Genomic DNA, 113,518 nt, shown 5'->3' on the forward strand with positions numbered 1-113,518 from the left:
GATCGACGTCCCACGCGCGAAACACCTTGGCCATGAGCCGAGTGAATCATCCTCCCGATCCGCCGTCGAGGGAATTACTCGGACAGGCTCCTAGAGTAATACCCGACCCTGTTGCGGCCGGACGCGCGCCCGCTTCCGGGCCGCGTGACGGTGTCGCGCATCCCGGTCAGGCTGCCGCACGTCGCGCGGGCGGCACCGCTCCCGCGGCGCGGGTCCCAACGAGGCGCCCGGTTCCGGCAGCGGCGAGGCCGCGGGTTCCAGGTCCCGGCCGTTCGTCCCGCCCCGACCCGCCTCGGCCCTCGACCGCGCGCCGGATTCCTGCACGATGGGCGATCGGGACGCGAGGACGCGGGCGGCGCCCGCCGCCCTGGCGCGGGACAGCACTCCGGAAGACCATCGCGGCTCGGCGGGAGGCGGTTTCGCGGCGCCCGAGGGGCACGCGGCGATCGCCGACGGCGGTTCGCACAGGCGTTCGGTCGGAAGAGCGTTGAAACGCGGCCGCCATTCGGAAAGGCTCGCTCCGCCCTATCCGCATCGCCCCCCGGAGGTGAAGACCCTGTGCCGCACGCGACCGAACTGATCGCCATCATCGCCCTCGGGCTGACCCTCGCCTTCATCTGCGGGATGGTCGCGCAGCGCCTCAGGCTGCCGCCGCTGGTCGGGTACCTGGTCGCGGGCGTCCTCGTCGGCCCCTACACGCCGGGCTTCGTGGGCGACAGCAACCTCACGGGCCAGCTCGCCGAGATCGGCGTCATCCTGCTGATGTTCGGGGTCGGGCTGCACTTCTCGTTCAAGGACCTGATGGCCGTGCGCGCCATCGCCCTGCCCGGAGCGGTGGTGCAGATCGCGGCGGCGACCGCCATGGGGATCGGCCTCGCCTTCGCCTGGGGCTGGACCCTCGGGCAGGGCCTGGTCTTCGGCCTCGCCCTCTCCGTCGCGAGCACGGTGGTCCTGCTCCGCGCGCTGGAGGAGCGCGGCCTCCTCGACACGGACAACGGCCGCATCGCGGTGGGCTGGCTCATCGTCGAGGATCTGGCGATGGTGCTGACCCTCGTGGTCCTGCCCGCCCTCGCGCCCTCGCTCGGGGGCGAGGCCCGGGGCCTCGGGCACGGCACGGCCCACGCCCTCACGGACCTCGTCGCCCAGCTCGTCGGACCGGAGTACGCGCAGAGCCTCGCGCTCACCGTCGTTCTGACGCTCGCCAAGGTCGCGGTCTTCGCGGGGCTGATGCTGGTGGGCGGACGCCGCTTCGTGCCCTGGCTGCTCGACCAGGCGGCGCGCACCGGCTCGCGGGAGCTGTTCACCCTAGCGGTCCTGGCCCTGGCCCTGGGCATAGCCTTCGGCTCGGCGGAGCTGTTCGGGGTCTCCTTCGCCCTCGGGGCCTTCTTCGCCGGGATGGTGCTCGCCGAGTCCGATCTCAGCCATCAGGCGGCCGCCGATTCGCTGCCGCTGCAGGACGCCTTCGCGGTCCTGTTCTTCGTGTCGGTCGGGATGCTGTTCGATCCGGGGATCCTCCTGCGCGCGCCGCTCTCGGTCCTGGCGGTGCTCGGCGTCATCATGGTCGGCAAGTCCCTCGCGGCCGTCGCCATCGTGCTGGCCTTCCGGCACCCGCTCGGCACGGCCCTGACGATCGCCGCGAGCCTCGCCCAGATCGGCGAGTTCTCCTTCATCCTGGTATCGCTCGGCCTGTCGCTGAAGCTGCTGCCCGAGGAAGGCCGCAACCTGATCCTGGGCGGAGCCCTGCTGTCGATCACGCTGAACCCGCTCTTCTTCGCCCTGGCAGCGCGGATCGAGCAGGTCTTCGCTGACCGGCCGGACCTTGCCGCCCGCTTCGCGCGCAAAGGCGCGGCCGACGTCGCCATCTCGGGCGGGGAGCCGCCGCGACGGGACCACGTCGTGATCATCGGCTTCGGGCGCGTCGGCAGCAGCATCGGCGCGACGCTGGAGACCTGGGACCTGCCCTACGTGGTGGTGGAGCGCGACCGGCGCCGCGTGCTGGCCCTGCGCGCGGCCGGCACGCAGGCCGTGTTCGGCGACGCGACCGCGCCCGGCATCCTCGAGGCGGCCGGTATCGGCACCGCGCGCCTGCTCGTCGTCGCCACGCCCGACGCGCATCAGGCCCGTCGCCTCGTTGAGGCCGCGCGCGCCGCCACCCCGGGGATCGACACCGTGGTCCGCACGCACAGCGAGGCGGAACGTCGGCATCTCGAGGAGGACGGCGTCGGCCTCGTGCTGATGGGCGAGCGGGAGCTGGCCCTCGGCATGTCCTTCTACGCGCTGCGCAGTCTCGGCGTGCGCGAAGGCGAGGCGCGCGTCTTCATCGATACGGCGCGCGCGGAGAGCCGGAGCGACGCGGAGGTCACCGTCGGGCCGGTGAAGGGGACCCCCGAGCTGCGCCATCAGCACGACCGCGACGGGGCGGACCTGTCGTGACGCGGGACCGCGGGGGCGGCCCGGTCGTGGCCGCTCCCACACGGGGCAGCGGCGGATGTCGGCGGCCGGGGGGCCGCCGTCAGAGGTAGCTCAGGACCGGCGATGTCGAGGCCCGCTTCAGGCGCACCATGGCGCGGCACGCCAGCCAGAGGGGAACGCTCACGGCGGCCGCGACGAGCCAGAGCGCGAGGGGCGAGCCGGCCTCCACCCGTCCCGACGCCCCGGCGAGGCCCAGCGCCACCGCGCCGTCGTAGAGGACGCGCAGCAGCGCGAGGTGGAGCAGGTAGAAGAACAGCGGCGCGCCGCCGAAGACGCGCAGGCCGCCGAGGAGCCGCTGCGGCATCACCTCGAACAGCGCCAGCAGGCCGAGACCGAGGCCGAGGGTCAGCAGCAGGAAGTCGGCCGAGGGCGGGTACTTGGTCAGGTTGACGAAGGACAGCACCGTGGCGAGCGGCGTGGCCCCCGCCTGCCACGGCACCGGCTCGCCGTAGCCGTTGAGCCCGCGCAGGACGAGGAAGCCGACCAGGGCGGCCGCCCCCAGCCCGAGGAGCCCCGCGCGTCGGCGCGCGGCGTCGACACCGCCGGCGAAGAGCGGCCCCAGGGCGTAGCCGGCCGCGATCACGCCGATCCAGGGCAGGAGCGGGTACGAGGTCCGCGCCAGCCCGCCCCAGGGCAGCGCGATCATCCCGCGCTGGTGCAGGATCGACCAGAGCACGTAGCCGGGCTCGTCCGCCCGGATCGCGACCCCGTCCAGCAGGTTGTGGCCGAGCATGAGCGCCAGGGCCCCGGCCATGAGGGCGGCCCGCGGCAGCCAGAGCAGGCCGGCCAGCGCCACCATGCAGAGACCGATCACCCAGATCACCTGCAGGTACAGGATCGGCGGCCGGACGCTGCCGGCCCAGGCGAAGTTGACGAGCGTCACTTCCAGCAGGATCAGCAGCAGACCGCGCTTGAGCAGGAAGGCGGCGGTCGCCCGCGCGCCGTGCCTCTGCCCGTAGAGGCACGCCGAGAGGCCGGTGAGCAGGACGAAGACCGGCGCGCAGAGGTGCGAGGCAGCCCGTGTCAGGACCAGGTCGGGCGGCGTCGCGGCGAGGTCCATCGGGTCGCGGACCTGCGCGTGAAGGTAGAAGAACTCCCGCACGTGGTCGACGAGCATCAGCAGCATCACCAGCCCGCGCAGGGCGTCGATGGAGCCGACGCGCCGCGATGCCGCCGGACCGCCGGGCGCGGCGGCGGGCGCCCAGGACGATGCGACCATCAGGAGCGCGCCACCGTGCCGAGGGTGCCCCGCGGGGGAGCGCCGATGTCGGCTCGGACACCGCCGGCGATCGCGCGGAATGCCGGCGACCATCGAGCGGCGCGGTCCTGGCGGCGGCTCGCACGGGCACCGGCCTGCGCGCGGAGGGCCTGCGGATCGGTGATCAGGACGTTCTCCTGCGCGAGGGGCCGTGGCGCGTCGGTCGCGCCGCGGCGGGTGACGGGGTCGAGCGCGATTTCGGTCTCGTACCCGAACCCGGCCTCGGGGCGAAGGGCCGGCTGTCCCCGTCGATGCCGGTGCCGGACCGGAAGGAAGCCGCCTCGCCGTGTCGGGGGCACGACGGCCAGCCGGCCCGGATCACGGCACCGGCCGCTCGCGGGCGTACCGGACCGGCGGCCGGCCGACGTGCCGGGCGAAGGCGACGCTGAACGTGCTCGCCGAGCTGTAGCCCACCCGCGCGGCCACCTCGGCCATCCCGACCGCCTCGCGGCTCAGCAGATCCTTCGCCAGCGCCATCCGCCACGCCAGCAGGTACTCCATCGGGGCGACCCCGACCGCGCGGCGGAACCGCTCGAAGAACGTGGACCGGGAGAGGCCCGCCTCGCGCGCGAGCGCGGCCACCGTCCAGCTCGCCGTCGGCCGGTCGTGCATCCGCCGCAGCGCGGCGGCGAGCCGGTCGTCGGCGAGGCCGCGCAGCAGTCCCGAGGGCGCCGCCGGCCCGGCGGTGGCGCGGAGCGCCTCGATCAGCACGACCTCCAGCAGGCGCGCCAGGACCACGTCGCGGCCCGGCCGGTCGGCGCGGGTCTCCTCGTTCACGAGGCCGAGCAGAGTGGTCAGCCGGGCGGCGCCGCGCACATGGACATACCGGGGCAGCAGCGAGACGAGCAGATCCGCGTCGCTCGACGCGAAGACGCAGTGGCCCACGAGCATCCGGACATTCGGCGGCCCCTCGGCGTCGCCGAGCCGGAACACGCCGGGGCTCACAGCGACGGGACGCTGCGCTGCGCGCCGCGGGGGCGGCGGCTCGAGGCTGGTGGTGGTGAACGCGTGGGCCGCGGGGATGAGGACGAAGTCGCCCTCTCCGAGCACGATCCCGGCCTCGCCGTCGATCGCGAGGCGGCACCCGCCCTCGAGCACGGCGGCGTAGAACGGAAGCCCGGAATCCGTGCGCCGCACCGCCCAGTGACCGCAGCCGGTGACGAGCTTGGACAGCGGGGCGCTCGGCCGGAGGAGGCCGACCACCTGGGTGAGCGGATCGGGCATTCTCGGACGCTCGCCAATGCGAAACGGACTTGCGCACGTATCAGGTCCGGCCCGCGCTCCCTATCACCCCGTTGCCGCTTCTGCACGGGAGTTCCCATGAACACGATCCTGATCACCGGCTGCTCGTCCGGCTTCGGCCTGGAGACGGCCCGCACCTTCCTCGAACGGGGCTGGCGCGTGGTCGCCACGATGCGCGGGCCGCGGAGCGACCTGCTCGCGCCCTCCGATCGTCTGAGCATCCTGCCGCTCGACGTGACCGACCACGACAGCATCGACCGCGCGGTCGCGGCGGCCGGACCGGTCGACGCGCTGGTCAACAACGCCGGCGTCGGGCTCCTGAACGCGCTGGAGGGCGTCTCGATGGACGCCGCGCGGGAGGTGTTCGAGACCAACACCCTCGGCACCATCGCGATGACCCGAGCGGTGCTGCCGCAGTTCCGGGCGCGCCGCGCGGGCGTCGTCGTCAACGTGACGTCGAGCGTGACGCAGCGCCCGCTGCACCTGCTGTCCGTCTACACGGCGAGCAAGGCGGCGGTGAACGCCTTCACCGAGTCCCTGGCGCTGGAACTCGAACCGTTCGGCATCCGCGCCCGGCTGGTCATTCCCGGACGGTCCCCGGAGACCGCGTTCGGCGCCAACGCGCGCGCCCGCATGGGCATGGACATCCCCGAAGCCTACGCGGCGGTGGCCGCGAAGGTCTTCGCCGGCATCCAGCAGGCGGACGGGGACCTGACCCGGTCCTCGGACGTGGCGGAGGCGGTGTGGCGCGCGGCGACCGACCCATCGTGCCCCATGCGTCTGCCCGCCGGTGCCGACGCGGTGGCGTGGGCCAAGGCGAGCTGAGGGCGGGCTGAGGGCGAGCTGAGAGCTGGCTGAGGGCGGCGGCGAACCGCGCAGGCCCCGGCCCGGAGGTCCGGGATCCCGACGCGGGAGCCCGGGCTCAGGACGGATCCGCGAGCGCGCCGGCCTTCCGGCGCGGATCCAGGGCCCGATGCAGGATGCGGCCGAGCTGCTCGGCCGAGTACGGCTTGTGGAGCAGCGTGAAGTCGTGGGCGTCCGACTGCGCGAGAACGTGGCTGTAACCCGATGTCAGCACCACGGGTACCTGCGGCGCGCGCCGCCGGAGCTCCTGCGCGAGCGCGACGCCGCCCATGCCCGGCATCACCACGTCCGAGAAGACCAGGTCGAAGCGGTTCTCCGCCCGGCCGAGCTCCTCCAGCGCCTCCTCGGCGTTGGCCGCCCAGGTCGGCCGGTAGCCCAGATCCTCCAGGATCTGCGTCGCGAACTGCCCGACGCCGACATTGTCCTCCACGACTAGGACACGCTGCCCGCTCCCGAGCGGCGCGAGGTCGGCATCTTGCAGGCGGTCATCGGCCGGCCGCTCCTCGGACGCCACCTCCGGCAGGTAGAGGGTGAACGCGGTGCCCGCAGCGAGGGTGCTGCGCACGTCGACGTCGCCGCCCGACTGCTTGGCGAAGCCGAACACCTGGGACAGGCCGAGGCCGGTCCCCTTGCCGACCTCCTTGGTGGTGAAGAACGGCTCGAAGATCCGGCCGATCCGCTCGGGCGGGATGCCCGTGCCGGTGTCGATCAGCGACACGGCCGCGAAGGGCTTCCGGGACCCGGCATGGCCGCGGATGGCCGGCAGGGCCGCGCCGCAGGTCACGCGCAGGGTCAGCGTGCCTTCCCCGTCCATGGCGTCGCGGGCGTTGACCGCCATGTTGACGAGCGCGGTCTCGAACTGGCTCACATCCGCCCGGATCAGACAGGTCGCCTCCGGCACCTCGGTCACGACGTGCACCCGCGCGCCTGTCAGGGTGTCGAGCATGTCGGCGATCGCCCGCACCCTCTGGCCGACCTCGAACACCTCGGGCTTGAGGGCCTGCCGGCGGGCGAAGGCCAGCAGCTGGCCGGTGAGCTTCGCGGCCCGCTCCACGGTCTCGGAGACCGCGTCGAGGTAGCGGCGCTTGCGGACCTCCGGCAAATCGGGCCGGCGCAGGAAGTCGACGGACGAGCGGATGATGGTCAGCAGGTTGTTGAAGTCGTGCGCGACGCCGCCGGTGAGCTGGCCCACCGCCTCCAGCTTCTGCGACTGGCGCAGCGCCTCCTGCGCCTGGGCCAGCTCGGCCTGGCCGCGCAGCCGCTCGGTGACGTCCATGACGAACTGGTAGCAGCCCGTGCGCTCGCCCCGCGCGTCGCGCAGGGTGCGGAAGCTGATCTCGTAGTAGGGGCGCGCCCGCTCCGCGTCGCCGAACTCCTCGACCAGGGTGATCTCCTCGCCGGCGAGCCCGCGCCCCCACCCCGCCCGCACCTGCGCCTGATGCTCGGGCTGGTCGGCCAGCAGGTCGAGCATGTTGTCGCCCACCTTCGGCCTCACGCCGTAGATGCGCGCGAACTCGTCCGCATTCGCCTTGTTGATCGCCAGGATGTTGTAGTCGAGATCGGCCGCCATCACCATGATGTCGGTTCTCTCGACGATCGTGGCGAAGAGATTGCGCTCCGCGGTGCGCTCGGAGACCTGCAGCTCCAGCGTCTCGTTCAGGTCCTGGAGGCGGCGCTCGCTCTCGGCAAGCCGCGTCTCGGCCTCCTTGCGCCGGCTGAGATCGGCCGTGACGATCAGCAGGCTCTTGAGTCTGCCGTCCGCGTCGTCGAGGCGCCGGATGCTGCTGCTGGCCCAGATCGCGCTGCCGTCGGGGCGGAGATAGCGCTTGTCGAGGGTGACGTCGCGGTCGGTCTCGAGGGCCCGCGCCAGCGCGGCCGCGCTCGGCGCCCGGTCCGCGGGATCGGTCACGTCGGCGACGCCGAGCCGCAGCAGCGCCTCGGCCGGGCGCCCGAGGATCCGGCACAGCTCGGTGTTGACCCGCAGGAAGCGCCCCGCGGCATCCACCTCGGACAGGCCGACCGAGGCGCCGGCGAAGATCGCCGCCAAGTGCTCCTCGCTCTTGCGCAGGGCCGCCTCCGCGCGGGCGCGCTCGATCGCCGCCTTGACGCGCTCGCCGACGTCGCGGATCAGGTTCCCCTCGGCGGTGGTCCAAGCGCGCGGCACCGCGCTCTGCACCGCGAGCAGGCTCACCCACTCCGCGCCGCGGAACAGCACGACGTCGACGAAGGCCGCGACCTCGCGGGATCCGAGGCCGGCGCGCGCCGCCTCGCTGAAGCGGGGATCGGCGGCCACGTCCTCGACCGCGACCACCGTCCCGTCGCGGTAGGCGGCCAGCAGGTCGGGGCCGAACGCCGCCAGGGAATGCTCCCCGACGATCGAGCCGACGCCCCGGACGTATTCCCGCTCGACCTTCATCAGGCTGCCGGCGATCTCGGCGTAGAAGACGCGGCTCGCGCCGACGCGCTCGCCGAGGCGCCGCGAGGCCACCGCGACGATCTCCGCCGACGCGGTCAGCGGACGGAGCGTGTCGCTGAGATCGAGCAGGAAGGATTGCCGCTCCTCGTTGTCCCGGCGCGACGCCTCCGTCTCGCGCGGACGGCTGGCGGCGGCCGCCTGACCGGCGATCGCCGTGCAGGTCCCGACGAGGCCGGTGACGCGCCCCGCCGTGTCCCGGACCGGCACCAGGGAGAGCGCGAAGCGCGCCGCGTCGGCACCGCCGTCGCCGTGGAGGAGGGGCTCGCCCTCCGCCGTGTGGACCGGCCGGCCAGCATAGGCCCTGTCCACGAGGGACGCGAGATCGGCACCGACCCCGCCCCAGACCGCGAGACAGTCCCGGCCGAGGGCCGCGGGATGCCGGTCGCCGAGGATCTCCGCGTAGAGATCGTTGTACAGGAGCCGCCGCTCGGGGCCCCAGAGGATGAACGTCGGCCGGTTCGCGCCGAACATGACCCCGACGAGGGTCGTCAGCGATTCGGGCCAGGCGAACAGCGCGCCGAGGGGCGTGCTGTCCCAGTCGTGCGCGCGCAGGAGCACGGCCATCGCGCCGCCGTCGGCGAGGAAGGCCGGGTCGCAGATCGGGGCGTCAGATCTCCCGTGCATGGCGTCCTGACGCGGCTTCGACGGGCATCGGGGTTCCTCGCGCGACGGGGTCTCGGCGAGACTCGACCCGGCCCGTTCGATCGTCGAGGCGGCATCGCGCATCTGGCCGCCCGTCATGCCAGACCGGTCCCACGTGACGCCGAGCTTGTCAAAGCCGGGATAGCACCCGCGTGGCCGGATCGCAGGATCCTGATGCCGCCGGTGCCCTCAGGAGACGGCGGCCGGGCGACGCGCCGGGTCGGCGGAGGCGAGATGGCGCCGCAGGGTCACCGCCAGGGCGTTCGAGCGCCACGGCCGCCGGACGATGTCGGCGACGGGAACCGCCGCGAGGCGCTCCGGCTGCACCGCGTCGGTCGCCGACAGCGAGAGCACGATCGGCCGCCCGGAGATCCGCGCGGCGCGGTGCGCGAAGGCGAGGCCAGAGAGATCGGCGAGACGGTTGTCGACGATCAGCAGATCGAACCGTCCCGGCTCCCGCCGCAGGACGGCCAGGGCCGCCTCGGGATCCGCGTAGCCGACCGGCTCGTAGCCCAGCGCCGCCAGCGTCTCCTCGTCGTCCTGGACCGACCGGCGCGTGCGCCCGACCAGCATCACGGTCCCGCCGGCCGCCGCGCCGTCCGCGGCCTGCGGGATCACGGGCAGCCACACCGCGAAGGTGCTGCCGCTGCCCGGCGCGCTGCGCACGTCGAAGGCGCCGTCGTGCTCCTGAACGAACTCGAAGGCGGTGGCGAGCCCGAGGCCGGTCCCGGCCGGTCGGGTGGTGAAGAACGGCTCGAAGATCCGCGCGAGCGTGGCCTCGTCCATGCCGCGGCCGGTGTCGGACACGCGGATCCGGACGTAGGCGCCGGGCCGCAGGGTGCCGTGGGTCAGGGCGCTCGACCGCGGCAGGGCGACGTGGTCGAGCTGCACGTCGACGGCCGCGCCCGGCGCGGAGGCTTGGACGGCGTTGCGGATCAGGTTGTGGACGACCTGCTGCAGCTGTGCCGGCTCGCCGCCGACGCGGGCGCCCGCCGCGGTGCCCGAGAGCGCGATCGTGGCGGGTCCGGCCGTGGAGGCCCGGATCTGCGCCACGGTCTCGTGGACCACCGCGTCCGCCGCGCTGGTGCACTGCGCGGAGCGCGCGGGGCGGCCGAAATCGAGGATCTGGCCGGCGATCTCGCGCGCGCGGCCGCCGGCCTGGACCAGCAGCCCGATATGCTCGGCCGCCCGCCCCGGATGGGCCGGCAGGGCGTCCCCGGCGATCTCGGCGTGGCCCAGCATGACGTTGAGGACGTTGTTGATGTTGTGGGCGACCCCGCTGGCGAAGGTCCCGATGGCCTCGAGCCGCTGGGCGCGGCGCAGCGCCGCCTCGATCTCCCGGCGCTCGGCCCAGACGTGCTGTCGCTCCAGGGCGGCCGCGAAGCTGTCGGCGACGACCTGCAGCAGGCCGCGCGAGTGCCGCAGCCAGGGCGGCAGGCCGGAGGTGGTGCGCTCGAAGCAGAGCAGGCCGACGATCCGATCGCCCCGGCGCAGCCGCGCGCAGGCCCACGAGACGACGCCGCGCTCGGCCAGGGAGCGGCGCAGGGCCGGCGGCCCGGTCTCGTCCGCCACCTCGACGAAGATGAGGTCGCTGGCGGCGGCCGCGACGTCGTGAACGAGGGTCTGCTGCGCCGCCGGCCAGCCGCTCGGCGGCGCGAGGCCGGGCCGGTTCCAGAGATGCACCGCGCCGGTGCCGTCGAGCATGAGAACGTAGCCGTGATCCGTGTCGAGCCCTTCGCCCACCATGGCGAGGACGTCCACGATGCGCGTGTCGGTCTCGTCGGGCTGGATCGCCAGGAAGCGGTTGGCCGCCTGCGCCACGACGGTCTGGAAATCCACGGTCCGGCGCAGGATCCGGGTCCCGGCACGCATCAGCACCCCCACGCGGACCACGAGGGCGAGCAGCGCGAGGGCGACGGCGTAGAGCGCGAGGCGGAATCCGTCCGCCCGGGCCTGGCGCCGGTCGCGGAGGCTTCGCCGGGATTCCAGGAGCGCTTCGCGGGCCGCCTCGCTCGACGAGGCCGGCAGCGAGCGCGTGACCGCGTCGACGTGCGGCAGCAATTCCAAGAGCTGGCGCCCGTGCAGGACGATGGCGTCGACGTCGCCGGCCCGGGCGGCCGCCCCGTCGGCTTCGTGCAACGTCTCGAGACGGGTGCGGATGTCGGCGAGGCGCGCGGGCGTCGAGTCGCGCACGAGTTCCGAGATGCGGATCTGGAGCGCGGCCACCGCGCGCGCGAGGCCGGGGGCGATGTCCGACTCGGACAGCCGGTCGCTGAGCGAGTCGAAATAGGCGATCGAGTTCTGCACCAGGGCGTTGCCGGTCTTGAACCGTTCGACCATCGCGGCCTCCCGATCCACCGCTTCGGCCAGCGCCCGGACGTCGGGATCCCCGGCATTGCTCGCCTGCAGGTCGGCCCCGGCCTTCTGCATCTCGCGCAGGTGCGCGACGATCGGGTCGTAGTTGCGCAGCAGGCCGGTCCGGGCCCGCAGCACGTCGTGCTGCATGCGCGACTCGGCCAGAGCCAGGGCATCGACCGTCCGCTGGGTCGCCAGGTAGGCGGCCTCCATCCCGCCGTTGCCGTTGATCAGCAGCCACGTCAGCAGCGCCGCGAGCAGCGCGCCGAGCGTGACGGCCTGCAGGGTCAGTCTCATAGCTGCGGCTTGCCGTCCTGAGAGGCTGCGCCGGGCGCTGGCGGCGCTGTCAGGGGCCGGCCCTCGTAGGTGCCGGTCAGGGTCCCGAGGAAGGCGACGATCCCGTCGATCTGCGCGGGGGTGAGTTCCCGGCCGAGCTGCGCCCGCGCCATGAGCCGCACCGCCTCGGGGAGCGTGGCGATCCCGCCGTCGTCGAAGTAGGGCGCCGTGACCGCGACGTTGCGCAGGCTGGGTACCCGCAGCACCTCGGCCACCTTGTTGGGGATCGTGACGAAGATGCCGACCTTCTCGAACAGGTTGCCGCCGACATTGACGCCCTGGTGGCAGGACGCGCAGCCGATCCGGCGGAACAGGTCGTAGCCCGCCTGCTCCGCGCCGGTGATGGCGTGGGCGTCGCCGCGCAGCCAGCGGTCGAAGCGGCTGTCGGGTGTGAGGAGCGTGCGCTCGAAGCTGTTGATCGCGTCGATCACCGTCTCCCGGTCGGCCGCGCGCCCGTAGGCGGCCTGGAACATCGGGGCGAGCACCGGGTCGCCGCGCACCGTGTCGAGGATCCGGGGCCAGGAACCGCCCAGGAACTCGGGCCGCGTCAGGGCGAGCTCGGCCTGCTCGCGCAGGCTCGGGATGTCGCCGGCCCAGCCCAGCCGGAAGCTGAGCGCCGCGTTGAAGGCCGTCGGCGTGTTGCGCGGAACCGGCGTTCCGTCGGCGGTCAGGTTCCGGGGTATCGCGCTCGCGCCGCTGGTGCGGATGTCGTGGCAGGTGATGCAGGCCCGGTCGCCCCCGCGTGACAGCCGCGTGTCGTTGAAGAGCAGGCGGCCGATCGTGGCCCGGGCCGGGTCCGCCTCCAGGGTGTCCGGCACCGGGGTGATCACCCCCAGCGCGTCCGCCGCCTCGGCGGAGAGCGCGGTGTCGACCGGCCTGTCGTGGCCGGCTGGCCTCTCGTGGGCGGCCGCGGCGAGGAGCGCCGCGGCGCTGCCGAGGAGCGCCGCGACCGCGACGCGCCATCGGCCGGCCCGGAACCGGGTCACGGCTACAGCTTCTCGACGGTCGCGGCGAGGACGTAGCCGACGCCGCGCTCGGTGACGATCAGGCGCGGCGCGCTCGGATCCACCTCCAGCTTGCGGCGCAGCCGCAGGATCTGGACGTCGATGCTGCGATCGAACACGTCCTCGTGGACGCGCGTGGCCTGCAGGAGCTGCTCGCGGCTGAGCGGGCGCTGGGGCGCGTCGAGGAAGGCCACCAGCAGGGCGTACTCGCCCTTGCTGAGCGCGACATCCGCGCCTTCGGGATTGGTGAGGCGCCGGCGACGCCGGTCGAGCACCCAGCCTTCGAAGCGGCTGCGGTGGGACTCCTGGACCCGCGCCGGGGCGGGCGCCACCTCGGCCCGGCGCAGGATGACCCTGACCCGCGCGAGCAGCTCGCGCAGCCCGTATGGCTTCACGAGGTAATCGTCGGCGCCGAGCTCGAGGCCGATCACCCGGTCGATCTCGTCCCGGCGATGGCCGGTGGTGATGATCACCGGCAGGTCGCTCCGGGCCCGCAGGTCGCGCAGCAGGTCGAGCCCGTTCTCCGAGCCCAGCCGCAGGTCCAGCACGACGAGGTCGAATTCGGCCTCCGCGAGCCGCTTCTCCGCCTCCACCCGGTCGGTCGCCGCCGTCACGGCGACGTCGTGGTCGGCGAAGTGGTCCGAGACGATGCGCTGCATACCCGCGTCGTCCTCGACGAGGAGGATGCGGGTCGTGCCGGCGCGCGCGCTCCGACCCTGACTCCGGTCCAGACTGGATTCGATCATGGCCACCTCCGGTTCGCGGCGGCCCGCCGCGACGGCACGATCTCGACGCGCCGGTTCGGGGAGCGGGAGGAGCGTCCGGTTGGGCTGATAGCGCCACCCGGATGTCCTTCGCGTCCGTCGCCGGCCCGCCCCGGCGGCCAATCTGGGCGCGTCCGGTCATCGGGCCTTACACGGCTGAGTTGATATCACGCCCCCTAAAAGATTGCGCGCTTCATATTGTGCGTGACAGCACAGCGCGAGCATTCGTCCCGGCACGTACCGTATCGAACAAACGAAAACGCCACCGTTACGGCTGTAACCGAGATCATCTTGTTGAGACACCGGGATGTAACCCGCGGAAACCAGGATCGTGCTCTCACAATAGAGAGGTGATCATGACTGACGCCGCGATCCCGGATATCGGTCCGCACCTTCACCGAATTCTCTGCAAGTCCGAGCCCGACTGTCGGAAGCCCGCCGCTGGTCTTCCCGGGCCGTCGGGACGCCCGGCGCGGGAGCGCGGCGGCCCGGCTTCGTCCCCGATCGCCGCGCCGCGACCGGCGCTCGCCCGCCACGGACGATGGCTGCTCGACGCGCTGGTGGTCAGCTTCGCATTCGGCGGGTGCATTCACAGTATCCACCCGGACTACGTCGATTTCCTGCGCGATATCAGCAGCAGAAATCGGCACCGAACCTGACGCTCCTGCCGTCGAGAGCTCCACGTCGTCTTTCAGATCGCTCCAGGGAGGTCAGCCGATTCGCGGCCTCCGCGCGCCTCCGCGCGCGATCATCTCGGGACATTCAGATCATGTCGCTCAACGTCCTCTGCATCTCGTGGGGCACCACCGGCAATCTCAGCCCCGTGCTCACGGCGGCCCGGCAGCTGCGCCGGGCGGGGCACCGCCCGCGCGTCATGGCCGACCCGGCGATGTGCGGGGAGGTCGAGGCGGCGGGCTTCCCGTTCGTCGGCTGGCGCCGCGCCCCGACCGGCCTCGACGCCGACCCGGCCGATTTCTCGGATCTCGCGGATTGGCTGCGGCAGACGATGTTCTCCCCGGCCGGCGCCTACGCGGCCGACACGCTCGACGAGATCCGCCGCCTCCCGACCGATGCCGTCCTGAGTCTCGACCTCCTGCCCGGCTGCGCCCTGGCGGCCGAGGCGGCCGACCTGCCGCACGCGGTCCTGTCGCCGCATATCAGCATCCGCCCGCTCCCCGGCATTCCGCCCGCCGCGAGCGGCCTGACGCCGCCGCGGACCGAGGCGGAGCGGGACGCGGTGGACGCGGCGACGGCCGCCATCGTGTCGGCGATGGAGCGGGGCCGGCCGGCGCTCAACGCCGCGCGGCGCGCCTTCGGGCTGCCGCCGGTCGCCAGCGCCTTCGCCCATTTCGATCAAGCCGACCGCGTCCTGCTGGCCGTCAGCCGGGCCTTCGACTTCGACACGCAGGCGCTGCCCGCCAATTACCGCTACATCGGCCCGCTGCTCGACGAGCCGAGCTGGTCCCGCGGGACGGGGCACGCGTGGTCCGGTACGGGACGGCGGCGGATCCTCGTCGCCGGCAGCACCGGCGCCCAGAACCAGACCGACCTGCAGCGGCGCGTCGCGCGCGCCGTCGGCGCGGTCGAGGCCGAGACCATCGTGACGACCGGCCCGAATGTCGGGCCCGCGGACCTGGCCGCCCCCGCCGCCGTCCGGGTCGTGGCGGCCGCCTCCCACGACGCCCTCATGGCGCAGGCCGACCTGGTGGTGTGCCAGGGCGGTCACGGCACGGTCAGCCGCGCCCTGCTGCACGGCGTGCCGCTGCTGGTGATCCCCCTGGCCCGCGACCAGGCCGACAACGCCGCCCGCGTCGCCCTGCGCGGCGCCGGCCTGCGCCTGCCCGCCGACGCGGGCGAGGCCGAGATCGCCGCGGCGGCGCGCCGGCTCCTGGCGGAGCCGGGCTTCCGCAGGGCCGCCGCAGTTCTCGGGGCGGCCGTGCGGGCGGATCTCGACGCGGGCGGCCTCGTCCGCGAGATCGACGCGATGGTGGCGGCGCGCCGGGCCTCCGCGGACCGGGGCGGCGCCCGGGGCGGAGACCGGCTTTGGGCCTGATCCGCGCGCCCGCGCTGGCGCGGCCCCGCATCCGCCCCGGCTCGGCCGCCTTCTCGGCGCTCCTCGGGCTGCTGGCGGCGCTCCCGACCTTCGGGATCGACATGATCCTGCCGAGCCTGTCGGACACGGCGACCGCGCTGCACGTCCCGGCCACCGCGATGGGCGCGGCCATGGGCATCTACCTGCTCGGTTTCGGCGGCGCGCTGCTGGTCTACGGCCCGGTCTCGGACCGGCTGGGCCGCAAGCCGGCCATCGTCTGCGGCTGCCTCCTCCTCGTCGTGGGCAGCCTCGGCTGCGGCGCGGCGCGGACGCTGCCGGACTTCCTGCTGTTCCGGATCCTCCAGGGGATCGGCGCGGCGGGCCCCGGCATGGCGGTCCTCGCGATGGTGCGCGACCTGTTCGAGGGCGAGGCCGCGCGCGCCCGGGTGTCCTTCGTCGTCCTCACCATCAACGTGGTGCCGATGATGGCCCCGACCATCGGTGCCGGGCTGATGGATCTCGGCGGCTGGCGCCTGATCCACGCCGCGCCGGTCGCCGCCGCCCTGGCGGCCCTGGTGGCGATCCGGCACATCGACGAGCCCCTGCAGCGGGCCGCGGGCCCCGGGCCGGCCTCGGGGATCCTGCGCGGCTACGGGCGGATCCTGGCGAGCCGGGTCTTCCTCGGCCACGCCCTGTGCAACGCCGCGGCGGCCGGGGCGGTCTTCGCCTACATCACCGGCTCGGCGCTGGTGTTCATCGACGCCCTCGGGCTCAGTCCGCTGGCCTACGGCCTGGTCTTCGGGGCGAGTTCCCTGTCGGTGATGGTCGGCGCCTTCCTGAACGGGCGGCTCGCGGCCCGGGGCGTCCCCCCGCCGCGGGTGATCGCCGCCGGCCTCGTTCTGGCGACCGGCGCGGCTTCCCTGCTCCTCGTCGCGGCGCTCGCCCGACCGCCCGCGGCCGCGCCGGTGGTCGCCGCGATGGTCGGCGTGGCCCTGGCCTTCGGCCTCGTCTCGCCCAACGCCGTGCACGGTGCGACGGAGCGCGACCCGACGGCCGCGGGCGCGGCCAGCGCCGTCGCGGTCTTCCTGCAGATGCTCGCGGCGGCCGTCGCCAGCGACCTCGTCGCCCGGTTCTTCGACGGCCGGTCCGCCCTGTCGATGGCCGCCGTGATGCTCGGCTGCAGCCTCGCGGCCGCCGCCGCCCACGCGGGTCTCGCCCGGCCGGCGCCCCGCGCCCCCTCCCGACCCTACGGAGAACCCGCATGCTCTTCGATCCGCCCCCCTGGCAGCCCCTCCACCTGACGCGCGACGGCGGCCGGCTCGCCCATATCGAGGCCGGGCCGCTCACCCCCGAGGGGCAGCCGCTGCTGCTCATCAACGGCTGGACCGGGGACCACGGCATCTTCACGCCGCAGATCCGGCACTTCTCGCGGACGCGCCGCGTCGTGGCGGTCGACCTGCGCGGTCACGGCGCCAGCGACGCGCCGGAGCGCGACTACACGGTCGCGGGCTTCGCCGAGGACGTCGCGTGGCAGAGCCGGACGCTGGGCCTCGTGAAGCCGATCGTGATCGGCCACAGCTTCGGCGGCGCGGTGGCGCTGGAGCTGTGCGGCCGCCATCCCGACCTCGCCGCCGGCCTCGTCATGATCGACTCGATCGTCCTGCCGTCTGCGGACGCGGCGGGCGGCGCCGCGATCGAGGGGCTGCTGGCGGGCGTCGGCGGCCCGGATTACCGGTCCGTCGTGCGGGAGATGGCCTGGGCGATCGGCGGCGCCTACGACCACCCGGCCCGGCGGAAGGCGATCTTCGAGACCTTCATCCTCGGCCCCTGCCAGCGGACACCGCAGCACGTGGCCCACGCGGCGCTGCGCGACATGGTGCTGGCCCACGATCCCGTCCCGGCCGCGCGCGCCTGCCGGGTCCCGATGGCCTACATCTCGGCGGACGTGCCGCTCGTGGCGGCGGCCCGCGACCTCGACCGGCTGCGGGAGCTCTGCCCGCAGCTCGTCACCGCCCAGACGCTGCTGGCGGGCCACTTCAACACGATCGAAGTGGCCGAGCAGGTCAACGCGATGATCGAGCGCTTCCTGGCGGTCGGCCTGCGGCCGCGCGCGCGGTAGCGGGACGCCGCGGGACCAACGCCCGTCAGGCGGGCCGGGCCCCTCCGCGGAGGCCGTCCCGCGACCCGTCGCGCGGGGCGCGTCAGGACGCCGGGCCGGCCTCCGTCCGGTCGCCCAGGAGGCGCCGCGCCGACGAGATGACCTGGAGCGTCTGGGAGCTCAGCTGCTCCTGGCGCGCCCGCTGCTCGTACTGTCTCAGGCGGACGATCAGGCCGTCCTCGTCCGGGATCCCGTGGTCCATACCGCCGATCACGAAGTCCGTGATCGTCCGTCGGAGCAGCGTCTCGAAGACGTCGTCCGTATTCGCCAGCCCTGCAACCATGAGGACTTCTCCTTCTGCGAAGCGGCGCCTTTTTCGAAGGGTCAAGTTACGGCATGATTTCGGAACATCTCACACACCATCCGCGCGGCGACCGGCGTGCTCTTCCGCACAAGGCGGCCGCGGCGGCGACCGGGCCGCCGGCGCGCCGCATGTTATGGCTGTAATGTTCGACCCAGCTCCCGCAATCATCCTGTAGTCCGGGCTTCCGAGAGTTCTCGCGCAACACAGCAGCGAGAATCCACAGATGAATGCGACCGAAGATCTGACGCGACAGGCAGGCCCGCCCGAAGCCCCGACCCGCGTCCCGACCGGCGTCCCGACGCTCACGGTGGCGGAGTTGGAGGCCGACCCGCACGGTGTCTACCGCGCCTGGCGGCCGCGGCTGCCCTTCGTCGGCCACGAGGTCGCGGGCGTCCTCGTCCTCCGCGCCCGCGACGTCGACCTGCTGATGCGCGACCCCCGCGCCCAAGCCACGGAGACGCTCTATCCGGAGTCGCGCGCGATCCCCGAGGGGGCGCTGTTCGACATCTTCGCGCACGGCATGCTCACGGCCAACGGCGCGGTCCACCGCCGGCGCCGCTCGCCCTTCACCCGCACCTTCGCGGCGCGCCTGATCGAGGGCCTTCGGCCCCGGATTCGCGTCGCCGCTGAGGGCCTCGTCCGCGACTGGCTGGGGGACGGGGAGGTCGACCTCGTCGCGCGCTACACCGCGCAGATCCCGGCCCAGGTCATCGCCGACATCCTCGGCCTGCCGCGCGACGACATCCCGCGGTTCACGCACCTCGCCTACGAGGTCTCCCGGGTGCTGAGCTTCACCTTCGGACCGGAGGACATCCCCGATCTGGAGGCGGCGGCGGTCGCGCTGCAGGACTACGTGGCCGGGATCCTCGCCGCGCGCCGGTCGGCGCCCCGCGCCGATTTCCTGTCGCGCTTCCTCGCGGAGACCGAGGCGGCCGGCGAGCTCACGCAGCAGGAGGTGGTGATCCAGCTCGTGCAGATGATCATCGGCGGCACCGACACGACCCGGGTCGCCGGCGCCATGCAGGTGGCGCTGCTGCTGCAGCATCCCGAGCAGTGGGCGGCGGTCAGCCGCGATCCCGACCTGATCCCGGCCGCGGTGGCGGAGTCGCTCCGCTACGAGCCGAGCGCCGGCTCCGCCGGCCGGGTCGCCCGGGAGGACATTCCCCTCGACGGGCACGTCGTGCCGGCCGGAAGCCTGATGCTGCTCTCGACGCTGTCGGCGATGCGGGACGAGACGGTCTACGCGCGTCCCGACACGTTCGACATCCGGCGCACCGACCTCCCGCGCCTCCACCCGGTCTTCGGCGGCGGCGCGCACCGGTGCATCGGCGAGGCCCTGGCGCGGGTCGAGCTGGAGGAGGGACTGGGCGCCGTGCTGCGCCTCGCCCCGCGCCTGCGCCTGACCGGCGCGATGCCGGTCCTCCGCGGCCACAGCGGCATCCGCCGCATCGACGCGCTGCGGGTCGCCGCCTAGCGCCGTTCCCGACCGGATGGGGACGGCGGCGCTCGCCGAGCCCTTCGCCGCGCGTAGCGAGGTCCCTCTCCCGCACGGGAGGGGGACCAGGGCGCGGCTGCCTCGACAGGATCGCCGCCCCTCCGGACCGCTGCGACCCTGTCGCGCCGTCTCCCGCGCGTCCGACGCGCGCCCGTTGCAGCCGTAGCCGCTTCGGCCCCGCGCCGCAGCGACGCCGTAACGGACCGCCCCCAGCCTCGCTCCCGGACGCCCCGGCGAACGCGCCGCGATCGCGGCGCCCTCACGCCCCCCACGGAAAGGACAAGCGATGAAGGTCCTCCTCTGCTCGACGCCCGCCACGGGCCATCTCAATCCCCTCCTCGCCATCGCCCACATGCTGATCGCGGACGGCCACGAGGTCATGGTCCTCTCGGGCTCGGCCTTCCGCGACCGCATCGTGGCGGCCGGCGCCCGCTTCATGGCGCTGCCGGGCGCGGCGGATTTCGACGGCCGCGACCTCCGCGCGGTCGTGCCCGAACTTGCCGAGATCGCGCCGGGACCGGACTGGCTGCGCGTCGCCATGGAGCGCGTGTTCGTCGACCGCATCCCCGACCAGGCGCGCGGCCTGCGCGCGGCGCTCCGGGCCTTCCCGGCCTCGCTGGTGATCGGCGACGACATGTTCTTCGGCGCCCTGCCGCTGCTGCTGGGGCCGCGCGCGGAGCGCCCCGCCATCGTCCTGTGCGGCACGTCGATCCTGCACTGCGCGCGGCCCGACCGGGCTCCGGCCTTCCTGGGCCTCCCGCCGGCCGAGACGCCCGAGCAGGAGGCCGCCTACGGCCGCATCGCAGAGGCCTACGAGGCGGCGGTCGACCGGCCGGTCGGGCTGAGCCTCGCCGCCAAGCTGGCGGAACTCGGCCGGGCCGCCCCGCCCTGGCCGCTGTTCGACGCGGTGGTCCGGCTCGCCGACACCTACCTGCAGCTGACCGTCCCTAGTTTCGAGTACCCGTTCCCGCTGCCGCCGACGGTGCGCTTCATCGGGGCGCTGCCGATCGTCCCGGGGCAGGCGGCGCTCCCGCCCTGGGCGGGCGACCTCGACGGCGCGCGCAAGGTCGTGCTGGTCACGCAGGGCACGGTCGCGAACCACGATTTCGGCCTGCTCGTCGGCCCCGCCCTCCGGGCGCTGGCCGATGAGACCGACATCCTGACCGTGGTGACGGGCGGCGGCCGGGGGCTCGACGCGATCCCCGGCCCGATCCCGGCCAACGCGCGGCTCTCGCCCTACCTGCCCTTCGAGTGGCTGCTGCCCCGGGTCGACGCCATGGTGACCAACGGCGGCTACGGGAGCGTGAACCAGGCCCTGAGCCACGGGATCCCCCTCGTCGCCGCCGGCCTCACCGAGGACAAGGCCGACGTGAACGCCCGCATCGCGTGGTCGGGGGCCGGGATCGACCTCGCCGCGAATGACCCGACGCCGGAGGCGATCCGGAAGGCGGTGCGGACCGTACTCGACGCGCCCGGCCATCGCCGGGAGGCGCGGCGCCTCGCCGCCGAGTTCGCCGCCTACGACGCCAAGGCCGAGATCCTGCGGCTCCTGTCCAGCCACGGCGACCGCGCGCGCAGCGCCGCCTGAGCGTCCGCCGCACCCGGCGTGGGACCGTCCCGGGACTGTCCCGGCGGGGACGGCCCCCGCATCCGCGCCCATCACGGCACCCGGTCTGGCGGACCGGGTGCCGTTCGCGTGTCGGGGCGACCATTGGGGCGACTGTCGGGGCGACGAGCCCGGACCCGGGTCACGACCGTCCCGGCAACGATCCCGCGCCCGCCCGTCGTTCGCGCCGCGTGTCTGCTGTCATTGTTTTCCGATCCGCCGAAATCGCGGTGAAAGATCGGATTTTTACTTCGGACGCTCCACCACGAGGAGCACGAGATCATGATCTCACACCGCACACGGGCCGCCGCAGCCACCGCGCTCGGGACGATGCTGACAGTCCTGGCGGCCCCGACCGCCGCGCCGGCGCAGCCGGTCCCGCGCTTCGCGCAGCCCGACGTCCCGAGCGTCGCGGCGATCGCCCGGGCACGCCCGTTCCGGACGGATCTAGACCTCCGCTCCCCCGCCGTGGAGCGGGAGCATTCCCGGGCGCAGCGCATCATCGCCCGCGTCTGCTCGCGCTGCTGATGCCCGCGATGGCGCTGCGGGAGCCCCGCGCGGACACGGCGGACGCCTGTTCCGGGCTCGCTGGCGGTGTCGGGCGACGGGCGCGGGCCGTTCCCCTCCGCCGACACCTCGCCGTCGCGGCGGCGGGGCGCGGCCGGCTCCTCGCCGCGGCGCCGCTGCCGCTGCTCCTGGCGCTCGCGGCCACGACGACGCCCGAGCCCGTCACGGTCGGGCTCGGCGGGCTCGCCCTGGCATGGCTCTCGCTGCGGGTGCACCGCCTGCGCGGCGCCGCGTGCGCCGCGACGCGGCAGCGGAACAACCTCGCGCGCCTGACCGCGCCGACGGTCGCCCGATGGGTCGCCGAGACGGATCGCGCCGCCCGGCGCCCCGGCTGGGAGCAGGAGGCGACGGTGCTCTTCGCCGACATCCGCGGCTTCACCCGCCTCTGCGAGGGCATGGCGCCCGGCGAGGTCGCGGCGTTCCTCGCCGCGTTCCGGTCCCGTGCCGCGCGGGCGATCGAGGCGGCGGGCGGCTTCGTCGACAAGTTCGTCGGCGACGAGGTGATGGCGGTGTTCGGCGTGCCGGACGCAGCGCCCGGGGATGCCGGTCGCGCCGTCGCGGCGGCCCGCGCGCTCGCGGCCGCGATGGCGACCTGGAGCCGGGAGCGCGGACAGGCCGGCCTGCCACCGGTGCGGGTCGGCATCGGGCTGCATCGCGGCCCGGTCTTCATCGGCGTCATCGGGGCGGAGCGGGTCGAGTTCACGGCAGTCGGCGACACCGTCAACGTGGCCCGTCGGCTGGAACAGATGACCCGCGCGCTGCCCTGCGACTGCCTCGCCTCCGAGGCGGTCGTCCGGGCGGCGCCGTCCGGCGGGGCGCGGATCGTGGCTGTCGGGCCCGTGCGCGGCGGCCGCACCGTCCTGCGCCTGTTCACCCTCCGGCTCGATCCGGCCGGGACGCGTGCGGACTGAACCGACGCCTCCTGAAGACCCGGCGGGGTAGGGGGCGGCGACTGCGTCCCGTCCCGCCGCCGTTCCGGATGCCACCCTCAGGCGCGGGGCCGGTCGGCGAGGTCGTCGAGGTCGACGCGCCGGGTGATCCCCAACGCGTCCAGGAAGGCCGCGTCGTGGCTGACGACGAGGAGCGCGCCGTCATAGGCCGCCAACCCGGCCTCGAGAGCCTCGACCGCGTCCAGGTCGAGGTGGTTGGTCGGCTCGTCGAGGATCAGGAGGGGCGGGGGCGCGCGGTTGCCGAGCACGCAGGCGAGGGCGGTCCGGACCCGCTCGCCGCCGCTCAGCGCCGCGACGTGGCGGTCCGCGGCCGCCGCCCGGAACTGGAACCGCGCCAGCGCCGCCCGGCACCCGTTCGCGTCCTCCTCCGGGTTGAGACGCGCGAAGTTCTCCGCCACGGTCCGGTCGCGATCGAGGAGGTCGAGGCGCTGGTCGAGCAGCGCGGCGCGCACCCCGACCGAGACGCGGCCCGACCACGGGCTGAGGCGGCCGGCGACCAGCGCGAGCAGGGTCGACTTGCCCGAGCCGTTCCGCCCGCGGAGGGCGACGCGCTCCGGACCCGTGACCGCGAGGGACACGTCCCGCAGGACCGGCTGACCCGGCCGGTAGCCGACCGTCACGTCGGTGAGCGCGAGGACGCGCCGGTCGGCGTGGAGCCCGCTCGGCGGGAGCGCGATCGCGGCCGGCTTCACCGCCGCGATCCGGTCCCGGGCCTCCGCCAGATCGGCCTCGGCGCCGGCGCGCTGGCGCTCGGTGAGGCGCGCGCTCCCGCCCGCCGTCCGCTCCGCGTTGTCCCGGCGAGCCCCGGCCAGGATCCGGGGCAGGTCGCCCTTCGCGGAGCGGCGGTGCCCGGCCGCGTCGCGGCGCTGCTGGCGCTCGACGCGCTCCTGCGCCCGGCGGGCGAGGTCCGTCGTCCGCTTCTCGGCGACCGCGAGGTCGTGCTCGGCCGCGGCGAGACGCGTCGCCTTGGCCTGCCGGAAGGCGTCGAAATTGCCCCGGTAGCGGGTCGCCTCCGCCGGCGCGAGGTCCACGATCGCGTCCATCGCGTCGAGCAGGGCCCGGTCGTGGCTGACCACGATCGCGCCGGCGCGCCATCCCTGCAGAAGTTCCAGGACCGCCCGCCGCCCGTCGCGATCGAGGTCGTTGGTCGGCTCGTCGAGGAGCAGGAAATCCGGCGCGGCGAAGATCGCCGCCGCCAGCGCCGCGCGGGCGCGCTGCCCGCCGGAGAGGCGCCGGAGCGGCGTGTCGGGGTCCACCGCCACGCCCATCCGCGCCAGCGCTCCCGTCAGGCGCTCCGCGAGCGTCCAGTCGGCGACGGCGAGCTCGTCGGCCTCCGCCGCACCGGCCTCCGCGCGGCGGAGCAGCGCCAAGCCCGCCGTCGCGCCGAACAGGTCGGCGACGGTCTCGTCGGCGGTCGGGGCCGCGAACTGGCGCAGCAGGGCGACCGTGCCGTCGCGGTGGATGCTGCCGCCCGTCGGCGCGAGGCGGCCGGCCAGGAGGTTCAGGAGCGTGCTCTTGCCGGCCCCGTTGCGGCCGACGATGCCGGTCCGCTCCTGCCCGAAGCTGGCGGTGATGCCGGAGAGGACGGCGCGCCCGTCAGGCGCGGTCCACGCGAGGTTCAGGAGGGCGAGCTGTGCTGGCATGCGGAGAGACGGTCCTGGCGACAAGGCGGGGCGGCGTTGCAGTCAGGGTCAGTCTCATCGGCGTCTCGGCTCCGGCGGGGGGGCCTCCGTAGCGCCGGTCGCGGCCTCTCGCAACGCCGCGGCCGTCGCTTTTTGCGGCGGGATGTCACAAACCGGGATGCTGCATCGTCCTGTCGCCGACCGGGACGCCGGAGCGGCAGGGTGCCCCTCGGCCCGGTCCGCGCGGGAGACAGACGTCATGAAGATCGTGGTGATCGGCGGCAGCGGCTTGATCGGCCGGCATCTGACGGCCGAGCTGAAGCGCGCGGGCCATGAGGCCGTCCCCGCCTCCCCGAGCACGGGCGTCGACGCCGTGACCGGCGCCGGCTTGGCCCAGGTTCTCGTCGGCGCCGACACCGTGGTCGATGTGGCGAACGCGCCCTCCTTCGAGGAGGCGGCGGTGCGCGACTTCTTCGAGCGCTCGAGCCGCAACCTCCTCGCCGCCGGCCGGCAGGCGGGCGTCAAGCACCACGTCGCCCTCTCGATCGTCGGCGCGGACCGCGCGGACGGCAACGGCTACTTCCGGGCGAAGGTCGCGCAGGAGCGGCTGATCGCGGCGTCGGGCCTTCCCTACACCATCGTCCGCGCCACCCAGTTCTTCGAGTTCGTCGCGACGATCGCCGAAGCCTTCGCGGTCGGGGAGCGGATCCTCGTGCCGGACGCGGATTTCCAGCCCATCGCGGCGGCGGACGTGGCCGCGGCGCTCGCCGCGGTGGCGGTCGGCGCGCCGGTCGACGGGACGATCGACGTCGCGGGGCCGGAGCGGCTGCCGTTCCGGGCGTTCGTCGCCCGGCGCGCGGCGGCCGCCGGCGACGGCCGCGCGGTGACGGTCGACGCCGCGGCCCGCTACTTCGGTGCCGCGCTGGCGCGAGGCTCCCTGGTCCCCGACGACGCGGCCGCGGCCCGCCTCGGGGATACGCGCTTCGAGACCTGGCTCACGACGGCATGACGGGACCCGACCTTCCCCGCGGGCGGGCTCCGCCCCGACGCGATCAGGCCTCCGGTCCGGTCATGCCGCCGGGGCGCGGGGACGGGACCGCCGCCTTCGAGGCCCACCGTCCCCGGCTCCTGCGCATCGCCTACCGCATGCTCGGCTCGCGCAGCGAGGCCGAGGACGTCGTGCAGGACGCGTGGCTGCGCTGGGTCGCGGCGGACCGGAGCGGGGTCGCGGCGCCCGACCGGTTCCTCGCGCGCGTCGTGACGCGCCTCTGCCTCGACCAGATCAAGTCGGCGCGCGCGCGCAGGGAGAGCTATGTCGGCCCCTGGCTGCCGGAACCGCTGATCGAGCCGCTGGTCGAGCCGGGGGCGGACGGCGTGGACGAGGACGACCTCACGCTGACGCTGATGCTCGCGCTCGAGCGGCTGTCTCCCTTGGAACGCGCGGCCTTCCTGCTCCACGACGTGTTCGGCCTGCCGCTCGGCGACGTCGCGGAGACGCTCGGGCGAACGGCGCCGGCCGTGCGCCAGCTCGCGGCGCGCGCGCGCCGGAACGTCCGGGCCGCGCGCCCGCGCTTTCCCGTGACCCGCGACGAGGGCGAGCGCGTCGCCCGGGCGTTCTTCGAGGCCTCCGCGAGCGGCGATGTCGCGGGGCTGCGGACGCTGCTCGCCGACCGCGTGACGCTCTCTTCGGACGGGGGCGGCAGGGTGCTCGCCTTCGTCAACCCGATCCGGGGGCTCGAGCGCCTGCTCCGGCTCTACGCGGGCGCGCGGCGCAAGTGGGGCGACGGCCGGGCGGCGCTGGTCGGGTTCGTGTGGATCGACGGGCTTCCGGGCTATGTCACCCGCGAGCGCGGCGGCCTCCTGCAGACGACGGCCCTCGCGATCGAGAACGGCCGGGTCGACGCCATCTACATCACGCGCAATCCCGACAAGCTCCACCACGTCGCGCGCGCCGTCGCGGCCGGCCCGGGACCCGGCGACGCGGCCGGGCCTGCGGCGCGCCGGTCTTGACGATCCGCCCCGCGGCGCGGCTTGCATGGCGCGCGGCGGGCCCTCGCGGCGCCGCTGGTGAAACGACCCACGCGGACTGATCAACCATGCCGGCGCGCCCGCTCGTCCTGTTTCCCGATCCCCGCCTGACGCGCCCGGCCGAACCGGTCGACGCGTTCGACGCGGCCCTGCGGGCCCTCGCCGACGACGTCCGGGACACGCTCATGGCCGAGAGCGCCATCGGCCTGACGGCCCCGCATATCGGCGTGGCCGCGCGCCTCGTGGTGGTGCGGATGTCGCCGGACGAGAGCGCCCGCGTCTACGTGAACCCCGTCGTGTCCTGGGCGTCCCCCGACACGGAGGCCCACGATGAGGGCAGCGTCAGCATGCCGGGGGTGCGCGAGCGGATCACCCGGGCCGCCCGCATCCGCCTGAGCTACCGCGACCTCGACGGGTCCGCCCACGAGGAGGAGACCGAGGGCTTCCCGGCCGCGGTCCTTCAGCACGAGATCGACCAGCTCGACGGCGTGTTCTGGATCGCCCGCCTGTCGCGCCTGAAGCGCGAGCGACTGCTGAAGCGGTTCGGGAAGGGCCGGCCCGCCTGATCCGGTCGGGGCTCGCGGCGGGCGTCGGCACCCCGCCGCGGCGCGCTGGCAGAGCCGGCGCCGGGCGGGCTACCATGGGCGCGACCTCGCCGACCCTCCGGACTCGTCCCCTCTGAACGGACCCTGCGCATGCATCCTGCCGTGGCCGCCGCCAACGCCTTCAGGGCGGTTCATGACGCCGGTCAGGTCCCGGACTACGAGCGCATCCTGCGGCAGGGCTACAGCCGCTTCCTCGCTCCGGGGGATGTCGTCGTCGACGTCGGCGCCCATACCGGGCTCCACCTCGTCGCGTTCGTCGACATCGTCGGCCCGACCGGCAAGGTCCACGCCTTCGAGCCGATCCCGTTCCTGATGAAGGATCTGGTGGGGCGTTTCGGCCGACGACCCGAGGTCGAGCTGCACGACGTCGCCCTCTCCGACGCGGCGGGGCGCACCGATTTCACGGTCGCGAGCGTGCCCGGCGAGAGCGGGCTCCTCGCCCGCTACTTCAGCAGTCCCGCCATCACGTCCAAGACCATCAAGGTCAGGACGGAGAGGCTCGATACCGCCCTCAGTCACGTCCCCGCGGTGGCCTACATCAAGATGGACATCGAGGGCGGGGAGTTGAACGCCCTGAGCGGCGCGGCCCAGCTCCTCCGGCGATGCCGCCCGATCGTCAGCGTGGAGTACGGCTGGGCCGGCTACTCCGCCTACGGGCACGCGCAGGATTCACTCTACCGGTTCGCCGAGAGCCACGGCTACATCTGCGCGGACATCACCGGAAACCTGATCGACGATGCGAGCACGTGGCTCGCGGTCAGCGACTACGTGACGTGGGATTTCTTCCTCGTCCCGCAGGAGCGTCGAGCCGACTGGGCCGCCCTGTTCGCGCGCCGCCCGGAGCCCGGACCCGCGTGATCCGGACCCGCGTGATATGGACCCGGGCGGAACGGCGCGGCCGGACCGTCCGCGCGGCGGAACAACGGCTCCGCATGGTGCGTTGCACGCTCCCACCTCTAGGCCGTCCGGCGCGGCCAGCCACCCACCGTGCCCAGTCCCGAAGGTCCACCAGGATCGCGCGCAGGGTATCTCAGATCAACCCGCGTGAAGGGTCGTGACCGTGCCGAACTCGCGGCAGCCGTTTCAATCCTCGTCCGCCGCCAGCGCGCCGCTGGCGAGCCTGCGGCGTGGGTCGGGCCAGCTCTTCGAGAGCGAGCGTCGCCTCAACGCGGTCCTCGACAACGCCTCGGTGTCCATCTTCCTGATGGATGACCGCCAGCACTGCATCTACATGAACCGCGCCGCCGAGCAGTTGACCGGCTGGACGCTGCGGGAAGTCCTCGCCCGCGATTGCCCGCTGCACGACATCGTCCACCACACCTACCCGGACGGAAGGCCCTTCCCGCTGGAGGAGTGCGCGATCGACCGCGCCTTCCCGGAGAACAATCAGGAGCGCGGCGAGGAGGTGTTCGTGCACAGGGACGGGCACTTCTTCCCCGTGGCGTTCACTGCCAGCCCGATCCGCGACGACGCGACCAACATCATCGGGACGATCATCGAGGTCCGCGACATCAGCGAGGAGAAGGCGGCCGCCGAGCGCCAACGCCTGCTGATCAACGAGCTCAATCACCGGGTGAAGAACACTCTCGCCACGGTGCAGTCGATCGCCGCGCAGACCTTCCGCGGGCAGACGGACCAGACGACGCGCGCCGTCTTCGACGCCCGGATGGCGGCCCTGTCCAACGCCCACAACGTGCTGGTCGAGGACAATTGGGAGAGCGCCAGCCTGCGCGGCGTGGTCGAGCGGGCGCTCGCCCCCCACCTTTTGGCAGAGGTCGATGCCGGCCGCTTCCGGTTACAAGGGCCGGACGCGCGACTGCACCCTAAGGTGGCAGTGACGCTGGCAATGGCCCTCCACGAGTTGATGACCAACGCGGCGAAGTACGGCGCCCTGTCGACGCCCGAGGGCGGGGTCGCGGTGACCTGGTCCCTTCACGATCGCGATGACGGCCGTCAGCAGCTCGACCTGCTCTGGGAGGAGCGGGGTGGCCCGCCAGTCACGCCCCCGACCCGGAAGGGGTTCGGCTCACGGCTCATCGAGCGGCAATTGCCGCTGGAGTTCGACGGCAGCGCGGCGATCACCTTCGCGCCGGCGGGCGCGACCTGCCAGATGCGGATCCCGCTGACCCAGCTCGGCTGGATCGGCCAGGAGGCGGTCGAAGGGCCGCGCGCGCCATGACGCCGCTCGCCGGACGCCGGGTCCTGCTGGTCGAGGACGAGAGCCTCGTCGCCATGCTCGCCGAGGACATGCTGCTCGACCTGGGCTGCGAGGTCGTGGTGGCGATGCGCCTCGAGCAGGCCCTGGCCCATGCCCGGACCGAGGCGTTCGATCTGGCGGTGCTCGACGTGAATCTCGGCGAGGCGCGCAGCTACCCGGTCGCCGACCTGCTGCTGGCGCGCGATACGCCGTTCCTGTTCGCCACCGGGTACGGGCAGCACGGCCTGGACGCCGCCTATCAGGCGGTTCCGGTGCTCCAGAAGCCCTACCAGGCGGCGCCGCTCGAGCATGTTCTGCTGCGCCTGTTGAGCCGTGAGGGGCCGAACCGCACGGGCCCGACCGGCCTGCCACCCGCCTGCCGCTGTCGGGCGTCCGAGCCCGCCCACGGGCAGTTCCGCGCCGATCCGATCCGCTGAGGCGCCCGGGCCGGCGCGGGACCGGAGCGACCGAGTACGGCGCCGACCGGCGCGGAAGGGCACCACCGTGATCGATCTCAACACGGCGACGGCCGAGGAACTGGACAGCGTTCCGGCACTCAAGGGCCACGGCTTCGAGATCGTGCGCTACCGGGAGGAGCGCGGCCGGTTCACCAGCCTGCGGCAGCTCGACGAGGTGCCGGGCCTCAGCGGCAAGACCGACGGTGTCGCCGATCAGGTCACGATCGCGGACAGTCCTTAGCGCCGGTCCCGACCGGTCCGGCGCGGATCTCGGTCAGGCCCGAGATCCGTCGGGAGAGGTCTGCTCTCGCGGAGCGCCCGGTCGGGGATCAGGTCCGTCCGGACGAGGCACATCCGGACCCAGCGGCTCCACGGCGCGCTCCACCTCGAAGCGTCCTGCCGCTCCCCAACGCCCTCCCGCACGGGGGAGGGGGCACGGCGCGGCTGACATGCTTTCGCCGCCTGTCCGTGTGATGGGCTGCGCGAGCGGCGTGAAAGCCGCGCGGGTCGACGACGCCCGCGCAAGCCCGAGCTTCGAGAAGCAACGATGGACATGCAGGTCGAGAAAGCCCAGGGCCGGCCTCTGAAAGGCATCGACCGGAACAAGGTGATCGCGCAGTCGCTGCGGCAGTTCGCGCGCCTCCCGGGCCTGCCCGACACCAAGAAGGGCGTGCGCTCGTACCAGAGCCACGTCAAAAGCGACCCCTGGCTGCCGCTCCTGTTCGTCGTCTGCTTCGTCCTGCCGACCCTGGCCGCCGGGATCTACTACGGGCTGATCGCCTCCGACCGCTACGTCACCGAGGCGCGGTTCGCGATCCGGCCGACCATCGGCACCGCCGACAAGGCGACGCCCGACACGGTCGGCACGAATGCCGGTGTGATCAAGGCGACCGTCGCCCAGGAAACGCTCATCGCGCAGGAGTACATCCACAGCCGGCCCATGGTCGAAGCGGTCGCGGCGGAACTCCCGATCCGCGCGTGGTTCGGTCGGGACGACATCGACATGTTCTCCCGCTTCAACCCGGAGAAGCCGGTCGAGAAGTTCCTGCGGTACTGGCGCCGCCGGGTCGACGTCGACGTCGAATCGGCGTCCGGCATCATGTCGCTGACCGTCGAGGCCTTCGATCCCGACGAGTCGCTCGCCATCACCAAGGCGGTCATGACGGATACGGAGCGGATGCTGAACGACCTCAGCCTGCCGTCCCGGAAGGACGCCCTCGACGTGAGCACGCGCGTCCTGAAGCTCGCGGAGGAGCGCGAGGCCAAGGCCAACGCCGCCCTGAACGAGCTGCGCAACCGCGAGGGCGTGCTCGACGTCATCAAGTCGAACACCGCCACCATCAAGTCGGTCTCGGAACTGCGGGAGACGCGCACCAAGCTCGCCGTCCAGCTGGCGGTGCTCCAGCGGGACCTCGGCCCGCAATCCCGCAGCATCGTCGACCTGAAGCAGCAGATCGGCGATCTCGACGCGAACATCGCGCGGGTCCAGCAGCAGCTGGCCGGCACCGCGCCGACCGAGAAGCGGCGCCTCTCGGACGCGCTCACGCGGTTCGAGGATCTCGAGCACGAGCGCGAGAATGCCGAGAAGTATCACCGCGACGTGCAGCTGGCCTATGACCGGGCCCGCATCGTGGCCCAGCAGCAGGTCGTGGCCCTGGTGCCGATCGTCGAGCCCATCAAGGCCGGATCCTCGACCGAGCCGCGCCGCATCCTGATGACGAGCATCATCACCGCCGGCGCCGCCGTGCTGTTCGCGGCCGCGATGTTCACCCGCCGCATGCTCATCACCTGATCCCGAGCCGGGTCGGCGCGCGGACGCGGTCGGGACGGTCCGCGGCCCGCCGGCAGCGCCGACGAAAAAGCCCGCCGCGGCGAACCGGGCGGGCTGAGGGAGTGCTTGGGAGGAAGCGCAACCGTACGGCGGGCCCTGCTGGCATGCCAGATGCCGAATCGCAGGGCAGGTCTGCGAAATCGGGCGGTCTCCCGATGGAATACTTTTCCTGAACGCCTTAATAGGCCGGGCCGACGGACTCCGGGGCCGCCCGCGAAGATCCTAGGCGGCCGCCGCCCGGGACCGCGTCCGCTCCTCGAGGCCGCGGATCGTCGCGGCGAGCAGGCTGTCCAGGGCGTCGCACGCGTCCGCCCGCTCGGCGCAGGCCGCGTTCCGCGCGTCCTCCTCGATGACGCGCAGCCGCGCCACGAGGCCGCGCGCGCCGACATTCGCGCTCATCGACTTGAGGCTGTGCGCGGCCCGGGCGATCGCCGGCTGGTCAGAGGCGGCGAGGGCGGCTCTCAGACCGGCGAGCGCCACCGGACCCTGCGCCCGATACAGGTCGAGGACGCGGTCGAGGAAGGCGCCATCTCCGAGGCCGAGCAGCCCGTCGATCACCTCGGCGTCGATGAGGTCGTCGGCGGCGTTCGCGACGGCCGGCGCGGCGAGCGGAGCGACCGGGGCCGGCGTCACGGTATGCGCCGCGGCGGCAGCCGGCGCGACGCGGAGCGCCGGGACCTGCGCCTGCAGCAGGTCGGCGAGCTGCCGCAGCGTGAAGGGCTTCAGGAGCGTCCCGTCCATGCCGGCCGCCGCCGCGGCGTCGGCGGCCTCGCCGAGGACGTGCGCCGTGAGGGCGACGATCGGGACGCGCCCGCCGGTGGCCGCCTCGCGCTGCCGGATCCGCCGCGCGGCCGCGAAGCCGTCCAGGACCGGCATGCTGCCATCCATCAGGATCAGGTCGAAGCGTTGCGTCTCGGCGGTCGCCACTGCCGCGGCCCCGTCCTCGACGGTCACCACATCGGTCACGCCGCAGCGGGCCAGCGCCTCGAGGGCCACCTCGCGGTTGACCGCGCTGTCGTCGGCGACGAGCACCCGCGCGGCCGGGAATCGCGGGAGTGCCTCGTCCGTGCCGGCGGGCGAGGGCGGGGAGGCGGCCGCGGCGAGGGTGTCGCCCGCGGCCAGCGCCGCCAGGACGGGCTGCCACTCCGCCTGGGTCACCGGCCAGCGCAGCACCGCGTCGGCGAGACCGGCGCGGAGCGCCGCGTCGGCCGCGCCGTCGCCCGGTCCCGCGACCGCGAGCACCCGCACGGCCCGGTCCGGCCGGCGGCCCGCCGCCACGAGGGCGGCCGCGTCGCCGATCCAGTGGTCGGCGGCGCTCCCCGGCGCGACCGGCGCGAAGCCGGCCGCGCGCAGGCCGGCCGCGAGGGCGGCGCGGGTGGCGGGACCGGCCGTGTCGAGCGCGATCGCGGCCGGCACCGCGTCGCGGCGCCGGACCGGGCGGGCCGGCTCGGCGACCGTGACGGGGATGCGCGCCGAGAAGGTCGAGCCGGCGCCGACGCGGCTCGTCACCGCCACGGTGCCGCCCATCGCGGCGACGATCTGCTGGGCGATCGAGAGCCCGAGGCCGGTGCCGCCGAACCGGCGGGTCGTCGACTGGTCGGCCTGCGAGAAGGCCGAGAAGATCGTCGCCAGCTTGTCCTGCGGGATGCCGATCCCGGTGTCGGAGACGGCGATCACGAGGCACCCGTCGGCGGCATCGACCGTCATCCGGACGGCGACGTGGCCAGCCTGGGTGAACTTCAGCGCGTTCGACACGAAGTTGCTCAGCACCTGTCCGAGGCGGACCGGGTCGCCGAGGATCGCCCGCGGCACCTCCGGCCCGACCTCGGCCGCGAGGTCGAGCCCGGCCGTCCGGGCCCGCTCGGCGAAGAGCGTCACCGCGGTGTCGGCGAGTTCGGCGGGGCTCACGGGCACGCGCTCGAGCTCGAGCTTGCCCGCCTCGACCTTCGCGAAGTCGAGGATGTCGTTGATGATCGCTAGGAGCGACCGGCCGGACCGGGCGATGACCTCGGCGTAGCGGCGCTGGCGCGCCGGCAGGTCGGACCCCGCCAGCAGCTCGGCCATGACCAGGACGCCGTTCATCGGGGTCCGGATCTCGTGGCTCATCGTGGCCAGGAAGGCCGACTTGGCGGCGTTGGCGGCGTCGGCGGCCTGCTTGGCCTCGCTCAGGTCGGCCGTCCGGGCGCTGACCTCCGCCTCGAGGTGGGCGCTGTGAGCGGCGAGGCGGTGATCGCGCTCGTTCACCGCTGAGAGCAGGTCGTTGAAGGTCCGCGCCAGCGCGCCGACCTCGTCGTCGCCGCCCACGGGCGCGCGCTGCGCGTAGTCGTGGCGCAGGCGGACCGCCTCCATGGTGCGGGCGAGGGCGGCGAGCGGGCGCGTGACGCTGCGCTGCAGGTAGAGCGACACGCCGACGCCGATCGCGACGGCGAGCAGCGCCGCCAGCGCGGCGTTCTGCGCGGCGGCCCAGAGATGGCCGAGGATGTCGTCGGTCTCGCCGATCAGCACGACCCGGCCGACCGGGACCCCGTTCTCCACGATCGGCGCGGTCGCCTGGAGGCTGCGGGTGGCGAGCAGGTGCAGGAGCGACAGGTCCGCGCCGTCCTGGGCGGCGTCCCGGGTCAGGCGCAGGCCGATCCCCTGCTCGGCGAGCACGGACCCGTCCGGACGCTCGATCGCCCCGTAGACGATGGACGGCACCTTGCCGATCGCCCGCAGCGACGCGTCCGCCCCGTCGGCGTCGCCCGCCGCGGTGGCCCGGGCGCCGCCATGCGCGAAGACCTGCGCGACGGCTTCCAGCGCCGCCTGCTTGTCGGCGGCGTAGCGGGCGACCTCGCGCCAGACCGACAGGGCCGCCGCCAGGACGAGCGCCGCCGTGACGGCGCCGGTCACCGCCAGAGCCAGCCGGCCCGCCAGGGAGCGCCTCGGCCTCAGCCACGCGAGATGCACGCTCGGCTCCTTCAGGTGGCCCGGTCGGGCCCGATCGCGGGGAGGGACGGGGAGGGGCGGTAGGGCGACGGTACCGGGGAGCGGATCAGGCGGCGGCGCGCAGGCAGGTCCGCGCCACCGCGTCCCAGCCCGCGAGGAACGCCTCGACGCAGCGCGGGTCGAAGTGGCGGCCGGCTTGGTCCGCCACGAAGGCCCGCGCCCGCTCGAGCGGCCAGGCCGCCTTGTAGGGCCGCTCGGTCACCAGGGCGTCGAACACGTCCGCCACAGCCACGATGCGGCCCGAGAGCGGGATCCCCTCGCCGCGCAGGCCCTTCGGGTAGCCGGTGCCGTCCCAGCGCTCGTGGTGGCTCTCGGCGATCTCGGCGGCGAGCCGCACGACGTCGGAGGTGCTGCCCTCCAGGATCCGCCGGCCGCGCTCGGCGTGCTTCTCCATCTCGGCGCGCTCCTCGGCGGAGAGCGGTCCGGGCTTGAGCAGGATCGCGTCGGGCACGCCGATCTTGCCGACGTCGTGCATCGTGGAGGCGAGCTTCAGGATCCGGATCTCCTCCGGGCCGAAGCCGAGGTTCCGGGCGATGACGCCCACGTAGCCCGCCACCCGGGCGATGTGGTCGCCGGTATCGGTGTCGCGGTGCTCGGCGGCCCGCATCAGCAGGGCGATGATCTCGCGCTCCCGCGCCTCGATGACGGCGACCGCCGCCGCGACCTCGCGGGCGAGCCACGCGGCCCGGTCCTGCTCCTGCCGGTGGGCCGCGCTGATCTTCATCAGGTTGGTGATGCGGGCCTGGATCTCCACGGGATCGCAGGGCTTGCCGAGGAAGTCGGTCGCGCCCGCGCGCAGGGCCTCGTGGCGCAGGCTGCGCTGGTCGAGGCTCGTCACCATCACGATCGGCACGTGCGCGAAGCCCGGGACCGCCCGCGCCGCCGCGATCACCTCGAGGCCCGTCAGGCCGGGCATGTCGTAGTCGGTGACGACGACCCCGATCCGGTCGACATGCGCCCGCAGGAAGTCGAGCGCCGTCACGGGACACGTGAAGGCGACCGGCTCGCAGTCGGCCACGGGCTTGAGCGCCTGCATGATCAGCAGGTTGTTCATCTCGGAATCGTCGAGGATCAGCGCGAGCACCGTGTCACTCCCAGGCGACGAGTAGTCGACGCAGGATCCGCATCGCGTCCTCTCTACTGGGACAGCAGCAGCTTGCCCGAGAGGGGTCCGACCCCCTTCGGCACCGGCACGCTGGTCCCGTCGTAATTCGCGTTCAGATAAAGGTTCGGGCCCTGGTACAGGTTGACCTGCTGGGCCACGATCACCGTGTAGGCCGACTGGTCGGCGACGGGCTTGTCGGCGTCGATCACCACGCGGCCGGCCGGCAGGTAGAGCGTCCCCAGCATGGTTCGCGCGTTGTCGCTGATGATGCGGTAGGTCCGCATGGGCTTGGTCGCGGCCAGCGGCGGCGGGGTCGGCGGCGGTGGCGGCGGCGCAGGCAGCAGCGGCGTGACGGTCTGGTCCACCAGGCCGGCGAGGATCGCCGCGGGGTCGACGGGATCGCTGACCGAGCGCTCTTCCATCATCAGCAGGCCGGCCATGGGGCCGGTGGTCGGCGCCGACAGGCTGACCGTGGTCTTCTTGTCGAAGAGCAGACCGCCCTTGTTGCCGGTGAAGTAGAAGGCGACGTCGGTTCCCGTCATGACGGCATTCTTGTCGACGATGAGCGGGCCGTCTTTCATCACGTAAATGCCGGCGCGCAGCGTCACGGAGGCGTTCTTGGTGATGTACAGGCCGCCGCAATAGGTGCCCGGATCGAGGGTGGCGCTCTGGTCGACGAGGTTGCCGGAGGTGTCGCGCTTGCTGTTCGCCGAGGACGGGATCGCCGTGCACGCGCCGACCGGCGGCGCCGCCCGGTCCCTCAGGGGGTCCTGGATCGGCGGGCAGCCCGTCTGCGGCGGCGGCGCGAAATTCGCGCGGGCGCCGTCGAAGCCGCCCGCCGTGCAGATTGTCTGCGCCCGGGCATAGGCGCTGTCCTTGCCGACCATGCCGCGCGGGCTCTGCGAGTTGCTGTAGAGCGAGCAATCCTGGGCGGTCACCTCGGCGCTCTTCTCCAGCTCGAACGCGCCGGCGGCGAGCGGGTCCAGCGTCAGCAGGCACAGGCGCATCTTGCCGACGACGCGGACCGTCGAGCGGACCGAGACCTTGACGGTGGGCACTCCGACGAAGCCGCCGAAGGCGAGCTTGACGGTCTCGTCGACCGTCGTGGCGACGCTGGTCTTGTCGTCCGCCACGTCGACGCGGAGAGCGTAGGGGCTCTCGGGCCGCGGCGCCGCCTGGGCGTGGACCGTGTCGACCACGATGCTCTTGGCCGCCGCCGAGGTCGAGACGGCGAGCTTGAGGTAGTTGCCGGCCGCGAGGACTCCGGCATCGGCCGCGTTCTGGAGCTGGCTGCGCCGCGAGGCGAGGCGGGCGTAATCGATGCCGCCCCCGGTCAGGCCGAGCAGCACCACGGCGCTCAGGCCGAAAGTCAGGGCGACCGAGCCGGACCGGTCGGTCAGGGCCCGCGGGCCGGCGCGGAGCACTCTCCAGAACAGGGAAATGGACGCGTCTCCCAGGGCGGGACCGGATCGGCGGCTGCGGCGGCACCGGCCACCGAACCGTTGGTCTAAGGCACAGCTCCTAAAAATCCGTGGCGTCCGAGCACCGCGAAGCTATCGCCACGCGATAGAGCCGCCTTTAGCTGTGAACAACTTCTATATGCGGCCGCACAATGCCCAGCACCGTCTCGACGACTGATCGCCTCACCGGCCGGCCGCCGAATGAACACAACAGCACACAACCTCAGGGTGAATTCGCGTCCTCATCACATGTCGCGGCCGCAAAATCTTGCTGAACCCGCAATTTCTACCCAGATTTGAACCGTTTTTAAACGGCCTCATCATAGGGTTATTTTCGTCCGCGCCTCTACGGCCGGACGGCCGCAGGCACGAACCTGCAGAGTTCGTTTGGCATGATGGGCATCTTTCGGCGCGTCGCGACCGTCCGCCGTCCGGGCGGGACCGAGGGCCGCGCCGGCACGGCCGGACGCGTCCGACGGTTCGCCGGCCACCGGACCGGCGCCTCCGCGGTGGAGTTCGCGCTCCTGGCCGCGCCGTTCCTGGCCCTCCTGGGCGTCGTGGCGGAATCCGGCGTCATCGCGATCGAGCAGCAGACGCTGGACATCGCGGTCGACCGGAGTGTCCGGCAGCTGCGAACCGGCACCTTCCAGGACGGCTCCGACGGCGGCGATCCGAGCGAGCGCCTCCGCAGGATCGTCTGCACCGGCCCCTCGGCGCTGTTCCCCTGCGCCGACCTGCGCCTCGACGTCTCCCGGACGCCCTCGTTCTCGACCTCGCAGCCGGCGGAGCCGTTCGACAAGACCACGAAGACCTGGACGCCGGGCTTCGGCCAGCGCTTCGAGTGCCCGCAGGGCGGCGACACCGTCACGGTCCGGGTCGCCGTGCCGGTGATGCGGCTGTTCCAGATGCTGGATTTCACCGGCCGGATCATGGCCGACAAGACTCAGCTGCTGGTCACGACCGAGATCTTCCGGGCCGAGGATTACGAGCCCAAGCCGTGCTGAGCGGTCGCCTGCGCGCCCACCTGATCCGCCTGATCGGCGACCGGGAGGGCGTGAGCGCGATCGAGTTCAGCGTGATCGCCCCGATCCTGCTGCTGATCCTGATGGGGTCGATCGAGCTGCCCCGCGCCTACATGATCGGGAAGCGGCTCGACAACGCGGCGGCCACGATGGCGGACCTGATCTCGCGCGGCAGCTACGCCGACCTCAAGCCGGTCTTCGCCGCGACGAGCGCGATCTCCAACCCCTACGACGTGAGCCGGGCGAGCATCGTGCTCACGGCGGCGGGCACCTACAGCGACGGCAGCTCGGCGGCGACCAAGGTCTGCTCGAGCGCCGAGTCCAACGGACAGGCCCGCACGGCGGGCTCCTCGCTCGGCGCACCGCCCGCCGGGATGACCCGGAACGGCGACCGCTTCGTCGTGTCGGAAGTCACGATGACCTACCACCCGATCTTCCCGGTCCTCTCGAACCTGACGCGGTGGACCTTCCGGTACAAGAAGATCTGGCCGGTGCGCGGCGGCGAGATCTACAACGGGCAGAGCGAGGTGGTTCTGCCGGGGGGAAAACCCTGCCCGGCCTGACGGCTAGGCTGACGCTTCGTACCGGCCCGGCTTTGCGGCCGGCGCCACCGGATGACCCGGTGACGCCGGATCGCGGACACGCCCCGCCTCAGCGGGCCGGGACCGCGGTGGCGACGACCCGGCGCGAGGCCGGGCTCGCCGGGACGAGACGCGGCGTCGTGGCCAGCTCGGAGGCCGGCCGCACGGCGGCCGTTGGACGCGCCTGCTCGCGATAGAGCGGCGGGGTCAGCGCGATGCTCTCGTCGGCGCGAGCGGCCCCGATCATCGGAACGGCAGCGAGGGCGGCGAGAACGATGGTGCGAACGGTCATGATCTGAAGTCCTCTCGTTGTCCGGGGCGTGCCCGGCTTCGAGGGGATATCTACGCTGCAGAGCAACATGATCCAAACAGATGCAATCGATTTCTATTATCGATATTGTCAATGATGGATCGCCGGTGAAACTGCCGGTCGGCGCCGCCGTCTTCCTGGCTCGCATTCTGCATCCCCGGCCCGCCGAGCGGCCGGCGCGGAGTGGAGACGTTGCTGGACTTGGACCGTGACCGGGTCGTCCTATGACGGACGGCCCCAGCGGGCGGGCCGAGTTAATGCAAAATTAAAACTCCCCCCCGAATGTCGGGCGCGCGGTCGAAAATCTTCGAAATACCAGAGGTTTAGCGCGTAAAACTTTATCTGTTCGCGCGGAAGGAGACGGCCCGTTGCTGGTTGCGGCCCTGCTTTTCGCGGTGGGCATATGGGAGGGCTGGCGGTATCGGGCATCGGTTCTGATGGCCAGCTCGATGCTGGTCACCCTCGGGTGGCTGGCCCTCTCGATCTTCGTCTGGGCTCAGTTCGACGCCGAGAAGGTGCTGCTGCTCTTCGCCTACCTCACCGCTCTCCAGGCCGGCTATCTCGTCGGGGCCTATATCAGCACCGATACCGGCCCGAGCCGCTGACCGGTCCGGCGACGCCGCCGGGATTGGGGTCCGGCCGGCAGACGCATACTCGGCGCGGGCTCAGTGGCCGAGCGCGACCGGGATGCTGAGATCGACGATCCCGTCCACACCCAGGAGTGCGGCGGGCGGCGCGGGCGCCGGACTGATCCCCTGCACGGCGCGGAGCGCCCGTTGATCGAGCTTCGCCGAGCCCGAGCTCTCCTCGATCTCCGCGCCCTGAACCGCACCGTCCGCGGCGATCTGCACGTGGACGACCACGGTTCCGCGGCCACGGCCCGGTCCCGGCCGCGTCCCGGCGCGGTCCGCGGCATCGATCCGCGTGACGAGGTCGGAGAGCCAGGCACGCGCTGCGGGTCCCGGTGCGGTCCGCGCCGCCACCGCCGCCGACGAAAGGGCGAGGCCGAACACGACGGCAGCGGCGATCAGGGCGCGCGGCAGCATGGGGAGCGGCGACATGGGGAACGGCGGCTCCTCGAGCCCGGGATCGGGGATCGACCCTACGCGCAGAGGCGGGTCCCTAGCGACCCCGTCCGCCGTCCGCCGTCACGAGACAGCGGTGGATTTCCGGCCCTTCGGTCCCGCGGCGGCCAGCATGATGTCGTCGCTGCCGACCTCGAGGCCGGTGTAGCCCAGCATCTCGGCGAGCTGCGTCCGGGCCCGCCAGACCCGGCTCTTCACCGTGCCGATGCGGCACTGCATGACGGCGGCGGTCTCCTCGTAAGTGAGGTTCTCGATCGCCACGAGCACCAGCGCCTGCCGCATCGGCGGCGCCAGGCGGTCGAGGGCGGCCTGGACGTCGCTCAGGTCGAGATGGCCGCCCTGCTCGGGCAGCGAGACCATCCGCTCCGCCTGCGCGCCGTCCTCGTCCTGCACCTCGCGCCCACGCTTGCGGTGCTCGTTGTAGAACTGGTTGCGCATGATGGTGAACAGCCACGCTTCAAGGTTCGTGCCCGGCGCGAAGCTCGCGCGCGAGCGCCAGGCCCGGAGGAGCGTGTTCTGCAGGAGGTCGTCGGCACCGACATGGCTGCGCAGGAGCGAGCGGGCGAAGCGCTGCAGGTTCGGCACCAGAGAGAGGAGCGAGGCCTGGAACGCCTTCTCGCGCCCGTCCTGCGCCCGGCCGAAGGCGCCGTCGAGCAGCCTCAGCAGTTCGGCGAAGCGATCCGCGATGGTCGGCTCGACGTTGTCCTGCGCGTAGGTCGCCGCGAGCAGATGGCCGAGGTGATACTGCACGCTGTCGGGGAGCCGGGGGCCCTGCGCGTCGATTGTATCAGCGTCGAGCGAGAGTTCGAGCATGATAGCCGATCACCTGAAGGGTACGAAAAATCGCGTGGCGCCATTAATCGCTGAATACGCCGCATCCGCCGCAACATAGATCAGCGGATGGGCACATCTTCGGATCAATATATGCTGGCATCCGCGACAATCGCGACAGAGATGTCGACGGAAAGAGGGAGTTCGATGACGTCATACGCACCGGAAAACTGTTCGCCGCACGGCCGTATCTGCGGCAGCGCACGCGAAGATCTCGCTGCTGCGAATGCCCGCCCCGAGCGGGGCGGCCGCAGGACGCTCTCGACCGCGGGATCGTGCCCATGACCCGGCTCTCGGATCTCGAGGACGATCCCGCCTTCCAAGAGGCCGTCCTCGCCGTTCGGGGCGCGGCCAGCACCCTGAGCGGCCGGGCCGTGACCGTCGAGGAGGCCCGGTTCCTCGTCGGCATCGCCCTGACGACCTTCGCGCATGCCGGCGGTCTCGAGGAGCCCAGCCGCAGCCGGCTGGCCCGTTTCTCGGCGCGCATCGGGCCGGGCACCGTCGTCGAGACGCTGACCAAGCACTGAGCGTGGGCGCCGGGGGGTGCGGGCCGGCGCCCCGGCCTATCCGGCCTCCGCCATGGCCGCCCGCAGAACCCGGAGGAGGTCCGCCATGACCGCCTCCCGGTCCGGATCGCGCGCCGCGAGGCGGAGCCCCGCGGCGACGTGCTGGTCGATGATCAGGAGGCCGACCTCGCGCAATGCCGCGGTGGCGGCCCGGATCTGCTGGATCTCGTCGAGGCAGTGCCTGTCGGCCTCGACCATCGCCCGCAATCCTCGAACCTGACCCTCGATCCGCGCCAGTCGCCGGACCAGCGGGGCGCGCTCCGCGTCGGTCCGGGCGAGGCAGACACGACCGTCGACGAGCGTGCCGCGTGTCACCGTCCTGCGAGCCACCTGTTCCCGTCCGCGCGCGGGTCGTGGCGCACCGGAGCGCCGCGACCTCGGGTGAGCCGTCCCGGCCGGCGGATCAGCCGATCTGCTGGCTCTCGGCACCGCTGTCGGGCCGAGCCGGGCCGAGCACCGGCTCCTCGCCCATCGGCTGGTTCTGGACGACGCTGAACTCGCCCTTGCCGTCGAGCGACGGGCCCTGGGTCCAGCGCCCGGCCGGCGGCGGCGAACCGTCCGCCGACGTCGAGAAGAAGTTGTAGTTGAACTTCTGGTTCTCCTTCTCCTGCGGGAAGGAGTTCGGGATCGGCAGCGTTCCGGCGTGGCCGCCGAGTTCCTCGATCACCGCCAGCCATTGCTGCTGGTGCATCGTGTCCCGGGCGATGAGGAAGCTCCACATGTCGCGCATGCCCGCATCGTTGGTGGCGTTGTAGAGCCGCACCGCCAGGACGCGCCCGGTGCTCTCGGCGGCGACGTTGCAGTACATGTCGGCCGCGATGTTGCCGCTGGCGTAGATGTGGCTCATGTCGAAGGACTGGCCGTCGGAATTACCCGGGAAGGCGGCCATGCCGGTCGACAGCAGCGTCTTGTGCAGCATGCCCTCGGCGATGTGGCGCGGGTTCTCGCCGCCCATCACGGCACCGACGATCGCGTCGGCCGCCCCGGCCTCCTGGACCTTGGTAGGGGCGTTCTCGAGGTTCAGCGCCACCGCAGTCGCGAGCATCTCGATATGGCCGATCTCCTCGGTGGCCGTATTGAGCAGCATGTCGCGGTACTTGGTCGTCGGGGCGCGGTTCCCCCAGGCCTGGAAGAAGTACTGGAAGGCGACCCGGATCTCGCCCTCGATGCCGCCAATCGCCTGCTGGAGCATGCGGGCGTAGATCGGGTCGGGGCTGTCGACCTTGACCGGGTACTGAAGCCGCTTGTCGTGATAGTACATGATGTCTGTCCCTCGCGAGAGGCACGGCGTGCTCAAGCCCACCGTACGATCGGCCGTCGGCCCGGTACTCCGTGGGAGCATCGCGCCTCGCACCCTGTCCAACCCCGCCTCGGGACCACGGTTCGATCTTTCGCGAATTTTATAACGATCAATATTTGACCGAACGAATTTTCCCGCGTCGCCCCAGGGTATTGTCGTGAAAATCCACGATCAGGGCCGCGCCTAACCGGCCAAAATTACACAATGTAAGTTAAGGGCGCCTCACCCATGTTAAGGGGGCGCCGCGAATGACCGGATCAGCGGCCCCTTTCTCTGCCCGCGATGCGCCGCGTGAGGGCGCTCGGTGGTCGGACAGGGGACAGCTCTCTCGGGATCGCCGGGCGCGCGCGGCGCGGCCGCGGAACGCGCCGCTCTACGGGCGCCTACAGGAGCCCGGTGCGCCGGGCGAGCATGATCCCGAAGGCGAGGCAGGCGGCGAGGCTGACGGCCAGCATGGCGACGTTGGTCCAGAACCGGACCGGCCGGCTGGACCCGTCGATCCCGCTCGCCCGCAGCCGCACCCACGGCACGTAGAGGTAGAGGGCGATCAGCGTCAGGATCAGGAACGCGAAGGTGGCGACCCGCCCGGTGATCAGGGCCGCGCCGGCCAGGACCGCCCATCCGATGACGAGGCCCAGCATGGTGAACAGGGCTGTCGAGTTCACGTCCGCGCGTCCCCTTCAGCGGATGGTGTCGGCCGGGCAGCCGACGCGATCCTCAGTCTGCGACGGGTTCCGCTAGGGAACCGTTAGCATCGTCCGAACTGATTGCGAGATCGGGAAGGTTTCTGGTGCTGCGAGAGAGGATTGAACTCTCGACCTCTTCATTACCAATGAAGTGCTCTACCACTGAGCTACCGCAGCAGGTGACCGGGGCGCTCCCGCGAGGGCGTCTCCGTCCGGCCGAGTGGGGCCATAACGGATCGCCGCCGGGTTGGCAACGCCGTGTTGCGCTTCCGCGCCGTTTTAGGTGCGCGATGCGGCCCGGATCAGGGCGGCGAGCCCGGGCTCGGACACGGCCTCGGCGGCGTCCGACGGGGTAAACCATCGGAGTTCCCGCTGGCGCGCCTCCGGGAAATGCTTGAGCTGCTTGCGCACCTCCAGCGGAAACACCTTCACCTGGCACAGGACGGTGTCGAGGTTCCTCAGACGCTTCTGGTAGAGGTACAGCCCGATCGGCCGCTTGCCGACCGCACCGCGCAGGCCGGCCTCCTCGTAGGCCTCCCGCGCGGCCGCCTCGAACGGCTTGCGACCCTTCATCGGCCATCCCTTGGGGATGACCCAGCGGCGGCTCTCCCGGGAGGTCACCAGCAGGATCTTGGTCTTGCCGTCCCGCCCGTGCCGGAACGGCAGGGCCCCGACCTGCCGCCGCGGCTCGCCGTCCTCCTCGAGGACGGTCACGGGCGCACCCGGCGACGTGGGACGCCCCTCCGATCCGACCGGATCGACGGCGCGCGCGGGCTGTGAGCGGGCTGGGGGATGATCGGATCCTCGGTCGGCAGCTCACGACAAGCTACACGGCGCGCCGGCTCATTCAACTTGCAATAGTCGAACGCCCCGGCATGTTCGTGACCCCGCGGCGCTCCTGTCATCTCGCGCTCGGACGGCCGGCGCGCCGTGAAACCGGTCACCCGATCCGACGAACCGGCCGCTCACCCGAGCCGGAAGGCGGCAGCGCCGCGGACGCCATCCCGGCCGAGACCGGGTCGGCACCGGCCGCCTTCGAGGCGCTCGCCTTCGCCGGAAGGACGGTCGGGATCGGGCCGGTGGAGGTCGACGCCGCGGACGCGACCGAGGCCGAGGACGCGGCCTGGGCCGACGCGGAGGTCGACGCGGGTGTCGGCGACGGGACCGGAGCAGTCGCGGCGGCGGGGGACACGGTCGGAGGCGACACGGGGACCGATGAGGCGAGCGGTCTGGCGCCCGGCGCCGCGGCGTTCGGGGCCGCCGGCACGAGGGCCGGGCCGGCGGCGTCCGCCTCCGGCTCCACCGCGGGCGCGGCACCGAGCGTGTTCGGGGGCTCGCGCCACGCGAAGGCGTCGAGGCGCCCGGTCACCGGCGAGACCGGCGCCCAGGTATCGGTGGCGATGCCGTCGGCGATCCACACGCGGTCGCGCGGGGCGCGGGCGGCCCGGGCCAGCCACTCGCGGGCCTGACCGGAAGCGGCCCCGTGCTCGGCCTCCTCGATGGCCGCCATCATCAGGCAGGCCCGGGCGGTCGGACGGTCGGAGAGCAGGGGCTTCACGGCCTCGCGGGCCCGCTTGTAGTCCCGCGCGTCGAGGGCGGCCTGGCCCAGGGCGAGGCGGGATTCGGGGTCCCAGACCGACAGCTTCGCCAGGACTTCGGCGCGGGCGAGGCGGTCGCGGACCGAATCGCCGGGACGCAGGCCCAGATAGACCTTCGCGAGGTCGGGATGGGGATTGGCCTTCCAGGCCGCCTCGACGATCCGGGCGGCCTTCTTGACGTCGCCGCGACGGGCGAGGAGGCGGCCGGCGATGCAGGCCGCCGGCACGAGGTCGGGGGCGAGCTTGACCGCCTGCAGGGCCCGCTCCGCGGCGATTTCCGGCTCGCCGGCCTCGCGCTCGCCGGCGATGGCGGTGAGGAGCACCGCCCGCTGGCGTCGGGCCGCGGCCTTGTCGATCAGTCCGAGGGACGAGCGGCGCTCGATCGTCTCCAGGGCGGCTGCCCAGTCGCCGTCGGCGCTCTGCGCCTCCAGAAGGGCCTCGTTGGCCCAGGTCACGCTCGGGGCGAGGCGGGCGGCCTCGGTGGCGTAGGCGCGGGCGGCCGTCTCGTCCTCGCGGCGCCGGGCCTCGACGAACAGGCCGCGCAGGCCCAGGACCCGGGTCTCGGGATCGTCGACCATGCGCTGGAAGGCGCTCTCGGCCGCGTCCCGGTCGCCAGAGATCTGCGCCGCCTGCGCCTTCAGCAGCAGGGTCAGCGGCTCGGTGCCGAGGAGCCGCTCGGCGTCGCCCGCGAAGCGGCGGGCCGCCAGGGGATCGCCCGAGCCCACCGCCACCATGCCGCGGGAGAGGGCCGAGAGGCCCTTGGCCCGGCGCCGCTCGGCCGAGCCGCGGACCAGGGCCTCGGGCAGGCCGATGACACCGCGCACGATCGCCCAGAGGACGCCCAGGACGATCGCCGCCGCGATCACGCCGACGAGGGCGACCGCGAGGCTGGTGCCGATCTGGTAGCCGTTCCAGACGACGGTGACGGTGCCGGGCCTGTCGGCGATCCAGACCGCCCCGAAGGCGGCGAGTGCGAGCAGGGCCAGGAAGGCGAGGGCGCGCCACATGGGGTCAGTATCTCCTGTCGGCGGCCGGCTGGCGGCCGTCGCGGGGTGCGGGAGGAGCGGGGCGCCTGCGCGCCCGCTCGGAGATGGTGCGGCCGCGCAGCGCGCGGATCGGGGCCCTCACCGGCCTAGCGCCCGGGGGCGGCCTGGGCCGGCTGGGCGGCGCCGACCGGCAGGGCCTTGAAGGCGCCGTCGAGCAGCGCGCGCACGGCCTGCTCGGCCTCGGCCCGGGCCTTGAGCTTGGCGCCGAAATCCCCGGCCTGATCCCGCGCCTCGGCCGGGAGCGCCGCGAAGGCCGCCGAGGCCGCCGACAGGTCGCCGCGGTCGAGGGCCGCCTGGACCTTGCTCTCCGGATCGTCCGCGGCCTCGGGGGCGGGCGCGTCGGCCTTGCGGATCTGCACGAGACCGTCGGCCATGCTGAGGAGCTTGGTGCGGAAATCGCCGGTCTCGGCCGCGCTCTTGGCCCGCTGCGCCTGCCGCTTGGCCGCGATCCGCTCGGCGATCGGCCGGAACGTGTCGGCGAGATCGGCCGCCGAGGGCGCGCCGCCGTCCGCGAAGGGCGCGAGGGCCTTGGCCTGCGCGTCGGTCCCCGGATCGAGCTTGCGCAGGGTCGCGAGCGGCTCGGCGTAGCTCGTCCCGGATTCCAGGGCGGCCGCCACGCGGTCGGCGACGACGACCCGGAGCGCCGCCTGGACGGTGCTGGCCTCGGCGCGCTGCGCGACGCTCTTGTCCAGAGCGGCGATCTGGTCGGCCTGCTCCTGCAGCCGCCGGTCGACCGCCTTCGCGGCCTCCGCGGCCTGGGCCTGTCCGGCCTCGGCGGCGGTGCGGCTCGCCTGGGTCGCCGCCTGGACCGCCTCGGTCGCGGCCTTCACCCGCGCGTCGACGGCCTGCTGCAGCGCGTCGAGGCGCTGCCCCAGGGCCGCGTCGGCCTCGGCGTTCGCCTTGGTCTTCTGCTCCACCTCGCTCTGCAGCGCCGCGACCTTCCGGGCGGCCTCCTCGGCCGCGCCCTTGTTGGCGCCGCCATCCTCCACCGCCTTCAGGCGGGTCTCGAGGTCGGCGATCTGCTTCGCGTTGTCCTGGACCACGCCGAGCTTCGAATCGGCCGGCTGGTCGCGACCGGGCTCCTGACCCGGCTCCTCCTGCAGGGCCGCGACGCGCTGGTCGAGGCTGTCGAGGCGGGCGACGAGATCCGGCGGCACCGCGGGGGCCTGACCGGAGGCCTGACCGGCCGCTTGCCCGTCGGCGGTGGACGCGGGCGCCGCACCGGACTTGTCCAGGGCCTGCTTGGCGCTCGCCTCGGCGGCGGCGACGCGCTTGTCGAGCGCCGTCACGGCGTCGCGCGGGGCCAGCCCGTCGAGACGCTTGTCGAGGGACGCGAGCTGGCCGGAGAGCCTCTGGTCCAGGGCGCTCAGGCGCGGGTCGGGACCGATCCCGGCCTTCTCGGCGCCGAACAGCAGGCCGGCGCCGATCACGCCGCCGAGCAGCCCCGCGGCCGCGAGCGAGCCGAACCCGGCCCGTGCCCGGCCGGCGGGCGCGGCGGCGCTCCTGCCGGGATCGACGGCGGCCACCGCGGGGATCGGGCCTTTCGGCGGCTCCTTGCCGTCCCTGGAGGCGTCCTTGGAAGTATCCCTGGAAGCGTCCTTGGAAGCGTCCTTGCCCGGCTCCTTGCCGGCGGCCGGCGGATCCGGGATGCGCTTGGCCTTCAGGTCGATGATCGGGCCGGCCGTCACCGCGCTGGCCGCTGCCGGGCCCGCGGCGCCGGGTGCGCCTCCCCCCGGACGGGGACCGCCCTGCGGGCCGGTTCCGGGCTGCGCGGCCTTCGGATCGATCTTCGCGCCGGACGTCCCGGACGCGGCGGTGGAGGCCGTCGACGACGACGCGGGGGACGCTCCGGTCCTGCCGTCGGAGGCCGACGACGCGGCGCCCGCCGTCACGGGATCGGGCTTCGCACCGGCCGACTGGGCGGCCGGGCCGGTCGACGGCTTCAGGCTGTCGGCCCCGGAGACCGGCTTGCCGGCGTCGGCCTTCGGATCGGTCGTGCCGGGCTTGGCGGTCACGACCGGGTCGGTCGCCGGCCTGGGCGGCATTCCGGACGCGGATCCCTGCGGCCCCCGCACGCCGCCGGCGGCGGTGGAAGAGGTGGAGGCCGACATCGAGGCCGACGTGGAAGCGGACGTCGAGGCCGACGTGGAGGCTGTGGACGCCGACGTCGCGGCCGGTCGGGACGCGCCACCGGGCGGGCTGGACTGCCCGGGCTTGCCGGGCGCGGCGTCCGGCTTCCAGCCGCCGGGGCCGGGCTTGTCGGCGTCGCTGGGTGGTGGCGTCACGGGCAAGTCCTCCAACTCTTCGGCGTCGCCGCGCCCCCCTAGCACCGCGGCGGCGCCGGGCGCGAGGGCGAGATACGGCGGCCCGGCCTCCCTGTCACCGCGCGGTTAGCCCGGTCGCCCTGTCAGGGCGCCGAGCAGGTCCGCTTCGCGCGGGCGTGCCGCGACGAAATGGACCGGAACACCGGCCGCTTCCAGGGGTGCCGCAACATCCGGCGATAGGCAGTAATGCCTCAGCCGGCGGAAAGCTCCGCCGTGCTCCGATCCATCCGCGAGGGCAAGGGCGACGGCAGCGCTGCGCCGGGAATAGTGAAGGGCCGCCTCGAGGCGGTTCTCGGCGAGTTCGCGGCCGACCGCCGGCGGCAGGCGGTCCAGCGGTTCGGCCCGGTACGCCACGAAGGCCGTGACCCGGAATCCGGCGGCCGTGAGCGTCGCCGCCGGTTCCGGCTTGCGCTCGGCTCCCGTCGCGTGGAGGAGTGGCTGGCCGGGCGGCAGCGTCGCCGCCACCAGGCCGGCGAGGCCCGCGGCGTCGCCGGGCCCCTCCCGGACGGGGCCGAGACCGGCCGCGCGAGCCAGGGCGGCCGTCCGAGCGCCGACGGCGAAGACCGGGAGTCTGCGCAGGGCCGGGGCGTCGCGGATCGCCGGAACCGCGTTGGCGCTGGTCAGCAGCAGCGCGGCGAAGGGTCTCATGGGCGGGGCCGCAGCGGTCGGCCGCACGGCCAGGACGGGCGCCACGAGCGGCACATGGCCGAGTTCGGCCAGGGCCGCCCCGGTCCGCGTCGCTCCCGGCTCGGGCCGCGCCACCCAGATCCGCAAGGGCTAGGTCTCCAGCGTCAGGCGGACGCCGTGGCGCGCCGCGGCGCCCGGGGCGAGCAGACGCTGCGAATCGCGCGCGGCGAGGTCGCCCGCGAAGTCCGACCAGTCGGCGTAGCCGGTCCAGCACTCCAGCGACAGGAAGGGTGCGGTCGGCTTGGTCCAGACCGCCAGGTGGGGGAAATCCGCCATCTCCATGCGGATCGATCGTCCGGGGCCGGTGAAGCGCATCCAGCGGCTGCGGGCGTTCCGGAACACGAAGGCCTCGGTGAAGAGCGCCGGATCGAGGGGCAGCGTGTCCCCGGCGAGGGGGATCGGCTGCTCGTCGCGCAGCAGCAGGCCGCCTGGGCCGACCTGCGGGGCGAAGGGCCGCTCCGCCTCCTCGAAGGCGACCGCGTAGCCGCCGTCGCGGGCGCGGGTGCCGCCCGCGAAGGGCCACGGGAAGGCCGGGTGGAAGCCGAGGGCGTAGGGCAGGGGGACGGCGCCGGGATTGGCGACGGTCACGTCGAGGTCGAGCCCCGCCGGGCGGACCCGCGCGGCGATGTCGAGCCGGAACGCGAACGGGTAGTGCGCCCGCGTCTCGGGCCCGTCGGTCAGGCGCAGGGTCACCGCGTCGGCGCTCCGGTCGACCACCGCGAAGGGCAGGTCCCGGGCGAAGCCGTGCTGGGCCATCGGGTAGCGCTCGGACCCGACCGTCACGTGCCCGCCCGCCGAGGCGCCGACCACCGGGAAGAGCCAGGGTGCGTGGCGGTTCCAGTGCTCGGGATCGCCGCTCCAGAGATACTCGGTCCCGCCGACCCGCCACGAGACCGGCTCGGCCCCGTCGGTCGCGAGCGTCGCGGTGGTGCCGTCCGGTGCGGTCAGCTCGATGCGCGTGGTCACGGTGCTCTCCCGGTCTGCCTCGGTGAGCCGAGGTAACGGAGGCGGGGCCGGACGCAAGGCCCCGGCGCGCGGTTGCTCAGGCCGCCGTTCCGAGCCCCGGCAGGACCGCCTCGGGCGGCCCGGAAGCGACGATCCGGCCGGCCTCCAGGACGTGGACCGCGTCGGCGCCCTCCAGGGTCGAGAGGCGGTGGGCGATCAGGATCAGCGTCCGCCGGCCCGAGAGGGCGCGCAGCGCCCGCATCACGGCCGCCTGCGTCTCGTCGTCGAGGGCCGAGGTCGCTTCGTCGAAGACGATGACGTCCGGGTCGTGGTAGAGTGCCCGGGCGATGCCGACGCGCTGGCGCTGGCCGCCGGACAGCCGCGCCCCGCGCTCGCCGACCCGCTCGGCGTAGCCGTGCGGCAGGGCGGCGACGAAGTCGTGGGCGCCGGCGAGCCGCGCCGCCCGCTCGACGGCGGCGAGGTCCGGCGCGTCGAGGCCCAGCGCGATGTTCTCCGCCACGGTCCCGTCCACCAGGAACACCTCCTGCGGGACGTAGCCGATCCGGTTCTGCCACGCGGGCAGGGTGCCGGCATCGAGGGGCCGGCCGTCCACGGTGATCCGCCCGGCGGTCGGGCCCAGCACGCCGAGGATCAGGCCCGCGAGCGTCGACTTGCCCGAGCCGGTGCGCCCGGCGAGGCCGACCGTGGCGTTGACCGGGATCGTCAGGTCGATCCCCGCGAGGGCCGGACGGCCGGTGCCGTAGTCGAAGCCGAGGCTCTCGAGCCGGATCGCCCGCGCGAAGGGCAGACGCTCCGCGGTGCGGGGCCGGGGCTCGCGCTCGTCGGCGAGCTCGTCGACGATCACCCGCACCGCCGGCAGGGTGAAGCGCATCAGCGCCACCGAGGTGAAGATGTTCTGGAAGGCCGGCAGCATGCGGTAGCCCGCGAAGGCGAACAGGCCGAGCAGCGGCAGGATGCCGGCGACGTCGAGCCCCTGGGCGAGCGCGAACAGCACCACCACGATCACCCCGCCGAAGGCCAGGGCCTCGATGACGAAGCGCGGCATCTGGCCGGTGAGCTGGCTCGCCGCGGTGGCGAGGGCGTAGGCCCGGGCCGGGGCGTCGAACCGCGACGCGAACGCCTCCGCGCGCCCGTAGAGCTTCAGCTCGGTGAGCGCCCCGAAGGTCTCCTGCACGATCCGGAAGCGGGCCTCGTTGTCGGCGACGGTGCGGCCGCCCAGCCGGGCCAGCCGGGCGCGCATCACCAGGTAGATCCCGACATAGAGGCCGCCGAAGCCGCCCCCCAGGATCAGCGCGAGCTGCGGCGCGTAGGCCAGCAGGAACGCGATCACCGCGAGCGCCGAGCTCGCCCGCGAGGCGAGCACCGTGGCGGGGGTCAGCGCGCCGATCACCAGCCGGTCGGTCTCGGACAGCACGTTCTTGGCGAGCTCGGCGCTGTTGGCTTTCGCGAAGAACAGCCGCTCCCGGTCGAGGTAGCGGAACAGCAGCCGCCGGCTGAGGCTGTAGCCGGCCAGGTGCGTGAACCGGAGCTGCGCGTAGGTCAGCCCGGCATTCACCAGCGCGGTGACGAGGATCGCCGCGAGCGCGGCCCCGCCGGTCACCAGCAGGAAGCCGCGCTCGTCGGTCAGTCCGAGGGCGCTCCGGGCCTGGGCCAGGTAGGGGATCCGGGTCGCCGCCGACGGGTCCCCGACCAGCGTCAGGAACGGGATCACCGAGGCGACGCCCACCACCTCGAGCAGCGCCGCCGCCGCGAGGCCGAGGGCGATCAGGGCGAGCCGGCGCCGGTCGGCCGACCGCATGGCGCGGACGAGGTCGATCAGCGCGCGCATGGCATCGCGGGGTCTGGCGGGACGGCTCGCATGGTTGGGCCGGGCTTAAGCGCGCCGTCCCGGCCTGTCCACGCCGGGCTCAGTCGAGCTTCTTCAGGGAGCCCAGGTCGACCTCGCCGTCCTGGCCGGTGAAGGTCAGGGTCTGGGCCGCCCCGTCCGCCTGCGCGACGCCGCCGATCCGGTGGTCGCCGCTGTCGTAGGTCGAGACCTGCCCGTCGCGGTCGACGAGGAGGCGGCGCTTGTCCGGGAAGAACGCGTACCTCATCCCGTTTTGCGCGCCGCTGGTCGCGGGCTCGCCGAGATCCTTCGGCCACCAGGGCTCCGCGCCCTTCATCGGTTTCATCGGCTCCATGGGCTCCATGGGTTCCATCGGCTTCATCGGCTCCACGGCGCGCACCTCCTGTCCGGCGAGAGACAGGAGGACGCGGCAGGCGCGGAAGGGTTGCACGCGGGCCCGCCCGGGCACGGCTCAGAGCGGCGGCAGCCCCGGCGCCGGGCGCTCCCGCACCTGGCCGTCGAAGCCGACATGGAGCTGGTGCTCGCGGCCGTCCCGGTCCTTCGCGGCCACCTCGAGATGGCGCGGCCCGCGGCCCGTGACCCGCACGTCGCCGTAGCCCGCCGCCTGGAGCGAGGCGGTCAGGGCGGCCATGTCGGGCTTCGGCCCGAGACCGAGCCGGTCCTTGGCCCAGTCCAGGCTGCCGGTCGGAGGGCCGCCGGCCGGCCCGAGCAGCAGCGTGCGCCCGTCCCCGTGGGTCAGGACCCGGGCGCGCAGGAAGCCGGTCTCGAAGCGACCCTGCACCGTCACGGTCTCGCCCTTGGCGACGAGGCCGCCGCCCTCGCCCTCGCGGCCCGTCTCCACGAGGGCCCGCCCGGTCCCGTCCTGCACCACGAACTTGTTGCCGAAGATCTCCGCGACCTCACCCTTGATGGCGGTCGCGCCGGAGGGGGCCAGGGCCTGGATCGCCACCGGCGCGACCGGCGTCGGCTGGAACGGCGTTCCCTGCGCCAGGGACAGGCCGACGGCGCCCAGGGCAAGCGGCAGCGCCACCGCGCCCACCACCCAGGTCCGCCGCGGCACCGCCCGCGACGCCGGCTTGGCGGCCTCGGTCTCGCGGACTTCCCGCGCGGTCCCGTCGATGGTCTTGTCGTCGCTCATGATCTCATCCTCTGGAGGGTCCGGATCCGCTCGATCCGATGCCCCTTCCTAGGGAGGCGCCGGCAATCCGGTCTGAACCGCGCGGTTCAGGCCCGGTTAAACGCGCCGCCCTAGAGCGCTCCGTGTGGAACCCGTGCGGGTTCAGAGGCTTGGCAGCGGGCGTTGATGCGGGCCGACAGGTCGGCGCCCGGGCGGCCGTCCCGGGAGCCGACGTGAGACCACGGCCCTAAGTGCCGGCGGCAGCGGGCGAAACCGGCCGGCCGCCGCGGTCCAGACGGGGAGGTGAGACCGGTGAAGATCCTGCTGGTGGAGGACGACGCCGCCCTCGCGGCGGAGGTCGCCAAGGTCCTGCGCGCCGAGAACTTCGTGCTCGACCACGCCGCCACCGGCGAGGACGCCCAGCATCTCGGCGAGACCGAGGGCTACGACGCCGTCGTGCTCGATCTCGGCCTGCCGAAGGGCGACGGCGTCTCGGTGCTGCGGGCCTGGCGCGGGGCCGGCCGGACCCTGCCGGTGCTGGTGCTCACCGCCCGGGACGGCTGGAGCGACAAGGTCGCGGCCTTCAAGGCGGGGGCGGACGACTACCTCGTGAAGCCGGTGCGCGTGGAGGAGCTGGTGATCCGCCTCCGCGCCCTCGTGCGCCGGTCCCAGGGCGGGGGCGCGAGCCGGATCACCTGCGGTCCCCTCAGCTTCGATCCGGGTCTCGGCGCCTTCGAGCACGAGGGCCTGCCGCTCAAGCTCACCGGCCTGGAATGGCGGGTCCTGTCCTGCCTGATGCTGAACCGCGAGACCGTGGTGCCGCGCCCGCACCTGATCGAGCGGGTCTACGAGGGCGACGCCGACGTCGATTCGAACTCCGTCGAGGTGATCATCACGCGCCTGCGCCGGAAGATCGCGCCTGCGCGGATCGAGAGCGTGCGCGGCCACGGCTACCGCCTGCACGCGGAGCCCGCCTGATGGCGGCGACGGCGCGGCGCCGCTCGCTCCGCACACGGCTGCTCGCGTCGGCCCTGGTGCTGGTGCTGGCGGCCCTGGTGGTGGCGGGCCTCGCCATCGGTGTGATCCTGCACCGCTTCGTGCGCGGGCAGCTCGACGGCCGGCTCGACGCGCAGATCGTCGCCCTGCGGGCCGGGCTCGAGGCCGGGATCCTCCCGCAGGGTCTCGACGCGCCGCCCTTCGACCGGCCCGGCCCCGGCTGGGCCTGGGAGGTGCGCCGCGGCGCCGAGACGATCCGATCCGGCTCCCTGCGGGGCGGGGACATCCGCCTGTCCGATCCCGGACCGGACGACGATCCGGGCCGGCCGCATCCGGCCTCGGGCACGGGGCCGCGCGGCGAGCCCCTCGTCGCCCGCGTGCTGACCGTGCCCGGGCCCGAGCCGGCGACGATCGTGGTGGCGGCGCCGGAGGGGGAGCTGCGCGGGCCGCTGCGCGAGGCGCTGACGAGCCTCGCCCTGGCGCTCGGCATCCTCGGCCTGTGCCTGCTCGCGGGCCTGGCCTTCCAAGTGCGCCTGGGCCTCGCGCCGCTGACGCGCCTGCGCGCGGACCTCGCGTCGGTCCGGGCAGGGCGGCACGAGCGCGTGCCGGCGGACCAGCCGGCCGAGATCGCGCCGATGGTGGCGGAGCTCAACGCGCTCCTCGACCAGAATGCGCAGAACCTGGAGCGCGCCCGCGGCCACGTCGCCAACCTCGCCCACGCCCTCAAGACGCCGCTCGCCACCCTGTCGATGGCCCTCGCCGAGCCCGCCCGCGACCCGGACGGCGCCCTGCGCCGGCAGGTGGACGACATGGACCGGCGGGTGCGCCATCACCTCCGGCGCGCCCGGGCCGCGGCCCTGGCGGGCTCGGCCCGGGGCCGCACGGCCCTGGCGCCCCGGCTGTCGGACCTGCGCGCGGCGCTGACGCGGATCCACGCCGAGAAGGGCGCGGCGATCGACCTCGACGTCCCGGAGACCCTGTCGGTCTCCTGCGAGGGCCAGGATCTCGACGAGATGCTCGGCAACCTCGTGGACAATGCCTGCCGCTGGTGCCGCGGCCGCGTGCGGGTCTCGGCGTCGGCGCGCGACGGCGCGGTGGCCGTAGTCGTGGAGGATGACGGGCCCGGCCTCGACCCGGCGGCGGCCTCCGCCGTCATGGCCCGGGGCCGGCGCCTCGACGAGGGCGTGCCGGGCCACGGCTTCGGGCTGCCGATCACCCTGGAGCTCGCCGAGCTGTACGGCGGCGGCCTGAGCCTCGGGCGGTCGGATCTCGGCGGCCTGCGGGCGGAGCTGCGGCTGCCGGCCTGACCGTGCCCCTCAGCCCAGCGCCTCCCGGAGGATCGGCCGGATCCGCGGATCGGCGCAGTGGGCCACGTTGAAGCGCATGTAGCCGTTCCACGCATCCGACAGGCTGAACGAGGTCCCGGGCGCCAGCACCATGCCGCGTGCCAGCGCCCGGCGGGCGACGTCGGCCCCGTCGCGCCCGTCGGGCAGCCGCATCCACAGGAAGAAGCCGCCCCGGGGCTGCGCCCAGGTCTCGAGGCCGCAGGCGCGCAGCTCCGCGGAGGCCTGCACCATCGCGCCGGCGAGCCGGCGGCGGGTCTCGGCGAGGTGCCGCCGGTAGGCGCCCTCGGTGATCAGCGCGTGCACCAGCGCGGCCGTGATGTGGCCGTTGCCGAGGCTGAGGGCGAGCTTGAGATCGACCAGCGGCTCGACCCAGTCGGCCCGGAGCGCGATCCAGCCGCAGCGCGCGGCCGCCGACAGGGTCTTGGAGAAGCTGCCGATCTGGATCACGCGCTCCAGTCCGTCGAAGCCGGCGAGCCGCGGGGCGGCCTCGGGCTCGAGGTCGCCGAAGATCTCGTCCTCGACGATGAGCGTGTCGTGCGCCTCGCACAGCTTGAGGAGCCGGTGCGCAACGGTCGGCGCGAGGCTCGCCCCGGTCGGGTTCTGGAGGGCGGCGTTGGTCAGGTAGAAGCGCGGCCGGTGCTGCTCCAGCAGGGTCGCGAGCGCCTGCAGGTCCGGCCCCTCCGGCGTGATCGGCACGCCGACCACCGCCACGCGCTGCGCGCGCAGCAGCGCCAGGAAGTTGAAGTAGCAGGGATCGTCGACCAGCACGGTGTCGCCGGGCTGGAGCAGGAACCGGCAGACGAGGTCCAGCGCCTGCGTAGCCGATTCGACCAGCACGATCTGGTCGGGCTCGGCGCCGACGCCCTTCTCGCCGACCTTGCGGGCGATCTGGTGGCGCAGGGGCTCGTAGCCCAGGGGCCGGTCATAGTTGGTCATCTCGGCGAGGTCGGCCCGGGCCACCCGGCGCAGGCCCCGGCGGATCGCCTCGTGGGGCATCCAGGAATCGGGCAGCCAGCCGGCCCCGGGCTTCAGCTGGTCGGAGCCGGCCTGCTGCGCCTGACGGGTGATCCAGAGCGGGTCGACGATCCGGTCGAGCCGCGGCCCCATCGCCTGGAGCGAGAGCGGCCGGGTCTTGCCGGCGACGTAGAAGCCCGAGCCCGGCCGCGGCACCACGGCGCCCTCGGCGGCGAGGCGCTCGTAGGCCTCCACGACGGTGGATTTCGAGACGCCCATCGTCTCCGCGAAGGCCCGGACCGAGGGGATCCGCACGCCCGGGACCAGCCGCCGCGCCGCGATCCGCTCGCGGATCTCGCCGACCACGGCCTCGACGCGCGTCCCTGGGCTTCTGACTTCGACCGTCATCCGTACTGCTCAGTCGTCCGGACAATTCTTCCGAACCGTACCGAAGTGTTCCTGTCGCCGCCAGCCCCCGCCCGCCAGGATCGCGACGCCCCGGAACGATGGAGGAGGGGATCCATGACTCAGTGCCTGACAGAGACCGCCGCCCTGGAAACCCGGATCGGATCCCGGATCAGATCGCGCGGCGGATGGCTCGCCCGGATGGCCGGGCCCGTGCTGACGGTCGCCGCCGAGGTGCGCGCGGGCCTGACGCGGGCGGCGATGAACCGCCGCGTGCTCCAGCGCCTGTCGACCCTGTCGGACCGGGAACTGAAGGATATCGGCCTGACGCGGCAGGACGTGGCCGATGCCTGCGTGCCCGGCACGGTCGACGCGATCCACCTGCTGGTCGGCCGGCGCGACGAGCGACGCCACGCTCGGGCGGCCGTGCGGCCTTGGTGATGCGGTGGTGACGCGGCGGCGTGCGGCGTAGGGTGCGCGCATGACGCTGCGCGACGGGCTCGCCGCAATCCTGGTGGTCACGATCCTCGGGCTGGCCTTCGTGGCCATCAAGGTCGGCCTGGAGACGGTGCCGCCGCTGATGCTGTGCGCCCTGCGCTTCGGCTTCGCGGCGCTGCCGGCGGCGCTGGTGATCCGGCCGCCCCGGGCCCCCGTCGCCCTGGTGGCGGGGTTCGGCCTCGCCCTCGGGGTCGGCCAGTTCGGGCTGCTCATGACGGCGATCCGCCTCGGCATGCCGGCCGGGCTGTCGTCGCTCCTGATCCAAGTCCAGGTCCCGTTCACCGTGGCGCTCGCCTGGGCGCTGCAGGGGGAGCGCCCGCGCCGACGGCAGATCCTGGGCGGCAGCATCGCGCTCCTCGGCGTCGCCGCGGTGGCGCTCGGGCGGGGCGGGGGCGCCCCGCTCGGCCCGCTGATCCTCGTCGTCGGCGCGGCCCTGTCCTGGGCCAGCGCGAACGTCGTCGCGAAGCGGATCGGCCGGGTCGACCGCCTGGCGCTGATGGTCTGGAGCAGCCTCGCCACCACGCCGCCCCTGCTCATCCTGTCGCTGATCGTCGAGGGGCCCGGGGCGCTCACGGCGCTGGCGCATCCGAGCTGGGGGGCGATCGGATCGGTCGCGTTCCAGGCCTACCCGACGACGCTCCTCGCCTTCGGCCTCTGGAACGGGCTCCTGACCCGCTACCCGGCGGCTGCCGTGACGCCCTTCGCCCTGCTGGTGCCGGTGGCCGGCATCCTGAGCACGCATCTCGTCCTGGGCGAACCGCTGAGCGCCGACATCCTGACCGGGGGAGGCCTGATCCTGACGGGAATCGCCCTCAGCCTGCGCGGGACGCGGCCGGGCGCGGTCGCTCCACCAGGTCCTTCCCCCGAATCGTCGAAGGTGGCCTGACCGCACGGTCGAGCCATCACCCGTCCCGCTCGGGCGCGCGCGACTGCGCGTCGGCACGGTGCACCGCGAGACGAATTCTGATGGTGATATCGAGGGGGACGTGGCGCGGGCGACGGGGCTCGAACCCGCGACCTCCGGCGTGACAGGCCGGCACTCTAACCAACTGAGCTACGCCCGCACGGCGTGGTCGCTTCGAAGGGGCGTTTCGCCCGGCGACGGGGCGGGGTTTATGGGGCGCCCGGTGCCCTGTCAAGCGCGTCCCGCACGGATTCGCATCCGCCTCGATCCGCGACCGCCGCCGCAGGCATACCAGCCCCCCCGACTCGGGCCTGCGCGCTTCCGTCGTGTTGCGCCGGCGCCGCGCAAGCCCATCTCGGACATGACCGACAGGACGACCGACAGGACGGCTGACAGCGCGCTTTGTGCGACGCGACAAGCCATTGTCACGGGCCGGCGGCTCGACTAAGCCTCCGGCCGCGCGCATCCTGGCATAAGAACAATTCCACGGGCGGATCCGGGTCGGCGTCGCACCGCGGTTTCACTCGTCTCGCGAGGCCCTGGCATGACCGGATTGTTGGCGGATTACCTGCCGCTCATCGTGTTCATCGGCGTGGCGCTGTTCATCGCCACGGCGCTGCTGGTCGTCCCCTTCCTGGTGGCCTTCAAGAGCCCCGATCCCGAGAAGCTCTCGGCCTACGAGTGCGGCTTCAACGCGTTCGACGACGCCCGCATGAAGTTCGACGTGCGCTTCTACCTCGTCGCCATCCTGTTCATCATCTTCGACCTCGAGGTCGCGTTCCTCTTCCCCTGGGCGATCACCTTCGGGGATCTGGGCTGGTTCGGCTTCTGGTCGATGATCGTCTTCCTGGGCGTGCTGACCGTCGGTTTCGTCTACGAGTGGCGCAAGGGCGCCCTCGAATGGGATTGATCTCCCGCCGCTCGCCGCCCGCACCGAATTCTTGAGTCGCCGATGGCCCTGATCACCGACACCAACCGCGCCCCCGCGATCGCGCCCCAGCCGAAGGGGATCATCGATCCCAACACAGGCCGCCCGATCGGCGCGGACGACCCGACCTTCCTGTCGATCAGCGACGAGCTGGCCGACCGGGGCTTCCTGCTCACCACCACGGACGAGCTGATCAACTGGGCCCGCACGGGCTCGCTGATGTGGATGACCTTCGGTCTCGCCTGCTGCGCGGTCGAGATGATGCAGATGTCGATGCCGCGCTACGATTGCGAGCGATTCGGCTTCGCCCCCCGCGGCTCGCCGCGCCAGTCCGACGTGATGATCGTCGCCGGCACGCTCACCAACAAGATGGCCCCGGCTCTGCGCAAGGTCTACGACCAGATGCCGGAGCCCCGCTACGTCATCTCCATGGGCTCCTGCGCCAACGGCGGCGGCTACTACCACTACTCCTACTCGGTGGTGCGCGGCTGCGACCGGGTGGTGCCGGTGGACATCTACGTGCCCGGCTGCCCGCCCACCGCCGAGGCGCTGCTCTACGGCGTGCTGCTGCTGCAGAAGAAGATCCGCCGGACCGGCACGATCGAGCGCTGAGGAGCGGCCATGACGAACGGCATCTCGATCCTGCCCCACACCCAGCCGGCCTACGGCGACGACGCCGTCTCGGCCCTGGCCGAGCGCGTCCTCGGCGCCCTCGGCCCGGCGGTGGTGTCCCACACCGTCGCGTTCGGCGAGTTGACGCTGGTGGTCCAGGCCTCCGACATCGTCTACGCGCTGACCTACCTGCGCGACGATCCGGCCTGCGCGTTCCGCAACTTCATCGACATATGCGGCGTGGACTACCCGCAGCGCGAGAAGCGCTTCGACGTGGTCTACCACCTGCTCTCCCTGCGCCATAACCTGCGCATCCGGGTGAAGGTGCAGACCGACGAGGTGACGCCGGTCCCCTCCGTGATCGAGGTCTTCCCGGCGGCCAACTGGTACGAGCGCGAGACCTACGACCTCTACGGGATCCTGTTCTCGGGCCATCCCGACCTGCGCCGCCTGCTCACCGATTACGGCTTCGAGGGGCACCCCCTGCGCAAGGACTTCCCGCTCACCGGCTTCGTCGAGGTCCGCTACGACCAGGACCAGGCGCGGGTCGTCTACGAGCCGGTGCAGCTGACGCAGGAATTCCGGAACTTCGACTTCTTGTCCCCGTGGGAAGGCACCGACTACGTGCTCCCCGGCGACGAGAAGACGTCGCCTTGAGCCGCGGAGAGCGTCCGTGACCGAACACAACATCCGCAACTTCGCGATCAACTTCGGCCCGCAGCACCCGGCGGCGCACGGCGTGCTGCGCCTCGTGCTGGAACTCGACGGCGAGGTGGTCGAGCGGGTCGACCCGCATATCGGGCTGCTCCACCGCGGCACCGAGAAGCTGATCGAGTACAAGACCTACCTGCAGGCGACGCCCTATTTCGACCGGCTCGACTACGTGTCGCCGATGAACCAGGAGCACGCCTTCTGCCTGGCGATCGAGAAGCTCGCCGGGATCGAGGTGCCGCGCCGCGCGCAGCTGATCCGCGTGCTGTTCTGCGAGATCGGCCGCCTGCTGTCGCACCTGCTCAACGTCACCACGCAGGCGATGGACGTCGGCGCCCTCACGCCCCCGCTCTGGGGCTTCGAGGAGCGCGAGAAGCTGATGATCTTCTACGAGCGGGCCTCCGGCGCCCGGCTCCACGCCAACTACTTCCGGCCCGGCGGCGTCCACCAGGATCTGCCGCCGAAGCTCATCGACGACATCGACGCGTTCTGCGACCCGTTCCTGCAGGTCGTCCAGGACCTCGACGACCTCGTCATGGCCAACCGCATCTTCAAGCAGCGCAACGTCGATATCGGCATCGTGTCGGTCGACGAGGCGATGGAGTGGGGCTTCTCGGGCGTGATGGTGCGCGGCTCGGGCATCCCGTGGGACCTGCGCAAGGCGCAGCCCTACGAGTGCTACGAGGAGATGGAGTTCGACATCCCCGTCGGGAAGAACGGCGACACCTACGATCGCCAGGTGATCCGCATGGAGGAGATGCGCGAATCCGTGCGCATCATGAAGCAGTGCGTCGCCAAGCTGCGCGAGCCCGCCGGCCAGGGTCCGATCGCCTCCGTCGACGGCAAGTTCGCGCCGCCGCCGCGCCGGGAGATGAAGCGCTCGATGGAGGCGCTCATCCACCACTTCAAGCTCTACACCGAGGGCTTCCACGTGCCCGAGGGCGAGGTCTACGCCGCGGTCGAGGCGCCGAAGGGCGAGTTCGGCGTGTACCTGGTGTCCGACGGGACCAACAAGCCGTATCGCTGCAAGATCCGCGCGCCGGGCTTCGCGCACCTGCAGGCGATGGACTGGATGTGCCGCGGGCACCTCTTAGCCGACGTGTCCTGCGTGCTCGGCACGCTCGACATCGTGTTCGGCGAAGTGGATCGGTAAGACAGAAGCGATGGCAAACCGCAGACTCGCCCCGGCCTCGGAGCAGCCCGAGAGCTTCGCGTTCTCCCCTGAGAATGCCGAGTGGGCCAAGACCCAGATCGCCAAGTACCCCGAAGGCCGCCAGGCCTCGGCGGTGATCTCGCTCCTGTGGCGGGCGCAGGAGCAGAACGGCGGCTGGCTGCCGCGGGCGGCCATCGAGGCGGTGGCGGCCGAGCTCGGCATGCCGAACATCCGCGTGCTGGAGGTCGCGACCTTCTACACGATGTTCGCCCTCGAGCCCGTGGGCCGCTTCTGGATCCAGGTCTGCGGCACGGTCCCGTGCGATTCCTGCGGCGCGCGGGGCCTCAAGGAGATGCTCCAGGCCCGTCTGGGCCCGGCCGGACACGTCTCGGCCGACGGCAATTTCTCGTGGCTCGAGGTCGAGTGCCTCGGCGCCTGCTGCAACGCGCCGATGGTGCAGATCAACCAGGATTACTACGAGGACCTGACGCCCGAGTCCCTCGGCCAGCTGATGGACGACCTCGCCGCCGGCCGGCCCGTGAAGGTCGGCTCGCAGACCGGGCGCGTCTCGTCCGAGCCCCGGGACGCCGTGAACACCCTCACCGACCCGACGCTGTTCGACGGCTCGCGGGTCGGCGCGTGGCGCAAGCGCTTCGAGGAGGCCGGCAAGGCGGAGGAACCGGCCGCCCAGACCGGTGAAGCCGCGTCCAGCACGCAGCAGGCCGCCGAGAACCCGAAGCCGGCCCGGCCCGACGCCGGCCGCCCGGTCGAGCGTCCCGTGAGCGACGCTCCGGCCCAGCGCGCCGCCAACGGCGAGAGCCCGGTGAAGCCCGAGGATCGCGCCGACGCGGCCGAGCGCGGCCGCTCCACCGCCAAGCACGGCGCCGCCCGGCCGGGCGACGCGGACGTGCTCGACACGCCGGCCAAGCGCGTCGCCGAGGGCGAGCCCGCCGCCGGCGAGCAGGGCCACCAGGCGGTGCCGAACCGCGACGCCGTCCCGCAGCAGCCGGAGGCCTCCGGCGCCAGCGAGGGCGAGGTGGCGGCCGAGACCGAGGAGGCGCGCATCGCCGGCGCGCTCGCGGCCCTGCCGAAGGACGCGAGCCCCGAGCAGAAGGCCGACGCCGTGGGCAAGCGGCCGCCGGGGCTGGAGGCCGCCCGCGCCGGCAAGCCGGACGAGCTGACGCGCATCAAGGGCATCGGCCCGGGTAACAGCCAGCGCCTGAACGGGCTCGGCATCTACCATTTCGACCAGATCGCCGCCTGGTCCCGCGACGAGATCGCCTGGGTCGGCACCTACCTCGCGTTCCCGGGTCGCATCGACCGGGAGAACTGGGTGGGGCAGGCCAAGGCCCTGTCGGCGCCGGCTCAGTGAGGACCTGACATGCTGTCGGATCAGGATCGCATCTTCACCAACCTCTACGGCCTGCACTCGCCGGGCCTGGAGGCCGCCAAGAAGCGCGGCGCGTGGGACGGGACCAAGTTCCTGCTGGAGCAGGGCCGCGACTGGATCATCGAGGAGATGAAGGCCTCGGGCCTGCGCGGCCGCGGCGGCGCGGGCTTCCCCACCGGCCTCAAATGGTCGTTCATGCCCAAGAAGTCAGACGGGCGCCCGCACTACCTCGTGGTCAACGCCGACGAGTCGGAGCCGGGCACCTGCAAGGACCGGGAGATCATGCGGCACGACCCGCATCTCCTGATCGAGGGCTGCATGCTGGCCTGCTTCGCGATGAACGCGCATGCCTGCTACATCTACATCCGCGGTGAGTACGTCGCCGAGAAGCACGCCCTCCAGAAGGCCGTGGACGAGGCCTACGCGGCCCGCCTCGTCGGCCAGTCGAACGTCCACGACTACCCGTTCGACATCTACGTCCACCACGGCGCCGGCGCCTATATCTGCGGCGAGGAGACGGCGCTCATCGAGAGCCTCGAGGGCAAGAAGGGCATGCCGCGGCTGAAGCCGCCGTTCCCGGCCAATATGGGCCTCTACGGCTGCCCCACGACCGTGAACAACGTCGAGTCGATCGCGGTCGCCGGCACGATCCTGCGCCGGGGCGGCGCGTGGTTCGCCGGCCTCGGCGGCAAGAACAACACCGGCACCAAGCTCTTCTGCGTCTCCGGGCACGTCAACAAGCCGTGCAACGTCGAGGAGGAGCTCGGCATCACCTTCCGCGAGCTCATCGACCGCCATTGCGGCGGCATGCGCGGCGGCTGGGACAACCTGCTGTGCTCGATCCCGGGCGGCTCGTCGGTGCCGCTGGTGCCGGCCGAGCAGATCGTCGACGCCAAGATGGACTTCGACACCCTGCGCAACCTGGGCTCCGGCCTCGGCACCGCGGCGGTGATCGTGCTCGACAAGTCCACCGACATCGTCGCGGCGATCACCCGGATCTCGTACTTCTACAAGCACGAATCCTGCGGCCAGTGCACGCCCTGCCGCGAGGGCACCGGCTGGATGTGGCGCGTCATGCAGCGCATGACCGAGGGCCGCGCGCAGAAGCGCGAGATCGACATGCTGTTCGAGGTCACCAAGCAGATCGAGGGGCACACGATCTGCGCGCTGGGCGACGCGGCGGCCTGGCCGATCCAGGGCCTGATCCGGCACTTCCGCCCCGAGATCGAGAAGCGCATCGACCGCTACACCGCCAACCCGCACAGCGAGCCTGTGCCGATGGCCGCCGAGTAAGGGCGCTATGCCGGTGTCCAACCCACAGCCTCATCCTGAGGTGCCTGCGTCAGCGGGCCTCGAAGGAGTCCTCCAGAGATCGCGAGGCGGGCTGGACATCTCCTTCGAGGCTCGGCTGCGCCTCGCACCTCAGGATGAGGGCGTGGGTGGGATCCGGCCTCGCGCGTTTGGGCCAGTTTACGAGACGATCCGATGACAAAAATCCTCGTCGACGGCACCGAGGTCGACGTCCCCGCCGATTACACGCTGCTCCAGGCCTGCGAGGCCGCGGGGGCCGAGATCCCGCGCTTCTGCTTCCACGAGCGCCTGTCGATCGCCGGCAATTGCCGCATGTGCCTCGTCGAGCTGAAGGGCGCGCCGAAGCCGGTGGCCTCCTGCGCCTACGCGGTGAAGGATTGCCGCCCCGGCCCGAACGGCGAGCCGCCTGAGGTGCTGACGCGCTCGCAGGGCACCAAGAAGGCCCGCGAGGGGGTGATGGAGTTCCTCCTCATCAACCACCCGCTCGACTGCCCGATCTGCGACCAGGGCGGCCACTGCGACCTGCAGGACCAGGCCATGGCCTACGGGGTCGATTCGACCCGCTACACGGAGAACAAGCGGGCGGTCGAGGAGAAGCATATCGGCCCGCTGGTGCGGACCGCGATGAACCGCTGCATCCACTGCACCCGCTGCGTGCGCTTCCTCGCCGAGGTGGCGGGCGTGCCCGACCTCGGCGCCATCGGCCGCGGCGAGGACATGGAGATCACGAGCTACCTCGAGCAGTCGATGGCCTCGGAGCTGCAGGGCAACGTCGCCGACCTCTGCCCGGTGGGCGCCCTCGTGCACCGGCCGCAGAGCTACAACGTCCGGCCGTGGGAGCTGAACAAGACCGAGTCGGTCGACGTGATGGACGCGGTCGGCTCGTCGATCCGCATCGACACACGCGGCCGCGAGGTCATGCAGATCGAGCCGCGGATCAGCGAGGAGATCAACGAGGAGTGGATCTCCGACAAGACCCGCTACCACATCGACGGGCTGCGGATGCAGCGCCTCGACCGGCCGTACCTGCGCGAGAACGGCCGGCTGCGGCCCGCCTCCTGGGGTGAGGCGTTCCAGGCCATCGCCGCGAAGGTGAAGGGCACGGATCCGAAGCGCGTCGGCGCGGTCGTCGGCGACCTCGCGGGCGTCGAGGAGATCTTCGCACTCCGCGAGCTGGTCAGGAGCCTCGGCTCGCCGAACCTCGACTGCCGCCAGACCGATGCCGGCCTCGACCCGGCGCTCGGCCGCGCCTCCTACATCTTCAACCCGACCATCCCGGGCATCGAGGCGGCGGACGCGATCCTGATCGTCGGCGCCAACCCGCGCACCGAGGCCTCGCTGCTGAACGTCCGTATCCGCAAGCGCTGGCGCATGGCCCCGCTGGCGGTGGGCGTGATCGGCGAGCCGGTCGACCTGACCTACCCGAGCCACTACATCGGCGCCGGCCCCGACTCACTCGCGGCGCTCGCCCGCGGCGAGCACAGCTTCCTCGAGATCCTCAAGGAGGCGAAGGCGCCGCTCGTCATCGTCGGCGCCAATGCGGCGCCGGGCATCCTGGCCGCTGCCGCCTCCCTCGCGAAGGAGATCGGCGCGGTCTCGGCCGAGGGGAACGGCTTCGGCGTGCTGCACACGGCCGCGGCCCGGGTCGGCGCGCTCGATCTCGGCTTCGTGCCGGGGGAGGGCGGCCTGACCTTCACGCAGATGCTGGAGCCGGGCGCGCTCGACGTCCTGTTCAACCTCGGCGCCGACGAGCGCGACGTCGCCCCGGGCGCCTTCGTGGTCTACCAGGGCAGCCACGGCGACCGCGGCGCCGCCCGCGCCGACGTGATCCTGCCGGGGGCCGCCTACAGCGAGAAGTCGGCGACCTGGGTGAACACCGAGGGCCGGGTCCAGATGGGCAACCGCGCCGCCTTCCCGCCGGGCGACGCCCGCGAGGACTGGGCGATCCTGCGCGCGCTCTCGGACGTGCTGGGCAAGCGCCTGCCGTTCGACTCGCTGACCGCGCTGCGCCGCGCGCTCTACGCCGCCCACCCGCATCTGGCGGCGGTCGGCGCCGTCGAGCCGGGCAACGTGACCGAGGCGGTCGACCGGCTCGCCGGCCTCGGCGGCACCGCGACCGGTCCGGCCTTCGCGTCGCCCGTGACCGACTTCTACCTCACCAACCCGATCGCCCGCGCCTCGCGGATCCTCGCGGAGTGCTCGCGCCTCGCCCGGGAGCGCGCCGCCGAGGCGCAGCCCCTCGCGGCGGCCGAGTAGGAGCTCAAGACCGATGACGCCGCTCGAAATCCTCGGGACCGTGCTCCTGATCGTGCTGAAGAGCTTCGTGCTGCTCTCGGCACTCCTCGTCTTCATCGCCTACGCGCTGCTCGCCGACCGCAAGATCTGGGCGGCGGTGCAGCTCCGCCGCGGCCCGAACGTGGTCGGGCCGTTCGGCCTGTTCCAGTCCTTTGCCGACCTGATCAAGTTCGTGATCAAGGAGCCGGTGATCCCGGCGGGCGCCAACAAGGCGATCTACCTGCTGGCGCCGCTGGTCTTCGCGATGCTCGCCCTGTCGAGCTGGGCGGTGATCCCGCTCGCGGACGGCTGGGCGATCGCCGACATCAATGTCGGCATCACCTACATCTTCGCGATCTCGTCGCTCGGCGTGTACGGCGTCATCATGGGCGGATGGGCGTCGAACTCGAAATACGCCTTCCTCGGCGCCCTCCGCTCCGCGGCCCAGATGATCTCCTACGAGGTCTCGCTCGGCTTCGTGATCATCTGCGTGCTGCTCTGCGCCGGCTCGCTCAACCTCTCGCGCATCGTGATGGCGCAGGACACCAGCCTCGGCCTGTTCGGCTGGTACTGGCTGTGGCTGTTCCCGATGTTCGTGGTGTTCTTCGTCTCGGCGCTCGCCGAGACCAACCGCCCGCCCTTCGACCTGCCGGAGGCGGAGTCGGAGCTCGTGGCCGGCTACATGGTCGAGTACTCCTCGACGCCGTACCTGCTGTTCATGCTCGGCGAGTACGTCGCCATCATGAGCATGTGCGCCCTCGGGACCATCCTGTTCCTGGGCGGCTGGCTGTCCCCGATCCCGTTCGCGCCCTTCACCTGGGTGCCGGGCGTGATCTGGTTCACCCTGAAGGCCAGCTTCCTGTTCTTCCTGTTCGCGATGGTGAAGTCCATCGTGCCCCGCTACCGCTACGACCAGCTCATGCGTCTCGGCTGGAAGGTCTTCCTGCCGATCTCCCTGATCTCGGTCGTCGTCGTCGCCTTCGTGCTCAAGCTGACCGGCCTCGCGCCGGGCGCCTGAGCCCCCCTTCGCATCGGAGATCCGGGCATGAAGCTCGATCAGGTCGCCAAGAGCCTCCTCCTGAAGGAGTTCGTGTCCGGGATGATCCTCGGCATGCGCTACTTCTTCAAGCCGAAGGCCACGATCAACTACCCCTTCGAGATGGGCCATCGCGGTCCGCGCTTCCGGGGCGAGCACGCGCTGCGCCGCTACCCGAACGGCGAGGAGCGCTGCATCGCGTGCAAGCTCTGCGAGGCGATCTGCCCGGCGCAGGCGATCACCATCGAGGCGGGCCCCCGGCGCAACGACGGCACCCGCCGCACGACGCGCTACGACATCGACATGGTGAAGTGCATCTACTGCGGCATGTGCCAGGAGGCCTGCCCGGTGGACGCCATCGTGGAAGGGCCGAACTTCGAGTTCTCGGTGGAGACCCGCGAGGAGCTCCTCTACGACAAGCAGAAGCTCCTGCTGAACGGTGACCGCTGGGAGCGCGAGATCGCCCGCAACATCGCGATGGACGCGCCGTATCGCTGAGCCGTCGTCCCGGGCACCGGTCGCCGGTGCCCGGCAGAAGATGACGCGAAAACAAGGCCCTAGAGCGTCGCACCGGTTCCCGGTTCCGGTGGGATGCTCTAGAGCCATGCCGGGGGCGCTGTTGTGCCCCCGTCGACCGGGTTCTATAGACGGGCCGCCCGCCGCGGACCGTCTCCACGCACGGCAGAAGGGGCCGCTCCGGCGGCCGATCCCGATCAGCGCATGACCGCAGCAGCCGCCTTCTTCTATCTGTTCGCGAGCATCACGGTCGCGTCGGGCTTCATGGTGATCGCCTCGCGCAATCCCGTCGCCTCGGTGCTGTTCCTGATCCTCGCCTTCGTGAACGCCGCCGGACTGTTCGTCCTGATGGGCGCCGAGTTCCTCGCGATGATCCTCGTGGTCGTCTACGTCGGCGCGGTCGCGGTGCTGTTCCTGTTCGTGGTGATGATGCTCGACGTCGATTTCGCCGAGCTGCGCCAGGGCTTCCAGCAGTATCTCCCGATCGGCGCCCTGATCGGCGCGATCTTCTTGGTCGAGATCCTGCTGGTCGTCGGCTCGTGGAGCATCGACCCGGGCCTCGTCCAGGCCCCGCTCGGCAACGTCGCCTCGGCCGAGAACCTCACCAATGCCCAGGCGCTGGGCCGCGTGATCTACACGGACTACGCCTACTTCTTCCAGCTCGCCGGCCTGATCCTGCTGGTCGCCATGATCGGCGCCATCGTGCTGACGCTGCGCGACCGGCCGGGCGTCAAGCGCCAGAACATCGCGGTCCAGAACGCCCGCACCCAGGCCATGGCGGTCGAGACCCGCAAGGTCCCCTCGCGCCAAGGTGTCGAGGTCTGATGCGCGCGCTGATGAGAGCCGGAGGAATCGAACGATGATCGGCCTGAGCCACTACCTCACCGTCGCGGCGATCCTGTTCACGCTCGGCGTGCTCGGCATCTTCATCAACCGCAAGAACATCATCGTCATCCTGATGTCGGTCGAGCTGATCCTGCTCTCGGTCAACATCAACCTCGTCGCCTTCTCGACGCAGCTGAACGACATCACCGGACAGGTCTTCGCCCTGTTCGTGCTGACCGTCGCGGCCGCCGAATCGGCGATCGGCCTCGCCATCCTGGTGGTGTTCTTCCGCAACCGCGGCTCGATCGCGGTGGAAGACGTCAGCATGATGAAGGGCTAGGGCCTTCCCCTTCGCGCGCCCCGAGTGACATCCGGACGCCGCCGCTTCGCGGCCGGCCCGGAGGACGGACTGCAAGAGAGCGATGTATCACGCGATCGTCTTCTTCCCGCTCATCGGCTTCCTGATCGCCGGCCTGTTCGGCCGGTACATCGGGGCGCGGGCCTGTGAGTACATCACCACGTCCTTCCTCGCCTTCACGGCGCTGATCGCCTGGGGCGTGTTCATCGACGGCGGGCCGGCCGAGCGCGTGCAGGTGGCGTCCTGGTTCGCGGCCGGCGACCTCCAGGTCGACTGGGCCTTCAAGGTCGACACCCTGACCCGGGTGATGCTGGTCGTCGTGACCACCGTCTCGACCCTCGTGCACCTCTACTCCGTGGGCTACATGGAGGAGGATCCGCACCGGCCGCGCTTCTTCGCCTACCTGTCGCTGTTCACCTTCGCCATGCTGATGCTGGTGACGGCCGACAACCTCGTCCAGATGTTCTTCGGCTGGGAGGGCGTGGGCCTCGCCTCGTACCTGCTGATCGGCTTCTGGTACGAGAAGCCCTCGGCCAACGCCGCCGCCATGAAGGCGTTCATCGTCAACCGCGTCGGCGATTTCGGCTTCTCGCTCGGCATCTTCCTGGTCTTCGTGCTGACCGGCTCGGTGGCGTTCGACGCCGTCTTCGGCAAGGTCGACGCGATCAAGACGCTGAGCTTCCACCTCCTCGGCTACGACTGGAACGCCCTGACACTGGCCTGCCTGCTGCTGTTCATGGGCGCCATGGGCAAGTCGGCGCAGTTCCTGCTGCACACGTGGCTGCCCGACGCCATGGAGGGCCCGACCCCGGTCTCGGCGCTGATCCATGCCGCCACGATGGTCACCGCCGGCGTGTTCATGGTCGCCCGCCTGTCGCCGCTCTTCGAGGAGGCGCCGAACGCGCTGATCGTCGTGACGGTGATCGGCGGCATCACGTCCCTGTTCGCGGCCACGATCGGCCTCGTGCAGAACGACATCAAGCGGGTGATCGCCTACTCGACCTGCTCGCAGCTCGGCTACATGTTCGTGGCGCTCGGCGTCGGCGCCTACGCGGCCGGCGTGTTCCACCTGTTCACCCACGCCTTCTTCAAGGCGCTGCTGTTCCTCGGCGCCGGCTCGGTCATCCACGCGATGCACCACGAGCAGGACATGCGGAACATGGGCGGCCTGCGCCGCTACATCCCCTACACCAGCGCCATGATGGCGATCGGTTCGCTCGCGCTGATCGGCTTCCCCTACACGGCCGGCTACTACTCGAAGGACGCGATCATCGAGGCGGCCTACGCCTCGACCCGCCCCGGGCACACGCTCGCCTTCCTGTGCACCGTGGTGGCGGCGTTCTTCACCTCGTTCTACTCCTGGCGCCTGTTCTTCATGACCTTCGAGGGCCCGGCCCGCTGGGGCGCCCACGCCGCCCACGATCAGCACCACGCGCCCGCGGTCGCCCACGCGACTACGGCCCACGCGACCATGGCCCACGAGGCCGACGGCGCGCCCGGGCACACCGAGGGCGTCGCCCACGACGACAAGGGCCACGACATCGAGCCGGCCCACAAGAGCGACCTCGTCGCCGACGACCACCACGGGCACGGCCACCACGGCGACCACACGCCCCACGAGAGCCCGCTGGTGATGACGATCCCGCTGGCGATCCTCGCCTTCGGCGCGCTGTTCGCCGGGATCATCTTCCACAACCGCTTCATCGGCGAGGGGATGGAGGCATTCTGGGGTCACGCACTGGCGCACGGCCCGAACAACCACATCATGCACGAGATCCACGACGTCCCGGCGCTGGTCTCGTACTCGCCACTGATCATGCTAATCCTCGGCTTCGTCGTGGCCTACTGGATGTACATCCGCCGGCCGGAACTGCCGGGCGCGCTCGCCGCGCAGCAGCCGTCGCTGTACCGGTTCCTGCTGAACAAGTGGTACTTCGACGAGATCTACGACCGGATCTTCGTCCGCCCGGCCAAGGATTTCGGCCTGTTCCTCTGGAAGCAGGGCGACGGCCGGATCATCGACGGCCTCGGGCCGAACGGGATCGCGGCGCGCGTCGTGGACGTGACCCGCGGGGTGGTCCGTCTCCAGACCGGCTACGTCTACCACTACGCCTTCGTCATGCTCATCGGCGTCGCCGGCCTGATCAGCTGGTACCTGATGTCCGGCCTGCCCAAGGGTGCACACTGACATGCTCGGCCTCGGCATCCTCTCCGGCCTGCTGATCGTGCCGCTCTGCGGCGCGGCCTTCATCCTCACGCTGAACGGCGACGAGGAGTCGGTCGCGCGCAACAGCCGCTGGGCCGCGCTCGCCACCACGATCGTCACCTTCCTGCTCTCCCTGGTGGCGTGGAGCCGCTACGACACCGCCTCGTCGAGCTTCCAGCTCGTGGAGAGCCACGCGTGGCTCACCGAGACGATCCGGTTCAAGCTCGGCGTCGACGGCTTCTCGATGCCGCTGATCCTGCTGACCACGTTCCTGATGCCGTTCTGCATCGGCGCCTCGTGGCACTCGATCCACTTCCGGGTGAAGGAGTACTTCGTCGCCTTCCTCGTCCTCGAGACGACGATGATCGGCGTCTTCGCCGCCCTCGATCTGGTGCTGTTCTACCTGTTCTTCGAGGCCGGCCTGATCCCGATGTTCCTGATCATCGGCATCTGGGGCGGCGCGCGCCGGGTCTACGCCAGCTTCAAGTTCTTCCTCTACACCCTGCTCGGCTCGGTGCTGATGCTGCTCGCCGTGATGGCGATGTACTGGCAGGCCGGCACCACCGACATCCCGACCCTGCTGCAGTACCGCTTCCCGGTGCAGATGCAGACCTGGCTGTGGCTCGCCTTCTTCGCCTCCTTCGCGGTGAAGATGCCGATGTGGCCGGTCCACACCTGGCTGCCCGACGCCCACGTGGAGGCGCCCACCGCCGGCTCGGTGATCCTGGCGGGCATCCTCCTGAAGATGGGCGGCTACGGCTTCATCCGGATCTCGCTGCCGATGCTGCCGGTGGCGAGCCACGACTTCGCGCCCTTCGTGTTCGCGCTGTCGGTGATCGCGATCATCTTCACGTCACTCACCGCGATGATGCAGACCGACATCAAGAAGCTGATCGCCTACTCGTCGGTGGCCCATATGGGCTTCGTGACGCTGGGGCTGTTCACCCTGAACGAGCAGGGCATCCAGGGCGCGCTGTTCCTGATGATCTCCCACGGCATCGTGTCGGGGGCGCTCTTCCTCTGCGTCGGCGTCGTCTACGACCGGATGCACACCCGCGAGATCTCGGCCTATGGCGGCCTCGTGAAGCGGATGCCGCTCTACGCCGTGGCCATGATGGTGTTCACGATGGCCAATGTCGGCCTGCCGGGCACCTCGGGCTTCGTCGGCGAGTTCCTGGCCATGCTCGGCGCCTTCAAGGCGAACCCGAACGTGGCGTTCTTCTCGACCTTCGGCATCATCCTGTCGGCGGCCTACGCCCTGTGGCTCTACGCCCGGGTGATCTACGGGAAGCTGGAGAAGCCGAATCTCCAGGGCATCCTGGATCTCGACACCCGCGAGAAGATCATCCTGGCGCCGCTGGTCGTCCTGACGATCTACTACGGCGTTCACCCGGCCCCCGTGCTCGACGTGTTCGCGCCCTCGACCGACGCGCTGATGGCGAGCATCAAGACCGCGCTCTCGAACACCCAGACGGCCGCCGCGGCGCTGCCGATCCCGCGCTGAGGCGGACACCATGACAACCGTCCACTCCGTCCTGCCCTCGCTGGCGCCGCTCATGCCCGAGCTGATCCTCGGCGTCGGCGTCATGGGCCTGATCCTCTACGGCGCGTGGCGCGGCGACCGCTCCGCCGAGACCGTGAGCATCGGCGCCCTCGCCCTGCTCCTCGTCGCCCTGTCGGTGGTGATCTCGCAGCCGGTGCACGGCCGGGTCACGACCCTGTCGGGCGCGTTCGTGTCCGATTCCTTCGCCAAGGTGATGAAGTCGCTGGTGCTGCTCGGATCCGCGGCGACGATCCTGCTGGCGCACGACTTCTTCAAGCGCGAGCGCATCGACCGGTTCGAGTTCCCGGTCCTGATCGTGCTCTGCACCATCGGCATGATGGTCATGGTCTCGGCCAACGACCTGATCGCGCTCTACCTGGGCCTGGAGCTGCAGTCGCTCGCCGCCTACGTGATCGCCGCCTTCCACCGCGACGACGTGAAGTCCACCGAGGCCGGCCTCAAGTACTTCGTGCTCGGCGCGCTCTCCTCCGGCATGCTGCTCTACGGCGCCTCGCTGGTCTACGGCTTCACCGGCACCGTCTCGTTCCCCGGCATCGTCTCGGCGCTCAACGAGAATGCCGGGTTCGGCATCGTGCTGGGCATCGTGTTCCTGGCGGCCGGCGTGTGCTTCAAGCTGGCGGCCGTGCCGTTCCACATGTGGACGCCCGACGTCTACGAGGGCTCGCCGACCCCGGTGACGGCCTTCTTCGCCTCGGCGCCCAAGATGGCCGCCGTGGCGATGACCGTGCGGGTGTTCATCGGCGCGATGCCGGACGTGACGGCGATCTGGCAGCAGATCTTCATCTTCGTCTCGATCGCGTCGATGGCGCTCGGCTCGTTCGCGGCGATCGGGCAGACCTCGATCAAGCGCCTGATGGCCTACTCGTCGATCGGCAATATCGGCTACGCGCTGATCGGCCTGGCCTCCGGCTCGGAGGAGGGGATCAGCGGGCTCGTCACCTACATGATCATCTACCTCGCGATGACGCTCGGCACCTTCGCGATCATCCTGTCGCTCCGGCGCCGGGACGTGATGTTCGAGAAGATCGAGGACCTGTCGGGCCTGTCGCGGACCCATCCGTGGCTCGCCTTCTGCCTCGCCGCGATGATGTTCTCGCTGGCCGGCATCCCGCCGCTCGCCGGGTTCTTCGCGAAGTTCTACGTCTTCGCCGCCGCCATCAAGGCGGGTCTCGTGACGCTGGCGGTGATCGGCGTGGTGACCAGCGTGGTGGGCGCCTACTACTACCTGCGCGTCGTGCGGATCATGTACTTCGACGAGCCGAAGGAGCCGTACGAGGCGATGGCCCCGGGCCTGCGCATCGTGCTCGCCCTGTCGAGCGTCGTGGTGGTGCTGTTCTTCCTGCTGCCCGGGCCGCTGGTCGGCGCCGCCGGCCGGGCCGCGAAGTCGCTGTTCTAGGACGGCCTTGACCTACCGACTCGGGCCCTCGGCGCGCGCCGAGGGCCACCGCCTGCACGTCCACGACACCCTCGGCTCCACCAACACGGAGGCCGTGGCGCGCGCGCGCGCCGGCGAGACAGGCCCGCTCTGGGTGGTGACGCACCGCCAGGAGGCGGGCCGCGGTCGGCGGGGCAACAGCTGGTCCTCGCTCCCCGGCAACCTCGCGGCGAGCGTGCTCTGGCCGGTCGCCGGGGTCGCGCCGGACCACCTCGCCGAGTTGGGCTTCGTGGCCGGCCTCGCCCTGATCGAGGCGCTGGAGGCGGCCTGCGGCACCCTGCCGGATACCGGATCCGGCGCCGGGGCCCGATCTTTTCAGCTCAAATGGCCGAACGACGTGCTGCTCGGCGGGGCGAAGCTCGCCGGCCTGCTCCTGGAGGCGGAGACGCTCCCGGGCGGGCGGCGCGCCGCGGTCATCGGCTTCGGCGTGAACGTCGCGGCGGCGCCGGAGGGCTTCGGGGCGGCGAGCCTGGCGGCGGCGGGTTACGCGTGCGGCGCCGAGGCGCTACTGGAACATCTCTCGGACCGGGTGGCCGCGCGGGCGCGCGCCTGGGACCGGGGACGGAATTTCGCTGACCTGCGCGCGGCCTGGCTCGCGCGGGCCGCGGGTCTCGGATCGGAGATCGCGGTGCACAGCGGCGGTCACATCCTGCGGGGCGTGTTCGAGACGATCGACGAGGGGGGGCGGCTCGTGATCCTCGCCCCCGACGGGAACCGGCATACCGTGACGGCGGGCGAGGTGCATTTCGGATCGGCCGCGACGGCGGCCTGAGTTTGGACGACGACAGATGGTTAAGGGACAGGAGGAGCTGGTCTTCCTGCCGCTCGGCGGCGTGGGCGAGATCGGGATGAACGCGGCACTCTACGGGTTCGGCCCGGAGAAGGGCCGGAAGTGGATCATGGTCGATTGCGGCATGGGCTTCGCCGGCGAGGAGCAGATGCCGGGCGTCGACCTGATGTTCCCCGACCTCTCCTTCATCGAGGAGCGGCGCAAGGACCTGCTGGGGATCTTCATCACCCACGCGCACGAGGACCATATCGGGGCGATCTCGGAGCTGTGGCCCCGGCTCAAGGCGCCGGTCTACGCGACCCGCTTCGCCAAGAACCTGCTGGAGACCCGGCGCCTGTCCGAGCCCGGCGCCCCGAAGGTCGAGCTGCGGGAGGTGAAGCCCGGGCGGCGCGTGACCGTCGGGCCGTTCGAGCTCGAGTACGTGCCGGTCTCGCACTCCATCCCGGAATCGAACGCCATCGCCATCCGCACCGCGGCGGGCCTCGTCCTCCACACTGGCGACTGGAAGATCGACCCGACCCCGGTGGCCGGCTCGGTGACGTCGCCGGAGGCGTTCACGGCGCTCGGGGACGAGGGCGTCCTCGCCATCGTCTGCGACTCGACCAACGTCGTGCGCGAGGGCTTCTCGCCGAGCGAGAAGACCGTCGCCGAGACGCTGAAGACGCTGATCGCGGACGCGCCGCACCGGGTCGCCGTGACGACCTTCGCGTCCAACGTGGCGCGCATCCGCGCGGTCGCCGAGGCGGCGGCCGCCTGCGGGCGGGAGGTCATCGCGGTCGGCCGCGCCATGGACCGGGTGATCGACGTGGCCCGCGAGTGCGGCTACCTCGACGGCCTGCCCGAGTTCCGCCGCTCCGATTCGTGGAAGAGCCTGCCGCGGGAGCGCGTCGTCGCGCTGCTCACCGGCTCACAGGGCGAGCCGCGGGCGGCGCTCGCCCGCGTCTCCCGCCGCGACCACCCGGATATCAGCCTCACCGCCGGTGACCAGGTGATCTTCTCCTCGCGCGCCATCCCGGGCAACGAGCGCGATGTCGGCTCGATCATCAACGACCTGATCGAGCAGGGCGTCGAGGTGATCACCGACCGCACCGACCTCGTCCACGTCTCCGGCCACCCGCGCCGGGACGAGATGGTCGAGATGTACCGGTGGACCCGCCCGGGCACCGCGATCCCGGTCCACGGCGAGGCCCTGCACCTCGACGAGCACGCCCGCTTCGCGCGGGCGCAGGGCGTGCAGAACGTGGTCAAGGCCCGCAACGGCAGCCTGATCCGTCTGAGCCCCGGCAAGCCCGAGGTGATCGACCACGTGAAGGCCGGCCGCCTGTTCAAGGACGGCGACGTCCTGATCGACGAGAAGGACCGGGCGATCCCGGAGCGGCGCAAGCTGATGCAGGCCGGCCTGGTCTCGGTGGCGATCGCTATCGACGAGGACGGCGTCGTGCTCGGCGAGCCGGCGGTGGACATCATCGGCCTGCCGAACCGCGGCCGGTCCGGCGAGCCGCTGATCGAGACCGTGGTGGACGCGGTCTCCCGCACCCTGTCGGGGATGTCGCGGGGCAAGCTCAAGGACTCGGAGAGCGTCGAGAAGACGGTCGACCGGGCGGTGCGCACCGCGGTCAACGAGGTGTGGGGCAAGAAGCCGGCCTGCCACGTGCAGGTGGTGGAGGTGTGAAGCTGGCTGCCGATAGCGGTTGGCTGTAATCTAGACGGAGCCGAAGCAGCCGATCATCCGATCGGCTGCCGGACAGGGCCCGGGTTCCCTCTCGCGCACGGGAGAGGGACAGGGTGAGGGGGACAGGTTCTGCCGGAGAGGGCTCGTCCCTCACCCCAACCCTCTGCCGCACGGGAGAGGGGGCCGGTCGCGTCCGCGCGTACGGGCGGAGCCTTCCCCGCGAACGAACGAAGCTCCCGGACAGGGGGCCAGAATGCCGGGGAGGAAACATCATGATCGGCCGTCTCAACCACGTGGCCATCGCCGTGCAGGATCTCGACGCCGCCTGCGCGGTCTACCGCGACACGCTGGGCGCGACGATCACCGCGCCCCTGCCGCAGCCCGAGCACGGCGTCACCGTCGTGTTCGTCGAGCTGCCGAACAGCAAGATCGAGCTGATGTCCCCTCTGGGCGAGGGCTCGCCGATCGAGTCCTTCGTGGCCCGCAACCCGGGCGGCGGCATCCACCACGTCTGCTACGAGGTCGACGACATCCTGGCCGCCCGCGACCAGCTCAAGGCGCAGGGCGCCCGGGTGCTCGGCACCGGTGAGCCGCGGATCGGCGCGCACGGCAAGCCGGTCCTGTTCCTGCACCCCAAGGACTTCCTCGGCACCCTGGTCGAGCTGGAGCAGGTGTGAGCCGGATGATGAACGCACTGGCCCGCTCGACGCCGGTGACCCTGGCGGCGATCACCGTCCTGATCGCCGCCTTCGTGGCGGCGGCGGTGAGCCTGTTCAAGCTGACGGTGGGCGGGGCGATCGCCCTCTACTTCGTGGTCTGGTGGACGCTGCTCTTCGCGGTCCTGCCCCTGCGCAACCAGCCGGAGACGCGGCCCAGCCACGTGGTTCCGGGCCAGGATCCCGGCGCGCCGGCAGCGCCGCGACTGCGCGAGAAGGCGATCTGGACGACGCTGGTCGCGGGCGCCGCCTTCCTGATCGCCCTGGCGGTGTTCCCGCTGACCGGACTTTAGGACGGCTCTGAGCGGCGATCCGGGAGACGCCCCGCGTCGGGTCACGGCCCGGGAAACCAGATGGGCGCGGGCCCTCCCGGTGGTCCGACACGGCCGCGCCGACCGGACCCAAGAATAAAAAAAGCAAGGCCCGAGGCCTTGCTTTCAAGCTTCACTGGCTCGACCTTGAAATATCCCTCGCATTGGCTGCGGGGCGGTCGCTTTTCCTCCCGAGACTCGGACCTTGCGCCACCTCTTCCGGGCGTCGCAAACATCGCCGGACGCTTATAGGAACAACAATTCGTGTTGTCACCGGGTCTGCGAGAAAAATCTGCGCTTTCTTGCCGGCAAATGGGCATACCGCTTTCCGCCTAGGCAGCGGCCTCAGCGCGGCCGGGCCGCCGCCTCCGGTTCGCCGCGATTACGCCCCGCCGTGGTCGCGCAGTGCTTGTAATTTGCGTCTCCGGCGTGTTGTGTGCCGGCGCGCCGCGGCTCCTCCCGGCCGATCCTCTTCCAAGACTCTGACGACATGCGTCTCTCCCGCTATTTCATGCCGACCTTGCGCGAGACGCCCAAGGAAGCCGAGATCGTCTCGCACCGGCTGATGCTGCGCGCCGGCCTAGTCCGCCAGGAAGCCGCCGGCATCTACGCCTGGTTGCCGCTGGGCCTGCGGGTTCTGGAGCGCGTCTGCGCGGTGATCCGGCGGGAGCAGGACCGGTCCGGCGCCGTCGAGATCCTGATGCCGACGGTGCAGTCCGCCGAGCTGTGGCGGGAATCCGGCCGCTACGACGCCTACGGCAAGGAGATGCTGCGCCTGAAGGACCGGCACGACCGCGAGATGCTCTACGGCCCCACAGCCGAGGAGATGGTCACCGAGATCTTCCGGGCGAGCGTGCGCTCCTACAAGGACCTGCCCAAGAACCTCTACCAGATCTCGTGGAAGTTCCGCGACGAGGTGCGGCCGCGCTTCGGCACGATGCGCTCCCGCGAGTTCCTGATGAAGGACGCCTACTCGTTCGATTTCGACCAGGCCGGCGCGCGCCACGCCTACAACCGGATGTTCGTGGCGTACCTGCGGACCTTCGCGGGCCTCGGCCTGAAAGCGATCCCGATGCGCGCCGATACCGGCCCGATCGGCGGCGACCTGTCCCACGAGTTCATCATCCTGGCGAAGACCGGCGAGAGCGAGGTCTTCTGCGACAAGGCCTATCTCGACTTCGACATCCCGCCGGCGACCGTCGATTTCGACGACGTCGCCGCCCTCCAGGGCATCGTCGATGCCTGGACCTCGCACTACGCGGCCACCGAGGAGATGCACGAGCCGGCGGCCTTCGCGGAGGTCCCGGAGGACAACCGCATGGCGGCCCGCGGCATCGAGGTCGGGCACATCTTCTACTTCGGCACCAAGTATTCCGAGCCGATGGGCGCCAAGGTCGCCGGTCCGGACGGGATCGAGCGGCCGGTCCATATGGGCTCCTACGGCATCGGGCCGAGCCGGCTGGTCGCCGCCATCGTCGAGGCCAGCCACGACGAGGCCGGGATCATCTGGCCGGACTCGGTCGCGCCGTTCGACGTCGCCCTGATCAACCTCAAGGTCGGGGACGCGGCCACCGACGCCGCCTGCGCGCAGATCCAGTCCGACCTGGAGACCGCCGGCCTGTCGGTGCTCTACGACGACCGCGACGAGCGCCCCGGCGCGAAGTTCGCCACCGCCGACCTGATCGGCCTGCCCTGGCAGGTGATCGTCGGGCCCAAGGGCCTAGCGGAGGGCAAGGTCGAGCTGAAGCGGCGTGCCGGCGGCGAGCGCGAGAGCCTCGCGACCGTCGATCTGCTGGCACGCATCCGGCGCGTCTGAGGCGTGCCGATGGCCGCCTCAGCGAAGCTGGACCGGGTTCGGACCTTCGCGGCCTCGTTCGCGGCCTCGTTCCGCCAGGGCACCGCGCCCTTCGCGCCGTTCGAGTGGATCCTCGCCGGCCGCTACCTGCGCGCCCGGCGCCGGGGCGGCGGCGTCTCGGTGGTGGCGTTCTTCTCGGTGCTCGGCATCGCGCTCGGCGTCGCCACGCTGATCATCGTCCTGTCAGTGATGAACGGCTTCCGCGCGGAACTGCTGTCGAAGATCGTCGGCATCAACGGCCACCTGTTCGCGACGCCCATCGACCGGCCGTTCAACGACTGGACCGACCTGTCGGACCGGCTGTCGAAGGTGGCGGGCGTGCGCGCCGCGGTGCCGCTGGTCGAGGGCCAGGCCTTCGCCTCGTCGCAGTACGGCGGATCCGGCGTCATCATCCGCGGCGTGCGGGCGGCCGACCTCGACGCGCTGGCGGCCGTGTCCTCGGCGATCCGCGGCGGCACCCTCGAAGGTTTCGACGACGGCACCGGCGTGCTGATCGGGCGGCGGCTCGCCGACACGCTGGGCCTGCAGGCCGGCGACACGATCACGCTGGTCACGCCCAAGGGCTCGTCGACGCCCTTCGGGACGGCGCCGCGCACCAAGAGCTACACGGTCAAGGCGGTGTTCGAGGTCGGCATGACCGAGTTCGACCAGACCTTCGTGTTCATGCCGCTGGTCGAGGCCCAGGCGTTCTTCAACAAGGACGGCGACGTGAGCATGATCGAGATCTATGTCGACGATCCCGACCATGTCGGCGACATGCGCGAGCCCCTGGAGATGGCGGCCGAGCGCCCGATCCTGCTCACCGACTGGCGCCAGCGCAACCGGACCTTCTTCGGGGCCCTGGAGGTCGAGCGGAACGTCATGTTCCTGATCCTCAGCCTGATCGTCGTGGTGGCGACCCTCAACATCGTCTCCGGCCTGATCCTGCTGGTGCGCGACAAGTCGAGCGACATCGCGATCCTGCGCACCATGGGGGCGACGCCGGGCACGATCATGCGGGTGTTCCTGATCAACGGCGCGCTGATCGGCGTCGTCGGGACGCTCAGCGGGCTCGGCCTCGGCATCCTGATCACCCTCAACATCAAGCCGATCCAGCACGTGCTGTTTCCGGGCGCCTGGGACCCCACGGTGCGGTTCCTCGCCGAGATCCCGGCGCAGATGAACCCGAAGGAGATCACCGCCGTAGTGATCACCTCCCTGCTGCTGTCGCTCGCGGCGACGCTGTATCCCTCTTGGCGCGCCGCCCGGCTCGATCCGGTGCAGGCCCTCCGCTACGGCTGACGGGCCGCATCCGATGAGCGATTCGAGCCAGACCGCCGGCGACCAGCCGGTGCCGGCGCTGTTCTTCTCCCGCGTCGAGCGGCGCTACGCCCAGGCCGAGGGTGCCCTCGAGATCCTGCGCGGGGCCGACCTCGCGATCTGGCCGGGGGAGTTGGTCGCGCTGGTGGCGCCGTCGGGAGCCGGCAAGTCGACCCTGCTGCACCTCGCCGGCCTCTTGGAGCGGCCGGACGGGGGCGAGATCTATATCGGCGGTCAGCCCACGGCCGCGATGGCGGATTCCGAGCGCACGCGCCTGCGGCGCGAGGAGATGGGTTTCGTCTACCAGTTCCACCACCTCCTGCCGGAGTTCTCGGCGCTGGAGAACGTGGTGATGCCCCAGCTCATCCGCGGCCTGAAGGCCCCGGAGGCGAAGGCCCGCGCCACGGAACTCCTGAGCTTCCTCGGCCTCAAGGAGCGCCTGCCGCACCGTCCGGCGGAGCTGTCGGGAGGCGAGCAGCAGCGCGTCGCCATCGCCCGGGCGGTGGCCAACGGACCGCGGCTGCTGCTCGCCGACGAGCCGACCGGCAACCTCGATCCCGGGACGGCGGGCCACGTCTTCTCGATCCTGATGGCCCTGGTCCGCGCCTCGGGGCTCGCCGCCCTGGTCGCGACCCACAACCTGGAATTGGCCGCCCGCATGGATCGGCGGGTCACCATCCGGGACGGGCTGATCACGCAGCTCGACTGAGCGGGCCACCCGCTGAGCAGATCTCCCGTGTGCCGGCGCAGATATGGCACGCGCGGCGGCGCGCCCCTTGCACGCCGCGCCCCGGCAGCCTCGATCAACCACAGGGCGCATCGCTCCCGGCCCGCGACGCCAGCCGGACCGCAGACCTCCGAGCCCCGCAAGTGCACGCGCTCTTTAATCCGTTGCGCCGCGTGCGACGCGTCACGTCGCGGAAGACACCGGGCCCCTATCTTGTGATCACGCAAGACAAAACAGAGCCGAACAACCGGTCTGTACTGCGTTATCTCTGGAGCCTGACCATGAAGACCCGTATCGCCGCAGCCGTCACCGCACTTGTCCTTGGCGTTGCCCCGATCTCGTCCGCTCTGGCGGCGAACGGCGCCCGCTGGACGGGCCTCGCTCCCTACGAGGTCGAGACCACGGGCTCGCTCGGACTGGGGGTCCACGACAATCCCAACTACGTCGGCTGCCCGCTGAGCTCGGCCGCCGAGGGCAACGCCGACCAGCAGACCCGGCCGGTGAAGCAGTACGGCCAGACCTCCGGCGGCTACCGCTGCTGAGCCGACGCGAGGACGGATGAAGCTCAAGGCTCTCTCCTACGTCATGATCGGCGCCTTCGTGAGCGGCCTGCTCATGACGTTCGTCGGTTCGGCCACCGCGCTGCTCGGGCAGTAATCGAAAGGGCGCCGCTTCCGTCGGAGGGGGCGCCCCCCCCGCGTTCGGGCAGCCGGCGGGTCAGGACGCGCGGGACGGGCCGGGACCGGACTCGGCGGCCGTCAGCCGCTCGACGTAGTCGCAGGCGTCGAGGACGGCGTCGCGGCCGTCCGCCATCCGCGCCCGGGCCGCCGCGCAGGCCCGCGTCACCGCGGGGTCGGCGAGCAGCCGGCCGAGGACCCGCGCCGCCCGCGCGGGCCGGAAGGCGCGGCGGCTCAGGGTGGCGCCGAGATCCCGATCCTTCAGCCGCCGCCCCTCGTCGAAATGGTCGAAGGCCACGGGCACCACCAGCTGCGGGACGCCCGCGGCCAGCGCCTGCGCCACCGTGCCGACGCCGCCGTGGTGGACCAGCGCCGCGCTGCGCGGCAGCAGGGCGCTCAGGGGGGCGTAGGGCAGGTGGATGATCCCGGCCGGCAGCGGCTTCGGGATCTGCCCCCCCTGCGGGGCGAGCAGGACGCCGCGCCGGCCCATGCGCCGGCACAGCCGCACCGCAGTGTCGAAGAAGCCGGCGCCCTGGCGCATGGCCGAGCCGTAGGTGAACACGATCGGCGGGTCGCCCGCCTCGAGGAACGCTTCCAGCTCCGGCGGCATGGACGCCACGTCGCCGAACCGGTCGACCAGCGGGAAGCCGAGCTGCACCGCCTGGCCCGGCCAGTCGGCCTGGGGCTCCGCGTACCAGTCGGGGAACATCAGGAGCATGCCGGTCGGGCTGTTCCACCAGTGCCGCAGCCGGTAGACCGGATCGAGGCCGAGACGCGCCCGCAGGGCGTTCAGCGGCGGGAGGGTGAACGGGCCGACCGCCACCTTGTCGACGCCGAGATTCACGTAGGCTCGCAGGGCGGCCGGCAGGACGCGCGGCAGCGGCAGGCCCGGCAGGCGCGGCGGATCGTACCGGCTCTCGATCAGGAACGGCATGACGTGCAGCGTCGCGGTCGGCAGATCGTAGAGGTCCTGCGCGAGCCGCGCCCCCCAGCCCAGCGGCGAGGCGACCACCCGCAGGTCGATCCCCCGGGCGCGGGTCGCGCCGAGCCACAGGCAGGCCGGCTCGGCCACCCGCAGGGCGTAGTCGAACATCGGGCGGAACCCCTGCTGCGGGTGCCACAGATCCGGCTGGCGGATCACCGCCTCGTAATCGGCGACCGTGCCCAGGGGCTGGAAGGCGAGGCCGGCCCGGCGGGCCATCGCCTCGAACGGGGCCGGGGCCGCCAGCGAGACGCCGTGGCCGCGCTTCAGGAGCTCGTGCCCCAGCGCGATGAACGGAAGCACATCGCCGTGTGTGCCGACGGCCACGAGGGCGACGTCGAACCGTTCGACCGTCCGGTGCTCGGGAATGGCTTGCTCCTTCGAACTCCCCAGCCGGTGACGAGCTCGTCTTGAAGGCGGGGGCATGCCAGCCCGCCCGATCCGCATCAAGACACTTTTTACCCTGTCGAAGAAACGGGGCCGCCCTGTGACCCGCAGACCCTTTCCATAGAACAAAACATGAACATACTAGGGCCGGAACACAGGAGGCAGGTCGATGCTGAAGCGGGTGATCCTGACCGGAGTGGTCGAGTTCATGGCGTTCGGGATGCTGTTCGCGGCGGTGGGCGCCTGGGCGATAGCCTTGGCACCGGTTCGTTAGCCGGATTTTTCCGAAGACTGCCCGGTTCCGTCCGCGGACGGGTTATGCACAGGCGATCGCCCCGTAGGCGCCGATTGTCCACAGGGCTGGGCCGAACTGGTGCTTCCGGGGCACGACCGGTGGATATCGTCCGCCGGCGGCGCGGCGCACGTCGACTTGAGGCCGGCGAGCGGGGATGCTGCCCGACCCCGGAACAAGGTCGGCCATGCCACGCCAGCTCAAGGAGGTCGGATTCGTCCACCTCCACGTCCACTCGTCCTATTCCCTGCTCGAAGGGGCGCTGAAGGTCGGCTCCCTGATCAAGGCGGCGGTCGCCGACAGGCAGCCGGCCCTGGCCCTGACCGACACCAACAACCTGTTCGGCGCGCTGGAATTCTCCGAGAAGGCGGCCGGGGAGGGCGTCCAGCCGATCGCCGGCGTGCAGCTCTCGGTGGCGTTCGAGGCCGCGGACCCGCACCAGCGTCAGGCGCCGACCAGCCACGGCATCGTGCTCCTCGCCCAGGACGAGACCGGCTACGCCAATCTGCTGCGGCTGGCGAGCCGCGCCTATTTCGACACGGCCCTCGGCGAGGCGCCGCGCCTCGATGCCGGAGCGCTCGCGGGCGCCTCCGAGGGGCTGATCGCGCTCACCGGCGGGATGGCGGGCCCCCTCGACGCGGCCTTCCGGGCGGGCCGGCCGGAGCTCGCCCTCAACCGCCTGAAGCGCCTGAAGGAGACGTTCGGCGAGGACCGGCTCTACGTGGAGATCCAGCGCCACGGCCAGTCCGAGGAGGCGCGGATCGAGACCGCGCTCCTCGACCTCGCCGGTCGCCACGGCCTCGGGATCGTGGCGACGAACGAGCCCTACTTCGCCAAGCCCGACGACTACGACGCCCACGACGCGCTGCTCGCCATCGCGGAGGGCCGCCTCGTCTCGGACGAGCGCCGCCGCCGCCTGACACCGAGCCACGCCTTCAAGACCCGGGCCGAGATGGCCGAGCTGTTCCGCGACCTGCCGGACGCGCTCCAGGCGACGGTCGAGATCGCCATGCGCTGCGCCGTCCGTGCGCGGACCCGCAAGCCGATCCTGCCGAATTTCGGCGCCGTGGCGGCCGGCGAGACGCCGCCCATGGCGGAGGCCCTGGCGGAGGCCCTGGCGGAGGCGTCCGACGCGGGCGCGCGGGCGGTCTCGGCCGACGAGCCGACCGAGCTGCGCCGGCAGGCCGAGGCCGGGCTGGAGTTGCGCCTGAAGCAGCACGGCACGGCGCCGGGCTTCTCCGAGGAGGATTACCGCAAGCGCCTCGAGTTCGAGCTCGACGTCATCGTCAAGATGAAGTTCCCGGGCTACTTCCTGATCGTCTCCGACTTCATCAAGTGGGCCAAGGACCACGACATCCCGGTCGGTCCGGGCCGCGGCTCGGGCGCCGGCTCGCTGGTGGCGTGGTCGCTGCTCATCACCGACCTCGACCCGCTCCGGTTCGGCCTGCTGTTCGAGCGCTTCCTCAACCCCGAGCGCGTCTCGATGCCGGATTTCGACATCGACTTCTGCGTCGAGGGCCGGGAGCGGGTGATCCGCTACGTGCAGCAGCGCTACGGCGAGGGGCAGGTCGGGCAGATCATCACCTTCGGCACGCTGCTCGCCCGCGGCGTGCTGCGCGACGTCGGCCGCGTCCTGGAGATGCCCTACGGGCAGGTCGACAAGCTGACCAAGCTCGTGCCGCAGAACCCCGCCAACCCGGTGACGCTCGCCCAGGCCATCGAGGGCGAGCCCAAGCTCCAGCAGGCCATGGAGGAGGAGCCGATCGTCGGCCGCCTCATCGACATCTCCAAGAAGCTCGAGGGCCTGCACCGGCACGCCTCGACCCACGCCGCCGGCGTGGTGATCGGCGATCGGCCGCTCGAGGAGCTGGTCCCGCTCTACCGGGACCCGAAGACCGGCATGCGGGTCACCCAGTTCAACATGAAGTGGGTCGAGCAGGCGGGGCTGGTGAAGTTCGACTTCCTGGGCCTCAAGACCCTGACGATGCTGCGGTGCTGCACCGATCTGCTGAAGCAGCGCGGCATCGACATCGACCTCGCCTCGCTGCCGCTCGACGACCCGAACACCTACGGGCCGATGGGCCGGGGCGAGACGGTCGGCGTGTTCCAGGTGGAATCGGCCGGCATGCGCAAGGCGCTCTGCGAGATGCAGGCCGACCGGCTGGAGGACATCATCGCCCTGGTGGCGCTCTACCGGCCGGGCCCGATGGCCAACATCCCGGTCTACTGCGAGCGCAAGCTCGGCCGCGACGCCGGCAACGAGGCGTCCTGGTACCCGGATCCGAAGCTGGAGCCGATGCTGAAGGAGACCTTCGGCATCATCGTCTACCAGGAACAGGTGATGGAGATCGCCAAGGTGCTCGCCGGCTACTCGCTCGGCGAGGCCGACATGCTCCGGCGCGCCATGGGCAAGAAGATCCGCGCCGAGATGGACGCGCAGCGCGACCGGTTCCTCAAGGGCTGCACCGAGCGCGGGCTGACCAAGGCCAAGGCCAACGAGATCTTCGACCTGCTCGCCAAGTTCGCCGATTACGGCTTCAACAAGAGCCACGCGGCGGCCTACGCGCTGCTGACCTACCAGACCGCCTACCTGAAGGCGAACTTCCCGGTCGAGTTCCTGGCGGCCGCCATGACCCTCGACATCGACAACACCGACAAGCTGGCCGAATTCCGCCAGGACGCGCAGCGCCTGAAGATCACGGTCGAGCCGCCCTCGATCAACACCTCCGGCGAGGTCTTCGCGGTGCGCGACGGCAAGATCTTCTATGCGCTGGCCGCCATCAAGGGCGTCGGCCGCGAGGCGGTGCGGGCGCTGGTGGAGGCCCGCGGCGACCGGCCGTTCAAGGATCTCGCCTGCCTCGCCCGCCGGCTGAACCCGCGGATGATCAACAAGCGCACCCTGGAGAGCCTCGTCCAGGCCGGGGCGCTCGACTGCATCGAGCCCGACCGCGCGCGCGCCTTCGCGGCGGTGGAGCCGATGATGAAGCTCGCCGCCAGCGCGGCGGAGGCGGAATCGGCCGGCGTCACCGACATGTTCGGCGGCGTGGTGGCGGACGACGTGTCCCTGCGGATCCCGCCGCACGAGATCTGGCCGATGGCCGACACGCTCAAGCGCGAGTACGCGGCGATCGGCTTCTTCATCTCGGGCCATCCGCTCGACGAGTACGGCGACCTCTTGGACAAGCTGCGGGTGCAGAGCTGGACGGATTTCTGCCGCGCCGTGCGGGCCGGGACGTCGAGCGTCGGCCGCGTGGCGGCCTCGGTGCTCGACCGGGCGGAGCGGCGGACCAAGACCGGCAACAAGATGGGCATCGTCACCCTGTCGGACCGGACCGCGCATTTCGAGGCGATCATCTTCTCCGAGGGGCTCGGCCAGTACCGCGACATCCTGGAACCGGGCCGACCGCTGGTTCTGCAGCTCCAGGCGAACCTGGAGGGCGAGGACGTGCGCGCCCGCATCCTCACCGCGGAACCCCTCGACCAAGCGGTCGCCCGCCACCAGAAGGGCATCCGCATCCATCTGAGCGACCCGCGCGGCGTCGCGCCCGTGCAGCAGCGCCTGTCGATGCGGGGCGAGAGCGAGGTCTCGCTGATCCTCAAGCTCGACGGCGGCGAGCGCGAGGTGGAGATCCGGCTGCCGGGCAAGTTCCAGGCGAGCCCGGCGCTCGCCGGCCAGCTCCGGACCGTGCCCGGGGTGGTGCAGGTGGAGGTGAGCTGAGGGGCGGCTGATACCAAGCGCGTGTGGGTTCGGTTGGCCCGCGCCGTCTTCGCGAGCGGAGCGAAGCGATCCAGGGACGCGCCACGCTCGATGAGGGCGCGCGACACGGGGTTGCTTCGCTCCGCTCGCAAGGACGGGTGGGCTTTTGTGAGTTCTGTCGCCGGGAATTGTAGGTGCGTGCCCGTCGAGGCCCTCAGCTCGCCGCCGTCCCGCTGGCTGCCAGCACCACCGCCCGGCTCCCCACCGGCACGCGGGCGTACAGGTCGATGATGTCCTGGTTCAGGAACCGGACGCAGCCCGACGACACCATCGTGCCGATGGTCTGCGGCTCCGTGGTGCCGTGCAGGCGGTAGAGCGTGTCGCCTCCGTCCCGATAGAGGTAGAGCGCCCGCGGACCGAGCGGATTGCCGGCCCCGCCGGGCAGGCCGCCGGCATAGGGCCCGTAGCGCTCGGGCTCCCGCTTGATCATGGCCTGGGTCGGCGTCCAGCGCGGCCATTCGGCCTTGCGGGCGATGACGGCCGCGCCTCGGAAGTTGAACGCCTCATCGCGACCGACGCCCACGCCGTAGCGGATGGCGCGCCCGCCCTCGCGCACGAGGTAGGCGTAGCGCGCCGAAGGATCGACCACGATCGTGCCCGGCGGCTCGGCCGTGGCGTAGGCCACCTCCCGGCGCAGGAAGCGCGGGTCTATCGCGGACAGGTCCACCGCCGGCACGGGGAAGGGCTCGCCGTCGAGCGCGGCGTAGAGGGCCGTGTAGGCCGGGTCGACGGGCGGGCGCAGCGCGGCGACGGGGCGCGGCTCGCGGGTGACGCAGCCGGCGACGAGCAGGGGCGTGCCGGCGAGCAGGCTGCGGCGGGTCGGAAACATCGATGCTGCGCTCCAAGGTCTGGCGACGACGCACAGAACCGCCACGCGGCCGCCCCGTCCATCGGCTATGGGGTGATCGCACCCATAACCGGATGGCATCCATGGATCTGACGCTGGCCCTGCGCGCGTTCCTCCGGACCGTCGAGCGCGGCTCGATGACCGCGGCCGCGCGCGACCTCGCGGTGTCGCAGCCGGCGATCAGCAAGCATCTGCGCAATCTGGAGGCCCAGGTCGGCGCGCGGCTCCTCGAACGGTCCGCGCGGCTGGTGCGTCCGACCCAGCAGGGCCAGCGGCTCTACGCGGCCTGTCAGCCCGCGCTCGCCACGATCGACGCCGCCCTGGAAGATGCCCGCACCGAGGCTGGCCGCATCGAAGGCCGGCTGCGGCTGCACGCGCCCGCCTGCATCGGGGCGGCCCATCTGCACCGGATCGTGGCGGCGTTCCAGGCCGAGAATCCGCGGGTCACGGTCGATCTCGTGCTGGACAACCGGCTGATCGACCTCGTCTACGAGGATTACGACCTCGCGCTCCGCTACGGCCGGCCCCACGGGCAGGACGTCGTGACGCGGCGGCTCGGCTGGGTGCGCCGCATCCTGGTCGCCGCCCCGGCATACTTGGCGCGGGCCGGCGGCATCGACGCGCCCGGGCAGATCGCCGACCGGGCCCTCGTGACGACCACGTCGGCCCTGGACGACCGGAACACGCTCGTACTCCAGCACGGGCGCGAGACGCTGAGCCTCGCCGTCCGCCCGGCCCTGCGGACCAACAGCGCGGAGGTGCTGTTGGCCGAACTGCGCGCGGGACGGTACATGGGCCCGGTCCAGCACCTGCTGGTCGCCGAGGACTTGGCGGCCGGCCACCTCGTCCGCGTCCTGCCCGCGTACGAGGTGCGGTCGACGGACGCCTATCTGGTCTACCCTTCGGTCCGCCACATGCGCCCGGTCGTCCGCGCATTCACCGATTTCGCCGTGCCGCGCATCCGCGCCATCGAGGGGATCAGCCACGCCGGTTGACCAGCTCCGGTGCGCTGCGGCCGCGACGAACGGGCCGGGGTGGCCGACCGCCGCGATCGCGACCCTAGAACGGCGCCGCGAGGCAGCCGCTCAGGGCGCCCTTCAGCGCGGCGGCGTCGGCCTCCGCCACCGTGAACGTGGCCGTCAGGGTCGGGTCCTCGCCGCGCGGGCTCGCCTGCGTCCAGGTCAGCTTCGTCCCGGGCTGGACGAGGGCCAGGGCGACCCCGCGCAGCGGATCCTCGCCGCGGCGCGCGCCCGCCACCGTCAGCGTGAAGCCCGCATCGGCCCCGGTCGCGGCGCCGCGGACCGGCATGCGCACGGAGCGCACGCTGCCGGCGCTGGAGACCAGGAGGCCGGTCAGGGGCTTCTCGCTGTCGGCCCCTTCGAGGCCCGCGAAATCGAAGCGCGGCGCCAGTTCGGCGAAGCGCGGCACGGTCAGCGCCGCCGACAGGCCGGTGCCGCCCGGATCGCAGGCGACGTGCAGGGTCGCCGGCCGCTGGTCCGCCGCGAGGGTCGCGGTGCCGCTCAAGTCCGCGCTGCCGCCGGGCGCCCGGGCGCTGCCGGCGAGCAGGGGGGTCCGGCCGGTCAGGATGTCGGACAGGCTGTCGCCGCGGCTCAGCGGCCCGGCAAGCAGAGCAACGGCGGCGATGACGACCACCGCCAGGGCCACGCCGATCCGGAGCCGCATCCCATCCTCCGCCTGTGGACATCACGGGCCGGCGGCATAGACGATCGCGGCCGCATCGCAACCCTCCGTTCACCACGTCCGCAGGGAATCGTCCGCCGGCGCGCCCGCGTGCACTGCAGCAACTCGGTAAAAACCGATCGTTCCTATGCACCGACGCTCAACCTTGAGCGTCGCCATGCGCACGAAGATCCTGCTCGTCCTCACCCTCCTCGTCTACGTCACCACCGGCCGCGCCCCCGGCATCCGGGAGCCGCGCAATCCGGACGCGGAGCACGGCGGCGGGCGCCTCGTGGTCGCGACCAAGCGGGCCTGGATCTGAACCGCTGCCCGGTCGACGCGACCGTCCTCGCGAGCACGGCTGCACCGACGCGCTCGACAGGAGACGGTCTCACCCCCCGGGCGCGCAGGCCCTGAGGCGCGCGGCCACGAGGGCCTGGAGGCTCCAGAGGTGGCGGTCGCGGATGCCGAGGCGCTCGCAGGCCTCCACGGTCCGGAACAGGTACTCGGCGCTCGGCCCTTTGTGGCCGCAGGCCGCGGCGATCTTCTCGGCGATCTCGGAATCCGAGAGGCGTCCGGCGTAGCGGTCGCTGGCGCGGTTCGCCAGGAAGGTCAGGGCCGGGACGGTCCCGGCCTCGGTGGCGACCGGCAGCCAGCGGGCGACGTAGCCGCGGCCGCGCATCTCGCGGCGCCAGACCGGCATCAGCGCCTCGCGGATCTCCATGCCGGGCAGGCGGAAGGCCACGCCCCGGCACAGGCCGCCGCGGTCCAGCGCCAGGACGAAGCCCGGCCGTTCCGGCGTGCCGCGGAACCGCCGCTGGAGCAGGCAGAAGCGGCGGTGGAAGCCGCGCACCGTCCCGATCCGGCGCTCGGCCACCGGGAATTCCGGGTTCCACATCAGCGAGCCGTAGGCGAAGACCCAGAGGTCGCTGCCCTCGCGCCCGGCGACGATCGCGTCGAGCCCCGGGCGCAACTCGGCGTCCGACAGAACCTCGAGCGCGCTCGGGTCGTCGGGGATCGGGACGGAATGGGCGCGGGCGATCAGGTCGAGGCTGAGGTCGAGGGTGCGGACGGACGCGGCGGGCATAGGCCCTCAACGCCCGGGCCTCACGGCTTGTTGCCCAGCGCGTCGAGTTCGGGGAAGGGCCGGGTGCGGTGTCCGGTGCAGACCTCGTCGTCGTCGAGCACCGTGAGCCGGTCGTTGTCGTAGCGCAGCGCCACCCTCGGGCGCTCGGGCTTGCCGAAGGTCCGGCCGTACATCCGGCTCGACACGCAGTAGATCACCCGGCCGCCCTCGGCGATCGGCCCGGCGATCCGGCTGCCCGCGAACCGCACCGGCAGCAGCGAGACCGCGCCGAAATCGACCTGCCTCAGCGCCAGGGCGGCGATCCGCCGGAGGAGGGCCGGGGAGGGGTCGGCCTCGGCGGCGGGCTCGGCGGCGGGCTTCGGTGCGCGCGGCGCGGCCTGCGCGCCGGCGGCGAGGAGGACCAGCAGGGCGGCGAGGGCGGCGAGGGCGGCGCGGAGCGGCATCGGTCATCGCTATCCGGCCAAGGTTGCCCGAGGCTGGGACCGCGCGGGGCAGCGCCGGCGGCCGCGGCCCCCTATATGAGAGACAGGCGCGGAGCGCGCCTCTCACCCGATCCCTCACACGAAGACGCGACGTTCGATGCAGTGGACCGACGACGCCCTGGTGCTCGGCCTGCGCCGGCACGGGGAGACCGGCGTCATCCTCGAGGCCATGACCGAGGCCCACGGGCGCCATCTCGGCCTCGTGCACGGTGGGCGCTCGCGCCGGATGCAGCCCGTGCTGCAGGCCGGGAACCGGGTCCGCGTGACGTGGCGGGCGCGCCTCGACGAGGGTCTCGGCGCCTACGCGGTCGAGCCCCTGGACTCGCAGGTCTCGCGGCTGATCGGGTCGAGCCTCGCCCTCTACGGCATGAACCACATGGCCGCGCTTCTGCGGCTCCTCCCCGAGCGCGACCCGCATCCGGCGCTCTACGCGGCGGCGGGGATCCTGGTCGAGCACCTCGACGACCCCGCCATCGCCCCGCCCCTGATGGTGCGGTTCGAGCTGGCGATCCTGTCGGAACTCGGCTTCGGCCTCGACCTCACCGCCTGCGCGGCCACCGGCGGCAACGACGCCCTGGCCTACGTGTCGCCGAAGAGCGGCCGGGCGGTCAGCGCCTCGGCGGGCGAGCCCTACCGGGACCGCCTGCTGGCGCTCCCGACCTTCCTGCACGCGGGCGGATCCCCGGGTCCCGACGGCGTTGCCCAAGGGTTTACCTTGACGGGGTACTTCCTCGACCGGCACGTCTGGGGCCCCCGCGGCCTCGGGCCGCCCGAGGAGCGGGCGCGATTCGTTGCGCTCGGCCGCGAGGCCGGGTAATGTTCGTGTTCTGTTCTTAATGCCCCGTCGTCGTTCCGGGTGCCGAAGGCGCGCCCGGAATCCAGAACCACCGTCCGCGCGCACGCGCGGGACGTCGGCGGCTCTGGATTCCGGGTCCCGCTGCGCGGCCCCGGAATGACGGCGCGCGGTGAAGACGTTGTAGTGAGGAGCCGTCATGGGCCAGCCCTTCGAGCCGCCGTCCGGCGACGGGATCGAGAGCGTCGAGCTGAAATCCGCGCTGGAGGAGCGCTACCTCGCCTACGCGCTCTCCACGATCATGCACCGGGCCCTTCCGGATGCCCGCGACGGGTTGAAGCCCGTGCATCGGCGCATCCTGTACGGGATGCGGCTGCTGCGCCTCGACCCGACCACCGCGCACAAGAAGTGCGCCAAGATCGTCGGCGACGTGATGGGCGACTTCCATCCCCACGGCGACCAGGCGATCTACGACGCCCTGGTGCGGCTCAGCCAGGACTTCGCCCAGCGCTACCCCCTGGTCGACGGCCAGGGCAATTTCGGCAACATCGACGGCGACGGTCCCGCGGCCTACCGCTACACCGAGGCGCGGCTCACCGAGGTCGCGCGCCTCCTGCTGGACGGGATCGACGAGGACACGGTCGACTTCCGCCCGTCCTACAACGGCGAGAAGGAGGAGCCGATCGTCCTGCCGGCGGCCTTCCCGAACCTGCTCGCCAACGGCAGCCAGGGCATCGCGGTCGGCATGGCGACCTCGATCCCGCCGCACAACGCCGCCGAGCTATGCGACGCGGCGCTCTACCTGATCAACCATCCCGAGGCGACCTCGGGGCAGCTCGCCAAGTTCGTCCAGGGGCCGGACTTCCCGACCGGCGGCATCCTCGTCGACTCGGCCGAGTCGATCGCCGAGGCCTACCGGACCGGGCGGGGCGCCTTCCGGGTCCGCGCCCGCTGGGCCAAGGAGGATCTCGGCCGCGGCACCTGGAACATCGTCGTCACCGAGATTCCCTACGGCATCCCGAAGGGCCGGCTGATCGAGAAGATGGCCGAGCTGCTGCAGGAGAAGAAGCTGCCGCTGCTGGCTGACGTGCGCGACGAGTCGGCCGAGGACGTGCGCGTGGTGCTGGAGCCGCGCTCGCGCACGGTCGACCCGGTGATCCTGATGGAATCGCTGTTCCGGCTCACGGAACTCGAGACCCGCATCCCGCTCAACCTCAACGTCCTGGTCGGCGGCCTCGTGCCGAAGGTGATCGGGCTCGCCGAGTGCCTGCGCGAGTGGGTCGACCACCGCCGCGTGGTCCTGCAGCGCCGCTCGCGCTACCGCCTCGGCCAGATCGACCGGCGCCTCGAGATCCTGGGCGGCCTGCTCATTGTCTACCTCGACCTCGACGAGGTGATCCGGATCATCCGCGAGGAGGACGAGCCGAAGGCCGCCCTCATGGCCCGGTTCGAGCTGACCGAGCTCCAGGCCAACGCGATCCTCGACACCCGGCTGCGCTCCCTGCGCAAGCTGGAGGAGATGGAGCTGAAGCGCGAGTTCGAGGCGCTGACCGCCGAGAAGGCCGAGATCGACGCCCTGCTCGCCTCCGAGCCGGCGCAGTGGAAGGCGATCCAGGCGCAGATCCGCGCGGTGAAGAAGACCTTCGGGCCCGAGACCAAGCTCGGCAAGCGCCGCACGACGCTGGCGAGCCCGCCGGATGTCGGCGGCATCGACTTCACGGCGGCCCTGGTCGAGCGCGAGCCGATCACCGTGATCGTCTCGACCAAGGGCTGGATCCGGGCGCTCAAGGGCCACGTCGCCGATCTCTCGGGCGTCGCGTTCAAGGGCGACGACACCCTGAAGATCGCCTTCCCGACCGAGACGACCCAGAAGATCCTGCTGCTCGCCACCAACGGCAAGGTGTTCACGCTCGAGGCCTCGAAGCTGCCGGGCGGCCGCGGCTTCGGCGACCCGGTCCGGCTGATGGCCGACCTCGACGACGGCACCGAGATCGTGGCGGCGCTGCCGTACCGGCCGGAGACCAAGCTGCTGATCGCCGGCTCGGACGGACGCGGCTTCGTGGCGCCCGCCGACGCGCTCGTGGCCAACACCCGCAAGGGCAAGAGCGTGCTCGGCCTCGACGGCGACGCCACGGCCGCCGTGCTGGTGCCGGCCGACGGCGATCACGTGGCGGTGGTGAACACCGAGAAGCTGCTGCTGGTCTTCCCGGTCTCCGAGGTGGCGGAGCTCGCCCGCGGCAAGGGGGTCCGGCTGCAGCGCTGCCGCAGCGGGACGCTGCTCGACGCGCACGTGTTCAAGCTCGCCGACGGCCTGCCCTGGCAGGACGGCTCGGCCGAGGGCCGGCTCGCGAACGCGTCGGTGCTGGAGAAGTGGCTCGGCCACCGCGCCGAGGTCGGGCTGATGATGGCGCGCAGCTTCCCGAAATTCGAGCGGTTCGGACGGTGAGGAGCCGCGGAGGGTGAAGGATTCCCGACCCACCACCTCATCCTGAGATGCCGGAGAGGAGTCGCCTCGGGGGGAGACCTCCGGTCAGCCGCGCAATCCCTGGAGCCCGCCTTCGAGGCGGCTCCGCCGCCCCTCGAGATGCGGGCGCGATTGGGAGTGTCTGGAACGGTTCCCGCGGTGCGGAGGGCCAGTCCTCAATGCGCCCGCTGGGCGAGCCAGAGCGCACCGAAGGCTAGCACGCCGCCGCCGATCGGAACCGCGAGCAGGAGAAGAAGCTGAGCTGTCGTCATGGGCGAAGGTTCCGCAATGCGCGCCTCACAGCCCAATGTATGGCGCCACTCATGATCCAGCAAACCACCATGGCGATGAGCACGGGCGCGAAGTGCGGACGATCCGACAGGGCAGTCGAGATGAACGGCGCGAAACCGCCGACGGCGAAGATCGCGACCGCGAGGCCGTTGGCGTAGGTGGCCGTGAACTTGATCCGCTCGTTCGCAACAAGCGTGTCGCGCGCTTCGCTGTCCGCTTCCGACATCGAACCTGAGCCCCCCGGCCGGCCGCAAGCTTAGCCGATATCGGCGATGCGGAACATGAACCTCTCGGTCGCCTCATCGCCCCGTCGCGGACGCTTCGTCCGCCGCCCAGAGGTGCTGCGCCGCGTAGGCCCGGAACGGGCGCCACGCCTCGGCCCGCGCCAGCAGCTCCGCAGGACTGGGACGCCCGGTGGCCCCCTCCAGCGCCCGCAGCAGCCCGACATCGCCCACCGGCAGGGCGTCCGGCAGCTTGAGCGCCCGCATGGCGATGTACTGCGCCGTCCAGGGACCGATCCCGCGGATCGCCGTGAAGCGCAGCACCGCGGCCTCGAGCGACTCCGCCGGGGCGAACAGGTCCGGATCGGCCAGCGCCGCCGCGGCCAGCGCCCGGATCGCCGCGCCGCGGGCCCGCGGCATGTTGAGCGCCAGGGCGACGTCCGCCTCGACCAGATCGGTCGGCGCGGGAAACACGTGGGTCAGACCGCCTGCCGGCTCCGCCAGCGGCGTCCCGAACGCCGCCACCAGCCTGCCCGCGAGCCCGATCGCGGCCGCCACCGAGACCTGCTGGCCGAGGATCGCCCGGCAGCCGGTCTCGAACGGGTCCCAGGCCCCCGGCAGGCGCAGACCCGGCCGCGCCGCGACGAGCGGGGCCAGGACGGGGTCCCCGCCGAGGCAGGCCGCGACGGCGGCCGGATCGGCGTCGCAGTCGAACAGGCGGCGCAGGCGTCCCGCGACGGCCTCTTCGTGCCCGGCCTCGACGCCGCGCAGCGCGACGTGCAGGCAATCCGCGCCCGGTGCCACCGTCAGGAGCCCGTGCCGCCCCGCGACGCTGATCGTGCGCGCGTAGGAAGCCGCGGGATCCGTCGTCTCGACGCCCGGGATCGCCCGCTTGGCGAGGAACGCGCGGATCGCCGGCCAGTCGTAGGGCGGCCGGACGGGCAGGCGGCGTTCGATCACCTCCGCGAACGCGAAGGGCGGCCTCTCGGCCGCCCCGCTCGACGCTTCCCGGGGCAGGTGGTCCCGCCTCAGCCGCGCTGGTCCACGGCCACGTAGTCGCGCTGGGCCGGACCGACGTAGAGCTGGCGCGGACGGCCGATCTTCTGCGACGGGTCCTCGATCATCTCGGCCCACTGGGCGATCCAGCCGACGGTGCGGGCCACCGCGAACAGCACGGTGAACATGTCGGTGGGGAAGCCCATCGCCTTGAGGGTGATGCCCGAGTAGAAGTCGATGTTCGGGTAGAGCTTCTTCTCGATGAAGTACTCGTCCTTGAGCGCGATCTGCTCCAGCTCCATGGCGACGTGGAGCAGCGGGTCGTCGGTCTTGCCGAGCTCCTTGAGCACCTGGTGCGTGGTGTTCTGCATGATCCGCGCGCGCGGGTCGTAGTTCTTGTAGACGCGGTGGCCGAAGCCCATCAGGCGGAACGGGTCGTTCTTGTCCTTGGCCTTGGCGACGTACTTGCTGACATTCTCGGGGGTGCCGATCTCCATCAGCATCTTGAGGGCCGCCTCGTTGGCGCCGCCATGGGCCGGGCCCCACAGGCAGGCGATGCCGGCCGCGATGCAGGCGAAGGGATTGGCGCCCGAGGAGCCGGCGAGCCGCACCGTCGAGGTCGAGGCGTTCTGCTCGTGGTCGGCGTGCAGGATGAAGATCTTGTCGAGCGCCCGGGCGAAGACCGGGTTCACCTCGTACTCCTCGCACGGCACCGCGTAGCACATGCGCAGGAAGTTCGACGTGTAGTCGAGATCGTTCTTCGGGTACACGAACGGCTGGCCGATCGAGTACTTGTAGGCCATCGCGGCGAGCGTCGGCATCTTGGCGATCATGCGGATCGACGCGATCAGCCGCTGGCTCTCGTCCGTGATGTCGGTGGAATCGTGGTAGAAGGCCGAGAGGGCGCCCACCGAGGCGACCATGACGGCCATCGGGTGCGCGTCGCGGCGGAAGCCGGTGAAGAACCGGTTCATCTGGTCGTGCACCATGGTGTGGCGCGTGACCCGGTACTCGAAATCGGCCCGCTGGGCGGCGGTCGGCAGGGCGCCGAACAGCATCAGGTAGCAGGTCTCGAGGAAGTCGCCCTTCTCGGCGAGCTGCTCGATCGGGTAGCCGCGGTAGAGCAGCACGCCCTCGTCACCGTCGATGTAGGTGATCTTCGACTCGCACGAGGCCGTCGAGGTGAAGCCCGGGTCGAAGGTGAAGGCGCCGGTCTGGGCGTAGAGCTTGCCGATATCGATCACGTCCGGCCCGATCGTGCCGGTTTTCACCGGCAGTTCGATCGACTTGCCGTCCACGGTGATGGTGCTGGGTGCGCTCATGGATCGTGGACCCTTCTCTGGCGACGTGGCGGATGCCGGCCTCGGGCTGCCCGAGTCGGTCCCGGGGGCCTGAGCACACGCATTATGCTGCGGGTGCTCACAGCCATGGGTTACCCAAACGGCAGTGCAGCAGCAACGGGGTCGGTGACAACCCGCCCCCGTCGCCAAGCGAATTCCGCCAACCGATTTCCACCCAACGCAATCCGGGTCGGGGCCGGCAGTTCCCTGTCCGCTCCCGGTCCGCGCGCGGCGGTCCCAGCGCCGCCTCGTCCCCGCCTCGTCCCTGCCCTCAGCCCGGCCTCAGCCCTGCGGCGCCTGATCCCCGAGGCGCGCCAGGGTTTCCTCCCGGCCGAGCACCGCCATCACGTCGAACAGGGGCGGGGAGGTGGTGCGGCCGGTGAGCGCCGCGCGCAGGGGCTGGGCCACCTGCCCGAGCTTGCAGCCGGCCGATTCCGCGTACTGCCGCACCGCGCCCTCGGTGGAGGTCGCGCTCCAGTCGGGCACAGCCTCGAGCACCGGCCGCACCCCGGCGAGGCGGCCGCACCCCTCGTCGGAGAGCAGGGCGCGGGCCTTGTCGTCGAGCGCCAGGGGCCGCTGGGCGTAGAGGTAGTAGGCGCTGTCGAGGAGCTCGATCAGCGTCTTGGCCCGCTCCTTCAGGCCCGGCATGGCCTGGACGAGCTTGTCCCTGAGGTCGGGCCGCAGCGGCGCCGACAAGCCGCGCTCCGGCCCGACGTTGGGCAGGATGGTCTCGATCGCCGCGACGAGGTCGGAATCGGCGCTGGTGCGGATGTAGAGGCCGTTGAGGTTGGCGAGCTTGGCGAAGTCGAACCGCGCCGCGGAGCGTCCGACCGCGCCGAGGTCGAAGGCCGCGACCATCTCGTCGGTGGAGAAGACCTCCTGGTCGCCGTGGCTCCAGCCGAGCCGCACGAGGTAGTTGCGCAGGGCCGCCGGCAGGTAGCCGAGATCGCGGTAGGCCTCGACGCCGAGCGCGCCGTGGCGCTTCGAGAGCTTGGCCCCGTCCGCTCCGTGGATCAGCGGGATATGCGCCATCCTCGGGATGTCCCATCCGAGGGCCGAGAAGATCTGGCTCTGGCGCGCCGCGTTGGTGAGGTGGTCGTCGCCGCGGATGATCTGCGTGACGCCCATGTCGTGGTCGTCGACCACGACGGCGAGCATGTAGGTCGGCGTCCCGTCCGAGCGCAGCAGGACGAGGTCGTCGAGGTCCTTGTTGGCCCAGGTCACGCGGCCCTGGACGGCGTCCTCGACCACGGTCTCGCCCTCGGTCGGCGCGCGCAGGCGGATCACCGGCTTGACCCCGGCGGGGGCCTCGGACGGGTCGCGGTCGCGCCAGCGGCCGTCGTAGCGCGGAGCGCGCCCCTCCGCGCGGGCGGTCTCGCGCATCTGCGTGAGCTCCTCGGCGGTGGCGTAGCAGTGATAGGCGCGGCCCGCGGCCAGCAGCTCCTCGGCGACCGCGCGGTGGCGCTCGGCGCGGGCGAACTGGAAGACCACGTCGCCGTCCCAGTCGAGGCCGAGCCAGGAGAGGCCGTCGAGGATCGCGTCGATCGCCCCCTTGGTGGAGCGCTCGCGGTCGGTGTCCTCGATGCGCAGCAGCATCGTGCCGCCGGTGTGGCGGGCGTAGAGCCAGTTGAACAAGGCCGTGCGGGCCCCGCCGATATGCAGGTAACCCGTGGGCGAGGGGGCGAAGCGCGTGACGACGGCTGAGGACATCGGTCCGGTATGTTCCGGGGCTGGTCGCGGACGGGGCGCGACGGACGGCGAAGGGGCGGCGGAGCGGCGAGGGGCTCGACAGGGCGCCCGTAGCACGAAGAACCCGCTGTAGCACGGGCCGGCGGATGCGTTAAGAATCGCCCGCAGAATCGCACGGCCCCGACGACAGGTCGCGCGGAGCGGGGCGGCGGCGATGCGGCGGATCGGCGCGAGGCGGGCGGACGGCGCGGTCGCGCTGATCGGCCCGCGCGCCCGAGCCCTTCCCGCCGCCCTCTTGGCCGCCCTCCCGGCCGCCCTCCCGGCGCTCCGCGACTGGGTCGTCGCCGGCCTCGCCCGCGAGGCCGAGCAGCGCCGGCTGTTCCCCTGGCTGGCGGTGGCCTTCGGCGGCGGGATCCTGGTCTACTTCGCGGCGGCCGACGGCGCGCCGAGCCTCGCCGCCCCCCTGATCGCGGCCGGCCTCGCGCTGGCGCCGGTCCCCGTCCTCGGCGCGCGGCCGGCGGCCCTGGCGGCGGCGCTCGCGGTGGCGGCCGCGTTCCTCGGCTTCGCGGCGGCGACCTGGCGGGTCTCGCAGGTCGCCGCACCGATCCTCACCCGCACCACGATCGGCCCGCTCGTCGGAACGGTCGAGGCCCTGGACGAGCGCGAGGTGGGCGCCCGGCTGGTGATCCGGGTGGAGAGCTTCGCCGGCCTCGCGCCGGAGGCGCGGCCCGCCCGGGTCCGGGTCTCGTTCCGGAAGACGCCGATCCCGCGTCCCGGGGACGGCGTCGCCGCCACGGCCCGGCTGCTTCCGCCCCCGGAGGCGGCCCGGCCCGGCGGCTACGACTTCGCCCGGGACGCCTATTTCCAGGGGATCGGCGCGGTGGGCTCGCTGATCGGCACCGTCACCGTCCGGGAACCGTCCGGGCCGCCGCCGCTGGGCCTGCGGCTCGCCGCTGCGCTCGACGCGGCGCGCAACGGGCTCACGCGCCGGATCGCGGAGGCCGCCGGCGGCCAGGCGGGTGCGGTGGCGGCGGCCCTGGTGACGGGCAAGCGCGGCCTCATCGGGCCGGCCACCAACGACGCGCTCCGCGCCGCCGGCATCTACCACGTGGTGTCGATCTCGGGCCTCCACATGGTGCTGGCCGCCGGCGTGGTGTTCTGGCTGGTGCGGGCGCTCCTCGCCGCGGTGCCGCTCTGCGCGCTGCTCTGGCCGATCAAGAAGATCGCGGCCGGCTTCGCCATGGTCGGCGTCACCGCCTACTGCGCCTTCTCGGGCTGGGACATCGCGGCCGAGCGCTCGCTGATCATGACCCTGATCATGCTCGGCGCGATCCTGGTGGACCGGCCGGCCCTGTCGATGCGCAACCTCGCCCTCGCGGCGCTGATCGCGCTCGCCCGGGAGCCGGAGGGCCTGCTCGGCCCGAGCTTCCAGATGTCCTTCGGCGCCGTGGCCGGGCTGATCGCCTGCGCGCGGCTGATCGACGGGCGGCTGCTCGTGCGCCCGGGGGCCGGGCGGATCGGGCGGCTCGTCGGGACCGGCCTGTCGGCGATCACCGGGACCCTGGCCACGACCCTGGTGGCGCAGGTCGCGACGGCCCCCTTCGCCACCTACCACTTCCAGACGGTCCAGCCCTTCGGCCTCGTCGGCAACGCCCTGACCCTGCCGCTCGTCTCCCTGGTGGTGATGCCGGCCGCGGTAATCGGCTGCCTCGCCTATCCCTTCGCCCTCGACCGGCCGGTCTGGTGGCTGATGGGGCAGGCGGTGGCCGGGATGCTGGCGATCTCGGACTGGATCGCCGGGTTCGAGCGGGCGGTCCTGGTGCTGCCGGCCTTCGGCGCCGGGGCGCTCGCCCTGCTGACCGCCGGCCTGCTGCTGGGGACGCTGCCGGCCTCGCGCCTGCGCTGGCTCGCCGTGCCGCCGGTCCTGCTCGGGCTCGTCCTCGCGGCCCGGCCCAACCACTACGACCTCTACGTCGACCGGCAGGGCGCGGGGGCCGCGGTGAGGGGCCCGGACGGGCGGCTCGCGGCCCTCGGCAGCCCTTCGGGCTTCGTCCTCGAGCAGTGGCTGAAGGCGGACGGCGACGGGCGGCGGTCCGCGGGGCTGATCGTCCGGTCCGGCAGCGGGCGCTGCGACCGGCTCGGCTGCACCGCCCGGCTGCCGGACGGGCGGGCGGTCGCCCTGGTCCGGGACCGGCGGGCCTTCCCGGAGGATTGCGCCCGCGCCGCGGTGCTGATCACGGGCCTCGCGGCGCCGCCGACCTGCACGGGGCCGCTGGTGATCGACCGGCGCGTCCTCGCCGCCCGCGGGGCCGTGGCCCTCCGGACCGACGGCGACGGCTTCGCCGCGCGCTACGCCCGGGACGACGGCCGCGCCGTGCCCTGGCGGCCGGCCGCCGGGCGCGGGCCGGGACCGCCGCGGCCGGTCACCGCGGAGCCGGGCGACCGCCCCGCGGAGGACGGGGTCGCCGCGACGCCGGAGGCCGACGCCGCGCCGGGCGGAGACCTCGCCCCCGGCGACGCGCCGGCCGAGCCGCTTCAGTAGCGGCGGACGAGGCTCACAAGGCGGCCCTGGATCCGGACCCGGTCGGGCCCGAGCACGCGGGTCTCGTAGGCCGGGTTGGCGGCCTCGAGGGCGATCGACGAGCCGCGGCGGCGCAGGCGCTTGAGCGTCGCCTCCTCGTCGTCGATCAGCGCCACGATGATGTCGCCGGTATTGGCCGTCTCCTGCTTGCGGATGACCACGAGGTCGCCGTCCAGGATGCCCGCCTCGACCATCGAGTCGCCGCGCACCTCGAGGGCGTAGTGCTCGCCGCCGGCCACGAAGTCCGGCGACAGGGTGATGGCGTGGCTCTGGTTCTGGATCGCCGAGACGGGGGTACCGGCCGCGATCCGGCCCATGACCGGGATCGAGATGGCGCGGCCGGACTCGTCGATCATCCGCGTGCTCGCCGGGGCCGGCGGCTGCTTGGACTTACCGCCCTCGACCACGCTCGGCGTGAAGCGGCGCGGCTCGGCGGGGGCCTGAGTCGCCGGAGCGGCCTGGGTCAGGCTCTCGGGGATCCGGATCACCTCGATGGCGCGCGCCCGATTCGGAAGGCGCCGGAGGAAGCCGCGCTCCTCGAGCGCCGTGATCAGCCGGTGGATGCCGGATTTCGACTTGAGATCGAGGGCATCCTTCATCTCGTCGAACGACGGCGGGACACCGCATTCCTGCATCCGGCTCTGGATGAATCGCAGGAGGTCCAGCTGCTTGCGCGTGAGCATCGACGGGGGACTCGCGGCTTGGCGGACCGCCACGTGACGGTCTCCGAAACAAATCACGAACAGGTTAAACGTTCCGCAAGTGTTCCGCAAGAGCGGCACCGCTCGGCTCGGCGCGCCGCGGGCGCGCCCGCGGGAGAAGGTCGAGAAACGCATTGACGGCGCAAGCGGAGCCGTTTCAATGCATCGCGGCGCCCCGCCGGGAAGGCGGCGGATCCGGGGTGCGGGCTGGGACCCTCTTGGAATGACGAGGATGCGACGACCCGCAGCTCTGCTGCCCCTCGGCCTCGCCGCCCTCGGCCTCGCCGGCTGCACCACCGGATTCTCCTACATCTCGCGGAACTACGTGGCGCTCACTCCCCAGGTCGTCACGATCGGCTGCAAGGAGCCCTACGAGGTCTACGACAACCGGCAGCTGCGCCGGATGCTGATCGTGTCCAACGCCCTGCGCGAGTATACCGGCTGCAACCTGAGCGAGGTCCGGATCGATCCGGAGCCGGGCGCCACCCGGGTGAAGCGCTTCCGCACCGCCGCCCGGGCCTATCTCGACGAGACCGTGCGCGAGGATTGCCGGATCACCGGCGAGACCGTGTTCGATCCGCTGAAGACCGAGTTCGCCTACGCCTGCGACGCGCCGATCGAGAAGCGCGGCACCGTGGTCCCCCGCCTGCCGGGCCGCAATCCGGGCCTCGGCGTGCGCTGACCGGCCGGCGGCGCGTCCTCAGGCGCCCGGCTTCGGGAAGGTCCGCTCCGCGGCGTCGCCGGCGGCGGCCAGCAGGGCGCGGGCGAAGGCCCGGGCCTCCGTCCGGTCGAGCACGATCGCGGCGGTGACCGGCGCACCGCCGAGGTCGGCGAGGGCGAGTTCCAGGCGCACCCCGTCGGGCACGGCGCTCGCCTGAAGGCTCCAGCCGGAGCCCCGGTCCGTGCTCTCCGCCATCGTGTTCCTCCCGCATGCCCGGCACGGCGCCGCGCGCCCACCGGAACGGCCAGGCCCGGGACCGCTCCCGGAGCCGCGCTCCGATCTTCCCTGCCTCGCCTGTCCGCGTTCCTCAAGGCCACAGGCCGCGCAGGGGTGGAGATGCGCGCCGTCGCGGATGCCGGCGGCCGCATCGCGGCGACGCGGGGCGGCACGGGTCCGCGCCCGCGCCGCAGCGCGGGCGAGGGCAGGGGCGGCCGGGATGGGAGCCGGCTTCGGGGCGATTGACGCGAGGCCGCCGATGATGTCTCCCGCGGGCTCCGATCAGGTGGAGTTCGAACATGCAAGAGATCTGGTTCCGCACGGGCGAGGCCACGGTGCTGGCGGCCGAGGGCCAGTACACCGACGCCATGCCGGAGGTGCTGATCGGCTCGGTGCGCGGCCCGGTCGGTCAGGCCTTCGCGTCGATGATGGGGCAGGTCCAGGGCCACACGCGGATGTTCGTGGTGCGCGACCTCAACCAGCTCGTGCGCCCGGCCACGATGATGACCACCAAGGTCACGATCCACACGGCCGAGTATGCCGAGCTCCTCGGCGGCGTGGTCCAGGCCGCCACCGGCGACGCGATCGTGGACTGCATCATCGAGGGCATCCTGCCGAAGGACGGGCTCGACGAGCTGTGCATGATCATCATGATCTGGCTCGATCAGCGCTGCGCCGAGGACGACAACCTCGACCAGAAGGACCTCTACCGGACCAACTACGAGGCCACGAAACTCGCCATCGCCCGCGCCCTCAAGGGCGAGCCCACGGTCGACGAGCTGATCGCCAACCGGAAGACCGTGAAGCACTACGCGCTCGACGGCGTGATCGAGTACTGAGCGGGCCCAGGCCACGCATCCTGCCGGCTCAGGTCCGCCTCAGCCCGGCGGGATACGCCCCACCGAGCACAGGGTGCGCATCGTGCTGCTGCCCGGGTCGGTGTAGCAGGACGCCGACCAGCCGTTCTGCTGGATGAACGACTTGCGCCGCTCCGCCAGCGCGGTCCGGTAGGCGGTGGCGATGATCGGCTCGACGGTCGCGGCCGGTTGGCCGATGAGGATCTCGGAGGCCACCGACAGGTCGCGGAAGAAGGTCGCCGAGGGGCTCGGCTCGGCGGAGGTCGCCTGCACGATCGGCTCGGCCCGGCAGGTCACGTCGAACTTGATCGGGCCGGCCACGCGGATGTCGATGCTGGGGCCGGCGCGCTTGCCGACCCGGCCGCCGATCGCGTCGGCGATCTGGCGGGTGAGGTCGTCGCAGCTGTCGGCCCGGGCGGCCTCCGCCAGGAGGGGCAGGGCCGCGCAGGCGGCGAGGAGGAGGCGCGGGACGGCGAAGCTCGACATCGCCGCACTCTACGCGCGGCGCGGGGCCTGTCGAGGGGCCTGTCGAGGGGCTGGTCGAGGGGCTGGTCGAAGTGCCGGCCTCAGTGGAAATCCCGGCTGGGGAACACGCGCCGGTCCGGGGGCACGCCGAAATCCGTGTTCTCGGGCGGCAGCTTCATGCCGGCCTCGCGCAGATCGCGCAGGGCAGCGGTGAGGTCGCGAAACCCCTCCGCCACGAGGTGGACCACCCCGTCCGCCCGCTGGATCCGGCCGCGCACGGCGAGGAACCGCGCCTGCATGGCGATCCGGCGGTTCGCCTCGAACACGGTCTTCCAGACGATCACGTTGGCGATACCGGTCTCGTCCTCCAGCGTCAGGAAGACCACGCCCTTGGCGGTGCCGGGCCGCTGGCGGATCAGCACGAGCCCTGCCACCGTGACCCGCGCCCCCTGGGGCAGCGCCGGATCGAGATGGGCCCGGGCCGGAATCGCGCCGATCCGGGCGAGCCGCCCCCGGAAGAACGCGACCGGGTGCCCCTGGAGCGACAGGCCGGTGGCGGCGTAATCCTCGGCCACGGCCTCGGACGGGGCCAGGGGCTGAAGGTCCACCGCCGGCTCGTGCCGGAACAGGCCGTCATCGGCGTGCCACGCGAAGAGCGGCAGGGGTGCGTCGAGAAGATGGGCGCGGCGCTCGCTCGCATCGGCCTTGGCGGCCTTGCGGGATGACGTCCCTTCCAGGGTGCGGACCATCCACAGGGCGGCGCGCCGGTCGAGGCCGAGCGAGCGGAACGCGTCCGCCTCCGCCAGCCGCTCCAGGGCGTTGCGGGGCAGGGCGAGGGACGCCTGCAGGCCCTCGATGCTGGCGTAGCCGTTGGCGCGCAGCCGCACGAGCCGGCGCATCGCGGCCTCGGGCAGGCCGCGCACGACGCGCAGACCGATCCGCACGGCGTGCAGCGCCGGATCCCCGGCCGGCTCCAGGGTGCAGTCCCAGTCGCTGGCGTTGACGCAGACGCCCCGCACCTCGACCCCGTGGGCCCGGGCGTCGCGCACCAGCTGGGCCGGCTGGTAGAAGCCCATGGGCTGGGCGTTGAGGATCGCGGCCAGGAAGACGTCGGGGTGCCGGCACTTCATCCAGGCCGAGGCGTAGACGAGGAGCGCGAAGCTCGCCGCGTGGCTCTCCGGGAAGCCGTAGGTCGAGAAGCCCCGGATCTGCGCGAAGCAGCGCTCGGCGAAGTCCTGCGGGTAGCCCCGGCGGGTCATGCCGCCCACGAACTTGTCCGCGAAGCCGCCGATCGACCCGACGTGGCGGAAGGTCGCCATCGCCCGGCGCAGCCCGTCGGCCTCGGCCGGGGTGAAGCCCGCCGCCGTGATGGCGATCTGCATGGCGTGCTCCTGGAACAGCGGCACGCCGTAGGTCTTCTGCAGGACCTCCTTCAGCTCGTCCGCCGGGCCGTGATCCGGGTGCGGGGCCGGGTACTCGACCGGGTCGATCCCGGAGCGTCGCCGCAGGTAGGGATGGACCATGTCGCCCTGGATCGGGCCGGGGCGCACGATCGCGACCTGCACCACGAGGTCGTAGAACTCCCTGGGCTTAAGGCGCGGCAGCATCGACATCTGCGCCCGGCTCTCGACCTGGAACACGCCGACGGAATCGGCCTTCGTCAGCATCGCGTAGGTCGCGGGATCGTCCTGCGGCAGGTCGGCCAGCGTCTCGTAGAAGGTGCCGTGATCCTTCTCCAAGAAATCGAGGCCGCGCTTGAGGCAGGTCAGCATGCCGAGCGCCAGCACGTCGACCTTCATCAGGCCGATCGCGTCGATGTCGTCCTTGTCCCACTCGATGAAGGTGCGGTCCGCCATGGCGCCGTTGCCCACCGGCACGGTCTCGTCGAGGCGGCCGCGGGTCAGCACGAAGCCGCCGACATGCTGCGACAGGTGGCGGGGGAAGCCGATCAGCTGGTGGGCGAGGTCGAGCGCCTGCCGGATCGCCGGGTTCTCCGGGTCGAGCCCGGCCTCGCGCACGTGCTGGTCCGGCATGCCGGTGCCCCAGGAGCCCCAGACCGTGTCGGCGATCGCCGCGGTCACGTCCTCGGTCAGGCCCAGGACCTTGCCGACCTCGCGGATCGCCATGCGGGGCCGGTAGTGGATCACCGTGGCGCAGAGGGCGGCGCGCTCCCGGCCGTAGCGGGCGTAGAGGTGCTGGATCACCTCCTCGCGGCGCTCGTGCTCGAAGTCGACGTCGATGTCAGGGGGCTCGCCGCGGTTCTCCGAGATGAAGCGGGCGAAGAGCAGCCGGTGCTTCGACGGGTCCACCGCGGTGATGCCGAGGCAGAAGCACACGGCGGAATTGGCCGCCGAGCCGCGGCCCTGGCAGAGGATGCCCCGGCCGCGAGCGAACTCGACCACGTCGAACAGGGTCAGGAAGTAGCGGGCGTATTTCATCTTGGCGATGAGCCGCAGCTCCTCGCGCAGCGTCGCCGCGACGCCGTCCGGGACCTCGCCGCCGTAGCGCCAGCGCGCCCGTTCCCAGGTCTTCTCCTCCAGGTATTCCTGCGGCGTGCGCCCGGGGGGCACCGGCTCGTCGGGATACTCGTAGTGCAGCTGCGACAGGTTGAACTCGCAGGCCTGCGCGATCTCGACGGTGCGGGCCAGCGCCTCCGGGTGGTCGGAGAACAGCCGCGCCATCTCGGCGGCGGGCTTCAGGTGGCGCTCGGCATTGGCCTCCAGCCGGTAGCCGGCGTCCTCGATCCGGCAGCCTTGGCGGATGCAGGTGACCACGTCCTGCAGCGGGCGTCGCTCGGGATGGTGGTAGAGCGCGTCCGAGACCGCGACCATCGGGGCGCCGGAGGCCGCGCCCAGCTCGGCGAGCAGCCCGAGGCGCCGCCGCTCGTCGCCGCGGCGCGTGTGGCTCGCCCCCAGAAAGGTCCGGCCCGGGGCGGCGGCGGCCAGCGCCTCCAGCCGCGCCCGGAACCCCTCCGGCAGGCGCCGGGCCGGCGGCATCGCGATGAACATCTGCCCCTCGGCGGCCTCCACCATCTCGGCGAAGGAGAAGCGGCACGCGCCCTTGCGGACGCGCCGGTTGCCCAGGGTGAGCAGCCGGCAGAGGCGCCCCCAGGCGCCCCGGTCCATCGGGTAGGTGACGGCTTCGAACCCCTCCTCGGTGACGAGGCGCACCCCCGGCAGGATCCGGATCGGTGTGCCTTCCTGGTCGAGCGCCAGCGCCGCCGCGTGCGCCCGGACCACGCCGGCCACGGTGTTGCGGTCGGCGATGCCGATGGCCGCGAGGCCGTAGGACGCCGCCTGCACGACGAAGTCCTGCGGATGGGAGGCGCCGTGCAGGAAGGAGAAGTTCGTGGTGACGGCGAGCTCGGCGTAGGCGGGGCCGCTCACGCGAAGAGCCCGTGGACGTACCACGCGGCCGGGCGATCAGGGGCGTGCGGGCCGTCGCGGTAGAGCCAGAGCCGGTGCCCGGCCTCGCACTCGATGCGGTAGTAATCGCGATCCGCGCCGGGCGCGCGCCACCATTCGGCGGCGATCCGCTCCGGCCCCTCGGCATGGGCGACGCGGTGGACCCGGGCGCGCCAGCGGAAGCGCCGGGGCGGCCCCTCCGGGACGGTCGAGAGCACGTCGAGGGCGGCCTCGCCGCGGGGGAAGATCACCAGGGGGCGGGGCGGGAGGTGGTCGGGCCAGGGGGACGCGCCGGTGCGCGCCTCCTCTTCCGCCGCTGGGTCGGAAGGCGCAGCCATCACGGTTGAACGCCGACGCTGAAGGAGCGCATCCGGCCCACGCTGCCGTTCGGGAGCGGGGGGCGGGAGAGGCGCCCGTGGCCGGCTGACGCCTCGATCGGTCGACGGTCCGTGCCCCATTCCGGCAACCCAGACCCGGTCCCGGTCGGCCCGCTCCGGCAGGTGGCTCGCCCGCGGCTCGAGCCGCAGGAGCGCCCGCCCGAGGCGCTGCGCCAGGGCGTCGGCCAGGAACCCGATCCCGTCGCCCGGGGCCGCCGCGCCGAGATCCGTCTGGCGGGCCGGCATGGGGCCGGTCACCGTCACGGCGAGCGCCACCGTCTCGAAGCCGAAGCCGGCGTCGAGGGCGGGGCCCAGCCGGTCGAGGCGCAGGGCGACGAGGGCCGCGACCCGCTCAGGATCGCGCTCGGGGCGGGACAGGCCGAGATCGATCACCCGCAGGGCGCCGTCGACCCGGTGCAGGCCGAGGCGCAGGGCGCAGGCGCCGAGCCCGTCCCGCTCCAGCCGCGGCGCGGTCTCCGCCATCAGGTCCCGGGCGGTCCGAACGATGTCCGACTGCCGCCCGATCGGGTCGAGGAAGCCGCGGGCGGCGGCGTAGGCGGCCGCCTCCGTCAGGGGCGCCAGCGGCTCGGGCCGGCGGCCCAGGGCTTGGTCGAGGCGCAGCAGCAGCGCCGCGCCGAAGCGGCGGGCGAGGGGCCCCCGGGGCAGGGCGTCGAGTTCGCCGATCCGGCGCAGGCCGAGCCGCTTCAGGCCCGCGACCGTGCCGGGATCGAGGCGCAGGGCGTCCACCGGGAGGGCCCGCAGGGCCTGCGAGGCCCCGCCCGGCGGCACCACGACCGGATCGGGCCCGCCCTGCCGCGCCAGCGCGAAGGCGGCGCCGGGCGTGTCGGCCAGCGCGATCCCCGCCGGTACGCGGCTCCGCGCGAGCCGGGCGGCCAAGTCCGCGACGAGGTTCGCCTCGCCGCCGCGCAGGTGGCTCGCGCCGGCGACGTCGATGTAGAGCCCGTCCGCCGCCTCGCCCGGCCCGAACGGGGCCACGTGGGGCGCGTAGCCGCTCGCCCAGCGGCACAGCCGCAGCAGGGCGTCCCGGTCGGCCTCCGGGTCGGCCGGGTAGACCTGGAGCGGCACGCCGATCCGCGCCCGGACCCGGCCGAGGGGCTCGCCGACCCGGAGGCCGAGGGCGCGGGCCTCCGGGTCGAGGGCCACGAGCCGCAGCCCGCCGGCCCCCTCGGCCGCCACCGCGAGGGGGCCGCGCTCAGGCGCGAGACCGGCCCGCCGCAGCCGCGTCACCGGCCAGTGGCTCAGGCAGATGCAGACGATGCGCGGCATGGTCCCACTCCAGAAGCCAGTCGCCGCCCCGCCCGTTGCGGCAGCGCTCGAGCCGCGCCCGCCAGCGCGGCCTGTCCAGGGTCCCGAACCGGTCCCGCGCCGCCGGCGCGGCGGCGATCCGCCAGCGCGTGGCGGCCCCGTTGGGCAGACCGGCCGGCGCCGGCCGCAGGATCAGCAGCAGCGGCGGCGCCGGCCCTTCCGCGGCGAGCTGCAGGCGCCGGCCCGGCTTCAGCGGCAGCCCGTCCCGCAGGAGGCCGATCAGGGCCGTGAGCGCCCGCGCGTGCAGGGCCGCCTCCAGGGCGCGGAACACCTCCGCGTCGCTGCCGGCTTCCAGCAGCAGCAGGCGGCCGGGGTCGAGGCCGAGGCCGGCGAGGCCGTGCCCGTAGGGCAGGGGCTCGCCGGGCGCGGCGGCGATCAGCGCTTCCCCCGGCTCCCGGGCGAGCTGGCGGGCGCAGAGCGCCAGGGCGAAGCCCAGGGCCGCGATCGCGTCCGCGGGCTCGGCCGGCGCGATCTCGTGGGGCGGCCCGAGGGCGAGACCGCCGCCCGGCAGGTGCGCGTCGAGATCCGGAACGCCCAGCGGCAGGACCGGGACCGGATCCCGGCCGCGATCCGGCGGCGCGAGGCGCGCCCGCAGGACCGCCAGCCGGGCCCGGGGATCGTCCCGCGCGATCGCCGCCTCGGTCTCGTCGGCAGGGTCCAGCCCCATCTCCATCGGCTCCGGTCATGCTGGACGATAGGAACATAACAGGAACATGCACAAACGGTTTCCGCGGGGTCCCGGAATCGCGCGTGGCGGCAGCGGCTTGGCCTGTGGACGGCTGTGGACGCCTGTGGAATCGGCCGCCCCCGCGGCGTCCGAGGTCGCGGTTGACCGCAATCGCAGGGCGAGACCAATGTCCGGACGCCGCGCGCGTGACGCGGCCGAACCGGACCGCGCATGCGCTCAGCCCTCAGCTCAGCCCTCACCCTGACGCTCCTGCTCGCCCTGCCGGGCGCGGCGCTCGGCCAGCAGGCGGATCCGCCGGGTGCCGCCGCCCCGGATCCGGCCGCGTCCGCCCCCGCGACGGGGCGGGCGCGCCCGGCCCGTCCGCGGGTCCGCCACGCGCAGGCCCCGAGCCAGCCGATCATGGTCTACGACGCGCGGATCGAGGCCGGCGACCTGAGGATCTCGGGCTCCGTGCGCAAGCCCGGCGCGATCGTGGTGCTGGACGACGACATCTCGATCCAGGCCGACCGGCGCGGCCGGTTCACCTTCCGGCTGCCCTACCGGCCCTCGACCTGCGTGGTGACGCTGAAGGCGGAGCCGGACGAGCGCGAGGCGGTCGTGGCGAACTGCGCGCCCGAGGGTCCGCCCGGACCGCCCGGTCCCCAGGGTGCGGCGGGACCGCCCGGCGAGACGGGGGCCAAGGGCGAGACCGGCCCCAAGGGGGATCAGGGCCTCAAGGGCGATACGGGTCCCCAGGGCGAGCCCGGCCCGAAGGGGGAGCCCGGTGCCACGGGCGCGGCCGGCCCGCAGGGCGCACCGGGCCCGAAGGGCGACACGGGAGCCTCGGGCCCGCCGGGCGCACCGGGCTCGCGGGGGCCGATCGGGCCGCAGGGCGGCCCGGGCCCGAAGGGCGAGGCCGCCAGCCTGCGGCCCGTGCGCAAGTCCGACTGCCCGGGAGGCTGCACGATCACCTGCGGGACCGGGGAGATGCTGGTCACGGCCCACTGCCTCAAGGGCGGCGCGCCGACCTACGACGGGGAGGGCGCCAGTTGCCCGGCGGAGGCGACCGGCATCGTCGGGTTCTGCACGCGGCCGTGAACCGGGCGGGTCAGCCGCCGCTCTCGCGCAGCCAGTCGAGCATCCCGGCGGCGGCCGACCGGCCGCCCGCGAAGGCGCCCTGGAGGAGGTAGCCGCCGGTCGGCGCCTCCCAGTCGAGCATCTCGCCGGCCAGGAACAGGCCGGGATGGGCGCGCAGCATGGACCGCCCGTCCAGCGCGTCGAGCCGGACGCCGCCCGCCGTCGAGATCGCCCGCTCGATCGGCGCGGAGGCGGTGAGGGTGATGGGCGCCGCCTTGATCAGCCCGGCGAGGGCCCCGGGCTCCGCCGGGAGGGCGGTGCCGGCCGCCTCGCGCAGCAGCCCCGCCGCCGCGGGCGCGAGGCCCGCGGCCTTGCGCAGCCGGGTCGCGGCCGAGTCGCCCGGCCGGGCGCCGCACAGGCGGCGGGCGAGGGCGTCCCGGGTCAGGTCCGGGCGGAGATCCACGACGAGCCGGGCGCTGCCCCCGGCCGCGATCGCCTCGCGCAGGGCGCGCGAGAGGGCGTAGACCGCCCCGCCCTCGAGGCCGGCCTCCGTGATCACGGCCTCGCCCCGCACCGTGGTGCCCGCGCAGGTGAGCGCCACCCGCTTCAGCGGCGCGCCGGAGAACCGCTCCCGGAACAGGTCGGACCACGCCGCCGCGAAGCCGGCATTGGCCGGACGCAGGGGCGACACCGCCACGCCGAGCCCCTCGAGGAGCGGCACCCAGCGCCCGTCCGAGCCGAGGCGCGGCCAGCTCGCCCCGCCCAGCGCCAGCAGGGTGGCGCGCGGCCGGATGTCCAGGGGACCGTCCGGGGTCTCGAAGCGCAGGCCCCCGGCGATCCCCGTGAGCCGGTGGCGGGTCCGGATCCGGACGCCGAGGCGGTCGAGCCGCGCCAGCCACGCCCGCAGCAGGGGCGAGGCCTTGAAGCTGCGCGGGAAGACGCGCCCGCTCGAGCCGACGAAGGTCGGCTCGCCGAGATCCCCGCACCACGCCCTGAGCGCGTCGGGCGGGAAGGCCGCGATCGCCGCGTCGAGGGCGCCGCGCGGATGGTAGCGGGCGAGGAACTCCGCCCGCGCCTCGCTGTGGGTGATGTTGAGGCCGCCGCGCCCGGCGATCAGCAGCTTGCGGGCGACCGACGGCATGCGCTCGTAGACCGTGACCGCGCGGCCAGCCTCGCCCAGCACCTCGGCCGCGGCGAGCCCGGCGGGCCCCCCGCCCACGATGGCGATTGCGTCCCTGTCATCCGGCATGGGGCGGGAGAGCGACAGCCCGGCCCCCTCTGTCAAGGGCGAAGGTCGGATCGGCGCCGGGCGCCATGGGCCGGCCTCCGGCGTTGCGCTAGGAAACGGACACGCCCGAACGCACGTTCTTCCCGATCCCGGGCGCCGCGGTTACCGGTGCACAGGCCCGCGACCGCGGCCCGCCCGCGCCCCCCTCATGCCGCCCCAGGCCCCGTCCGTCCCGGACGGTCGGCCGGCACGGTCCGGATCAGAGGCTCTCAGACACGTGGCCAGTCCCGTCGCCGTCACCGAGATCCAGCCGCAGGCCCAGGCGCGGCCCGCCCCGCAG

The 113,518-nt window shown here is 72.6% G+C and carries 101 protein-coding genes and 2 tRNA genes (1 of these 103 cut by a window edge); 59 read left to right on the forward strand and 44 right to left on the reverse strand.

The window, feature by feature from the left end:
• Positions 1-558: 558 nt before the first annotated feature.
• Positions 559-2,433 (forward strand): YbaL family putative K(+) efflux transporter, encoded by a 1,875-nt coding sequence (ybaL, locus tag H288_RS0108610; protein WP_020092182.1) that lies wholly within the window; start codon positions 559-561, stop codon positions 2,431-2,433.
• A gap of 79 nt (positions 2,434-2,512) precedes the next feature.
• On the opposite strand, the gene H288_RS0108615 is transcribed toward ybaL, so the two are convergent.
• Together H288_RS0108615 and H288_RS0108625 are read right to left on the reverse strand one after the other, a co-directional pair.
• Entirely contained in the window at positions 2,513-3,691 is a 1,179-nt protein-coding gene (locus tag H288_RS0108615) for a heparan-alpha-glucosaminide N-acetyltransferase domain-containing protein (protein ID WP_020092183.1), read from the reverse strand.
• 357 nt (positions 3,692-4,048) lie between these two features.
• Positions 4,049-4,954 carry an AraC family transcriptional regulator gene (locus tag H288_RS0108625; protein WP_020092185.1) on the reverse strand — a complete coding sequence of 302 codons (906 nt, stop codon included), beginning with the start codon at positions 4,952-4,954 and terminating at the stop codon, positions 4,049-4,051.
• 96 nt (positions 4,955-5,050) lie between these two features.
• On the opposite strand from H288_RS0108625, the gene H288_RS0108630 reads away from it, so the two are divergent.
• Complete coding sequence (locus H288_RS0108630; protein ID WP_020092186.1) at positions 5,051-5,797, forward strand: SDR family oxidoreductase; 747 nt, start codon at positions 5,051-5,053, stop codon at positions 5,795-5,797.
• 97 nt (positions 5,798-5,894) lie between these two features.
• Here the strand turns inward: H288_RS0108630 and H288_RS0108635 are convergent, their stop codons facing one another.
• The 4 genes from H288_RS0108635 to H288_RS0108650 all read right to left on the reverse strand — a co-directional run bounded on the left by H288_RS0108635 (position 5,895) and on the right by H288_RS0108650 (position 13,395).
• Positions 5,895-8,936 (reverse strand): PAS domain-containing protein, encoded by a 3,042-nt coding sequence (locus H288_RS0108635; protein ID WP_043712368.1) that lies wholly within the window; start codon positions 8,934-8,936, stop codon positions 5,895-5,897.
• Between the two features lie 207 nt (positions 8,937-9,143).
• Entirely contained in the window at positions 9,144-11,606 is a 2,463-nt protein-coding gene (locus H288_RS0108640) for a two-component system VirA-like sensor kinase (protein ID WP_020092188.1), read from the reverse strand.
• On the reverse strand, positions 11,603-12,631 hold the full coding sequence (locus H288_RS0108645) for a cytochrome c peroxidase (RefSeq protein ID WP_020092189.1): 1,029 nt from the start codon (positions 12,629-12,631) through the stop codon (positions 11,603-11,605). The genes H288_RS0108640 and H288_RS0108645 overlap by 4 nt, the downstream gene beginning before the upstream one ends.
• Positions 12,632-12,633: 2 nt before the next feature.
• Positions 12,634-13,395: a response regulator gene (locus H288_RS0108650; protein ID WP_020092190.1), complete on the reverse strand. Its 762-nt coding sequence runs from the start codon at positions 13,393-13,395 to the stop codon at positions 12,634-12,636.
• A 374-nt stretch (positions 13,396-13,769) separates the two neighbouring features.
• Between H288_RS0108650 and H288_RS35045 the strand changes: the two genes are divergently transcribed.
• The 4 genes from H288_RS35045 (at position 13,770) to H288_RS0108665 (ending at position 17,564) form a co-directional block, all read left to right on the forward strand.
• The gene (locus tag H288_RS35045) at positions 13,770-14,072 is read left to right on the forward strand and encodes a hypothetical protein (protein WP_146073993.1); all 303 of its coding nucleotides are present in this window, start codon (positions 13,770-13,772) and stop codon (positions 14,070-14,072) included.
• A 110-nt stretch (positions 14,073-14,182) separates the two neighbouring features.
• A complete protein-coding gene (locus H288_RS0108655) occupies positions 14,183-15,466 on the forward strand; it encodes a nucleotide disphospho-sugar-binding domain-containing protein (protein ID WP_020092191.1) in 1,284 nt (427 codons plus the stop codon).
• Entirely contained in the window at positions 15,457-16,746 is a 1,290-nt protein-coding gene (locus tag H288_RS0108660) for a Bcr/CflA family efflux MFS transporter (protein ID WP_020092192.1), read from the forward strand. Before H288_RS0108655 ends, H288_RS0108660 begins: the two co-directional genes overlap by 10 nt.
• Complete coding sequence (locus H288_RS0108665; protein ID WP_020092193.1) at positions 16,707-17,564, forward strand: alpha/beta hydrolase; 858 nt, start codon at positions 16,707-16,709, stop codon at positions 17,562-17,564. The genes H288_RS0108660 and H288_RS0108665 overlap by 40 nt, the downstream gene beginning before the upstream one ends.
• Before the next feature lie 82 nt (positions 17,565-17,646).
• Here H288_RS0108665 and H288_RS0108670 read toward each other — a convergent pair whose 3' ends face one another.
• Positions 17,647-17,886 (reverse strand): hypothetical protein, encoded by a 240-nt coding sequence (locus H288_RS0108670; protein WP_020092194.1) that lies wholly within the window; start codon positions 17,884-17,886, stop codon positions 17,647-17,649.
• 244 nt (positions 17,887-18,130) lie between these two features.
• Here H288_RS0108670 and H288_RS0108675 point away from each other — a divergent pair, with 244 nt between their 5' ends.
• The 4 genes from H288_RS0108675 (at position 18,131) to H288_RS0108690 (ending at position 22,486) form a co-directional block, all read left to right on the forward strand.
• Positions 18,131-19,381 carry a cytochrome P450 gene (locus H288_RS0108675; protein ID WP_020092195.1) on the forward strand — a complete coding sequence of 417 codons (1,251 nt, stop codon included), beginning with the start codon at positions 18,131-18,133 and terminating at the stop codon, positions 19,379-19,381.
• Positions 19,382-19,688: 307 nt separating this feature from the next.
• A complete protein-coding gene (locus tag H288_RS0108680; RefSeq protein ID WP_020092196.1) occupies positions 19,689-20,990 on the forward strand; it encodes a glycosyltransferase in 1,302 nt (433 codons plus the stop codon).
• A gap of 300 nt (positions 20,991-21,290) precedes the next feature.
• On the forward strand, positions 21,291-21,536 hold the full coding sequence (locus tag H288_RS0108685) for a hypothetical protein (RefSeq protein WP_020092197.1): 246 nt from the start codon (positions 21,291-21,293) through the stop codon (positions 21,534-21,536).
• A gap of 8 nt (positions 21,537-21,544) precedes the next feature.
• The gene (locus tag H288_RS0108690; RefSeq protein WP_020092198.1) at positions 21,545-22,486 is read left to right on the forward strand and encodes an adenylate/guanylate cyclase domain-containing protein; all 942 of its coding nucleotides are present in this window, start codon (positions 21,545-21,547) and stop codon (positions 22,484-22,486) included.
• Between the two features lie 77 nt (positions 22,487-22,563).
• Here H288_RS0108690 and H288_RS0108695 read toward each other — a convergent pair whose 3' ends face one another.
• Positions 22,564-24,168 carry an ATP-binding cassette domain-containing protein gene (locus H288_RS0108695; RefSeq protein ID WP_020092199.1) on the reverse strand — a complete coding sequence of 535 codons (1,605 nt, stop codon included), beginning with the start codon at positions 24,166-24,168 and terminating at the stop codon, positions 22,564-22,566.
• Positions 24,169-24,406: 238 nt separating this feature from the next.
• Between H288_RS0108695 and H288_RS0108700 the strand changes: the two genes are divergently transcribed.
• The 8 genes from H288_RS0108700 to H288_RS0108735 all read left to right on the forward strand — a co-directional run bounded on the left by H288_RS0108700 (position 24,407) and on the right by H288_RS0108735 (position 31,227).
• Positions 24,407-25,156: an NAD(P)H-binding protein gene (locus H288_RS0108700; RefSeq protein WP_020092200.1), complete on the forward strand. Its 750-nt coding sequence runs from the start codon at positions 24,407-24,409 to the stop codon at positions 25,154-25,156.
• 62 nt (positions 25,157-25,218) lie between these two features.
• On the forward strand, positions 25,219-26,157 hold the full coding sequence (locus H288_RS0108705; protein WP_020092201.1) for a sigma-70 family RNA polymerase sigma factor: 939 nt from the start codon (positions 25,219-25,221) through the stop codon (positions 26,155-26,157).
• Positions 26,158-26,243: 86 nt separating this feature from the next.
• On the forward strand, positions 26,244-26,741 hold the full coding sequence (locus H288_RS0108710) for a peptide deformylase (RefSeq protein ID WP_020092202.1): 498 nt from the start codon (positions 26,244-26,246) through the stop codon (positions 26,739-26,741).
• A 129-nt stretch (positions 26,742-26,870) separates the two neighbouring features.
• The gene (locus H288_RS0108715) at positions 26,871-27,638 is read left to right on the forward strand and encodes an FkbM family methyltransferase (RefSeq protein ID WP_020092203.1); all 768 of its coding nucleotides are present in this window, start codon (positions 26,871-26,873) and stop codon (positions 27,636-27,638) included.
• Positions 27,639-27,834: 196 nt separating this feature from the next.
• A complete protein-coding gene (locus H288_RS0108720) occupies positions 27,835-28,959 on the forward strand; it encodes an HWE histidine kinase domain-containing protein (protein ID WP_020092204.1) in 1,125 nt (374 codons plus the stop codon).
• Positions 28,956-29,414 carry a response regulator gene (locus tag H288_RS0108725; protein WP_020092205.1) on the forward strand — a complete coding sequence of 153 codons (459 nt, stop codon included), beginning with the start codon at positions 28,956-28,958 and terminating at the stop codon, positions 29,412-29,414. Before H288_RS0108720 ends, H288_RS0108725 begins: the two co-directional genes overlap by 4 nt.
• 67 nt (positions 29,415-29,481) lie before the next feature.
• On the forward strand, positions 29,482-29,676 hold the full coding sequence (locus H288_RS0108730) for a helix-hairpin-helix domain-containing protein (protein ID WP_020092206.1): 195 nt from the start codon (positions 29,482-29,484) through the stop codon (positions 29,674-29,676).
• Between the two features lie 312 nt (positions 29,677-29,988).
• Positions 29,989-31,227, forward strand: a complete 1,239-nt coding sequence (locus tag H288_RS0108735) for a capsule biosynthesis protein (RefSeq protein ID WP_307188536.1) — start codon at positions 29,989-29,991, stop codon at positions 31,225-31,227.
• Positions 31,228-31,488: 261 nt separating this feature from the next.
• Here H288_RS0108735 and H288_RS0108740 read toward each other — a convergent pair whose 3' ends face one another.
• The 3 genes from H288_RS0108740 to H288_RS0108750 form a co-directional block, all read right to left on the reverse strand.
• Positions 31,489-34,212, reverse strand: coding sequence for an ATP-binding protein (locus H288_RS0108740; RefSeq protein WP_020092208.1), 2,724 nt, complete (start codon positions 34,210-34,212; stop codon positions 31,489-31,491).
• An 85-nt stretch (positions 34,213-34,297) separates the two neighbouring features.
• The gene (locus H288_RS0108745; protein ID WP_020092209.1) at positions 34,298-35,335 is read right to left on the reverse strand and encodes an HD domain-containing phosphohydrolase; all 1,038 of its coding nucleotides are present in this window, start codon (positions 35,333-35,335) and stop codon (positions 34,298-34,300) included.
• Between the two features lie 53 nt (positions 35,336-35,388).
• On the reverse strand, positions 35,389-36,780 hold the full coding sequence (locus H288_RS0108750; RefSeq protein ID WP_020092210.1) for a Tad domain-containing protein: 1,392 nt from the start codon (positions 36,778-36,780) through the stop codon (positions 35,389-35,391).
• Between the two features lie 428 nt (positions 36,781-37,208).
• On the opposite strand from H288_RS0108750, the gene H288_RS0108755 reads away from it, so the two are divergent.
• Entirely contained in the window at positions 37,209-37,820 is a 612-nt protein-coding gene (locus H288_RS0108755) for a TadE/TadG family type IV pilus assembly protein (protein WP_020092211.1), read from the forward strand.
• Complete coding sequence (locus H288_RS0108760; RefSeq protein ID WP_020092212.1) at positions 37,814-38,401, forward strand: TadE/TadG family type IV pilus assembly protein; 588 nt, start codon at positions 37,814-37,816, stop codon at positions 38,399-38,401. Before H288_RS0108755 ends, H288_RS0108760 begins: the two co-directional genes overlap by 7 nt.
• 88 nt (positions 38,402-38,489) lie before the next feature.
• Here H288_RS0108760 and H288_RS0108765 read toward each other — a convergent pair whose 3' ends face one another.
• The gene (locus H288_RS0108765; RefSeq protein WP_020092213.1) at positions 38,490-38,711 is read right to left on the reverse strand and encodes a hypothetical protein; all 222 of its coding nucleotides are present in this window, start codon (positions 38,709-38,711) and stop codon (positions 38,490-38,492) included.
• Between the two features lie 455 nt (positions 38,712-39,166).
• Here H288_RS0108765 and H288_RS0108770 point away from each other — a divergent pair, with 455 nt between their 5' ends.
• A complete protein-coding gene (locus H288_RS0108770; protein WP_020092214.1) occupies positions 39,167-39,334 on the forward strand; it encodes a hypothetical protein in 168 nt (55 codons plus the stop codon).
• A 60-nt stretch (positions 39,335-39,394) separates the two neighbouring features.
• Here H288_RS0108770 and H288_RS0108775 read toward each other — a convergent pair whose 3' ends face one another.
• Together H288_RS0108775 and H288_RS0108780 are read right to left on the reverse strand one after the other, a co-directional pair.
• Positions 39,395-39,790: a TonB family protein gene (locus tag H288_RS0108775; RefSeq protein ID WP_020092215.1), complete on the reverse strand. Its 396-nt coding sequence runs from the start codon at positions 39,788-39,790 to the stop codon at positions 39,395-39,397.
• Between the two features lie 87 nt (positions 39,791-39,877).
• Positions 39,878-40,627 (reverse strand): sigma-70 family RNA polymerase sigma factor, encoded by a 750-nt coding sequence (locus H288_RS0108780; protein WP_020092216.1) that lies wholly within the window; start codon positions 40,625-40,627, stop codon positions 39,878-39,880.
• A gap of 299 nt (positions 40,628-40,926) precedes the next feature.
• Here H288_RS0108780 and H288_RS0108785 point away from each other — a divergent pair, with 299 nt between their 5' ends.
• Complete coding sequence (locus tag H288_RS0108785; RefSeq protein ID WP_020092217.1) at positions 40,927-41,172, forward strand: hypothetical protein; 246 nt, start codon at positions 40,927-40,929, stop codon at positions 41,170-41,172.
• A gap of 36 nt (positions 41,173-41,208) precedes the next feature.
• Here H288_RS0108785 and H288_RS0108790 read toward each other — a convergent pair whose 3' ends face one another.
• The 7 genes from H288_RS0108790 to H288_RS32215 form a co-directional block, all read right to left on the reverse strand.
• Positions 41,209-41,526, reverse strand: coding sequence for a metal-sensitive transcriptional regulator (locus H288_RS0108790; RefSeq protein ID WP_026604783.1), 318 nt, complete (start codon positions 41,524-41,526; stop codon positions 41,209-41,211).
• Positions 41,527-41,614: 88 nt separating this feature from the next.
• Positions 41,615-42,472 (reverse strand): manganese catalase family protein, encoded by an 858-nt coding sequence (locus H288_RS0108795; RefSeq protein ID WP_020092219.1) that lies wholly within the window; start codon positions 42,470-42,472, stop codon positions 41,615-41,617.
• Between the two features lie 422 nt (positions 42,473-42,894).
• Positions 42,895-43,176, reverse strand: a complete 282-nt coding sequence (locus tag H288_RS0108800) for a hypothetical protein (RefSeq protein WP_020092220.1) — start codon at positions 43,174-43,176, stop codon at positions 42,895-42,897.
• Positions 43,177-43,299: 123 nt separating this feature from the next.
• Positions 43,300-43,374, reverse strand: a tRNA-Thr gene (locus H288_RS0108805).
• Between the two features lie 102 nt (positions 43,375-43,476).
• Positions 43,477-43,911, reverse strand: coding sequence for an NUDIX hydrolase (locus tag H288_RS0108810; protein WP_020092221.1), 435 nt, complete (start codon positions 43,909-43,911; stop codon positions 43,477-43,479).
• Between the two features lie 226 nt (positions 43,912-44,137).
• Positions 44,138-45,802 (reverse strand): heme biosynthesis HemY N-terminal domain-containing protein, encoded by a 1,665-nt coding sequence (locus H288_RS0108815; protein WP_020092222.1) that lies wholly within the window; start codon positions 45,800-45,802, stop codon positions 44,138-44,140.
• A gap of 125 nt (positions 45,803-45,927) precedes the next feature.
• Positions 45,928-47,529: a translation initiation factor 2 gene (locus tag H288_RS32215; RefSeq protein ID WP_234082872.1), complete on the reverse strand. Its 1,602-nt coding sequence runs from the start codon at positions 47,527-47,529 to the stop codon at positions 45,928-45,930.
• 127 nt (positions 47,530-47,656) lie between these two features.
• Between H288_RS32215 and H288_RS35905 the strand changes: the two genes are divergently transcribed.
• Positions 47,657-48,235: a hypothetical protein gene (locus tag H288_RS35905; protein ID WP_234082874.1), complete on the forward strand. Its 579-nt coding sequence runs from the start codon at positions 47,657-47,659 to the stop codon at positions 48,233-48,235.
• Here the strand turns inward: H288_RS35905 and H288_RS0108825 are convergent.
• The 5 genes from H288_RS0108825 to H288_RS0108845 all read right to left on the reverse strand — a co-directional run bounded on the left by H288_RS0108825 (position 48,232) and on the right by H288_RS0108845 (position 52,802).
• Positions 48,232-48,939 carry a uroporphyrinogen-III synthase gene (locus H288_RS0108825; RefSeq protein WP_020092225.1) on the reverse strand — a complete coding sequence of 236 codons (708 nt, stop codon included), beginning with the start codon at positions 48,937-48,939 and terminating at the stop codon, positions 48,232-48,234. The two genes, H288_RS35905 and H288_RS0108825, sit on opposite strands and share 4 nt — an antisense overlap.
• A gap of 3 nt (positions 48,940-48,942) precedes the next feature.
• Positions 48,943-49,818, reverse strand: a complete 876-nt coding sequence (locus tag H288_RS0108830) for an aldose 1-epimerase family protein (RefSeq protein WP_020092226.1) — start codon at positions 49,816-49,818, stop codon at positions 48,943-48,945.
• A gap of 76 nt (positions 49,819-49,894) precedes the next feature.
• Complete coding sequence (locus H288_RS0108835) at positions 49,895-51,646, reverse strand: ABC transporter ATP-binding protein (RefSeq protein WP_020092227.1); 1,752 nt, start codon at positions 51,644-51,646, stop codon at positions 49,895-49,897.
• A gap of 79 nt (positions 51,647-51,725) precedes the next feature.
• Entirely contained in the window at positions 51,726-52,094 is a 369-nt protein-coding gene (locus H288_RS0108840) for a hypothetical protein (protein WP_234082875.1), read from the reverse strand.
• A gap of 21 nt (positions 52,095-52,115) precedes the next feature.
• Positions 52,116-52,802 carry a DNA-binding protein gene (locus tag H288_RS0108845; protein ID WP_020092229.1) on the reverse strand — a complete coding sequence of 229 codons (687 nt, stop codon included), beginning with the start codon at positions 52,800-52,802 and terminating at the stop codon, positions 52,116-52,118.
• Positions 52,803-53,093: 291 nt separating this feature from the next.
• On the opposite strand from H288_RS0108845, the gene H288_RS0108850 reads away from it, so the two are divergent.
• Both H288_RS0108850 and H288_RS0108855 read left to right on the forward strand, forming a co-directional pair.
• A complete protein-coding gene (locus H288_RS0108850; RefSeq protein WP_020092230.1) occupies positions 53,094-53,759 on the forward strand; it encodes a response regulator transcription factor in 666 nt (221 codons plus the stop codon).
• Positions 53,759-55,084 carry an ATP-binding protein gene (locus H288_RS0108855; protein WP_020092231.1) on the forward strand — a complete coding sequence of 442 codons (1,326 nt, stop codon included), beginning with the start codon at positions 53,759-53,761 and terminating at the stop codon, positions 55,082-55,084. Before H288_RS0108850 ends, H288_RS0108855 begins: the two co-directional genes overlap by 1 nt.
• 9 nt (positions 55,085-55,093) lie before the next feature.
• Here the strand turns inward: H288_RS0108855 and H288_RS0108860 are convergent, their stop codons facing one another.
• Positions 55,094-56,485, reverse strand: a complete 1,392-nt coding sequence (locus H288_RS0108860; protein ID WP_020092232.1) for a PLP-dependent aminotransferase family protein — start codon at positions 56,483-56,485, stop codon at positions 55,094-55,096.
• A 114-nt stretch (positions 56,486-56,599) separates the two neighbouring features.
• On the opposite strand from H288_RS0108860, the gene H288_RS0108865 reads away from it, so the two are divergent.
• Both H288_RS0108865 and H288_RS0108870 read left to right on the forward strand, forming a co-directional pair.
• Complete coding sequence (locus H288_RS0108865) at positions 56,600-56,923, forward strand: DUF1127 domain-containing protein (protein ID WP_020092233.1); 324 nt, start codon at positions 56,600-56,602, stop codon at positions 56,921-56,923.
• Between the two features lie 40 nt (positions 56,924-56,963).
• Positions 56,964-57,866 (forward strand): EamA family transporter, encoded by a 903-nt coding sequence (locus tag H288_RS0108870; RefSeq protein WP_020092234.1) that lies wholly within the window; start codon positions 56,964-56,966, stop codon positions 57,864-57,866.
• A 101-nt stretch (positions 57,867-57,967) separates the two neighbouring features.
• Here the strand turns inward: H288_RS0108870 and H288_RS0108875 are convergent.
• Positions 57,968-58,044: transfer RNA gene (locus tag H288_RS0108875), tRNA-Asp, on the reverse strand.
• Between the two features lie 384 nt (positions 58,045-58,428).
• Here H288_RS0108875 and H288_RS0108880 point away from each other — a divergent pair.
• From H288_RS0108880 to H288_RS0108985, 22 genes are all read left to right on the forward strand, one after another.
• Entirely contained in the window at positions 58,429-58,794 is a 366-nt protein-coding gene (locus tag H288_RS0108880; protein WP_007560754.1) for an NADH-quinone oxidoreductase subunit A, read from the forward strand.
• A gap of 42 nt (positions 58,795-58,836) precedes the next feature.
• Complete coding sequence (locus tag H288_RS0108885; protein ID WP_010686017.1) at positions 58,837-59,424, forward strand: NADH-quinone oxidoreductase subunit B; 588 nt, start codon at positions 58,837-58,839, stop codon at positions 59,422-59,424.
• 9 nt (positions 59,425-59,433) lie between these two features.
• Entirely contained in the window at positions 59,434-60,081 is a 648-nt protein-coding gene (locus tag H288_RS0108890; protein WP_020092236.1) for an NADH-quinone oxidoreductase subunit C, read from the forward strand.
• Positions 60,082-60,097: 16 nt separating this feature from the next.
• Positions 60,098-61,288, forward strand: coding sequence for an NADH-quinone oxidoreductase subunit D (locus H288_RS0108895; RefSeq protein WP_020092237.1), 1,191 nt, complete (start codon positions 60,098-60,100; stop codon positions 61,286-61,288).
• Between the two features lie 10 nt (positions 61,289-61,298).
• The gene (nuoE, locus tag H288_RS0108900) at positions 61,299-62,660 is read left to right on the forward strand and encodes an NADH-quinone oxidoreductase subunit NuoE (RefSeq protein WP_020092238.1); all 1,362 of its coding nucleotides are present in this window, start codon (positions 61,299-61,301) and stop codon (positions 62,658-62,660) included.
• A 9-nt stretch (positions 62,661-62,669) separates the two neighbouring features.
• Complete coding sequence (gene nuoF, locus H288_RS0108905) at positions 62,670-63,971, forward strand: NADH-quinone oxidoreductase subunit NuoF (RefSeq protein ID WP_012319032.1); 1,302 nt, start codon at positions 62,670-62,672, stop codon at positions 63,969-63,971.
• A 192-nt stretch (positions 63,972-64,163) separates the two neighbouring features.
• Positions 64,164-66,245, forward strand: coding sequence for an NADH-quinone oxidoreductase subunit NuoG (nuoG, locus tag H288_RS0108910; protein ID WP_020092239.1), 2,082 nt, complete (start codon positions 64,164-64,166; stop codon positions 66,243-66,245).
• A gap of 13 nt (positions 66,246-66,258) precedes the next feature.
• On the forward strand, positions 66,259-67,281 hold the full coding sequence (gene nuoH, locus H288_RS0108915) for an NADH-quinone oxidoreductase subunit NuoH (protein WP_020092240.1): 1,023 nt from the start codon (positions 66,259-66,261) through the stop codon (positions 67,279-67,281).
• A gap of 27 nt (positions 67,282-67,308) precedes the next feature.
• Entirely contained in the window at positions 67,309-67,797 is a 489-nt protein-coding gene (gene nuoI / locus H288_RS0108920) for an NADH-quinone oxidoreductase subunit NuoI (RefSeq protein WP_007560744.1), read from the forward strand.
• A 222-nt stretch (positions 67,798-68,019) separates the two neighbouring features.
• On the forward strand, positions 68,020-68,640 hold the full coding sequence (locus H288_RS0108925) for an NADH-quinone oxidoreductase subunit J (RefSeq protein ID WP_020092241.1): 621 nt from the start codon (positions 68,020-68,022) through the stop codon (positions 68,638-68,640).
• A 34-nt stretch (positions 68,641-68,674) separates the two neighbouring features.
• Positions 68,675-68,980: an NADH-quinone oxidoreductase subunit NuoK gene (gene nuoK / locus H288_RS0108930; protein WP_010686008.1), complete on the forward strand. Its 306-nt coding sequence runs from the start codon at positions 68,675-68,677 to the stop codon at positions 68,978-68,980.
• 82 nt (positions 68,981-69,062) lie between these two features.
• Positions 69,063-71,186, forward strand: coding sequence for an NADH-quinone oxidoreductase subunit L (gene nuoL / locus H288_RS0108935; RefSeq protein ID WP_020092242.1), 2,124 nt, complete (start codon positions 69,063-69,065; stop codon positions 71,184-71,186).
• 1 nt (position 71,187) lies between these two features.
• A complete protein-coding gene (locus H288_RS0108940) occupies positions 71,188-72,708 on the forward strand; it encodes an NADH-quinone oxidoreductase subunit M (RefSeq protein WP_020092243.1) in 1,521 nt (506 codons plus the stop codon).
• A 10-nt stretch (positions 72,709-72,718) separates the two neighbouring features.
• Complete coding sequence (nuoN, locus tag H288_RS0108945; protein ID WP_020092244.1) at positions 72,719-74,164, forward strand: NADH-quinone oxidoreductase subunit NuoN; 1,446 nt, start codon at positions 72,719-72,721, stop codon at positions 74,162-74,164.
• A 7-nt stretch (positions 74,165-74,171) separates the two neighbouring features.
• On the forward strand, positions 74,172-74,975 hold the full coding sequence (locus H288_RS0108950; RefSeq protein ID WP_020092245.1) for a biotin--[acetyl-CoA-carboxylase] ligase: 804 nt from the start codon (positions 74,172-74,174) through the stop codon (positions 74,973-74,975).
• A 16-nt stretch (positions 74,976-74,991) separates the two neighbouring features.
• Positions 74,992-76,665 (forward strand): ribonuclease J, encoded by a 1,674-nt coding sequence (locus H288_RS0108955; protein ID WP_012319023.1) that lies wholly within the window; start codon positions 74,992-74,994, stop codon positions 76,663-76,665.
• A gap of 272 nt (positions 76,666-76,937) precedes the next feature.
• Positions 76,938-77,342: a methylmalonyl-CoA epimerase gene (gene mce / locus H288_RS0108960; protein ID WP_020092246.1), complete on the forward strand. Its 405-nt coding sequence runs from the start codon at positions 76,938-76,940 to the stop codon at positions 77,340-77,342.
• A 5-nt stretch (positions 77,343-77,347) separates the two neighbouring features.
• The gene (locus tag H288_RS0108965) at positions 77,348-77,674 is read left to right on the forward strand and encodes a DUF1467 family protein (RefSeq protein ID WP_020092247.1); all 327 of its coding nucleotides are present in this window, start codon (positions 77,348-77,350) and stop codon (positions 77,672-77,674) included.
• A 508-nt stretch (positions 77,675-78,182) separates the two neighbouring features.
• Positions 78,183-79,508 (forward strand): proline--tRNA ligase, encoded by a 1,326-nt coding sequence (gene proS / locus H288_RS0108970; protein ID WP_020092248.1) that lies wholly within the window; start codon positions 78,183-78,185, stop codon positions 79,506-79,508.
• Positions 79,509-79,517: 9 nt separating this feature from the next.
• Entirely contained in the window at positions 79,518-80,828 is a 1,311-nt protein-coding gene (locus tag H288_RS0108975) for a lipoprotein-releasing ABC transporter permease subunit (protein ID WP_020092249.1), read from the forward strand.
• A gap of 13 nt (positions 80,829-80,841) precedes the next feature.
• Complete coding sequence (locus tag H288_RS0108980; RefSeq protein ID WP_020092250.1) at positions 80,842-81,555, forward strand: ABC transporter ATP-binding protein; 714 nt, start codon at positions 80,842-80,844, stop codon at positions 81,553-81,555.
• A gap of 299 nt (positions 81,556-81,854) precedes the next feature.
• Entirely contained in the window at positions 81,855-82,115 is a 261-nt protein-coding gene (locus H288_RS0108985) for a hypothetical protein (protein WP_020092251.1), read from the forward strand.
• Positions 82,116-82,290: 175 nt separating this feature from the next.
• Here H288_RS0108985 and H288_RS0108995 read toward each other — a convergent pair whose 3' ends face one another.
• Positions 82,291-83,658 carry a glycosyltransferase gene (locus tag H288_RS0108995; RefSeq protein ID WP_234082876.1) on the reverse strand — a complete coding sequence of 456 codons (1,368 nt, stop codon included), beginning with the start codon at positions 83,656-83,658 and terminating at the stop codon, positions 82,291-82,293.
• A 440-nt stretch (positions 83,659-84,098) separates the two neighbouring features.
• Between H288_RS0108995 and dnaE the strand changes: the two genes are divergently transcribed.
• Positions 84,099-87,629, forward strand: a complete 3,531-nt coding sequence (gene dnaE, locus H288_RS0109005; protein WP_020092255.1) for a DNA polymerase III subunit alpha — start codon at positions 84,099-84,101, stop codon at positions 87,627-87,629.
• 193 nt (positions 87,630-87,822) lie between these two features.
• Here dnaE and H288_RS0109010 read toward each other — a convergent pair whose 3' ends face one another.
• A complete protein-coding gene (locus H288_RS0109010) occupies positions 87,823-88,497 on the reverse strand; it encodes a L,D-transpeptidase (RefSeq protein WP_020092256.1) in 675 nt (224 codons plus the stop codon).
• Between the two features lie 101 nt (positions 88,498-88,598).
• Here H288_RS0109010 and H288_RS0109015 point away from each other — a divergent pair, with 101 nt between their 5' ends.
• Positions 88,599-89,510, forward strand: a complete 912-nt coding sequence (locus H288_RS0109015; protein ID WP_020092257.1) for a LysR family transcriptional regulator — start codon at positions 88,599-88,601, stop codon at positions 89,508-89,510.
• Between the two features lie 64 nt (positions 89,511-89,574).
• On the opposite strand, the gene H288_RS0109020 is transcribed toward H288_RS0109015, so the two are convergent.
• Positions 89,575-90,198, reverse strand: a complete 624-nt coding sequence (locus tag H288_RS0109020; RefSeq protein WP_020092258.1) for a hypothetical protein — start codon at positions 90,196-90,198, stop codon at positions 89,575-89,577.
• Between the two features lie 175 nt (positions 90,199-90,373).
• Between H288_RS0109020 and H288_RS35605 the strand changes: the two genes are divergently transcribed.
• Positions 90,374-90,517 (forward strand): hypothetical protein, encoded by a 144-nt coding sequence (locus tag H288_RS35605; RefSeq protein ID WP_020092259.1) that lies wholly within the window; start codon positions 90,374-90,376, stop codon positions 90,515-90,517.
• A gap of 69 nt (positions 90,518-90,586) precedes the next feature.
• Here H288_RS35605 and H288_RS0109030 read toward each other — a convergent pair whose 3' ends face one another.
• A complete protein-coding gene (locus tag H288_RS0109030; RefSeq protein ID WP_020092260.1) occupies positions 90,587-91,282 on the reverse strand; it encodes a gamma-glutamylcyclotransferase in 696 nt (231 codons plus the stop codon).
• A 20-nt stretch (positions 91,283-91,302) separates the two neighbouring features.
• Positions 91,303-91,725 (reverse strand): hypothetical protein, encoded by a 423-nt coding sequence (locus H288_RS0109035; protein WP_020092261.1) that lies wholly within the window; start codon positions 91,723-91,725, stop codon positions 91,303-91,305.
• A 136-nt stretch (positions 91,726-91,861) separates the two neighbouring features.
• Between H288_RS0109035 and recO the strand changes: the two genes are divergently transcribed.
• A complete protein-coding gene (gene recO, locus H288_RS0109040) occupies positions 91,862-92,581 on the forward strand; it encodes a DNA repair protein RecO (protein ID WP_020092262.1) in 720 nt (239 codons plus the stop codon).
• 175 nt (positions 92,582-92,756) lie between these two features.
• Positions 92,757-95,003, forward strand: coding sequence for a DNA topoisomerase IV subunit A (parC, locus tag H288_RS0109045; RefSeq protein WP_020092263.1), 2,247 nt, complete (start codon positions 92,757-92,759; stop codon positions 95,001-95,003).
• A gap of 286 nt (positions 95,004-95,289) precedes the next feature.
• On the opposite strand, the gene H288_RS0109055 is transcribed toward parC, so the two are convergent.
• The 4 genes from H288_RS0109055 to gltX form a co-directional block, all read right to left on the reverse strand.
• Entirely contained in the window at positions 95,290-95,538 is a 249-nt protein-coding gene (locus H288_RS0109055) for a hypothetical protein (protein ID WP_020092265.1), read from the reverse strand.
• Between the two features lie 73 nt (positions 95,539-95,611).
• Positions 95,612-96,493 carry an AlkA N-terminal domain-containing protein gene (locus H288_RS0109060; protein WP_020092266.1) on the reverse strand — a complete coding sequence of 294 codons (882 nt, stop codon included), beginning with the start codon at positions 96,491-96,493 and terminating at the stop codon, positions 95,612-95,614.
• A gap of 68 nt (positions 96,494-96,561) precedes the next feature.
• Positions 96,562-97,851 (reverse strand): citrate synthase, encoded by a 1,290-nt coding sequence (gene gltA / locus H288_RS0109065; RefSeq protein ID WP_020092267.1) that lies wholly within the window; start codon positions 97,849-97,851, stop codon positions 96,562-96,564.
• Between the two features lie 300 nt (positions 97,852-98,151).
• Positions 98,152-99,579, reverse strand: coding sequence for a glutamate--tRNA ligase (gene gltX / locus H288_RS0109070; RefSeq protein WP_020092268.1), 1,428 nt, complete (start codon positions 99,577-99,579; stop codon positions 98,152-98,154).
• Positions 99,580-99,772: 193 nt separating this feature from the next.
• Here gltX and H288_RS0109075 point away from each other — a divergent pair, with 193 nt between their 5' ends.
• Positions 99,773-102,100, forward strand: coding sequence for a ComEC/Rec2 family competence protein (locus tag H288_RS0109075; RefSeq protein WP_020092269.1), 2,328 nt, complete (start codon positions 99,773-99,775; stop codon positions 102,098-102,100).
• Here the strand turns inward: H288_RS0109075 and lexA are convergent.
• The gene (lexA, locus tag H288_RS0109080; RefSeq protein ID WP_020092270.1) at positions 102,094-102,822 is read right to left on the reverse strand and encodes a transcriptional repressor LexA; all 729 of its coding nucleotides are present in this window, start codon (positions 102,820-102,822) and stop codon (positions 102,094-102,096) included. The two genes, H288_RS0109075 and lexA, sit on opposite strands and share 7 nt — an antisense overlap.
• Before the next feature lie 250 nt (positions 102,823-103,072).
• Between lexA and H288_RS0109085 the strand changes: the two genes are divergently transcribed.
• The gene (locus H288_RS0109085; protein WP_026604787.1) at positions 103,073-103,522 is read left to right on the forward strand and encodes a hypothetical protein; all 450 of its coding nucleotides are present in this window, start codon (positions 103,073-103,075) and stop codon (positions 103,520-103,522) included.
• A gap of 18 nt (positions 103,523-103,540) precedes the next feature.
• Here the strand turns inward: H288_RS0109085 and H288_RS0109090 are convergent, their stop codons facing one another.
• Positions 103,541-103,756, reverse strand: coding sequence for a hypothetical protein (locus H288_RS0109090; protein WP_020092272.1), 216 nt, complete (start codon positions 103,754-103,756; stop codon positions 103,541-103,543).
• Positions 103,757-104,076: 320 nt separating this feature from the next.
• Between H288_RS0109090 and fae the strand changes: the two genes are divergently transcribed.
• The gene (fae, locus tag H288_RS0109095) at positions 104,077-104,616 is read left to right on the forward strand and encodes a formaldehyde-activating enzyme (RefSeq protein WP_020092273.1); all 540 of its coding nucleotides are present in this window, start codon (positions 104,077-104,079) and stop codon (positions 104,614-104,616) included.
• 39 nt (positions 104,617-104,655) lie between these two features.
• On the opposite strand, the gene H288_RS0109100 is transcribed toward fae, so the two are convergent.
• The 4 genes from H288_RS0109100 to H288_RS32220 all read right to left on the reverse strand — a co-directional run bounded on the left by H288_RS0109100 (position 104,656) and on the right by H288_RS32220 (position 110,873).
• On the reverse strand, positions 104,656-105,120 hold the full coding sequence (locus H288_RS0109100; RefSeq protein WP_020092274.1) for a hypothetical protein: 465 nt from the start codon (positions 105,118-105,120) through the stop codon (positions 104,656-104,658).
• An 80-nt stretch (positions 105,121-105,200) separates the two neighbouring features.
• Positions 105,201-108,485, reverse strand: a complete 3,285-nt coding sequence (locus tag H288_RS0109105; protein ID WP_020092275.1) for an error-prone DNA polymerase — start codon at positions 108,483-108,485, stop codon at positions 105,201-105,203.
• Positions 108,482-110,167 (reverse strand): DNA polymerase Y family protein, encoded by a 1,686-nt coding sequence (locus H288_RS0109110; RefSeq protein WP_020092276.1) that lies wholly within the window; start codon positions 110,165-110,167, stop codon positions 108,482-108,484. The genes H288_RS0109105 and H288_RS0109110 overlap by 4 nt, the downstream gene beginning before the upstream one ends.
• Positions 110,094-110,873: an ImuA protein gene (locus tag H288_RS32220; RefSeq protein ID WP_103985094.1), complete on the reverse strand. Its 780-nt coding sequence runs from the start codon at positions 110,871-110,873 to the stop codon at positions 110,094-110,096. Before H288_RS32220 ends, H288_RS0109110 begins: the two co-directional genes overlap by 74 nt.
• Positions 110,874-111,104: 231 nt before the next feature.
• Here H288_RS32220 and H288_RS0109120 point away from each other — a divergent pair, with 231 nt between their 5' ends.
• Positions 111,105-111,971 (forward strand): collagen-like protein, encoded by an 867-nt coding sequence (locus H288_RS0109120; protein ID WP_020092278.1) that lies wholly within the window; start codon positions 111,105-111,107, stop codon positions 111,969-111,971.
• Between the two features lie 10 nt (positions 111,972-111,981).
• Here the strand turns inward: H288_RS0109120 and H288_RS0109125 are convergent, their stop codons facing one another.
• On the reverse strand, positions 111,982-113,199 hold the full coding sequence (locus H288_RS0109125) for a TIGR03862 family flavoprotein (RefSeq protein WP_026604790.1): 1,218 nt from the start codon (positions 113,197-113,199) through the stop codon (positions 111,982-111,984).
• Positions 113,200-113,455: 256 nt separating this feature from the next.
• On the opposite strand from H288_RS0109125, the gene H288_RS0109130 reads away from it, so the two are divergent.
• Positions 113,456-113,518, forward strand: the 5' portion of a protein-coding gene (locus H288_RS0109130) for an MDR family MFS transporter (RefSeq protein WP_020092280.1). 1,473 nt of this gene lie beyond the right edge of the window; 63 of the gene's 1,536 nt are visible here — the first part of the coding sequence; it begins with the start codon at positions 113,456-113,458; its stop codon lies beyond the right edge, outside the window.

It is taken from the genome of Methylobacterium sp. 285MFTsu5.1 (assembly GCF_000383455.1).
In the GTDB taxonomy this organism is placed as follows: Bacteria; Pseudomonadota; Alphaproteobacteria; order Rhizobiales; family Beijerinckiaceae; genus Methylobacterium.

Coding starts and splice junctions, on each gene's coding strand:
- H288_RS0108615 (WP_020092183.1), bottom strand. CDS start 3,691: ATGGTCGCATCGTCCTGGGCGCCCGCCGCCGCGCCCGGCGGTCCGGCG.
- H288_RS0108625 (WP_020092185.1), bottom strand. CDS start 4,954: ATGCCCGATCCGCTCACCCAGGTGGTCGGCCTCCTCCGGCCGAGCGCC.
- H288_RS0108630 (WP_020092186.1), top strand. CDS start 5,051: ATGAACACGATCCTGATCACCGGCTGCTCGTCCGGCTTCGGCCTGGAG.
- H288_RS0108635 (WP_043712368.1), bottom strand. CDS start 8,936: ATGCACGGGAGATCTGACGCCCCGATCTGCGACCCGGCCTTCCTCGCC.
- H288_RS0108640 (WP_020092188.1), bottom strand. CDS start 11,606: ATGAGACTGACCCTGCAGGCCGTCACGCTCGGCGCGCTGCTCGCGGCG.
- H288_RS0108650 (WP_020092190.1), bottom strand. CDS start 13,395: ATGATCGAATCCAGTCTGGACCGGAGTCAGGGTCGGAGCGCGCGCGCC.
- H288_RS35045 (WP_146073993.1), top strand. CDS start 13,770: ATGACTGACGCCGCGATCCCGGATATCGGTCCGCACCTTCACCGAATT.
- H288_RS0108655 (WP_020092191.1), top strand. CDS start 14,183: ATGTCGCTCAACGTCCTCTGCATCTCGTGGGGCACCACCGGCAATCTC.
- H288_RS0108665 (WP_020092193.1), top strand. CDS start 16,707: ATGCTCTTCGATCCGCCCCCCTGGCAGCCCCTCCACCTGACGCGCGAC.
- H288_RS0108670 (WP_020092194.1), bottom strand. CDS start 17,886: ATGGTTGCAGGGCTGGCGAATACGGACGACGTCTTCGAGACGCTGCTC.
- H288_RS0108675 (WP_020092195.1), top strand. CDS start 18,131: ATGAATGCGACCGAAGATCTGACGCGACAGGCAGGCCCGCCCGAAGCC.
- H288_RS0108680 (WP_020092196.1), top strand. CDS start 19,689: ATGAAGGTCCTCCTCTGCTCGACGCCCGCCACGGGCCATCTCAATCCC.
- H288_RS0108685 (WP_020092197.1), top strand. CDS start 21,291: ATGATCTCACACCGCACACGGGCCGCCGCAGCCACCGCGCTCGGGACG.
- H288_RS0108690 (WP_020092198.1), top strand. CDS start 21,545: ATGGCGCTGCGGGAGCCCCGCGCGGACACGGCGGACGCCTGTTCCGGG.
- H288_RS0108695 (WP_020092199.1), bottom strand. CDS start 24,168: ATGCCAGCACAGCTCGCCCTCCTGAACCTCGCGTGGACCGCGCCTGAC.
- H288_RS0108700 (WP_020092200.1), top strand. CDS start 24,407: ATGAAGATCGTGGTGATCGGCGGCAGCGGCTTGATCGGCCGGCATCTG.
- H288_RS0108705 (WP_020092201.1), top strand. CDS start 25,219: ATGCCGCCGGGGCGCGGGGACGGGACCGCCGCCTTCGAGGCCCACCGT.
- H288_RS0108710 (WP_020092202.1), top strand. CDS start 26,244: ATGCCGGCGCGCCCGCTCGTCCTGTTTCCCGATCCCCGCCTGACGCGC.
- H288_RS0108715 (WP_020092203.1), top strand. CDS start 26,871: ATGCATCCTGCCGTGGCCGCCGCCAACGCCTTCAGGGCGGTTCATGAC.
- H288_RS0108725 (WP_020092205.1), top strand. CDS start 28,956: ATGACGCCGCTCGCCGGACGCCGGGTCCTGCTGGTCGAGGACGAGAGC.
- H288_RS0108735 (WP_307188536.1), top strand. CDS start 29,989: ATGCAGGTCGAGAAAGCCCAGGGCCGGCCTCTGAAAGGCATCGACCGG.
- H288_RS0108755 (WP_020092211.1), top strand. CDS start 37,209: ATGATGGGCATCTTTCGGCGCGTCGCGACCGTCCGCCGTCCGGGCGGG.
- H288_RS0108765 (WP_020092213.1), bottom strand. CDS start 38,711: ATGACCGTTCGCACCATCGTTCTCGCCGCCCTCGCTGCCGTTCCGATG.
- H288_RS0108770 (WP_020092214.1), top strand. CDS start 39,167: ATGGCCAGCTCGATGCTGGTCACCCTCGGGTGGCTGGCCCTCTCGATC.
- H288_RS0108775 (WP_020092215.1), bottom strand. CDS start 39,790: ATGTCGCCGCTCCCCATGCTGCCGCGCGCCCTGATCGCCGCTGCCGTC.
- H288_RS0108780 (WP_020092216.1), bottom strand. CDS start 40,627: ATGCTCGAACTCTCGCTCGACGCTGATACAATCGACGCGCAGGGCCCC.
- H288_RS0108785 (WP_020092217.1), top strand. CDS start 40,927: ATGACCCGGCTCTCGGATCTCGAGGACGATCCCGCCTTCCAAGAGGCC.
- H288_RS0108795 (WP_020092219.1), bottom strand. CDS start 42,472: ATGTACTATCACGACAAGCGGCTTCAGTACCCGGTCAAGGTCGACAGC.
- H288_RS0108815 (WP_020092222.1), bottom strand. CDS start 45,802: ATGTGGCGCGCCCTCGCCTTCCTGGCCCTGCTCGCACTCGCCGCCTTC.
- H288_RS0108835 (WP_020092227.1), bottom strand. CDS start 51,646: ATGCGCGCGCTGATCGACCTCGTCCGCGCCATGCGGTCGGCCGACCGG.
- H288_RS0108845 (WP_020092229.1), bottom strand. CDS start 52,802: ATGAGCGACGACAAGACCATCGACGGGACCGCGCGGGAAGTCCGCGAG.
- H288_RS0108855 (WP_020092231.1), top strand. CDS start 53,759: ATGGCGGCGACGGCGCGGCGCCGCTCGCTCCGCACACGGCTGCTCGCG.
- H288_RS0108860 (WP_020092232.1), bottom strand. CDS start 56,485: ATGACGGTCGAAGTCAGAAGCCCAGGGACGCGCGTCGAGGCCGTGGTC.
- H288_RS0108865 (WP_020092233.1), top strand. CDS start 56,600: ATGACTCAGTGCCTGACAGAGACCGCCGCCCTGGAAACCCGGATCGGA.
- H288_RS0108870 (WP_020092234.1), top strand. CDS start 56,964: ATGACGCTGCGCGACGGGCTCGCCGCAATCCTGGTGGTCACGATCCTC.
- H288_RS0108880 (WP_007560754.1), top strand. CDS start 58,429: ATGACCGGATTGTTGGCGGATTACCTGCCGCTCATCGTGTTCATCGGC.
- H288_RS0108885 (WP_010686017.1), top strand. CDS start 58,837: ATGGCCCTGATCACCGACACCAACCGCGCCCCCGCGATCGCGCCCCAG.
- H288_RS0108890 (WP_020092236.1), top strand. CDS start 59,434: ATGACGAACGGCATCTCGATCCTGCCCCACACCCAGCCGGCCTACGGC.
- nuoE (WP_020092238.1), top strand. CDS start 61,299: ATGGCAAACCGCAGACTCGCCCCGGCCTCGGAGCAGCCCGAGAGCTTC.
- nuoF (WP_012319032.1), top strand. CDS start 62,670: ATGCTGTCGGATCAGGATCGCATCTTCACCAACCTCTACGGCCTGCAC.
- nuoG (WP_020092239.1), top strand. CDS start 64,164: ATGACAAAAATCCTCGTCGACGGCACCGAGGTCGACGTCCCCGCCGAT.
- nuoH (WP_020092240.1), top strand. CDS start 66,259: ATGACGCCGCTCGAAATCCTCGGGACCGTGCTCCTGATCGTGCTGAAG.
- nuoI (WP_007560744.1), top strand. CDS start 67,309: ATGAAGCTCGATCAGGTCGCCAAGAGCCTCCTCCTGAAGGAGTTCGTG.
- H288_RS0108925 (WP_020092241.1), top strand. CDS start 68,020: ATGACCGCAGCAGCCGCCTTCTTCTATCTGTTCGCGAGCATCACGGTC.
- nuoK (WP_010686008.1), top strand. CDS start 68,675: ATGATCGGCCTGAGCCACTACCTCACCGTCGCGGCGATCCTGTTCACG.
- nuoL (WP_020092242.1), top strand. CDS start 69,063: ATGTATCACGCGATCGTCTTCTTCCCGCTCATCGGCTTCCTGATCGCC.
- H288_RS0108940 (WP_020092243.1), top strand. CDS start 71,188: ATGCTCGGCCTCGGCATCCTCTCCGGCCTGCTGATCGTGCCGCTCTGC.
- nuoN (WP_020092244.1), top strand. CDS start 72,719: ATGACAACCGTCCACTCCGTCCTGCCCTCGCTGGCGCCGCTCATGCCC.
- H288_RS0108955 (WP_012319023.1), top strand. CDS start 74,992: ATGGTTAAGGGACAGGAGGAGCTGGTCTTCCTGCCGCTCGGCGGCGTG.
- mce (WP_020092246.1), top strand. CDS start 76,938: ATGATCGGCCGTCTCAACCACGTGGCCATCGCCGTGCAGGATCTCGAC.
- H288_RS0108965 (WP_020092247.1), top strand. CDS start 77,348: ATGATGAACGCACTGGCCCGCTCGACGCCGGTGACCCTGGCGGCGATC.
- proS (WP_020092248.1), top strand. CDS start 78,183: ATGCGTCTCTCCCGCTATTTCATGCCGACCTTGCGCGAGACGCCCAAG.
- H288_RS0108975 (WP_020092249.1), top strand. CDS start 79,518: ATGGCCGCCTCAGCGAAGCTGGACCGGGTTCGGACCTTCGCGGCCTCG.
- H288_RS0108980 (WP_020092250.1), top strand. CDS start 80,842: ATGAGCGATTCGAGCCAGACCGCCGGCGACCAGCCGGTGCCGGCGCTG.
- H288_RS0108985 (WP_020092251.1), top strand. CDS start 81,855: ATGAAGACCCGTATCGCCGCAGCCGTCACCGCACTTGTCCTTGGCGTT.
- H288_RS0108995 (WP_234082876.1), bottom strand. CDS start 83,658: ATGCCCCCGCCTTCAAGACGAGCTCGTCACCGGCTGGGGAGTTCGAAG.
- dnaE (WP_020092255.1), top strand. CDS start 84,099: ATGCCACGCCAGCTCAAGGAGGTCGGATTCGTCCACCTCCACGTCCAC.
- H288_RS0109010 (WP_020092256.1), bottom strand. CDS start 88,497: ATGTTTCCGACCCGCCGCAGCCTGCTCGCCGGCACGCCCCTGCTCGTC.
- H288_RS0109015 (WP_020092257.1), top strand. CDS start 88,599: ATGGATCTGACGCTGGCCCTGCGCGCGTTCCTCCGGACCGTCGAGCGC.
- H288_RS0109020 (WP_020092258.1), bottom strand. CDS start 90,198: ATGCGGCTCCGGATCGGCGTGGCCCTGGCGGTGGTCGTCATCGCCGCC.
- H288_RS35605 (WP_020092259.1), top strand. CDS start 90,374: ATGCGCACGAAGATCCTGCTCGTCCTCACCCTCCTCGTCTACGTCACC.
- H288_RS0109030 (WP_020092260.1), bottom strand. CDS start 91,282: ATGCCCGCCGCGTCCGTCCGCACCCTCGACCTCAGCCTCGACCTGATC.
- H288_RS0109035 (WP_020092261.1), bottom strand. CDS start 91,725: ATGCCGCTCCGCGCCGCCCTCGCCGCCCTCGCCGCCCTGCTGGTCCTC.
- recO (WP_020092262.1), top strand. CDS start 91,862: ATGCAGTGGACCGACGACGCCCTGGTGCTCGGCCTGCGCCGGCACGGG.
- parC (WP_020092263.1), top strand. CDS start 92,757: ATGGGCCAGCCCTTCGAGCCGCCGTCCGGCGACGGGATCGAGAGCGTC.
- H288_RS0109055 (WP_020092265.1), bottom strand. CDS start 95,538: ATGTCGGAAGCGGACAGCGAAGCGCGCGACACGCTTGTTGCGAACGAG.
- gltA (WP_020092267.1), bottom strand. CDS start 97,851: ATGAGCGCACCCAGCACCATCACCGTGGACGGCAAGTCGATCGAACTG.
- gltX (WP_020092268.1), bottom strand. CDS start 99,579: ATGTCCTCAGCCGTCGTCACGCGCTTCGCCCCCTCGCCCACGGGTTAC.
- H288_RS0109075 (WP_020092269.1), top strand. CDS start 99,773: ATGCGGCGGATCGGCGCGAGGCGGGCGGACGGCGCGGTCGCGCTGATC.
- lexA (WP_020092270.1), bottom strand. CDS start 102,822: ATGCTCACGCGCAAGCAGCTGGACCTCCTGCGATTCATCCAGAGCCGG.
- H288_RS0109085 (WP_026604787.1), top strand. CDS start 103,073: ATGCGACGACCCGCAGCTCTGCTGCCCCTCGGCCTCGCCGCCCTCGGC.
- H288_RS0109090 (WP_020092272.1), bottom strand. CDS start 103,756: ATGGCGGAGAGCACGGACCGGGGCTCCGGCTGGAGCCTTCAGGCGAGC.
- fae (WP_020092273.1), top strand. CDS start 104,077: ATGCAAGAGATCTGGTTCCGCACGGGCGAGGCCACGGTGCTGGCGGCC.
- H288_RS0109100 (WP_020092274.1), bottom strand. CDS start 105,120: ATGTCGAGCTTCGCCGTCCCGCGCCTCCTCCTCGCCGCCTGCGCGGCC.
- H288_RS0109110 (WP_020092276.1), bottom strand. CDS start 110,167: ATGCCGCGCATCGTCTGCATCTGCCTGAGCCACTGGCCGGTGACGCGG.
- H288_RS32220 (WP_103985094.1), bottom strand. CDS start 110,873: ATGGGGCTGGACCCTGCCGACGAGACCGAGGCGGCGATCGCGCGGGAC.
- H288_RS0109120 (WP_020092278.1), top strand. CDS start 111,105: ATGCGCTCAGCCCTCAGCTCAGCCCTCACCCTGACGCTCCTGCTCGCC.
- H288_RS0109125 (WP_026604790.1), bottom strand. CDS start 113,199: ATGCCGGATGACAGGGACGCAATCGCCATCGTGGGCGGGGGGCCCGCC.